The sequence below is a fragment of the Streptomyces sp. NPDC058231 genome (assembly GCF_042882275.1).
Lineage (GTDB): Bacteria > Actinomycetota > Actinomycetes > Streptomycetales > Streptomycetaceae > Streptomyces.
In genome coordinates this window covers 1-114,494 of the sequence record NZ_JBHVWN010000011.1, presented here as the reverse complement: position 1 = coordinate 114,494, position 114,494 = coordinate 1, and the positions used below count along the sequence as shown (strand labels likewise).

At 70.4% G+C, this 114,494-nt stretch carries 97 protein-coding genes and 1 riboswitch (1 of these 98 running past the window's edge); of the genes, 59 read left to right on the top strand and 38 right to left on the bottom strand.

The window, feature by feature from the left end; translation table 11 throughout:
- Positions 1 to 296, bottom strand: partial view of a polarized growth protein Scy gene (gene scy / locus ACFVXE_RS11050; RefSeq protein WP_389670745.1) — the 5' portion only. The gene continues 3,535 nt to the left of window position 1, outside the view; 296 of the gene's 3,831 nt are visible here — the first part of the coding sequence; its start codon is at positions 294 to 296; its stop codon lies beyond the left edge, outside the window.
- Positions 297 to 461: 165 nt separating this feature from the next.
- A complete protein-coding gene (gene mce / locus ACFVXE_RS11045) occupies positions 462 to 890 on the bottom strand; it encodes a methylmalonyl-CoA epimerase (protein ID WP_389670744.1) in 429 nt (142 codons plus the stop codon).
- A gap of 136 nt (positions 891 to 1,026) precedes the next feature.
- Here mce and ACFVXE_RS11040 point away from each other — a divergent pair, with 136 nt between their 5' ends.
- Together ACFVXE_RS11040 and meaB are read left to right on the top strand one after the other, a co-directional pair.
- The gene (locus ACFVXE_RS11040; RefSeq protein ID WP_389670743.1) at positions 1,027 to 2,229 is read left to right on the top strand and encodes an acetyl-CoA C-acetyltransferase; all 1,203 of its coding nucleotides are present in this window, start codon (positions 1,027 to 1,029) and stop codon (positions 2,227 to 2,229) included.
- Between the two features lie 40 nt (positions 2,230 to 2,269).
- A complete protein-coding gene (gene meaB / locus ACFVXE_RS11035) occupies positions 2,270 to 3,229 on the top strand; it encodes a methylmalonyl Co-A mutase-associated GTPase MeaB (protein ID WP_389670742.1) in 960 nt (319 codons plus the stop codon).
- A gap of 135 nt (positions 3,230 to 3,364) precedes the next feature.
- Here the strand turns inward: meaB and ACFVXE_RS11030 are convergent, their stop codons facing one another.
- Positions 3,365 to 4,048, bottom strand: coding sequence for a PepSY domain-containing protein (locus tag ACFVXE_RS11030; protein WP_389670741.1), 684 nt, complete (start codon positions 4,046 to 4,048; stop codon positions 3,365 to 3,367).
- A 120-nt stretch (positions 4,049 to 4,168) separates the two neighbouring features.
- On the opposite strand from ACFVXE_RS11030, the gene ACFVXE_RS11025 reads away from it, so the two are divergent.
- Together ACFVXE_RS11025 and ACFVXE_RS11020 are read left to right on the top strand one after the other, a co-directional pair.
- A complete protein-coding gene (locus ACFVXE_RS11025) occupies positions 4,169 to 4,828 on the top strand; it encodes a response regulator transcription factor (protein WP_389670740.1) in 660 nt (219 codons plus the stop codon).
- Positions 4,825 to 6,312 carry an ATP-binding protein gene (locus ACFVXE_RS11020; protein WP_389670739.1) on the top strand — a complete coding sequence of 496 codons (1,488 nt, stop codon included), beginning with the start codon at positions 4,825 to 4,827 and terminating at the stop codon, positions 6,310 to 6,312. Before ACFVXE_RS11025 ends, ACFVXE_RS11020 begins: the two co-directional genes overlap by 4 nt.
- A 59-nt stretch (positions 6,313 to 6,371) precedes the next feature.
- On the opposite strand, the gene ACFVXE_RS11015 is transcribed toward ACFVXE_RS11020, so the two are convergent.
- The 4 genes from ACFVXE_RS11015 to ACFVXE_RS11000 form a co-directional block, all read right to left on the bottom strand.
- Positions 6,372 to 6,848, bottom strand: a complete 477-nt coding sequence (locus ACFVXE_RS11015; RefSeq protein ID WP_389670738.1) for a MarR family winged helix-turn-helix transcriptional regulator — start codon at positions 6,846 to 6,848, stop codon at positions 6,372 to 6,374.
- 126 nt (positions 6,849 to 6,974) lie between these two features.
- Complete coding sequence (locus ACFVXE_RS11010; protein WP_389670737.1) at positions 6,975 to 7,742, bottom strand: AIM24 family protein; 768 nt, start codon at positions 7,740 to 7,742, stop codon at positions 6,975 to 6,977.
- Positions 7,739 to 8,389 (bottom strand): AIM24 family protein, encoded by a 651-nt coding sequence (locus ACFVXE_RS11005; protein WP_389670736.1) that lies wholly within the window; start codon positions 8,387 to 8,389, stop codon positions 7,739 to 7,741. Before ACFVXE_RS11005 ends, ACFVXE_RS11010 begins: the two co-directional genes overlap by 4 nt.
- Positions 8,389 to 9,021 carry an AIM24 family protein gene (locus tag ACFVXE_RS11000; RefSeq protein ID WP_389670784.1) on the bottom strand — a complete coding sequence of 211 codons (633 nt, stop codon included), beginning with the start codon at positions 9,019 to 9,021 and terminating at the stop codon, positions 8,389 to 8,391. The genes ACFVXE_RS11005 and ACFVXE_RS11000 overlap by 1 nt, the downstream gene beginning before the upstream one ends.
- Before the next feature lie 210 nt (positions 9,022 to 9,231).
- On the opposite strand from ACFVXE_RS11000, the gene ACFVXE_RS10995 reads away from it, so the two are divergent.
- The 5 genes from ACFVXE_RS10995 to ACFVXE_RS10975 all read left to right on the top strand — a co-directional run bounded on the left by ACFVXE_RS10995 (position 9,232) and on the right by ACFVXE_RS10975 (position 12,844).
- Positions 9,232 to 9,582, top strand: coding sequence for a DUF3817 domain-containing protein (locus ACFVXE_RS10995; RefSeq protein ID WP_389670735.1), 351 nt, complete (start codon positions 9,232 to 9,234; stop codon positions 9,580 to 9,582).
- Positions 9,579 to 9,872: an MTH1187 family thiamine-binding protein gene (locus tag ACFVXE_RS10990; protein ID WP_389670734.1), complete on the top strand. Its 294-nt coding sequence runs from the start codon at positions 9,579 to 9,581 to the stop codon at positions 9,870 to 9,872. The genes ACFVXE_RS10995 and ACFVXE_RS10990 overlap by 4 nt, the downstream gene beginning before the upstream one ends.
- Before the next feature lie 153 nt (positions 9,873 to 10,025).
- Complete coding sequence (locus ACFVXE_RS10985) at positions 10,026 to 10,535, top strand: MarR family winged helix-turn-helix transcriptional regulator (RefSeq protein WP_389670733.1); 510 nt, start codon at positions 10,026 to 10,028, stop codon at positions 10,533 to 10,535.
- 191 nt (positions 10,536 to 10,726) lie between these two features.
- A complete protein-coding gene (locus ACFVXE_RS10980; protein WP_389670732.1) occupies positions 10,727 to 11,059 on the top strand; it encodes a DUF3817 domain-containing protein in 333 nt (110 codons plus the stop codon).
- 84 nt (positions 11,060 to 11,143) lie between these two features.
- Positions 11,144 to 12,844, top strand: coding sequence for a methylmalonyl-CoA mutase (locus ACFVXE_RS10975; protein ID WP_389670731.1), 1,701 nt, complete (start codon positions 11,144 to 11,146; stop codon positions 12,842 to 12,844).
- Positions 12,845 to 12,858: 14 nt separating this feature from the next.
- On the opposite strand, the gene ACFVXE_RS10970 is transcribed toward ACFVXE_RS10975, so the two are convergent.
- Complete coding sequence (locus ACFVXE_RS10970; RefSeq protein WP_389670730.1) at positions 12,859 to 13,485, bottom strand: TetR/AcrR family transcriptional regulator; 627 nt, start codon at positions 13,483 to 13,485, stop codon at positions 12,859 to 12,861.
- Positions 13,486 to 13,801: 316 nt separating this feature from the next.
- On the opposite strand from ACFVXE_RS10970, the gene ACFVXE_RS10965 reads away from it, so the two are divergent.
- The 4 genes from ACFVXE_RS10965 (at position 13,802) to ACFVXE_RS10950 (ending at position 17,944) form a co-directional block, all read left to right on the top strand.
- Positions 13,802 to 14,782, top strand: coding sequence for a tetratricopeptide repeat protein (locus ACFVXE_RS10965; protein ID WP_389670729.1), 981 nt, complete (start codon positions 13,802 to 13,804; stop codon positions 14,780 to 14,782).
- Positions 14,783 to 15,380: 598 nt separating this feature from the next.
- On the top strand, positions 15,381 to 16,034 hold the full coding sequence (locus ACFVXE_RS10960; RefSeq protein ID WP_389670728.1) for a DUF6230 family protein: 654 nt from the start codon (positions 15,381 to 15,383) through the stop codon (positions 16,032 to 16,034).
- Between the two features lie 94 nt (positions 16,035 to 16,128).
- Positions 16,129 to 16,695, top strand: coding sequence for a DUF6114 domain-containing protein (locus ACFVXE_RS10955; protein ID WP_389670727.1), 567 nt, complete (start codon positions 16,129 to 16,131; stop codon positions 16,693 to 16,695).
- Complete coding sequence (locus ACFVXE_RS10950; RefSeq protein ID WP_389670726.1) at positions 16,685 to 17,944, top strand: hypothetical protein; 1,260 nt, start codon at positions 16,685 to 16,687, stop codon at positions 17,942 to 17,944. Before ACFVXE_RS10955 ends, ACFVXE_RS10950 begins: the two co-directional genes overlap by 11 nt.
- Positions 17,945 to 18,243: 299 nt before the next feature.
- Here ACFVXE_RS10950 and pyk read toward each other — a convergent pair whose 3' ends face one another.
- From pyk to pta, 3 genes are all read right to left on the bottom strand, one after another.
- The gene (pyk, locus tag ACFVXE_RS10945; RefSeq protein WP_389670725.1) at positions 18,244 to 19,674 is read right to left on the bottom strand and encodes a pyruvate kinase; all 1,431 of its coding nucleotides are present in this window, start codon (positions 19,672 to 19,674) and stop codon (positions 18,244 to 18,246) included.
- Positions 19,675 to 19,748: 74 nt separating this feature from the next.
- Positions 19,749 to 21,047 (bottom strand): acetate kinase, encoded by a 1,299-nt coding sequence (locus tag ACFVXE_RS10940; protein WP_389670724.1) that lies wholly within the window; start codon positions 21,045 to 21,047, stop codon positions 19,749 to 19,751.
- 5 nt (positions 21,048 to 21,052) lie between these two features.
- Positions 21,053 to 23,125: a phosphate acetyltransferase gene (gene pta / locus ACFVXE_RS10935; protein WP_389670723.1), complete on the bottom strand. Its 2,073-nt coding sequence runs from the start codon at positions 23,123 to 23,125 to the stop codon at positions 21,053 to 21,055.
- A 272-nt stretch (positions 23,126 to 23,397) separates the two neighbouring features.
- Here pta and ACFVXE_RS10930 point away from each other — a divergent pair, with 272 nt between their 5' ends.
- Positions 23,398 to 24,423, top strand: coding sequence for an ATP-dependent 6-phosphofructokinase (locus ACFVXE_RS10930; RefSeq protein WP_389670722.1), 1,026 nt, complete (start codon positions 23,398 to 23,400; stop codon positions 24,421 to 24,423).
- Between the two features lie 89 nt (positions 24,424 to 24,512).
- Here the strand turns inward: ACFVXE_RS10930 and ACFVXE_RS10925 are convergent, their stop codons facing one another.
- The 5 genes from ACFVXE_RS10925 to ACFVXE_RS10905 form a co-directional block, all read right to left on the bottom strand.
- Complete coding sequence (locus ACFVXE_RS10925) at positions 24,513 to 25,340, bottom strand: carbohydrate ABC transporter permease (RefSeq protein ID WP_389670721.1); 828 nt, start codon at positions 25,338 to 25,340, stop codon at positions 24,513 to 24,515.
- Complete coding sequence (locus ACFVXE_RS10920) at positions 25,340 to 26,230, bottom strand: carbohydrate ABC transporter permease (RefSeq protein WP_389670720.1); 891 nt, start codon at positions 26,228 to 26,230, stop codon at positions 25,340 to 25,342. The genes ACFVXE_RS10925 and ACFVXE_RS10920 overlap by 1 nt, the downstream gene beginning before the upstream one ends.
- Positions 26,227 to 27,588 (bottom strand): extracellular solute-binding protein, encoded by a 1,362-nt coding sequence (locus ACFVXE_RS10915; protein WP_389670719.1) that lies wholly within the window; start codon positions 27,586 to 27,588, stop codon positions 26,227 to 26,229. Before ACFVXE_RS10915 ends, ACFVXE_RS10920 begins: the two co-directional genes overlap by 4 nt.
- 120 nt (positions 27,589 to 27,708) lie before the next feature.
- Positions 27,709 to 28,383, bottom strand: a complete 675-nt coding sequence (locus tag ACFVXE_RS10910; RefSeq protein ID WP_389670718.1) for a response regulator — start codon at positions 28,381 to 28,383, stop codon at positions 27,709 to 27,711.
- Positions 28,380 to 30,062 carry an ATP-binding protein gene (locus ACFVXE_RS10905; protein WP_389670717.1) on the bottom strand — a complete coding sequence of 561 codons (1,683 nt, stop codon included), beginning with the start codon at positions 30,060 to 30,062 and terminating at the stop codon, positions 28,380 to 28,382. The genes ACFVXE_RS10910 and ACFVXE_RS10905 overlap by 4 nt, the downstream gene beginning before the upstream one ends.
- 131 nt (positions 30,063 to 30,193) lie before the next feature.
- On the opposite strand from ACFVXE_RS10905, the gene ACFVXE_RS10900 reads away from it, so the two are divergent.
- On the top strand, positions 30,194 to 31,558 hold the full coding sequence (locus ACFVXE_RS10900; RefSeq protein WP_389670716.1) for a cation:dicarboxylate symporter family transporter: 1,365 nt from the start codon (positions 30,194 to 30,196) through the stop codon (positions 31,556 to 31,558).
- Between the two features lie 65 nt (positions 31,559 to 31,623).
- Here the strand turns inward: ACFVXE_RS10900 and ACFVXE_RS10895 are convergent, their stop codons facing one another.
- Entirely contained in the window at positions 31,624 to 33,021 is a 1,398-nt protein-coding gene (locus ACFVXE_RS10895) for a glycoside hydrolase family 16 protein (protein ID WP_389670783.1), read from the bottom strand.
- 304 nt (positions 33,022 to 33,325) lie between these two features.
- On the opposite strand from ACFVXE_RS10895, the gene ACFVXE_RS10890 reads away from it, so the two are divergent.
- Together ACFVXE_RS10890 and trxA are read left to right on the top strand one after the other, a co-directional pair.
- A complete protein-coding gene (locus ACFVXE_RS10890) occupies positions 33,326 to 33,730 on the top strand; it encodes a MerR family transcriptional regulator (protein ID WP_389670715.1) in 405 nt (134 codons plus the stop codon).
- Positions 33,731 to 33,733: 3 nt separating this feature from the next.
- On the top strand, positions 33,734 to 34,075 hold the full coding sequence (gene trxA / locus ACFVXE_RS10885) for a thioredoxin (RefSeq protein WP_389670714.1): 342 nt from the start codon (positions 33,734 to 33,736) through the stop codon (positions 34,073 to 34,075).
- Between the two features lie 10 nt (positions 34,076 to 34,085).
- Here the strand turns inward: trxA and ACFVXE_RS10880 are convergent, their stop codons facing one another.
- The 5 genes from ACFVXE_RS10880 to ACFVXE_RS10860 all read right to left on the bottom strand — a co-directional run bounded on the left by ACFVXE_RS10880 (position 34,086) and on the right by ACFVXE_RS10860 (position 43,448).
- Positions 34,086 to 35,063: a TIGR04222 domain-containing membrane protein gene (locus ACFVXE_RS10880; protein ID WP_389670713.1), complete on the bottom strand. Its 978-nt coding sequence runs from the start codon at positions 35,061 to 35,063 to the stop codon at positions 34,086 to 34,088.
- A 172-nt stretch (positions 35,064 to 35,235) separates the two neighbouring features.
- Positions 35,236 to 37,845 (bottom strand): 1,4-alpha-glucan branching enzyme, encoded by a 2,610-nt coding sequence (gene glgB, locus ACFVXE_RS10875; protein WP_389670712.1) that lies wholly within the window; start codon positions 37,843 to 37,845, stop codon positions 35,236 to 35,238.
- Between the two features lie 100 nt (positions 37,846 to 37,945).
- Complete coding sequence (locus tag ACFVXE_RS10870; RefSeq protein WP_389670711.1) at positions 37,946 to 39,352, bottom strand: phosphotransferase; 1,407 nt, start codon at positions 39,350 to 39,352, stop codon at positions 37,946 to 37,948.
- 332 nt (positions 39,353 to 39,684) lie between these two features.
- A complete protein-coding gene (gene treS, locus ACFVXE_RS10865; protein ID WP_389670710.1) occupies positions 39,685 to 41,391 on the bottom strand; it encodes a maltose alpha-D-glucosyltransferase in 1,707 nt (568 codons plus the stop codon).
- Positions 41,388 to 43,448, bottom strand: coding sequence for an alpha-1,4-glucan--maltose-1-phosphate maltosyltransferase (locus ACFVXE_RS10860; protein WP_389670709.1), 2,061 nt, complete (start codon positions 43,446 to 43,448; stop codon positions 41,388 to 41,390). Before ACFVXE_RS10860 ends, treS begins: the two co-directional genes overlap by 4 nt.
- A gap of 911 nt (positions 43,449 to 44,359) precedes the next feature.
- On the opposite strand from ACFVXE_RS10860, the gene glgP reads away from it, so the two are divergent.
- Together glgP and ACFVXE_RS10850 are read left to right on the top strand one after the other, a co-directional pair.
- Positions 44,360 to 46,963 (top strand): alpha-glucan family phosphorylase, encoded by a 2,604-nt coding sequence (gene glgP / locus ACFVXE_RS10855; protein WP_389670708.1) that lies wholly within the window; start codon positions 44,360 to 44,362, stop codon positions 46,961 to 46,963.
- A gap of 203 nt (positions 46,964 to 47,166) precedes the next feature.
- Positions 47,167 to 48,390, top strand: coding sequence for an alginate lyase family protein (locus ACFVXE_RS10850; RefSeq protein WP_389670707.1), 1,224 nt, complete (start codon positions 47,167 to 47,169; stop codon positions 48,388 to 48,390).
- Between the two features lie 157 nt (positions 48,391 to 48,547).
- On the opposite strand, the gene ACFVXE_RS10845 is transcribed toward ACFVXE_RS10850, so the two are convergent.
- The 3 genes from ACFVXE_RS10845 to ACFVXE_RS10835 all read right to left on the bottom strand — a co-directional run bounded on the left by ACFVXE_RS10845 (position 48,548) and on the right by ACFVXE_RS10835 (position 55,185).
- The gene (locus tag ACFVXE_RS10845; RefSeq protein WP_389670706.1) at positions 48,548 to 50,584 is read right to left on the bottom strand and encodes a M4 family metallopeptidase; all 2,037 of its coding nucleotides are present in this window, start codon (positions 50,582 to 50,584) and stop codon (positions 48,548 to 48,550) included.
- Positions 50,585 to 51,280: 696 nt separating this feature from the next.
- Complete coding sequence (locus ACFVXE_RS10840) at positions 51,281 to 53,146, bottom strand: ABC transporter ATP-binding protein (protein ID WP_389670782.1); 1,866 nt, start codon at positions 53,144 to 53,146, stop codon at positions 51,281 to 51,283.
- 149 nt (positions 53,147 to 53,295) lie between these two features.
- Positions 53,296 to 55,185: an ABC transporter ATP-binding protein gene (locus ACFVXE_RS10835; RefSeq protein WP_389670705.1), complete on the bottom strand. Its 1,890-nt coding sequence runs from the start codon at positions 55,183 to 55,185 to the stop codon at positions 53,296 to 53,298.
- A gap of 219 nt (positions 55,186 to 55,404) precedes the next feature.
- Here ACFVXE_RS10835 and ACFVXE_RS10830 point away from each other — a divergent pair, with 219 nt between their 5' ends.
- From ACFVXE_RS10830 to ACFVXE_RS10815, 4 genes are read left to right on the top strand one after another with little or no spacing between them, the layout of a single operon-like run.
- The gene (locus tag ACFVXE_RS10830) at positions 55,405 to 56,340 is read left to right on the top strand and encodes an ABC transporter ATP-binding protein (protein WP_389670704.1); all 936 of its coding nucleotides are present in this window, start codon (positions 55,405 to 55,407) and stop codon (positions 56,338 to 56,340) included.
- A 1-nt stretch (position 56,341) separates the two neighbouring features.
- Positions 56,342 to 57,136, top strand: a complete 795-nt coding sequence (locus ACFVXE_RS10825) for an ABC transporter permease (protein ID WP_389670703.1) — start codon at positions 56,342 to 56,344, stop codon at positions 57,134 to 57,136.
- Positions 57,137 to 57,168: 32 nt separating this feature from the next.
- The gene (locus ACFVXE_RS10820; RefSeq protein ID WP_389670702.1) at positions 57,169 to 58,446 is read left to right on the top strand and encodes a sensor histidine kinase; all 1,278 of its coding nucleotides are present in this window, start codon (positions 57,169 to 57,171) and stop codon (positions 58,444 to 58,446) included.
- A gap of 53 nt (positions 58,447 to 58,499) precedes the next feature.
- On the top strand, positions 58,500 to 59,150 hold the full coding sequence (locus ACFVXE_RS10815) for a response regulator (RefSeq protein WP_389670701.1): 651 nt from the start codon (positions 58,500 to 58,502) through the stop codon (positions 59,148 to 59,150).
- Positions 59,151 to 59,175: 25 nt separating this feature from the next.
- On the opposite strand, the gene glgX is transcribed toward ACFVXE_RS10815, so the two are convergent.
- Positions 59,176 to 61,392, bottom strand: a complete 2,217-nt coding sequence (gene glgX / locus ACFVXE_RS10810) for a glycogen debranching protein GlgX (protein ID WP_389670700.1) — start codon at positions 61,390 to 61,392, stop codon at positions 59,176 to 59,178.
- A gap of 205 nt (positions 61,393 to 61,597) precedes the next feature.
- Between glgX and ACFVXE_RS10805 the strand changes: the two genes are divergently transcribed.
- From ACFVXE_RS10805 to ACFVXE_RS10780, 6 genes are all read left to right on the top strand, one after another.
- Complete coding sequence (locus ACFVXE_RS10805; protein WP_389670699.1) at positions 61,598 to 62,818, top strand: Ig-like domain-containing protein; 1,221 nt, start codon at positions 61,598 to 61,600, stop codon at positions 62,816 to 62,818.
- Positions 62,819 to 63,087: 269 nt separating this feature from the next.
- Positions 63,088 to 64,344, top strand: coding sequence for an Ig-like domain-containing protein (locus tag ACFVXE_RS10800; RefSeq protein WP_389670698.1), 1,257 nt, complete (start codon positions 63,088 to 63,090; stop codon positions 64,342 to 64,344).
- A 106-nt stretch (positions 64,345 to 64,450) separates the two neighbouring features.
- Positions 64,451 to 65,218, top strand: a complete 768-nt coding sequence (locus ACFVXE_RS10795; protein WP_389670697.1) for an enoyl-CoA hydratase/isomerase family protein — start codon at positions 64,451 to 64,453, stop codon at positions 65,216 to 65,218.
- 251 nt (positions 65,219 to 65,469) lie between these two features.
- On the top strand, positions 65,470 to 65,985 hold the full coding sequence (locus ACFVXE_RS10790; RefSeq protein WP_389670781.1) for an ATP-binding protein: 516 nt from the start codon (positions 65,470 to 65,472) through the stop codon (positions 65,983 to 65,985).
- A 408-nt stretch (positions 65,986 to 66,393) separates the two neighbouring features.
- A complete protein-coding gene (locus tag ACFVXE_RS10785; protein WP_389670696.1) occupies positions 66,394 to 67,206 on the top strand; it encodes a polysaccharide deacetylase family protein in 813 nt (270 codons plus the stop codon).
- Positions 67,206 to 68,417 (top strand): hypothetical protein, encoded by a 1,212-nt coding sequence (locus tag ACFVXE_RS10780; protein WP_389670695.1) that lies wholly within the window; start codon positions 67,206 to 67,208, stop codon positions 68,415 to 68,417. Before ACFVXE_RS10785 ends, ACFVXE_RS10780 begins: the two co-directional genes overlap by 1 nt.
- An 18-nt stretch (positions 68,418 to 68,435) precedes the next feature.
- On the opposite strand, the gene ACFVXE_RS10775 is transcribed toward ACFVXE_RS10780, so the two are convergent.
- Positions 68,436 to 69,074, bottom strand: coding sequence for a GNAT family N-acetyltransferase (locus ACFVXE_RS10775; RefSeq protein WP_389670694.1), 639 nt, complete (start codon positions 69,072 to 69,074; stop codon positions 68,436 to 68,438).
- Between the two features lie 141 nt (positions 69,075 to 69,215).
- Here ACFVXE_RS10775 and ACFVXE_RS10770 point away from each other — a divergent pair, with 141 nt between their 5' ends.
- Positions 69,216 to 69,431 (top strand): EF-hand domain-containing protein, encoded by a 216-nt coding sequence (locus tag ACFVXE_RS10770; protein ID WP_389670693.1) that lies wholly within the window; start codon positions 69,216 to 69,218, stop codon positions 69,429 to 69,431.
- 139 nt (positions 69,432 to 69,570) lie between these two features.
- Here ACFVXE_RS10770 and ACFVXE_RS10765 read toward each other — a convergent pair whose 3' ends face one another.
- Both ACFVXE_RS10765 and ACFVXE_RS10760 read right to left on the bottom strand, forming a co-directional pair.
- Complete coding sequence (locus ACFVXE_RS10765; protein WP_389670692.1) at positions 69,571 to 71,055, bottom strand: carboxylesterase/lipase family protein; 1,485 nt, start codon at positions 71,053 to 71,055, stop codon at positions 69,571 to 69,573.
- A 326-nt stretch (positions 71,056 to 71,381) separates the two neighbouring features.
- On the bottom strand, positions 71,382 to 72,362 hold the full coding sequence (locus ACFVXE_RS10760) for a terpene synthase family protein (RefSeq protein ID WP_389670691.1): 981 nt from the start codon (positions 72,360 to 72,362) through the stop codon (positions 71,382 to 71,384).
- A gap of 453 nt (positions 72,363 to 72,815) precedes the next feature.
- Between ACFVXE_RS10760 and ACFVXE_RS10755 the strand changes: the two genes are divergently transcribed.
- The gene (locus tag ACFVXE_RS10755) at positions 72,816 to 73,952 is read left to right on the top strand and encodes a PP2C family protein-serine/threonine phosphatase (protein ID WP_389670690.1); all 1,137 of its coding nucleotides are present in this window, start codon (positions 72,816 to 72,818) and stop codon (positions 73,950 to 73,952) included.
- Positions 73,953 to 74,119: 167 nt separating this feature from the next.
- On the opposite strand, the gene ACFVXE_RS10750 is transcribed toward ACFVXE_RS10755, so the two are convergent.
- A complete protein-coding gene (locus ACFVXE_RS10750) occupies positions 74,120 to 75,292 on the bottom strand; it encodes a M20/M25/M40 family metallo-hydrolase (RefSeq protein ID WP_389670689.1) in 1,173 nt (390 codons plus the stop codon).
- A 109-nt stretch (positions 75,293 to 75,401) separates the two neighbouring features.
- Between ACFVXE_RS10750 and ACFVXE_RS10745 the strand changes: the two genes are divergently transcribed.
- From ACFVXE_RS10745 to ACFVXE_RS10725, 5 genes are all read left to right on the top strand, one after another.
- On the top strand, positions 75,402 to 77,081 hold the full coding sequence (locus tag ACFVXE_RS10745) for a PucR family transcriptional regulator (RefSeq protein WP_389670688.1): 1,680 nt from the start codon (positions 75,402 to 75,404) through the stop codon (positions 77,079 to 77,081).
- Positions 77,082 to 77,213: 132 nt separating this feature from the next.
- Positions 77,214 to 78,512 carry an MFS transporter gene (locus tag ACFVXE_RS10740; protein ID WP_389670687.1) on the top strand — a complete coding sequence of 433 codons (1,299 nt, stop codon included), beginning with the start codon at positions 77,214 to 77,216 and terminating at the stop codon, positions 78,510 to 78,512.
- Positions 78,509 to 79,873: an amidohydrolase gene (locus ACFVXE_RS10735; protein WP_389670686.1), complete on the top strand. Its 1,365-nt coding sequence runs from the start codon at positions 78,509 to 78,511 to the stop codon at positions 79,871 to 79,873. Before ACFVXE_RS10740 ends, ACFVXE_RS10735 begins: the two co-directional genes overlap by 4 nt.
- Positions 79,870 to 80,649: an SDR family NAD(P)-dependent oxidoreductase gene (locus ACFVXE_RS10730; RefSeq protein ID WP_389670685.1), complete on the top strand. Its 780-nt coding sequence runs from the start codon at positions 79,870 to 79,872 to the stop codon at positions 80,647 to 80,649. Before ACFVXE_RS10735 ends, ACFVXE_RS10730 begins: the two co-directional genes overlap by 4 nt.
- Before the next feature lie 17 nt (positions 80,650 to 80,666).
- Positions 80,667 to 81,515 carry a polysaccharide deacetylase gene (locus ACFVXE_RS10725; protein WP_389670684.1) on the top strand — a complete coding sequence of 283 codons (849 nt, stop codon included), beginning with the start codon at positions 80,667 to 80,669 and terminating at the stop codon, positions 81,513 to 81,515.
- Positions 81,516 to 81,713: 198 nt separating this feature from the next.
- On the opposite strand, the gene ACFVXE_RS10720 is transcribed toward ACFVXE_RS10725, so the two are convergent.
- From ACFVXE_RS10720 to gcvT, 4 genes are all read right to left on the bottom strand, one after another.
- Complete coding sequence (locus tag ACFVXE_RS10720; RefSeq protein WP_389670683.1) at positions 81,714 to 83,096, bottom strand: L-serine ammonia-lyase; 1,383 nt, start codon at positions 83,094 to 83,096, stop codon at positions 81,714 to 81,716.
- Positions 83,097 to 83,253: 157 nt separating this feature from the next.
- Positions 83,254 to 84,513 (bottom strand): serine hydroxymethyltransferase, encoded by a 1,260-nt coding sequence (gene glyA, locus ACFVXE_RS10715; protein WP_389670682.1) that lies wholly within the window; start codon positions 84,511 to 84,513, stop codon positions 83,254 to 83,256.
- A gap of 20 nt (positions 84,514 to 84,533) precedes the next feature.
- Entirely contained in the window at positions 84,534 to 84,911 is a 378-nt protein-coding gene (gcvH, locus tag ACFVXE_RS10710) for a glycine cleavage system protein GcvH (RefSeq protein ID WP_389670681.1), read from the bottom strand.
- Positions 84,912 to 84,980: 69 nt separating this feature from the next.
- A complete protein-coding gene (gene gcvT, locus ACFVXE_RS10705) occupies positions 84,981 to 86,096 on the bottom strand; it encodes a glycine cleavage system aminomethyltransferase GcvT (RefSeq protein WP_389670680.1) in 1,116 nt (371 codons plus the stop codon).
- A 141-nt stretch (positions 86,097 to 86,237) separates the two neighbouring features.
- A riboswitch (glycine riboswitch) is annotated at positions 86,238 to 86,335 on the bottom strand.
- 158 nt (positions 86,336 to 86,493) lie between these two features.
- On the opposite strand from gcvT, the gene ACFVXE_RS10700 reads away from it, so the two are divergent.
- The 10 genes from ACFVXE_RS10700 (at position 86,494) to ACFVXE_RS10655 (ending at position 97,341) form a co-directional block, all read left to right on the top strand.
- Positions 86,494 to 87,168: an AAA family ATPase gene (locus ACFVXE_RS10700; protein ID WP_389670679.1), complete on the top strand. Its 675-nt coding sequence runs from the start codon at positions 86,494 to 86,496 to the stop codon at positions 87,166 to 87,168.
- Positions 87,169 to 87,252: 84 nt separating this feature from the next.
- Positions 87,253 to 88,023: an enhanced serine sensitivity protein SseB gene (locus ACFVXE_RS10695; RefSeq protein WP_389670678.1), complete on the top strand. Its 771-nt coding sequence runs from the start codon at positions 87,253 to 87,255 to the stop codon at positions 88,021 to 88,023.
- 188 nt (positions 88,024 to 88,211) lie between these two features.
- Complete coding sequence (locus tag ACFVXE_RS10690) at positions 88,212 to 89,006, top strand: enhanced serine sensitivity protein SseB C-terminal domain-containing protein (RefSeq protein WP_389670677.1); 795 nt, start codon at positions 88,212 to 88,214, stop codon at positions 89,004 to 89,006.
- A gap of 421 nt (positions 89,007 to 89,427) precedes the next feature.
- A complete protein-coding gene (locus ACFVXE_RS10685) occupies positions 89,428 to 90,426 on the top strand; it encodes an ABC transporter permease (RefSeq protein ID WP_389670676.1) in 999 nt (332 codons plus the stop codon).
- 58 nt (positions 90,427 to 90,484) lie between these two features.
- A complete protein-coding gene (locus tag ACFVXE_RS10680; protein WP_389670675.1) occupies positions 90,485 to 92,272 on the top strand; it encodes an ABC transporter substrate-binding protein in 1,788 nt (595 codons plus the stop codon).
- 116 nt (positions 92,273 to 92,388) lie between these two features.
- Positions 92,389 to 93,387, top strand: coding sequence for an ABC transporter permease (locus ACFVXE_RS10675; RefSeq protein ID WP_389670674.1), 999 nt, complete (start codon positions 92,389 to 92,391; stop codon positions 93,385 to 93,387).
- Positions 93,384 to 94,484, top strand: coding sequence for an ABC transporter ATP-binding protein (locus ACFVXE_RS10670; RefSeq protein WP_389670673.1), 1,101 nt, complete (start codon positions 93,384 to 93,386; stop codon positions 94,482 to 94,484). The genes ACFVXE_RS10675 and ACFVXE_RS10670 overlap by 4 nt, the downstream gene beginning before the upstream one ends.
- Positions 94,485 to 94,498: 14 nt before the next feature.
- Positions 94,499 to 95,734 carry an ABC transporter ATP-binding protein gene (locus ACFVXE_RS10665; protein ID WP_389670672.1) on the top strand — a complete coding sequence of 412 codons (1,236 nt, stop codon included), beginning with the start codon at positions 94,499 to 94,501 and terminating at the stop codon, positions 95,732 to 95,734.
- Positions 95,735 to 95,752: 18 nt separating this feature from the next.
- Positions 95,753 to 96,424: a trimeric intracellular cation channel family protein gene (locus tag ACFVXE_RS10660; protein ID WP_389670671.1), complete on the top strand. Its 672-nt coding sequence runs from the start codon at positions 95,753 to 95,755 to the stop codon at positions 96,422 to 96,424.
- A gap of 71 nt (positions 96,425 to 96,495) precedes the next feature.
- Positions 96,496 to 97,341, top strand: coding sequence for a thioesterase family protein (locus tag ACFVXE_RS10655; RefSeq protein WP_389670670.1), 846 nt, complete (start codon positions 96,496 to 96,498; stop codon positions 97,339 to 97,341).
- A 178-nt stretch (positions 97,342 to 97,519) separates the two neighbouring features.
- Here ACFVXE_RS10655 and ACFVXE_RS10650 read toward each other — a convergent pair whose 3' ends face one another.
- Entirely contained in the window at positions 97,520 to 98,188 is a 669-nt protein-coding gene (locus ACFVXE_RS10650; protein WP_389670669.1) for a TetR family transcriptional regulator, read from the bottom strand.
- A gap of 129 nt (positions 98,189 to 98,317) precedes the next feature.
- Here ACFVXE_RS10650 and ACFVXE_RS10645 point away from each other — a divergent pair, with 129 nt between their 5' ends.
- From ACFVXE_RS10645 to ACFVXE_RS10635, 3 genes are all read left to right on the top strand, one after another.
- Positions 98,318 to 98,479 carry a hypothetical protein gene (locus ACFVXE_RS10645; RefSeq protein WP_389670668.1) on the top strand — a complete coding sequence of 54 codons (162 nt, stop codon included), beginning with the start codon at positions 98,318 to 98,320 and terminating at the stop codon, positions 98,477 to 98,479.
- 88 nt (positions 98,480 to 98,567) lie between these two features.
- Positions 98,568 to 98,891, top strand: a complete 324-nt coding sequence (locus ACFVXE_RS10640; RefSeq protein ID WP_389670667.1) for a DUF4190 domain-containing protein — start codon at positions 98,568 to 98,570, stop codon at positions 98,889 to 98,891.
- Between the two features lie 145 nt (positions 98,892 to 99,036).
- Entirely contained in the window at positions 99,037 to 100,206 is a 1,170-nt protein-coding gene (locus tag ACFVXE_RS10635) for a cysteine desulfurase family protein (RefSeq protein ID WP_389670666.1), read from the top strand.
- A gap of 5 nt (positions 100,207 to 100,211) precedes the next feature.
- On the opposite strand, the gene ACFVXE_RS10630 is transcribed toward ACFVXE_RS10635, so the two are convergent.
- Positions 100,212 to 100,922, bottom strand: a complete 711-nt coding sequence (locus ACFVXE_RS10630) for an N-acetylmuramoyl-L-alanine amidase (protein ID WP_389670665.1) — start codon at positions 100,920 to 100,922, stop codon at positions 100,212 to 100,214.
- Positions 100,923 to 100,983: 61 nt separating this feature from the next.
- Here ACFVXE_RS10630 and mnmA point away from each other — a divergent pair, with 61 nt between their 5' ends.
- Entirely contained in the window at positions 100,984 to 102,120 is a 1,137-nt protein-coding gene (mnmA, locus tag ACFVXE_RS10625; protein ID WP_389670664.1) for a tRNA 2-thiouridine(34) synthase MnmA, read from the top strand.
- Positions 102,121 to 102,144: 24 nt separating this feature from the next.
- On the opposite strand, the gene ACFVXE_RS10620 is transcribed toward mnmA, so the two are convergent.
- Both ACFVXE_RS10620 and ACFVXE_RS10615 read right to left on the bottom strand, forming a co-directional pair.
- Positions 102,145 to 102,945: an alpha/beta fold hydrolase gene (locus tag ACFVXE_RS10620; RefSeq protein WP_389670663.1), complete on the bottom strand. Its 801-nt coding sequence runs from the start codon at positions 102,943 to 102,945 to the stop codon at positions 102,145 to 102,147.
- 95 nt (positions 102,946 to 103,040) lie between these two features.
- Positions 103,041 to 103,376, bottom strand: coding sequence for a DUF427 domain-containing protein (locus ACFVXE_RS10615; RefSeq protein WP_389670662.1), 336 nt, complete (start codon positions 103,374 to 103,376; stop codon positions 103,041 to 103,043).
- 77 nt (positions 103,377 to 103,453) lie between these two features.
- Between ACFVXE_RS10615 and ACFVXE_RS10610 the strand changes: the two genes are divergently transcribed.
- The 9 genes from ACFVXE_RS10610 to gatB all read left to right on the top strand — a co-directional run bounded on the left by ACFVXE_RS10610 (position 103,454) and on the right by gatB (position 114,374).
- Positions 103,454 to 103,993, top strand: a complete 540-nt coding sequence (locus tag ACFVXE_RS10610; protein ID WP_389670661.1) for a TIGR00730 family Rossman fold protein — start codon at positions 103,454 to 103,456, stop codon at positions 103,991 to 103,993.
- A gap of 28 nt (positions 103,994 to 104,021) precedes the next feature.
- On the top strand, positions 104,022 to 104,711 hold the full coding sequence (locus ACFVXE_RS10605) for an SDR family oxidoreductase (protein ID WP_389670660.1): 690 nt from the start codon (positions 104,022 to 104,024) through the stop codon (positions 104,709 to 104,711).
- A gap of 125 nt (positions 104,712 to 104,836) precedes the next feature.
- Positions 104,837 to 105,862: a methionine synthase gene (locus ACFVXE_RS10600; protein ID WP_389670659.1), complete on the top strand. Its 1,026-nt coding sequence runs from the start codon at positions 104,837 to 104,839 to the stop codon at positions 105,860 to 105,862.
- A 29-nt stretch (positions 105,863 to 105,891) separates the two neighbouring features.
- On the top strand, positions 105,892 to 108,087 hold the full coding sequence (gene ligA / locus ACFVXE_RS10595; RefSeq protein ID WP_389670658.1) for an NAD-dependent DNA ligase LigA: 2,196 nt from the start codon (positions 105,892 to 105,894) through the stop codon (positions 108,085 to 108,087).
- A gap of 371 nt (positions 108,088 to 108,458) precedes the next feature.
- A complete protein-coding gene (locus ACFVXE_RS10590) occupies positions 108,459 to 110,528 on the top strand; it encodes a putative bifunctional diguanylate cyclase/phosphodiesterase (RefSeq protein ID WP_389670780.1) in 2,070 nt (689 codons plus the stop codon).
- 280 nt (positions 110,529 to 110,808) lie between these two features.
- Positions 110,809 to 111,105 carry an Asp-tRNA(Asn)/Glu-tRNA(Gln) amidotransferase subunit GatC gene (gene gatC, locus ACFVXE_RS10585; RefSeq protein ID WP_015036350.1) on the top strand — a complete coding sequence of 99 codons (297 nt, stop codon included), beginning with the start codon at positions 110,809 to 110,811 and terminating at the stop codon, positions 111,103 to 111,105.
- 5 nt (positions 111,106 to 111,110) lie between these two features.
- Positions 111,111 to 112,613 carry an Asp-tRNA(Asn)/Glu-tRNA(Gln) amidotransferase subunit GatA gene (gene gatA, locus ACFVXE_RS10580; protein ID WP_389670657.1) on the top strand — a complete coding sequence of 501 codons (1,503 nt, stop codon included), beginning with the start codon at positions 111,111 to 111,113 and terminating at the stop codon, positions 112,611 to 112,613.
- A gap of 5 nt (positions 112,614 to 112,618) precedes the next feature.
- Positions 112,619 to 112,849: a hypothetical protein gene (locus ACFVXE_RS10575; protein WP_389670779.1), complete on the top strand. Its 231-nt coding sequence runs from the start codon at positions 112,619 to 112,621 to the stop codon at positions 112,847 to 112,849.
- Positions 112,850 to 112,865: 16 nt separating this feature from the next.
- Complete coding sequence (gene gatB / locus ACFVXE_RS10570) at positions 112,866 to 114,374, top strand: Asp-tRNA(Asn)/Glu-tRNA(Gln) amidotransferase subunit GatB (RefSeq protein ID WP_389670656.1); 1,509 nt, start codon at positions 112,866 to 112,868, stop codon at positions 114,372 to 114,374.
- Positions 114,375 to 114,494: the final 120 nt, after the last annotated feature.

Below are 114,494 nucleotides of genomic sequence, written 5' to 3'. Positions count from 1 at the left end.
GCGTCACGGAGCTCGCGCTCGGCGTCGGTGCGCAGCTGCTCCGCCTGGATCTGGGCATTCCGGAGGAGCTGTTCGGCCTGGTAGCCGATGTCCGCGCTGTCGTACGCGGGACGGGTCGCGAGATTGCGCCGAGCCTCGTGCAGCTTGGCGCGCAAGACCTCGACCTGGTAACCGAGGTCCTCGGCGTGCTGGACGGCCTTCTCCCGGTCGGTCTTCAGCCGGTCCATCTCGGCTTCGAACCGCGAGAGATGGTCGTCTTCAGCTCGGTGGCTCTCCTGGCGTTCGTAGCCCCGCACTGCGCGGTCCCATCCGTCCCCTGGTCGCAACTCTCGAAACGAGTACCGCTCGCCGGCGAACGGTCCCCCGGGGAATGGTGACAGATCAACGGTTGAGGACGCGGCGCGGCCCCGACCCGGCCCCGGCCCGGAACAGCCCACTCTACCGGGCCGGGTATCCGGAGGTCAGTGCTCCGCTGCGGACGTGACGAGTTCGGTGAGAACGCCGTGGCAGTCCTTGGGGTGCAGGAAGGTGATCCGTGACCCCATGGAACCGGTCCTGGGCTCGTCGTAGAGCACCCTGACGCCCTTGGAACGGATGTCCGCGGCATCCCCGTCGACGTCCGCGGTGCCGAAGGCGATGTGGTGGACCCCCTCCCCGTTCTTGGCCAGCCATTTACCGACGGCCGAGTCCTCGCGGGTGGGTTCCAGGAGCTGGAGGTACGAGGCACCGCCGTCCGAGGTCTCATTGATCTTGAGCATGGCCTCACGCACGCCCTGCTCCTCGTTGACCTCGCAGTGGAAGACTTCGAAGCCGTAGGTGGAACGGTAGAACTCGACGGTGCTGTCGAGGTCGAAACAGGCGATCCCGATGTGGTCGATTCGCGTCAGCATGGACAACAGTGGAGCGTCCCGCCGATGGTTACGCAACGTGCGCGCCGTCACACCCACTGCCGGATGACGGGCGGCGTACCGCTCAGTACATTCGAGTAAACCCTCGTTCACATCTAATCCCAAGGGGCCGTGCCTCATGCCTGGAACGACCGGTACCACCTCAGTGATCGTCGCGGGCGCCCGTACGCCCATGGGCCGCCTCCTCGGCTCCCTGAAGAGCTTCTCCGGAGCCGACCTCGGCGGCTTCGCCATCAAGGCCGCGCTGGACCGGGCCGGCATCGGCGGCGACCAGGTCGAGTACGTGATCATGGGCCAGGTGCTGCAGGCCGGGGCGGGGCAGATCCCGGCGCGCCAGGCGGCGGTCAAGGCCGGCATCCCGATGAACGTCCCCGCGCTCACCGTCAACAAGGTGTGCCTCTCCGGACTCGACGCGATCGCGCTGGCCGACCAGCTGATCCGCGCCGGCGAGTTCGACGTCGTGGTCGCGGGCGGCCAGGAGTCCATGACCAACGCCCCGCACCTGCTCCCCAAGTCCCGCGAGGGCTACAAGTACGGCGCGATCGAGATGCTCGACGCGATGGCGTACGACGGTCTGACCGACGCGTTCGAGAACATCGCGATGGGTGAGTCCACCGAGAAGCACAACACCCGGCTGGGCCTGGCCCGCGCGGACCAGGACGCGATCGCCGCGCTCTCCCATCAGCGTGCCGCCGCCGCCCAGAAGAACGGGCTCTTCGAGGCCGAGATCACCCCGGTCGAGATCCCGCAGCGCAAGGGCGACCCGGTCCTCTTCGCCAAGGACGAGGGCATCCGCGCCGAGACGACCGCCGAATCGCTCGGCAGGCTGCGCCCCGCCTTCACCAAGGACGGCACCATCACGGCGGGCAGCTCGTCACAGATCTCCGACGGCGCCGCCGCGGTCGTCGTGATGAGCAAGGCCAAGGCCGAGGCGCTGGGCCTGGACTGGATCGCCGAGATCGGCGCCCACGGCAATGTGGCGGGCCCGGACAACTCGCTCCAGTCGCAGCCGTCCAACGCGATCAGGCACGCGCTGAAGAAGGAGGGCATCGGCGTCGAGGACCTGGACCTCATCGAGATCAACGAGGCGTTCGCGGCCGTCGCCGTCCAGTCGATGAAGGACCTCGGAGTCACCCCGGAAAAGGTGAACGTCAACGGCGGCGCCATCGCACTGGGTCACCCGATCGGGATGTCCGGCGCCCGTGTCGTGCTGCACCTCGCGCTGGAACTGAAGCGGCGCGGCGGCGGCACGGGTGCGGCGGCGCTGTGCGGCGGCGGCGGTCAGGGCGACGCGCTGATCATCCGCGTTCCGGGCAAGTAGTCCTCGTACCCACGCACAGAGCGAACCGAACGGAGCGGTAATGGTGGACGTCCCCACCCTGGTCGAGCAGGCCCGTGAGGGCCGGCCGCGGGCCGTGGCCCGGCTCATCTCGCTGGTGGAGGGGGCGTCGCCGCAGCTCCGCGAGGTGATGGCGGCCCTGGCGCCGCTGGCCGGGAACGCGTACGTCGTCGGGCTCACCGGTTCACCGGGGGTCGGCAAGTCGACCTCGACCTCCGCGCTCGTCTCGGCGTACCGGCGGACCGGCAAACGGGTCGGTGTCCTGGCCGTCGATCCGTCGTCGCCGTTCTCCGGCGGCGCGCTCCTCGGCGACCGGGTCCGAATGTCGGAGCACGCCTCCGACCCCGGCGTCTACATCCGGTCCATGGCCACCCGCGGACATCTCGGCGGGCTCGCCTGGTCGGCGCCGCAGGCCATCCGGGTGCTGGACGCGGCCGGCTGCGACGTGATCCTGGTGGAGACGGTCGGTGTGGGCCAGTCGGAGGTGGAGATCGCCGCCCAGGCCGACACCTGCGTCGTCCTGCTCGCCCCCGGCATGGGTGACGGCATCCAGGCGGCGAAGGCCGGAATCCTGGAGATCGGTGACGTGTATGTCGTCAACAAGGCCGACCGGGACGGCGCCGACGCCACTGCACGCGAGCTCAACCACATGCTGGGCCTGGGCGAGGCCCGCGGCCCCGGCGACTGGCGCCCGCCGATCGTGAAGACGGTCGCCGCCCGCGGCGAGGGCATCGACGAGGTCGTCGAGGCGCTGGAGAAGCACCGGGCCTGGATGGAGGAGCACGGCGTCCTGGCCGAGCGCCGCACGGCGCGCGCGGCGGGCGAGGTCGAGACGATCGCGGTCACCCGTCTGCGCGAACGCATCGGTGACCTCCACGGCGACCGACGCCTCGACGCCCTGGCCGAACGCATCGTGGCCGGCCGCCTCGACCCGTACGCGGCAGCCGACGAACTCGTCGCGGGAATCACGAACGGGGCCTGACGGGAAGTTCCCGACGGACACGGGGTGTGCGGCCGGTGTGCGGCCGCCGCACACCCCGCCCCGGCTCCGTGCGCGGCCTGCGGCACCCTTCGCCGTCACGGCCTGTGGCCGGTGCTCTCCGGATACGCCCCCTGATCAGTCGTCGTGCCCGTGCCCGTGCCCGCGGTCGTCGTTGTTGTCGTCGCCGTGGTGCCGGTCTTCGCCCGGACGGTCGGCGGCGACCCGGGCGCTCCTCGCGTCCACGTCCAGCTCGTGCCGCCTGCCGTCCCGGCCCGTGACGCCGACCTCCCAGTGCACGGCGCCGTACCCGCTGTCCGCGCCGTCCAGTTCGATCGAGGTGACCGTGCCCGGCGCCGAGCGCAGGGCGGCGTCCACCGCTGCGGCGAGCGAAACCGACGCCGGCCGAGGGGCGCTCCGGCCGTCGTCGGACCGATGACTGCCGAGCACCTTCCCGCTGCCGGCGTCGACGGTCACGTCGTGCCGGTTCCGGTCGGAGCCGTACACGTCGACCTTCCAGACCGTCGTGCCGCCGGCGTCGTCCAGTTCGGCCTCGGTGACCTTGCCGGGGACCGCCTTGACGGCCGCCGCCACGGCGTCGCCGACGCGGACCCGCGCGGACCCGGTGGCGGTGGTGGCGGCACCGGGGTCCTCCCGGCGGTCGTCGCTGCGGTCGTTGCTCCGGTGGTTGCTCGGGTCGTCGCTCCGGCTGTTCCGGTGGTCGTCCTGGCCGTGGTCGTCGGTGAGGGCGACGGCCGTGGCGGTCCCGCCGCCGATGAGTACGGCCGCGGTGACGGCCGCGATGGCGATCCTGCGCTGCATGAGGGTTCCTCCTCCGTCGAGTGGCCGGTGTGCCACGACGTCCACACTGCGGCGGCGATGCTGAACGCAGCCTGAAGCGACCTGAAGACGCCTTCAGGTTCGGTTTGCCACTCTGTGCGTATGCGCCTGTTGATCGTGGAGGACGAGAAGAGGCTGGCGAGGTCCCTGGCCGGGGGGCTCACCGCCGAGGGTTTCGCCGTGGATGTCGTGCACGACGGCCTGGAGGGGCTGCACCGGGCGGGCGAGGGCGTGTACGACCTCGTGGTCCTCGACATCATGCTGCCGGGGATGAACGGTTACCGGGTCTGCGCCGCCCTGCGCGCCGCCGGTCACGACGTGCCGATCCTGATGCTGACCGCGAAGGACGGGGAGTACGACGAGGCGGAGGGGCTCGACACCGGCGCCGACGACTATCTGACCAAGCCCTTCTCCTACGTGGTGCTGGTCGCCCGGATCCGCGCGCTGCTGCGGCGACGCGGCGGTTCGGCCTCGCCCGTGATCGCCGTCGGCGGGCTGCGGATGGACACCGCGGCCCGCCGGCTCCATGTCGGCGAGGACGAAGTCCCGCTCACCGCGAAGGAGTTCGCCGTGCTGGAACAACTGGCGCTGCGGGCGGGCCAGGTGGTGAGCAAGGCGGACATCCTGGAGCACGTCTGGGACTTCGCTTACGACGGCGACCCGAACATCGTCGAGGTCTACGTGAGCACGCTGCGGCGCAAGCTCGGTGCGGCGTCCATCCGTACGGTGCGGGGAGCCGGCTACCGGCTGGAGGCGCTGTGAGATCGGTACGGGCCAGGGCCGCGCTCGGCGCCACGGTGGTGGTCGCGGTCGCGCTGATCGGCGCCGGACTCGCCGTACTCCTGGTGCTGCGCGCCAATCTGACCGACCAGGCGGGCCTGCAGGCGGAGGTGGCGGCTCGGGAGGTCGCCGGGCAGCTGGCCCTCGACGTCCCGTACACCGGACTCGACCTGCCCGACGCGAGGGAGCACCCGGTCCAGGTGACCGACGAGGACGGGCGGCTGGTCGCCGCGTCCGAGGACCTGGAGGCGGTCACCGGGACCGGCACGGACCGGGTCGTGCCCGTTCCGTCGGCCGCCCCCGGGAGCTCCGACGACCACGGTTCCGACGACGACGACGGCGGCGGCGACCGGCACGGCGGTGACCGCAACCGCGGCGACGACGACGCGGACACCCCCGGGCGCGGTGAAGTCGCCACCGACGAACCGGATTTCACCAACGGCACCGCCACGGTCACGGGCGGCGCCGCCGACTACCGCTTCGCCGCCGTCTCCGCGACCACCGGCGCCGGTGTCACCCTGACCGTCCACGCGGGCGCCCCGCTCGCCACCGAGCAGGAGGCGGTGGGCAGTGTGCGCGCCGCGATGCTGATCGGGCTCCCGGTGATGCTGCTGGTCGTCGCCGCCGTGACCTGGCTGGTGACCCGGCGCGCGCTGCGGCCCGTCGAGGGCATCCGGGCGGAGATGGCCGCGATCACGGCGTCGGCGGATCTGTCCCGGCGGGTGCCGGAGCCCGGTTCGCGCGACGAGATCGCCCGGCTGGCCCGTACCACCAACGAGACCCTGACCGCGCTGGAGGCCTCGGTCGAGCGGCAGCGCCGCTTCGTCGCGGACGCCTCGCACGAGCTGCGCAGCCCGATCGCCTCCCTGCGTACCCAGCTGGAGGTCGGCGCCGCCCATCCGGGGCTGCTGGACGTGCCGGGCGCGGTCGCCGACACCGTACGGCTCCAGGTGCTGGCCGCCGATCTGCTTCTGCTGGCGCGCCTGGACGCGGGGGAGCGGCCGGGGAGCTCACGGCTCGACCTGGGCGCACTGGTCCGTGAGGAGGTCTCGCAGCGCACCGGCGACCGGATCCCGGTGACGGTGGCCGTGCCGGACCCGGGGCCGCTGGAGGTCGCCGGTTCGCGCGGGCAGCTGGCGCGGGTGATCGGCAATCTGCTGGACAACGCCCAACGTCACGCGGAGCGTTCGGTCGTGGTCTCGGCCGCCGTGGAGCGCGGCGCCGTGGTCGTGGCGGTCGCCGACGACGGGGCGGGCGTCCCGGAGCCCGAACGCGAGCGCATCTTCGGACGCTTCGTCCGCCTGGACGACGCCCGCAGCCGGGACGAGGGCGGCGCGGGTCTGGGCCTCGCCATCGCGAGGGACGTGGCCCACCGGCACCGGGGCACCCTCACGGTGACCCGGGCGGCAGCGGGCGGGGCCCGCTTCGAACTGCGCCTGCCGCACCCGAGCCCGCCCGGCGGCTGAGGACGGATGTCCGCACCCGGTGCGGCGCAGGGCCGTTCGCGGACGCGTGCCCGCCGGCGTTACGGCTTGCCGCGCCGTCCCCGCAGGTGCTCCGCGACCGGTGTCAGCGCCGCGTGCAGGTCCGCCAGGGCCTCCGGCGTGAGCAGGTCCATGAAGTGCTTGCGCACCGAAGCGACATGGTGCGGAGCGACCTTCCGCATCGTCTCCGCGCCGGCCTCGGTGAGTACCGCGTACAGTCCGCGGCGGTCGGACTCGCAGTTCTCCCGGCGGACCAGCCCCGCCGCCTCCATGCGGGTGATCTGGTGCGAGAGCCTGCTCTTGGACTGCAGGGTGGCCGCGGCCAGGTCGCTCATGCGCATGCGCTGGTCGTCCGACTCCGAGAGGTTCACCAGGATCTCGTAGTCGTTGTTGGTCAGGCCGAACGGCTGGAGGTCCTTCTCCAGCTGGTGCATGAGCAGCCTGCTGACGTCCAGGTGGGTGCGCCAGGCGCACTGCTCCGCGTCGTTCAGCCAGCGGGTGGCCGTCTCGGTCTCCATGTATGAATTCTACCTAAGAAGTTGAAAGCCGGACGAAGTTGAGGGGTGTGACATCCGGCACCGGCCGGGGGTGCCGGCTCCGGGGCCGGGCGCGGACGCTCGGTGTCACACTCCGCAGACTATCGTTCACAAACCGAAGCGCCGCTGGAGGTCCCCCAGCTGACCGGGGAGACGGGGAGCGGCGCCGGGTTGACCCGCGCCGCCGCCGGGCACCCCCGCCGCGTGCGGCACCGCCCCCGTCGGCTGCTCCGCCATCAGGACCTCGGTCGACTGGAGCAGCACCGTGCCGGCGCCGACGAACTCGAACTGGTGCTCCTCGCCCGAGGTCCCGCCGATCCCGGTCAGCGACCGGAGCCCGCCCATCACACCCGTCATGTAGCCGTGGTCGTAGTGGTGGCACGGCGAGGGGCAGTCCGCCCAGCCCACCAGCGCCTGCGGATCGACGCGCAGCGGCGGCTCCATGAAGACCACGGGCCCGTTGGACGCGGCCACGAACTTCCCCGTCCCGATCAGCGTCAGGAAGCCCGGCACGATCGACTGCTTCAGCGCCAGCGTCGGCTGGTACGCGAGCAGGTTGCCGGACCGGATGGTCAGGTTCCCCTCGTCCAGGTCGTACGAGTTGACGTCGAAGGCCCGGTCGGCGAGCAGCATCTTGCCGCTGCCCTCGGCCACCACCCAGTCGGCGGCGTGCAGCGGTGAGTGGAAGCTCGTACGGATCAGCCGCTCGAAGCGGCCGTGACCGATGCCGTTGAACTCGATCCGCCCGTAGTAGGCGATCATCTTGCCCTTCTGCAGGAACCACCGGCTCCCCTTGAGCTCGACGCAGAAGGTGTACGGGTTGACGTTGTCGTCCGACGGCAGGGTCGTCGGATCGAAGATCACGGGCGTGCTCACAGCTTCTCCTCCGAGGCCTGGACGTACACGGCGCCGCTGCCGCTGAGCTCCAGCTGGAACGCCTCGCCGGAGCCGCGCCCCACCATGTCGCGCCAGCCGAGCGCGGTGGAGAGCTTGTTGCGTACGTCGCCGTGGTGCGCGACATAGGCCTGCGGGTCCACATGCACCTCGCGCCCCGGGACGATCGGCAGCTCGATCACGCCGCCGTGCGCCATCACCGCGACCGCGCCGTGACCCCTGAGCGTGGTGGTGAACAGGCCCTGCCCGGTCACCTGGCCGCGCACCATGCCCATGACCCCGCCCTGCGAGCCCATGAACATCGTGCCCTGCTGCAGCGTTCCGTCGAAGGCGAGCAGCCGGTCGGCCTCGACGTAGAGCGTGTCGCCGGTCAGGTTGATCACCTGGATGTGGTGGCCGCCGTGGCCGAACATCACCGTGCCACTGCCCTCCACCGTCATCAGCGGGGTCGCCTCGCCCGCCATCCGCCGGCCGATCATCGACATCACGCCGCCCTGGCCGCCCTGGATGTTCGGGGTGAACGACACCTCGCCGCGGTACGCGAGCATGGCCCCGCGCTGGCTGAACATCTTCTGGCCGGGGACCACCGTCGCCTCGACCATCTTCGAGTTGATCTCACGGAACGGCATCAGACATCGCCCCCGATGGTGTTCCGTTCGCTCGGCTGTACGTAGACGAGCCCTTCGCCCTCGAACCGGATCTGGAACGACTCGCCCGACCCCTCGCCCATCAGCGTCCGGAAGTTGACCCCGGACTGGAAGTGCTGCTGCAGATCGCCCTGATGGGCGACGTACGCGCCCGGGTCGACGAACAGCGGGTACCGGGCCGTCACCCGCAGCACCACGGCCGAACCGTCGGACATGATCGCCGCCTGACCGGTGCCCTCGACGGTGGTGGTGAACAGGCCGTTGCCGGTCGCCCCGCCGCGCAGCCCGGTGAAGGTGGTGCCGGTGCGCAGCCCGGCGTCGGTGCAGAGCAGATTGCTCGCCTCCACGTAGAGCTTCTCGCCCCGCAACGAGACGAGGTTGATCTGGCTGGCGCGGTCGGCGAAGTAACAGGTGCCCTGTCCTGTCACTTCCATCACGGTCATCTGCTCGCCGGTGAGGCGGCGGGTCACCATCCCGCGGATGCCCTCACCGCCGCCGGACATCTTCTTGAACGCCATCCGGCCGTCGTACGCGACCATCGAGCCGTTCTTCGCCTTGACGGCGTCGCCGGTCAGATCGACGGCGAGCGTCCTGCTGCCTTGGAGTCGGAACATTGCCACCCCGCGACGGTAGCGGCACGGGACCCGGTCGGGACAGGGCCCATCGACCTGTCCGCACCCTGAATCGACCCTGATATGCGCCGATACGTTCCGCCGGCCGTCATCGTGCCCCCGCCCCCGGGCCCGCCCGGTGCCGATGCCACAATGGGGATGCTTGTGCCCGCATTCACAAGCTGTCACGACCCTCCCACCGAAGGTGCCCCTGTGGACATCAAGACCGCTACCGCCCTGCACCGGCTGCGCCTCATCTCGATTCCCGAGGCGCTCTCCTTCCCGGCGCTGATCATCTTTGGCTCGATCCTCAGCCGGGTCTCCGACATCGACTTCCTGATGATGCCGCTCGGCGCCCTGCACGGCGTGCTGTTCGTGATCTACGCCGTCCTGCTGCTGGACGTCTGGGCCAAGACCAAGTGGCCCCTGAAGCGCGTGGCGTTCTTCTTCCTGCTCTCGCTGCTGCCGTTCGGCGGGCTGTACGGCGACAAGGTGCTGAAGCGGTACGAGGCCGACGGCGTCATCGCGGCCCGGGCCCGCCGCGAGGGCGTGGTCGGCGCATGATCGTCGCCTTCTCCGTCAGTCCGCTGGGGGTCGGCGAGGACGTCGGCGAGTACGTCGCCGACGCCGTCCGGGTCGTCCGCGAGTCCGGGCTGCCCAACCGTACGGACGCCATGTTCACCTCCGTCGAAGGCGAGTGGGACGAGGTCATGGACGTCGTCAAGCGCGCCGTCGCGGCCGTCGAGGCCCGTGCCGGACGCGTCTCGCTCGTACTGAAGGCCGACATCCGCCCCGGGGTCACCGACGGTCTGACGTCGAAGGTCGAGACGATCGAGCGCCACCTCGCGGACTGACCCGCCCGAACCGCATCCCCGACGGGCCCCCGCGCCGCACGCGCGGGGGCCCGTCGGCGTCCGGGCGCGGGCGCCGGCCCCCCGCACGCGATCCTCGGACCGAAGTTCGAGACGGAGCTGACCGGCATATGACCAGTGGGTAAGGTCGATGCCGTGCCGAAGCCGCTCAGTCTCCCGTTCGACCCCATCGCCCGCGCCGACGAACTCTGGCAGCAGCGCTGGGGTCCGGTCCCCTCGATGGGGGCGATCACCTCGATCATGCGAGCGCAGCAGATCCTGCTCGCCGAGGTCGACGCGGTCGTCAAACCGTACGGCCTGACCTTCGCGCGGTACGAGGCGCTGGTGCTGCTCACCTTCTCCAAGGCCGGTGAGCTGCCGATGTCCAAGATCGGTGAGCGGCTCATGGTCCACCCCACCTCCGTCACGAACACCGTGGACCGGCTGGTGCGGTCCGGCCTGGTCGACAAGCGCCCCAACCCGAACGACGGGCGTGGCACGCTCGCCTCCATCACCGACAAGGGCCGCGAGGTCGTCGAGGCGGCGACCCGGGACCTGGTGGGGATGGAGTTCGGACTCGGGGCGTACGACGCCGAGGAGTGCGCGGAGATCTTCGCGATGCTGCGCCCGCTCAGGATCGCGGCCCGGGACTTCGAGGAGAGCTGAGGGGCGCTGGGCGTGCCGGCCTCGCGTGCCCTGTCACCGTTCCCGGGCTCGCGTCGAGGTCGTCGGCGTCCGTCGGGGCCGCTCCTTCGGGTGGCGCCGGACGGCGGCGGGGCCGCCGCGGGCGCACCGGCCGCCCGCGGCGCCCGAGCCCGCTGCAAGATCGCCCCGGGCGTCCGGTTACGCTCGATGCCATGAAACGCAGTGTGCTGACCCGGTACCGGGTGATGGCCTATGTCACCGCCGTCATGTTGCTGGTGCTCTGCACCTGCATGGTCTTCAAGTACGGCTTCGAGACCGGTGAGGGGCTGACGCTCGTCGTCTCCCAGATCCACGGTGTGCTGTACATCATCTACCTGATCTTCGCCTTCGACCTGGGGTCCAAGGCGAAGTGGCCGCTCGGCAAGCTCCTCTGGGTGCTGATCGCCGGCACGATCCCGACCGCGGCGTTCTTCGTCGAGCGCAAGGTCGTCCGTGAGGTCGAGCCGCTGATCGCGGACGGCTCCCCGGTACCTGTCAAAGCCTGATCCGGCTCCCTCGAACCGCCCCGCGCGAAGCGCCGGGCGGTTTGTTATCGACATTTACTAGGACGTCCTAGTAAATTGGGTTCCATGGACGCTGACGCGATCGAGGAAGGCCGCCGACGCTGGCAGGCCCGTTACGACAAGGCCCGCAAGCGCGACGCGGACTTCACCACACTCTCCGGGGACCCGGTGGAGCCCGCGTACGGCCCCCGCCCCGGGGACACGTACGAGGGCTTCGAGCGGATCGGCTGGCCCGGCGAGTATCCCTTCACCCGGGGTCTCTACCCGACCGGCTACCGCGGCCGCACCTGGACCATCCGCCAGTTCGCCGGTTTCGGCAACGCGGAGCAGACCAACGAGCGGTACAAGATGATCCTGGCCGCGGGCGGCGGCGGGCTCAGTGTCGCCTTCGACATGCCCACGCTGATGGGCCGCGACTCCGACGAGCCGCGCTCGCTCGGTGAGGTCGGGCACTGCGGGGTCGCCATCGACTCCGCCGCCGACATGGAGATCCTCTTCAAGGACATCCCGCTCGGCGACGTCACGACGTCCATGACCATCAGCGGACCCGCCGTACCCGTCTTCTGCATGTACCTGGTCGCCGCCGAGCGGCAGGGCGTCGACCCGGCGGTGCTCAACGGCACGCTCCAGACCGACATCTTCAAGGAGTACATCGCGCAGAAGGAGTGGCTCTTCCAGCCCGAGCCGCACCTGCGCCTCATCGGCGACCTGATGGAGCACTGTGCGCGCGACATCCCCGCGTACAAGCCGCTCTCGGTCTCCGGATACCACATCCGCGAAGCCGGGGCGACGGCCGCGCAGGAGCTCGCGTACACCCTCGCCGACGGCTTCGGGTACGTGGAGCTCGGCCTCTCCCGCGGGCTCGACGTCGACACCTTCGCCCCCGGCCTCTCCTTCTTCTTCGACGCACACCTCGACTTCTTCGAGGAGATCGCCAAGTTCCGCGCCGCCCGCCGGATCTGGGCCCGCTGGATGAAGGAGGTGTACGGGGCGAAGACCGACAAGGCGCAGTGGCTCCGCTTCCACACCCAGACGGCCGGGGTCTCGCTCACCGCGCAGCAGCCCTACAACAACGTCGTCCGCACCGCGGTGGAGGCGCTCTCCGCCGTCCTCGGCGGCACCAACTCGCTGCACACCAACGCCCTCGACGAGACCCTCGCGCTCCCCTCCGAGCAGGCCGCCGAGATCGCGCTGCGCACGCAGCAGGTGCTGATGGAGGAGACCGGCGTCGCCAACGTGGCCGACCCGCTGGGCGGTTCCTGGTACGTGGAGCAGCTCACCGACCGGATCGAGGCCGACGCCGAGAAGATCTTCGACCGGATCAAGGAGCGCGGTACCAGGGCGCACCCGGACGGCCTGCATCCCATCGGCCCCATGACCTCCGGCATCCTGCGCGGCATCGAGGACGGCTGGTTCACCGGCGAGATCGCCGAGTCCGCGTTCCGGTACCAGCAGTCGCTGGAGAAGGGCGACAAGCGGGTCGTCGGCGTCAACGTCCACCACGGCTCGGTCACCGGTGACCTGGAGATCCTGCGGGTCAGCCACGAGGTCGAGCGTGAGCAGGTCCGCGAGCTCGCCGGCCGGAAGGCGGCCCGGGACGACGCCCGGGTCCGCGCCTCGCTGGACGCGATGCTGGCCGCAGCCCGGGACGGCTCGAACATGATCGCGCCGATGCTCGACGCCGTACGGGCCGAGGCGACGCTCGGCGAGATCTGCGGAGTCCTGCGGGACGAGTGGGGCACGTACACCGAGCCGCCGGGCTTCTGACGGGGCGGCAGGCCCTACGCGGCCGCCGCCGCGCCCAGTCCTGCCAGCAGCAGAACGGTGAAGCGCCGGGCCCAGTCCTCGTCGACGGGTTCGGCGCTCACCAGTGTCCGGTGCACCACCGCACCGGCGATCACATCGAAGATCAGATCTGCCGTCGACGCGGCCGCCTCGTCCGTCTCGACAGGCAGCTCGCCGCGTCGCTGCGCCCGCTCCCGCCCCAGCAGCACCAGCCGCTTCTGCCGCTCCACGATCGAATCGCGGATCCGGGCCCGCAGCGCCTCGTCACGGGTGGACTCCGCGACCACCGCCATCAGAGCGGTCCTGGTCTCCGGGCGCTCCAGCAGCGCCGCGAACTGCAGCACCACACCCTGCACATCGGCCGACAGGCTGCCCAGGTCGGGCAGCTCCAGCTCGTCGAAGAGGACCGCGACGGCGTCCACGACCAGCTCGTTCTTGCCCGCCCAGCGCCGGTACAGCGTCGTCTTCGCCACCCCGGCCCGCGTCGCCACGTCCCCCATCGTCAGCTTCGACCAGCCGAGGTCGACCAGGGACGCCCGGCAGGCCTCCAGGATCGCTTCATCGGCCGCGGCGCTGCGAGGTCGTCCCGTTCGGGCGGGATTGGGATGACTGTGGCTCGGCATGCCGTGACCATACCCGCCAGTAGGTAAATCCGGCCGGTCCCGTTCGCCGTGAGACAGATCACCGAAGAGTCCTGTGCGTGAAGGGGGGTGGGCAGTTACGCTACGGCTCGTAGCGTAAGGACGACGGCCCGGCCGGCGTCACGCCACGAGCGAACGACAGCCACAGGCGCCGGGTGGGGACCCGGCGCAGGAACGGGCCCTTCGGGGGCCTTCGGGCCGTGGAAGTCCGTGCGCCCCGCACTCCGGCGGGGTCCCGGACGGAAGCGGTTCCAGGATCGCTTTCCGTAACAGCGTGCCGAGGGGGGAGGATGTACGTATGCAGCCTAGGAACATGTCCATGAGCGGCGTCGTCGACCTCGCCGCGGTGAAGGCGGCCGGCGAGGCCAAGGTGAAGGCGGAGCAGGCTCGTGCCGAGGCCGCCCGACAGGGCGGCGGCGGTGCGGTGTCCCCCTCCTCCCTGGTGATCGACGTCGATGAGGCGGGCTTCGAGGACGATGTCCTCCAGCGCTCGGCCGAGGTCCCCGTCGTCATCGACTTCTGGGCCGAGTGGTGCGAGCCGTGCAAGCAGCTGGGCCCGCTCCTGGAGCGCCTGGCACGTGAGTACAACGGCCGCTTCGTACTGGCCAAGGTCGATGTCGACGCCAATCAGATGCTGATGCAGCAGTTCGGCATCCAGGGCATCCCGGCGGTCTTCGCCGTCGTCGCCGGACAGGCGCTCCCGCTCTTCCAGGGGGCGGCCCCCGAGGCCCAGATCCGGCAGACGCTGGACCAGCTGATCCAGGTCGGCGAGGAGCGGTTCGGACTCACCGGGATCACGGTCGACCCGGATGCCGACGGACCGGACGCCGCCGCGCAGGAACCGGCCGAGGTGCCCGCGGGACCGCACGACGCACTGCTCGAGGCGGCCGTACGGGCGCTGGACGCGGGGGACTTCGGCGGCGCCGTGCAGGCGTACCGGAACGTGCTCGCCGACGACCCGGCCAACAGCGAGGCCAAGCTGGGCCTGGCCCAGGCCGAACTGCTGGGCAGGGTCAAGGAGATGGACCCGCAGCAGGTCCGCCAGGACGCCGCCGAGAAGCCGGCCGACGTGGCGGCGCAGATCGCCGCCGCCGATCTGGATCTGGTCGGCGGTCATGTCGAGGACGCCTTCGGTCGGCTGGTCGAGACGGTGCGCCGGAATTTCGGCGACGACCGGGACCGCGCGCGGCTGCGGCTGCTGGAGCTGTTCGACGTGATCGGTCCCGACGACCCGCGCGTCGGCGCCGCGCGTACGGCACTGGCCCGCGTCTTGTTCTGATGTGACAACGCGGCCGCGGCGCCCCGGTGGTGCTGCGGCCGTTTTCGCCGCCCGGCGACAAGAGTAGGCCTTGCTTTACCAAATCTTGATAAAAGCACGGCCTGTTACTCGCAGTAAATCGCGCACTGGGATCTGTCCGCTTAAGGACCCCAATTCTCCGTTTCCTCCGCGTGTTCCCTGCCACCCTGTGTGGCCGGGTGACGCCGCCCTGTCGCGCCTTGGTTATCGGGCCGTTACTAGCCAGTAACGAACCCCCTTGTGTCATGGCCGCGAATGGACCACGATCGGCCACGCTCGGTCCAATGACGCCAGCCCGACGGCCAGTCGGCGTGGCGGCCGAATTGGTTCCCCACCGAGTGGGCCGGCGGCAGTGGCGCCGGCCGCGGACAGGGGGGTTCCTGCCGACCGGCAGGGCCTGTCCGGCCAGGTTGCGCGAACGCGTGGCCAGTGGTTGTCGCTCGGGGGTGATCGTCGGTGGTTCGGACGCGGTTCACGTCTCCGGTCGCGGCGCTCTCCTATCCGAGGACGTAGCACTTCTCCCATCCCAGGACGGGCCCTCGCCCGGACCGGAGATGTACGTCCGAGAAGGAGGAAAATAATGAGTTCCCAGGTTCGCGGTGGCACCAGATGGAAGCGTTTCGCTCTGGTCATGGTGCCGAGCGTCGTCGCGACCGCCGCGGTGGGTGTCGGTCTCGCGCAGGGCGCCCTCGCGGCGTCGTTCAGCGTGTCCGGCCAGAGCTTCAAGGTGCGTGCGGACAGTCTCGTCGGCCACAACTTCGTGCAGTACGGCAGCGTGGCCACCGGCACGGACCCCCAGGGCACGAACGGGGCGCACGCCGTGGCCGTGTCCGGCTTCAGCGATGCCACGATCACCAACATGTGCCAGTCGGTGGTCACGCCGAACCTTCCGTTCGGCCTCGGCACCGTCACGCTGGTGCTGAACGCGGGTACGGATCCGAAGAAGCCCGTCCAGGCGACCAATCTGTACCTGGACGTCGCCGAGCTCGACGCGGACGCCGAGTTCAAGAACATCGACATCGGTGTTGCTGCGGGTTCCCTCCAGAACCCGAACAACCCTGATTCGATCGGCATCCAGCCTCGTACCCAGGCGAACCCGAACGGCTTCGCACAGCGCGCCGACGAAGCCAAGCTGACCAACGTGAAGCAGACGGCGTGGGCGACCACTGCCGGCACCTTCAAGCTCAGCAACCTGAGCCTGCGGTTGAAGTCGGGCACCCAGGAGTGCTACTAGCACTCGCCCGGGCGGCCGGAGTGTCCCTAGGGGTCTCCGGCCGCCCCACCTTGTCTTTTCTCACAGCAGTACCGGTTCCAGGGAGCTGTTTTCCATGAGCCCCGAGTCCACAGGGCAGAACGAGCACTACCTCCGCGTCTTCCGGCGGGGATTCCGCACCTGGCGGGGTAACCGGCCGTTCTGGGCGGGCCTGTTCACCATGGTGGGTGGTCTACCCATCGCGTACTTTCCGTACGCCAACATGCACCTCGGCAACGTCACGCTGGCGATGTCCACGACCGCCGGTGCGGGATCGCTGATCATCGGGATCCTGCTGGTCACGCTGGGCCTCACGATGTGGTTCCACCACATCGTGAGAGTGTTCGCCGGAGTTGCCGCGATCCTGTTGGCGCTGATCTCCATACCGGTGGCCAACATCGGCGGATTCCTGATCGGTTTCCTGTTCTCCCTGCTCGGTGGAGCGCTCTCCATCTCCTGGGCCCCGGGCGAGCCGAAGCCCGACACCGTGGATGCCGGTGCGGAAGGCCAGACGTCCGAGGGCCCCGGTTTCGGGACGAAGGAGCCCGAACCCGAGTTCCACGGCATGGCAGCGGGGCCCCAGCAGCCGGAGAAGTACGACACGACAGTTGAGGTCGACGGCGGGAGGCATCGTGCGGGGTGACGAGACGCAGCTGAACTCGACCGGGGAGGACCTCCGGGCGAGAAGCGGACCGCGCCACGCGGCCCCCAGGAAGTCGTTGCTGACGAAGCTGCACATACCCGCCGGCAAGGCATTTGCCCTCGCTGCGATGCCGACGGCCGTCTTCGTGGGTATGGGGCTCACCCCCAGGCTCGCGCTGGCCGACGACAGCACGGACATTCCCTTCGCACCCGGCCCCTGCGTGACCCGCTCCGACGAGCCGAGCGAATCGCCGTCCCCGTCCGCATCGGAGACGAAGTCGCCGTCCCCGTCCGCCACCGATTCCGGTGGCAAGGGCGACACGGCGACGCCGAAGCCCTCGGCGACCCCGTCGGCGAGCGACGCGGCGAAGCCGGAGACGAAAGCCGCCGACACCCCCGCCGCAGCGCCGAGCGCCTCGCCCACGAAGTCGACGAACCCGCTCGACCCGCTGGGCGTGGGCGACGCACTCAAGGACCTCTTGGACGGACCGGACAAGGAGACGGCGAGCCCGTCCCCGAGCGCCACCACCGCGTCCTCGGAGCCGTCGGACAGCGCGAAGGACGAGTCCACGGCGAACCCCGCCGACAAGCCCGTCTCCAAGGTGACGGACGCCGTGAAGGGCACGGTCGACAAGACCGCCGACGCCATACGCGACGCGGCCGGCAAGGCCGGCAAGTCGGTCGAGGAGCTCGACGAGAGCGCCAAGGGACTCGACCCCAAGAAGGACGAGGACATCCCGGACGGCGCCAAGCAGCCGTTCCCGTGCCCCACCGCCGACCCCGAGGCGCTGGCCGCGGCCGACCTGGAGCAGGGCATCCCCAAGCTCCCGAACCGGCCGTGGATCCTGGAGAGTTCGCTCCTCACCCTGAGCGGGCTCGACTACAAGGGCATCGTCGAGGTGGAGAAGGGCGACGGCACCACGAAGAAGGTGCTGAAGTTCACCGCCTCGTCGGTCGACATCAAGGACCTGCACCAGCTGACCGAGGGGCCCGCCGGCAGCACCGGCCACGTCCAGGCGCGGAAGGGCTCCACGTCCACCATCCGCAACGGCACGGTGACGATGTACACGGAGGAACTGAAGGGGAACCTCTTCGGCCTCATCCCGATCACGTTCAGCCCCCAGACCCCGCCGCCGGTGAACGTACCGTTCGCCTTCTTCACCAACGTGAAGGTCACCCAGGCCGGCCAGTTCGGCGGCACGCTCACGGTACCCGGCCTGCACAACTACTTCACCGGCGCCAACAGTTAGTGCCCCTCCCGGCAGTCTCTGCCCCGTCGCGCCGTCCAGCACGCACGCTCGCCGCGTCGGCCGAGAGCCCTGGTAGCTCCTTCCCCGAGCTCTCGGCTTCGTTCGAGCGGGGGAGACCCCATCCAGGGACTTCCGGCCGCCTTGTGATCGCACGCACCGGACGACGCTCCTTCCGGGCAGACGTTGCCGGTCACGGCACTGGCCGACACCGACCCGTTCGGGAGCCGCACAACGGCCGTGGCCCGCCCCCCCGTCGAAGGGGGTGCGGGCCACGGTCGTACGACGGTGCGGGTGAGGCGTCAGCCGCGGTCGGTGCCGCCCACGTGGTGCACCCGGACCATGTTGGTGGTGCCGGGGACGCCGGGGGGCGAACCGGCCGTGATGACCATCGTGTCGCCGGCGTTGTAGCGGCTCAGCTTCAGCAGCTCCGCGTCGACGAGGTCCACCATGGCGTCGGTGTTGTCCACGTGCGGCACGACGTGGGCCTCGACGCCCCAGCTCAGCGCGAGCTGGTTACGGGTGGACTCGTCCGTGGTGAAGGCCAGGATCGGCTGCGCCGCCCGGTAGCGGGACAGCCGGCGGGCCGTGTCACCGGACTTGGTGAAGGCGACCAGCGCCTTGCCGTCCAGGAAGTCCGCGATCTCGCAGGCTGCCCGGGCCACCGAACCGCCCTGGGTGCGGGGCTTCTTGCCGGGGACCAGCGGCTGCAGGCCCTTGGAGAGCAGCTCCTCCTCGGCGGCGACGACGATCTTCGACATCGTCTTGACCGTCTCGATCGGGTACGCGCCCACGCTGGACTCGGCGGACAGCATGACCGCGTCCGCACCGTCCAGGATCGCGTTGGCGACGTCGGACGCCTCGGCGCGGGTCGGTCGCGAGTTGGTGATCATCGACTCCATCATCTGGGTCGCCACGATCACCGGCTTGGCGTTCCGCCGGCAGAGCTCCACCAGGCGCTTCTGCACCATCGGGACCTTCTCCAGGGGGTACTCGACAGCCAGGTCGCCACGGGCGACCATCACACCGTCGAACGCCATGACGACGCCCTCCATGTGCTGGACCGCCTGCGGCTTCTCCACCTTGGCGATGACGGGGACCCGGCGGCCCTCCTCATCCATGATCTTGTGGACGTCCTTGACGTCGTCGGCGTCGCGCACGAAGGAGAGCGCGACCAGGTCGCAGCCCATCCGGAGGGCGAAGCGCAGGTCCTCGACGTCCTTCTCGGACAGGGCCGGGACGTTGACCGCCGCGCCCGGGAGGTTGATCCCCTTGTGGTCGGAGATGACACCGCCCTCGATGACGATCGTCCTGACCCGGGGGCCGTCGACCGAGACGACCTTGAGCTCGACGTTGCCGTCGTTGATCAGGATCGGGTCGCCCTTGGCGACGTCGCCCGGCAGGCCCTTGTAGGTGGTGCCGCAGATCGACTTGTCACCGGGGACGTCCTCGGCGGTGATGGTGAACTCGTCCCCGCGGACCAGTTCGACGGGACCCTCGGCGAACTTCGCCAGGCGGATCTTCGGGCCCTGGAGGTCGGCGAGAACGCCCACCGCCCGGCCGGTCTCGGCGGCGGCCAGGCGGACACGGTCGTAACGACCCTGGTGTTCCTCGTGGGAGCCGTGGCTGAAGTTGAATCGGGCCACGCTCATGCCGGCCTCGATCAGAGCGACCAGCTGCTCATGGGAGTCGACGGCGGGACCGAGGGTGCAGACGATTTTGGAACGGCGCATGAGGCGGATCCTATCGGTTTGTTTCACTGCGGAATATTCCGGCTGGTGGAAGATACAAAGGGGCGCGGGGGTGCTCAGTTGTCGACCTGTCCGAGCGATTCGGCCTGCCCGGAGTGCGCGGTCCGTCCGGCCTGTTCGACCAGCGCAAAGGTCTGGCCGGCGATCTCCAGCTCCTCGTCCGTCGGCACCACGGCGACCGCGACCCGCGCGTATTGCGGCGAGATCAGCCTCGGTTCGCCGGACCGTACGGCGTTGAGGCCGGCGTCCACCGCCAGGCCGAACTCTTCGAGGCCGGCGATCGCAGCCTCCCGTACCGGTGCCGAGTTCTCGCCGACCCCCGCCGTGAACACCACGGCATCCACCCGCCCGAGGACCGCCGAATAGGCGCCGATGTACTTCTTGAGGCGGTGCACATAGATGTCGAACGCCAGCGCCGCCCGTTCGTCGCCCTCGTCGATCCGCCGCCGGATCTCCCGCATGTCGTTGTCGCCGCAGAGCCCGACCAGGCCGCTCTTCTTGTTGAGGAGGGCGTCGATCTCGTCGACCGACATCCCGGCCACCCGCTTGAGATGGAAGGTGACCGCCGGGTCGACGTCCCCGGACCTGGTCCCCATCACCAGCCCCTCCAGCGGGGTCAGCCCCATCGACGTCTCCACGCAGCGGCCGCCCGCCACCGCCGAGGCCGAGGCGCCGTTGCCCAGGTGCAGCACGATGACATTGACCTCCTCCGGGGCGCGTCCGAGCAGCTCGGCGGCCTTGCGGGAGACATAGGCGTGCGAGGTGCCGTGGAAGCCGTAGCGACGGATCCGGTGGGCGTCGGCGGTCTCCACGTCGATCGCGTACCGCGCGGCGTGCTCCGGCATCGTCGTGTGGAACGCCGTGTCGAAGACGGCGACCTGCGGCAGGTCGGGGCGGAGCGCCTGCGCCGTACGGATGCCGGTGATGTTCGCCGGATTGTGCAGCGGCGCCACCGGGACGAGCCGCTCGATCTCCGCCAGCACCTCGTCGGTGATCACGGTGGGCTCGGTGAAGCGCAGCCCGCCGTGGACCACCCGGTGGCCGATCGCCGCCAGCTCGGGGGAGTCCAGCCCGAGCCCGTCCGCGGCCAGCTCCTCGGCCGCCGCCTTCAGCGCCGCCGCGTGGTCGGCGATCCTGCCCTTGTGCTCGCGGGTCTCGGCGCCGCCGCCGGTCAGCGGGGTGTGCACCAGGCGGGAGGTCTCCTCACCGATCCGCTCCACCAGGCCGACCGCCAGCCGGGAGCGGTCGCGCATGTCGAGGAGCTGGTACTTCACCGACGAGGAGCCGGAGTTGATGACGAGTACGCGATGGGCCTGCACGGCGGCGGAACCTTCCTTGGTGGGGGTGGTGGTCATACGGCTCACTCCTGGGCCTGGGCCTGGATCGCCGTAATGGCCACGGTGGTGACGATGTCCTGGACCATGGCGCCGCGCGACAGGTCGTTGACGGGCTTGCGCAGCCCCTGCAGCACCGGGCCGACGGCCACCGCGCCCGCCGAGCGCTGCACGGCCTTGTACGTGTTGTTGCCGGTGTTCAGGTCCGGGAAGATCAGCACGGTCGCCTGCCCCGCCACTTCCGAACCGGGCAGCTTCGTCGCCGCCACACTCGGTTCGACCGCCGCGTCGTACTGGATCGGACCCTCGATCCTGAGGTCCGGCCGGCTCTCGCGAACCCGGTCCGTCGCCTGCCGCACCTTGTCGACGTCGACGCCCGTGCCCGAGGTGCCCGTCGAGTACGAGAGCATCGCGATCCGCGGCTCCACGCCGAAGCGGGCGGCGGTGGCGGCGGACTGGACGGCGATGTCCGCGAGCTGTTCGGCGTCCGGATCCGGGTTGACCGCGCAGTCGCCGTACACCAGGACCTTGTCGGCGAGGCACATGAAGAAGACCGACGAGACGATCGAGGCGTCCGGCTTCGTCTTGATGATCTCGAACGCGGGACGGATCGTCGCCGCCGTGGAGTGCACGGCGCCGGAGACCATGCCGTCGGCCAGGCCCTCCTGGACCATCAGGGTGCCGAAGTAGTTGACGTCCGAGACCACGTCGTACGCCAGCTCCACCGTCACCCCGCGGTGCGCGCGCAGCTGCGCGTACCGCTCCGCGAAGGCCTGCCTCAGCTCGGAGGTCTGCGGGTCGATGAGCTGGGTGCCGGCGAGGTCGATACCGAGGTCGGCGGCCTTCTTGCGGATGACGTCGAGGTCGCCGAGCAGGGTGAGGTCGCAGACGTCACGGCGCAGCAGCACATCGGCGGCGCGCAGCACCCGCTCCTCGATGCCCTCCGGCAGCACCACGCGGCGCCGGTCCGAGCGGGCCTGCTCAAGCAGGTCGTGCTCGAACATCATCGGCGTGACACGGCCGCTGCGGGCGAGTGAGATCCGGTCCAGCAGGGCGCCGGTGTCGACGTGGCGCTCGAAGAGACCGAGCGCGGTCTCCGCCTTGCGGGGCGTCGCCGCGTTCAACTTTCCCTCCAGCGCGAAGAGTTCGCCCGCGGTGGGGAAGGATCCGCCGGCCACCGACACGACCGGGGTACCCGGTGCGAGCCGTGCGGCCAGCTTGAGTATCTCCTCGCCGGGGCGCTCGTCCAGGGTCAGCAGCAGGCCGGCGATGGGCGGGGTGCCGGCGCTGTGCGCGGCGAGCGAACCGACCACCAGATCCGCCCGGTCCCCGGGCGTGACCACGAGACATCCGGGGGTCAGCGCCTTCAGCAGGTTCGGCAGCATCGCGCCGCCGAAGACGAAGTCCAGCGCGTCCCTGGCCAGCCCCGCGGCGTCGCCGAGCAGAATCGTTCCGCCGAGTGCCGCGGTGATCTGGGCGACCGTCGGAGCCGAGAGCGCGGCATCGTCCGGCAGGACCGAGCAGGGGACGGGCAGCTGTGCCGCGAGCCGCTCGGCGATCGTGTCGCGGTCCTCGGCCGCCACCCGGTTCACCACCATGGCGAGGACGTCGCAGCCCAGACCGGCGTACGCACGGTAGGCATTGCGCGTCTCGGCCCGTACGGACTCCGCGTCCTGCCCCTTCCCGCCGACCACCGTGATCACCGAGGCGTCGAACTCATTGGCCAGCCGGGCGTTGAGCGCCAGCTCGTCAGGGAGCTGGGTGGCCGCGAAGTCCGTGCCGAGGACCAGCACCACCTCGTACGCACGGGCCACCCGATGGAAGCGTTCGACGAGCCGCGAGACCAGTTCGTCGGTACCCTGCTCCGCCTGCAGTGCCGATGCCTCGGCGTAGTCCATCCCGTAGACCGTCGACGGGTCCTGGGAGAGCCGGTAGCGCCCCCGCAGCAGTTCGAACAACCGGTCGGGCCGGTCGTGGACCAGCGGGCGGAACACGCCGACCCGGTCCACCTGGCGCGTCAGGAGCTCCATGACTCCCAGATCGACGACCTGGCGGCCGTCTCCCCGGTCGATCCCTGTCACGTACACGCTCCGCGTCACGCGTGCTCTCCCGTCGTTCTTGTCCGGTTGGCGTCGTATCGCCCTGTTGACGATACCTGCGCGGGCGGACACGCCGCCCGCCGGGCGAATGGCCCTGTCGGGGTGCCGGAAAACCGCTGTCGCGCCCGGTGCACGTCCGGCGCGCCGCCCGGGCGGCAGCCGAGAGCACGAGGTCCAGACCTGACGTGGGACAATCGCTGTGGCTCACGGTACGGGGGATTCTTCAGGCACCCTCGGAATGCACGGCACTAGCGAGCAGGAGATACAGCACGATGCGCATCGGAGTTCTCACCGCAGGCGGCGACTGCCCAGGCCTGAACGCAGTGATCCGGTCGGTCGTGCACCGCGCCGTGGTCGGTCACGGCGATGAAGTGATCGGCTTCGAGGACGGCTTCAAGGGACTGCTCGACGGCCACTTCCGGCCCCTCGACCTCAACGAGGTCAGCGGCATCCTCTCCCGCGGCGGCACCATCCTCGGCTCGGCCCGACTGGAGCGCGACCGGCTGCGCGAAGCCGCCGAGAACTGCGAGGAGCTGAGCCGTCGTTACGGCATCGACGCGCTGATCCCGATCGGGGGCGAGGGCACGCTGACCGCGGCCCGGATGCTGTCGGACGCCGGGATGCCCGTCGTCGGCGTCCCGAAGACCATCGACAACGACATCTCCGCCACCGACCGCACCTTCGGGTTCGACACGGCCGTCGGCGTCGCCACCGAGGCCATAGACCGTCTCAAGACCACGGCCGAATCGCACCAGCGGGTCATGGTCGTCGAGGTGATGGGCCGGCACGCGGGCTGGATCGCGCTGGAGTCCGGCATGGCGGGCGGTGCGCACGGCATCTGCCTTCCCGAACGTCCGTTCGAAGTCGCCGACCTGGTCAAGATGGTCGAGGAACGCTTCGCGCGCGGCAAGAAGTTCGCGGTCATCTGCGTCGCCGAGGGCGCGCACCCGGCCGAGGGCTCGATGCCGTACGCCAAGGGTGCGATCGACCAGTACGGCCACGAGCGCTTCCAGGGCATCGGCAACCGCCTCGCCGTCGAGCTGGAGACCCGGCTCGGCAAGGAGGCCAAGCCGGTCATTCTCGGCCATGTCCAGCGCGGCGGCACGCCCACCGCGTACGACCGGGTGCTCGCCACGCGCTTCGGCTGGCACGCGGTCGAGGCGGTGCACCGCGGCGACTTCGGCCGGATGACGGCGCTGCGCGGCAACGACATCACGATGGTTCCGCTGGCGGACGCGACCACACAGCTGAAGACGGTGCCGAAGGACCGGATGTACGAGGCCGAGTCGGTGTTCTGACCGGCGCCGGGCGCCGGGCGGGCCGACCCGCCCGCCCGGCGGACCCGCGGCGACCGGGCCGCCCGGCCGCGCGACGGCCGGTTTCCCGCTCAGCCCTTGACCGCGCCGCCCAGGGTGAATCCTCCGCCCAGACGGCGCGAGATCAGGATGTAGAGCAGCAGCACCGGCGTCGAGTACAGGATCGAGAACGCCGCCAGCTGCCCGTAGACCACCGATCCGTAATTGCCGAAGAACGTGAAGATCGAGACGGATGCGGGGAGCTGCTCGGGGGAGAGCAGCAGCATGAAGGGGACGAAGAAGTTCCCCCACAGCATGATGAAGGTGTAGATCGTCACCACACCCAGCCCCGGCCCCATCAGGGGCAGCACCACGCGGACCAGGGTCTGCAGCATCGACGCCCCATCGGTCCAGGCCGCCTCCTCCAGCACCTTCGGCACCCCGTCCATGAAGTTCTTCATCAGCCAGATGGCGAACGGGAGTTGCGCGGTGGCGAGGAAGAGCGCCGTGCCGTACATCGTGTCGATCAGATCGACCTGGACGAAGAGCCCGTACACCGGCACCATGATCGCGGTGATCGGCAGGCACGTGGTGAACAGGATCGTCAGCAGATAGGGACGGTTGAGGCGCGAGCGGTAACGGGACAGCGGATACGCCGCCAGCGCCGCGCACACCACGGTCAGCAGCGTCGCGCCACCGCACAGCAGCAGGCTGTTCAGCATCGGCGTGAAGGTGATCTCGTCGGTGAGGACCGCACCGAAATTGTCCAGGGTCGGCGACGACGGCAGCCGGACCCGCAGATCGGCGCTGCCGTCCACCGAGGCGAACAGCAGCCACAGCAGCGGCAGTGCGAACGCAGCCGCGACCAGCAGCAGCGCTCCGTCGGACGCCAGTCGCGCGCGGGTGCGGCGGGACGCCATCACACCTCCACCTTCATCAGCCGCAGATAGACGACCGAGAACAGCGACCCGACGAGCAGGAGCAGCAGCGCCACCGCCGTCCCGTATCCGATCAGGCTGTTCACGAAGGCCTGGTCGTACATGAACACCGGCAGCGTCTGGCTGCGGTTGCCCGGACCGCCGCGGGTCATCGCCCAGATCAGCCCGAACACGGAGAGCGTGGACAGGGTGTTGAGCATCAGATTGGTGCCGATGGAGCGGCGGATCATCGGCAGGGTGATATGCCACAGCCGGCGCGGCCCGCTCGCCCCGTCGACCTCGGCGGCCTCCGTGATGTCCTGCGGTATCTCGGCCAGCGCGGCCGAGTAGATCAGCATCGAGAACGCCGTCCCGCGCCACACGTTGGCGAACGACACCGCCAGGATCGGCAGCGTGAACAGCCAGTTCTGTCCGGGCAGATGGAGCCCGTGCAGGATCGCGTTGAGCGTGCCCTCGCGGCGGAAGAACGCGTACAGCAGGAACGCCGCGACGATCTCCGGCAACACCCAGGCCGTGACGACGAGGGCACCCGTGACGGTCCGCACCGGACGCGACGCGGCCCGCATCAGGCCGGCGAGCGCCAGCCCCAGCGTGTTCTGCCCGACGATCGAGGACAGGAAGGTGAAGACGAGCGTCAGCCAGACGGCGTTGCGGAAGTCGTCGTCGGCGAACGCCCGCCGGAAGTTGGCGAGACCGACGAAGTCGGAGGAGGACGAGCCGGTCAGCTGGGTGTTGGTGAAGGCGATCCAGACGCAGTAGACGATGGGGCCCGCGAGGAAGAGCAGCAGCAGGGCGGTGGCCGGGGCGATCGGCAGCCACCGCCCCGCCCGGTGCCACCGCCGTGCCCCGGTTCCCGCCGTGGAGGCGCTCACTTCGTGACGACCGCGCCGTCGACGATCGTCCGCAACTGCTCGTCGTACTCCTTGGCCGCCGACTCGGGTGACCCGTCCCCGGTCGTGACCTTCTCCATCGCCTCGCCGACGGCCGTCGACACCTGCGGATAGACCGGCAGCGCCGGACGGTAGTGGGTGTACTGCACCAGACCGGTGAAGAACTTGATGCCCGGCATGGAGTTCAGATACCCCGGGTCCTTCGCCACGTCCTTGCGCACCGCGATCTGCGCGTCCACCACGTCCCACTTCGCCGCGTTCTTCGCGGTCTGCATCGTCTTGACGAACTCCCAGGCCAGATCGGCGTTCCTGGCCTTCTGCGGGATCGCCCACGTCCAGCCGCCCGACATGGACACCTTCCCGGGCGCCTGACCGTTCTGGGTGGGCATCGGGGTCTGGGCGAGCTCGGTCTCCCACGCGGGCCACGCCCTGGGCCCGTCGTTCACCCAGTTCTGGCCCATCCAGGAGCCGTCCAGCGAGATCGCCAGCTTGCCCTCGGGGAACCACTCGGTGGCGACGTGTGTACCGATGTTGGGGTCGAGGGCGTCCGACGGATCCGGTCCGAGTTTCTCCCCGTACACCGTCCGGACGAACCCGAGCGCGTCCCGGAACCCCTGTCCGCCCGCCACCCACTTCTTGGCGGCGGGGTCGTAGAGGGGGTCCGCACCGGTTCCGTACAGCAGCATCTCGAAGCCCTGCATCACGGCCGCCTCGCCCGGCCCCTTGCCCGTGTACACGTTCAACGGGATGACGCCGGGAACCTTCTTCTTGATCGCGCGTGCCGCCGTGAGGATGTCCGCCCAGCTCTTCGGCTGCCAGTCGGCGGGCAGCCCCGCCTTGGCGAAGATCTTCTTGTTGAACCAGAGTCCGCGGGTGTCGGTGCCGTCCGGGACGCCGTACGTCTTGCCGTCCTCCGCCTTCGCGGCGGCCTTCGCCGTGTCGACGAACTGGCCCCAGGTGTCCCACTTGGCCAGATACGTGTCCAGCGGGTGCAGATAGCCCGCCTTGATGTCGGAGTTGATCCGGAAGGTGTCCTCGTAGACCAGGTCCGGCGCCGTCTTCGGCGACCGCATCATCTGCTGCGCCTTGGTGGCGTAGTCGTTGTCCGGTGCCTGGATCGGAATCAGTTTGATCTTCTTGCCGGGGTGATCCTTCTCGAACTGCTTCTTCATCGATTCGAGAAAGGCGTCCTTGAACCGGATCTTGTTGTCCGTGGAGCGGTTGTACGCGACCTTCACGGTGTCCGGATCACTGCCGGAACCGGACGAGCACGCCGTCAGCGAGCCGGCAGCCAGCAGGGTGGCTGCGGCGGCGAGGATCAGCGGGGCAGTGGGGCGCACGGGCACGACCTCCTCTTAGCCACGGGGGCTGAGACCGTGACGGTAGGACCGGCCGGTCGGCAAGGTCAATGCCCGTGCAGGAAGCGCTTGTTGTGCCGGCGACGGCGGCCGGATGCGCACTCAGCGCAATTCGGTCACCCACCGATAGTGCAGCTCCGGCCGCCCGATCTGCCCGTACTGCGGGCTGCGTACGGCGCGCCCCGTCGACACCAGATGCTCCAGGTAGCGGCGCGCGGTGATCCGTGAGATGCCCAGCTCCACGCCGGCGGCGGCTGCCGTCACCCCGTCCGGGGAAGCCCGCAGCGTGCGCGTCACCGCCTCCAGCGTCGGTCCGCTCAGCCCCTTGGGCAGCCGTACCGGCTCCGGGGCCCGCAGCGCTCCGAGCGCCCGGTCCACCTCGTCCTGACCGCTCGCCTCACCGGCCGCCGCACGGAACTCGGCGTAACGCACCAGCCGGTCGCGCAGGGTGGCGAAGGTGAACGGCTTCAGCACGTACTGGACGACACCGAGCGACACCCCCTCCCGGACCACCGCCAGATCACGCGCCGACGTCACGGCGATCACGTCCGCCGAGTGCCCGGCGGCCCGCAGCGAACGCAGCAGCTGCAGGCCGTGCCCGTCGGGCAGGTACAGATCCAGGAGAAGCAGGTCGACGGGGGTCCGGTCCAGCGCCCGCACCGCCTCGGCGCGGGAATGCGCCACCGCGGCCACGGCGAAACCGGGCACCCGGCCCACGTACAGCTGATGGGCGTCGGCGGCCACGGGATCGTCCTCGACGACCAGTACCTGGATCACGAGGTGGACTCCTCGGGCACGAGTGCGGCGGGCGTCCGCGAGGGGGGCATCTGCGCGGGGGACAGCGGCAGCCGTACGGTGAACTCCGCGCCGCCGTCCGGGCTCCCGCCCACGGCGACCGTCCCGCCGCCGCGGTGTACGGCCTGCTGCACGAGCGCGAGGCCGAGCCCACGGCCGGCACCGTGCGTCGACCAGCCGCGGTGGAACACCGTGGCCGCGTCCCCGGGATCGACCCCGGCCCCGGTGTCGGCGACCCGCAGCAGCAGCTCACCGTCATTGGCGAGTGCGGTCACGGTGACCCGGGCGCGGCCGGCCGGGGCGCCGCGCCGATCGGGAACCGACGCGCCGCCTGCCGGCTCCGAAGCCGCGTCCACCGCGTTGTCGATCAGATTGCCGAGGATCGTCACCAGATCGCGCGACGGCAGCGTCGCGGGCAGTGCGCCGTCGTCGATCAGACTGTCGTCCGCGAGCACCAGTTCCACACCCCGTTCGTTCGCCTGCGCCGCCTTGCCCAGCAGCAGCGCCGCCAGCACTGGTTCCGCGACCGCCCCGACCACCCGGTCGGTCAGCACCTGGGCGAGCCGCAGCTCCGCGGTCGCGAAGCCGACCGCTTCCTCCGCCCGGCCGAGCTCGATCAGCGAGACGACCGTGTGCAGCCGGTTCGCCGCCTCGTGCGCCTGCGAGCGCAGCGCCTGGGTGAACCCCCGCTCCGAGTCCAACTCGCCCGAGAGCGCCTGGAGTTCCGTGTGGTCTCGAAGGGTGACGACCGTGCCGCGCCGCTCACCGCCCACCACCGGGCGGGTGTTGACCACGATCACCCGGTCCACCGTCAGATGCACCTCGTCCACCCGCTTCTCGGAGGCGAGCAGCGCCCCGGTCAGCGGCGCGGGCAGTTCCAGGTCGGCCACCCGGCGCCCGACCGCGCCCGGCGGCAGCCCGAGCAGCTCCCGGCCCGCGTCGTTGATCAGCGCGATCCTGCGCTGTCCGTCGAGCATCAGCAGCCCCTCGCGCACCGCGTGCAGGGCGGCCTGGTGGTAGTCGTGCATCCGGCTCAGCTCCGCGGCGTTCATGCCGTGCGTGTGGCGCCGCAGCCTCGCGTTGATCACATACGTACCGATGCCGCCGAGGGCGAGCGCCCCGCCCGCCGCGAGCCCGAGCGCGCCGAGCTGCGCCCGTACCTGCGAGGAGACGCGCTCGACCGTGATGCCCGCGCTGACCAGGCCGGTGATCCTGCCGCCGTCCCGGATCGGCGTGACGACCCGGATCGACGGCCCGAGCGTGCCGGTGTACGTCTCCGTGAAAGTCTCCCCGCGCAGCGCCCGCGCGGTGTGCCCGAGGAACGTCTCCCCGATCCGGGCGGTGTCGGGGTGGGTCCAGCGGACCCGGTCCGGGCCCATGATCGTGACGAAGGCGATCCCGGTGTCCTTGCGGACCTTCTCCGCGTACGGCTGCAGTACGGCGGACGGGTCCGGGGTGCGGATCGCTTCCCGTACGGACGGCGAGTCGGCCACCGCCGTCGCCGCCGCCGTGACCTGACGGGTCGCGGTCTCCTCCGCCTGTGCGCTGCCGGAGACGTACGTGAAGACGGCGCACCCCGCCACCACGGCCGCCACCAGCACCACCTGCATCGCGAAGAGCTGGCCGGCCAGGCTGCGCGGAAGGGCGCGGGGGAGAGACATGGCCACAGTGTGCCTGGCCGAAAACATATGAACGAAATGCACGTAAGGGTGACCACGGTCACAGCAGGCGGGATATTCGCCGGGGCCCCCGGGGACGGGGGACGGACAGGGACGAGCCGAGGAGAACCCCCGTGGGAGTGCCAGCCGCCAGGCGGGACCGTACGCAGTATCTGTATCTCGCCGTGATCGCCGCGGTGGGGCTCGGCATCCTGGTGGGCTTCGTGGCCCCCGGGGTGGCCGTGGAGCTCAAGCCGATCGGTACCGGCTTCGTGAACCTCATCAAGATGATGATCTCGCCGATCATCTTCTGCACGATCGTGCTGGGCGTCGGTTCGGTCCGCAAGGCCGCCAAGGTCGGTGCCGTCGGCGGGCTCGCGCTGGGCTACTTCCTGGTCATGTCGACCGTGGCCCTCGCCATCGGCCTGCTGGTCGGCAACATCCTGGAACCGGGCCAGGGCCTCCACCTGACCGAAGCGGTGCGCGCCGCCGGCGAGAAGCAGGCGGCGGGCGCGAGCGAGTCCACCGTGGACTTCCTGCTGGGGATCATCCCGACGACGATGGTCTCCGCCTTCACCGAGGGCGAGGTGCTCCAGACCCTGCTCATCGCCCTGCTGACCGGCTTCGCGCTGCAGGCCATGGGGGCGGCGGGCGAACCGGTCCTGCGTGGCATCGGCCACATCCAGCGGCTCGTCTTCCGTGTCCTCGCCATGATCATGTGGGCGGCCCCGGTCGGCGCGTTCGGTGCGATGGCGGCCGTGGTCGGCGAGACCGGCGTCGACGCGCTGAAGTCCCTCGCCATCATCATGGTGGGCTTCTACCTGACCTGTGCGCTCTTCGTCTTCGTGGTGCTCGGCACGATCCTGCGACTGGTCGCGGGCGTGAACCTGCTGCTCCTGCTGAAGTACCTGGGCCGAGAGTTCCTGCTGATCCTCTCCACCTCGTCGTCCGAGTCCGCGCTGCCGCGGCTCATCGCCAAGATGGAGCACCTGGGCGTCAGCAGGTCCGTCGCCGGGATCACCGTGCCCACCGGCTACTCCTTCAACCTGGACGGCACCGCCATCTACCTGACGATGTCCTCGCTCTTCATCGCCAACGCCATGGGTGACCCGATGAGCGCCGGTGAGCAGATCTCCCTCCTGCTCTTCATGATCGTCGCCTCGAAGGGGGCGGCGGGCGTCACCGGTGCGGGCCTGGCGACGCTGGCGGGCGGTCTGCAGTCCCACCGTCCCGGACTGGTCGACGGTGTCGGTCTGATCGTCGGCATCGACCGGTTCATGAGCGAGGCCCGCGCCCTGACGAACTTCGCGGGCAACGCGGTCGCCACGGTGCTGGTCGGTACCTGGACCAAGGAGATCGACAAGGAGCGGGTCGACCAGGTGCTGTCCGGCTCCCTCCCCTTCGACGAGAAGATGATCACGGACGAAGGCCGGGCGGAGCCGCATGTGCCGGAGTCCAGGGACGGCGACGACGAGAGGCCCGCGCTGGCGAAGGCGTGACGAGCGGTAGGTGCGGCCGGTACGGGAGTCCCGTACCGGCCGCACACGTCTTCCGGTCGCGCGGGTCAGCCGAACGGGATGTGGACGACCGACTGGTTACCGATTCCGACCGTGCTGGAGCCGTTGCCGATGGCGTTCCAGATCTCCACCCTGACCTTGCCGTTCACCAGATTGCCCTGGGTTCCGGTCGACGCCATGAGCCCCTTGCTCTGCGTGTAGTGCTCGTAGCCGGCCACGGGGTCGGTGGGGAAGTAGTTGTACGTCTCCGTCCGGTCCCAGGTCCCGTCGCCCGTGCGGTCGTAACTCACCCTCACCTGCTGCCCGTCGGCGACACTCGTGCCGGCGTCGACGAACAGGTCGAACTGCGTGGATCCGCCGTTGTACGTCCGGGTGACGCCGGAGGCGGTGAAGGTCTGCGGGCTGTGCGGGGTGCCGTCGTAGTTGGCGCCGCCCGCCGAGGCGAGGGTCGCGGTGGAACCCGACGTCTCGGCCGTTCCGAGACCGCCGCCGGATCGGAGCGTGAGGTCGGAGGAGCCGGACGGCGGGTCGGTCGGATCGGTGCCGCCACCGCCGCCCTTGGTCCACACGCCGACGTAGTCGACGAGCATGGGGCGGCCCGGGACGGTCTCCGCGGTCGGGGTGCTGCCGGCCAGCGCGTTGGGGAACGCGCCGCCGATCGCGAGGTTGAGCAGCACGAAGTATCCGGCGTGCTCGGTCATGTTGGCCCACGTCCCGGCGTCCAGCTGGCTCTGGGTGACGGAGTGGAACTGCTGGCCGTCCACGTACCAGCGCAGCGCGTTGGGCGTGACGGAGCGGTCCCATTCGAAGGTGTACGTGTGGAACGCGGACTGGCAGCTCGATCCGGGGCAGGCACGGTTGCTCGCGATCCCGCTCGTCTCGTTGCAGGGACCGCCCGGATTGACGCCGCAGTGCAGCACGCCCCAGACGGAATTGATCCCGTTGACGTTCTCCATGATGTCGAACTCACCGATGCCCGGCCAGTTCCAGTAGTTGCCGCGGTACGGGGAGCCGAGCGCCCAGAACGCGGGCCAGTAGCCGAGCGCCGCGTTCCCGGTGACGTTCGGCATCTGGATCCGGCTCTCGATGCGCAGGGTGCCGCCCGCCGGGGCCTTGAAGTCGGAGCGGGTGGTCTCGATCCGGCCGGAGGTCCAGTTGCCCGCGCCGTCCCGGAGCGGGGTGATCCGGAGGTTGCCGTTGCCGTCGAGGCTGAGGTTGTCGGGGCTGGCGGTGTAGTTCTGGATCTCACCCGTGCCCCAGTCGGCCGGGCCGCCCGGATAGGCGTGGCCGGTGTCGATCTGCCAGTTCGCGGCCGAGGGGAGGGAGCGGTCGGCGCCGTTGAAGTCGTCGCTCCACTTCAGGTCCCAGCCGGATGCCGGGGGGACGGCGCCGCGTGCGGACCCGGAGCCGAGGACGGTGGCCAGTCCGGCCAGGACCAGCGCCATCACGGTCAGTGCGGCGAGGGCGGTGGTGCGTCTGTGCGGTGTGGAGGCGGGGGAGCGGACGGACAGGGGAATGCGGCTCGCGTTCAAGGAACACCTCTCCGGTGGGGACGGGGGGGAACAGGAACGAAGTGCCGGTCTTGAGAGCGCTCTCAGCCTTTTGTAGGTGCACGCGAGGGGGCCGTCAATGGCGCTGCGCTCTTAACTTCCTGAATGCATAGGGCAGTTGGGATGCCGACGTGGGCGCTTCCGGGTTGCGGGGTCCCGCGTTTGCCTTGACGTCGGCGTCAAGGATTACCGTCGCATCATGCGAATCGGGGAGCTGGCCGAGCGGGCCGGGACGACGACGCGGACGCTGCGTTACTACGAGTCACGCGGTCTGCTGCCTGCCCGGCGGGCCGTGAACGGGTACCGCACGTACGACGAGGGTGATCTGCGGCTGCTGCAGCAGATCAGGACCCTCCAGGACTTCGGTTTCGACCTGGAGGAGACCCGGCCGTTCGTGGAGTGCCTGCGGGCCGGTCATCCGGCCGGCGACGCCTGTCCCGCCTCGCTCGCCGTCTACCGGCGCAAGCTCGGCGAGCTCGACTCGCTCATCGAGCAGCTCCAGTCGGTCCGCGCCCAGGTGGGCACGGAGCTGGCACGAGCTGAACTGGAGGCCGAGGCCGAGCTCCCTGGCGGCCCGGAGCCACGTTGTGAACTGGGAGGATGACAGATGATTCATGCAGAGGGCGTGGCCGAGGTCACGGACGCCACCTTCGACGGGGAGGTGCTGGGGGCCGAGCTCCCGGTGCTGGTCGAATTCACCGCCGACTGGTGCGGCCCGTGCCGCCAACTGGCCCCGGTGCTGAGCGCCGTCGCCGCCGAGGAGGCCGGGCGCATCAAGGTCGTCCAGCTCGACGTCGACGCCAATCCCGGGATCACCAGCCGGTACGCGGTGCTGTCGATGCCGACCCTGATGGTGTTCCGGTCCGGCGAACCGGTGAAGTCGATGGTGGGCGCCCGGCCCAAGCGCAGGCTCCTCCAGGAGCTCGAGGACGTGTTCCAGAAGGCGTGAGTCGCAACGCTCAGTAGTTGCCACCTCCGCAGCCACCGCCGCCGCAGCTGCTGCCCCCGCAGCTGTGGTGGTGGCCACCTCCGTCGTGCGAGGAGCCGTACGAGCCGTAGGAGCCGTGCGAGCCGTAGGAGCCGTGCGAGTCGTGAGAACTGCCGGACCCGTGGGAGCCGTGATGACCGCCGGCGTCGGGGTCCCTGTCGTAGGGATCCCCGTCCAGCGCCTTGCCGTACTTGACCAGCATCCGCCCCACCGACGGCAGCCGGCTCACGCCGCTGTCCCGCTGTCGCGGGAGCCGGCGCTCGCCGGGCAGTCCGCCCCGCCCGTCGAACACCACGGCGCCCACGGAAGCCGCCGCCCAGGGCTCGCCCTTGCGCAGGGCCGCGAGCCGCCGGCGCCCCGCCGGGGTCAGCAGGCCCCGAGCGGGGCAGAGCACCCGTACGGTCAGCGCGCAGACCGCCACCGCCAGGAGCGGGAGGGTGTGTCGCAGGCCCTGAGGGCCGGCGAAGGCGGCCAGGACCGCGCTGCCGAACGCCACGAAGTCGAGGGCGCGCGCGGCGAACAGGCGGGCCCGTGCGCGTGGCGGGGTGAGCAGCAGACCGTACGAGACCAGCTGCTCGCCGACCTCGCGCACGGCCGCCGTCCGCACCGCCCGTACCCGCAGCAGAGCGGGTCTCGCGGCGTTCGCGGTCCGCCACTCCTCGACCAGGGCATGCTCCACCGGGTGCTCGGCCACCGTCCCGGGCTCCAGCAATCGCAGCCGTACCCCCGATCCGATCATGACGCTGCTGTCACGGCCCCAGAGCGTATGGAGCGCCGCCTCCACCACCCGCGTCGGTCCGCCCGCGAGGAACGCCGCATCGTACGGCCCCAGCTCGGGCGTGCGCCCCCGCCGCCACCGCGGCAGTACGCGCCGGCCGGACAGGGCCAGGCAGGAAGCGGCGGCGACCAGCGCGGCCGAGATGTCCGAGCGTATGAGTGTGCCCCACATGACAGCCCCCGATCCGGACGTGCTCCGGATGAATGTGCGTATGTGAGGGATATCTCCGCCTGTGCTCCCGTCAACCCGAACAGGGCTGATTCCAGAGCTTGTTCTGAGGTTCCGCCGCGCGCCGGCGAGAGGGGCCCCGGCGTCCGCGGACGCCCGGACCCCCTCGGTCGTGTCAGGCCGGCTTCAGCCAGACCGTCGCAAGCGGCGGAAGCGTCAGCACGATGCTGCTCGGCCTGCCGTGCGCACCCATGGAATCGGGCTTCAGCGGACCGGCGCAGCGCACGTCGCTGCCGCCGTACCGGGCCGCGTCCGTGTTGAGGACCTCCGCCCAGGCGACCGGATCGCCGAGCACGTCCGGCACACCGAGCCGGTACTCGTTCCGGACCACCGGGGAGAAGTTGCAGACGGCGAGCAGCGGCGCACCGTGCGCGTCGTGACGCAGGAAGGCGAACACGTTGTCCTCGGCCGCGTCGCCGACCACCCAGGAGAATCCCTCCGGCGCCGTGTCGCGCTGCCAGAGCGCGGGAGTGCTGCCGTAGACCGCGTTCAGATCCTTCACCAGGTTGCGCACGCCCCGGTGGTCGCCCTCCGCCGCGTACGACGGGTCGAGCAGCCACCAGTCCGGGCCGTGCCCTTCGGACCACTCGGCGCCCTGCGCGAACTCCTGGCCCATGAACAGGAGTTGCTTGCCCGGATGGGCCCACATGAAGCCGAGGTAGGCCCGGTGGGTGGCGCGCTGCTGCCACCAGTCACCGGGCATCTTGCTGACCAGTGCCTGCTTGCCGTGCACCACCTCGTCGTGCGAGATCGGCAGTACGTAGTTCTCGCTGTACGCGTACACCATCGAGAACGTCATCTCGTCGTGGTGGTACTTGCGGTGCACCGGCTCCTTCGACACGTACTCCAGGGAGTCGTGCATCCAGCCCATGTTCCACTTCAGCCCGAAGCCGAGCCCACCGAAACCTCCGGGGCCGACATGGTGGGTCGCGCGCGTGACCCCGTCCCAGGCGGTGGACTCCTCGGCGATGGTGACCACGCCCGGATTGCGCCGGTAGACGGTGGCGTTCATCTCCTGGAGGAAGGCGACCGCGTCCAGATTCTCCCGGCCGCCGTACTCGTTGGGCGTCCACTCCCCGTTCTCGCGCGAGTAGTCCAGGTAGAGCATCGAGGCGACGGCATCGACCCGCAGCCCGTCGATGTGGAACTCCTCGCACCAGTAGGTGGCGTTGGCCACCAGGAAGTTCCGTACCTCCGTGCGACCGTAGTCGAATTCGAGCGTGCCCCAGTCCGGGTGAGCGGCACGGGACGGGTCCGAGTGCTCGTACAGCGGGCGGCCGTCGAACTCCGCGAGCGCCCATTCGTCGCGCGGGAAGTGCGCGGGCACCCAGTCGACGATGACGCCGATGCCGGCCCGGTGCAGCGCGTCCACGAGATGACGGAAGTCGTCCGGTGAACCCATGCGCGAGGTCGGGGCGTAGAAGCCGGTGACCTGATAGCCCCAGGAGCCGCCGAAGGGATGCTCGGAGACCGGCATCAGCTCCACATGTGTGAACCCCAGATCGCGTACGTAGGAGGGGAGTTGATCGGCGAGCTGCCGATAGGTGAGACCCGGACGCCAGGACGGCAGATGCACCTCGTACACCGAGAACGGTGCCTCGTGCACGGGGACGTCCCCGCGGTGCGCCATCCACTCCTGGTCCCGCCACTCGTGGTGCGAGGCGGTCACGATCGAGGCAGTGGCGGGCGGCACCTCGGTGCGGCGGGCCATCGGGTCGGCGCGCACCGTGTGCGAACCGTCCGGGCGGCAGATGTCGAACTTGTAGAGCGTGCCCTCACCGATCGCGGGGAGGAACAGCTCCCACACGCCGGTCGACCCGAGCGAACGCATCGGGAAGCCGGTGCCGTCCCAGTAGTTGAAGTCGCCGACGACCCGCACACCGCGGGCATCGGGCGCCCAGACGGTGAACCGGGTACCGGCGACGCCCTGGTGCTCCATGGGCTGCGCGCCGAGGGCGGTCCACAGCTCCTCGTGCCGTCCCTCACCGATCAGATGCAGATCGAGATCGCCCAGCGCGGGCAGGAAGCGGTACGGGTCCTGGACCTCGGTCTCGTTGTCGTCGTAACCCACCAGGAGCTGGTACTCGGGAACGGCGGGCATCGGCAGCAGCCCGGAGAACAGGCCGTCCCCGTCGTCGTGCAACTCCGCCCGCAGCCCCTTGGCGAGCACGGTCACGGAGCGCGCGTACGGACGCAGTGCGCGGAACGCCACGCCGCCGCGGACCAGGTGCGCGCCGAGTACATCGTGCGGGGCGTGGTGCTCACCGGCGAGCAGCCGTGCCCGGTCGCCGCCGTCGAGCACCCGTGCCGGACGTACCCCGCGGCCACCGGGCACACCGGGCCCGCGCCGGGGTCGTGGCGATGCCGCGCCGGCGGCGGGCTTCTCCGCCGGCTTCTTCCGTTCGACCGAGGGCGCCGCCGGCGATCCCTTCGACGGCGCGGGGGCCGGCTCCGCCGCGGCCGCCGGGCGGGCCGGGGGCGCGGGCCGTTGCGCCGGGGCTGCCGGAGCCGATGGGATCGACGCGGCCGTCGGGGACGATGGGTTCGCCGGGGCCGCGGATGGCGTGTCGGCCGCCTGAGCTGCGGGGGCCGGGAGGGGCCTGCCGGCCGCTGGGGCCGGGGTGGCCGTAGAGGTCGCGGCGGTAGCCGGGGGCATGAGGTCGGCGGCCGGCGGCGGGGCCACGCCGGGTTCGGGCGCGTTGCGGGACGGCTTGCGGGCGGTCACAGGGACAGCCTCCTCGGAGGGTGTTGACGATAGGGGCGGGCAGGGGCGGGCGCGTGCGGGGAGCAGGCCACCCGGCCCGGAACGGCGGTGCGCGGGGGCGTCAGTCGTCGGCGGCGGCCAGCCGGTGGATCGCGGCCATCGGGACCGGCAGCCAGTCGGGCCGGTGCCGGGCCTCGTACAGCACCTCGTACACCGCCTTGTCCGTCTCGTGGGCCCGCAGCAACTCCGGTTCGCTGCGCGGATCGACGCCGGCAGCCTCCCCGTATCCGTCGCAGTACGCCGCCCGGCAGCGGGCCGCCCACTCGGGGTTCCACGGACGGTGCGAACGGGCCGCGTAGTCGAACGAACGGAGCATGCCCGCGATGTCGCGCACCGGCGGTTGCGGCCGGCGGCGTTCCAGGAGCGGGCGGGTGGGCTCCCCCTCGAAGTCGATCAGCGACCAGAAACCGTCGGCCGCGCGCAGGGTCTGACCGAGGTGGAGGTCGCCGTGAATGCGCTGGGCGGCCCAGCTGCGTCCCTCGTGCCCCAGTGCGGCGACGGCCTCGAAGGCGGTGCGCAGCCCTGGCACGTACGGCACCAGCGCGGGCACCGCCTGGGCGGCGGCCTCCAGTCGCCGCATCATGCCCGCGGCGAGATATTCGGTCTGGGCGCGGCGCAGCAGGGGCGTCGGCAGCGCGGTGGCGAGCGCCGTGTGCACCTCGGCGGTGGCACGGCCGAGGGCGCGGGCCTCACGGGTGAAGTCGTGGCCCGCGGCCAGGGCCCGCAGCGCAAGCTGCCAGCCGTCCTCCACGCCACGCAGGAACGGCTGCAGAACACCGAGGGTGAGCGGCTCCGGGCCCGTCGCCTCGAACCAGGCGACGGGTTCCGGAACTCGCCCGCAGCCCTCCCGGGAGAGGGCGAGCGGCAGTTCCAGATCCGGATTGGTTCCCGGGAAGACCCGGCGGAAGATTTTCAGGATGTAGGCGTTGCCGTAGACGAGCGAGGAGTTGGACTGCTCCGCGTCGAGCACCCGCGGGGTGAGCCCGGCGGGGATGGGGGCGGCGCCCCGTGCGAAGCGGAGCGGGCCGAGGGTGCCGGGGGAACGGAAGCGTTCCAGCAGAAGTTCGGCGAGACGCGGGTCGTGCAGCCCCTCGTAGACCGACAGGCCGGCGAGCGGCCCCTCCTTCGGATGGCCGATGAGTGCGGGGGCGAGCCGCGGCGGCAGCGTCGCCCTCACCCCGAGCAGCATTTGGTAGCAGTCCTCGGGCGACTGGGCGGGCATGGACGGCTGGTGGACCCGGACCAGCAGATGGAGCAGTCCGGGTGCGCCACCGGTGCGGGCGCCGGTTGAATCGGTGTCCACCGGCAGTATTTCGGTCGCCGAGACAAGGGAGAAAGCCGTGACCGGCTTCCCCTTGCCTGCGAACCACCGCTGCCTGGGCAGCCATTCGTGCAGCAGTGGTGCGAGTGACGGGAGCAAGGCTGTGCTGTTGGCGAGGGCGACCCGAGTGGATGCAGCCTCCGACATGGCATCGCGTCCTTTCCCCGGGCACACCACAGGATGCGAAGAGTGTCCCGGATTGCGGCAATAGCTGTCCGGCTGTGCGGGACGTGTCGGGTCAGGATGGTCCGTACGGACTCGACATGAGGGGCTCAAGAAGCCGCGCGGATCCCGGAAGTCCCCCGAGAGGGACCCGCCGGGCTCCGAAAACTCCGAAGAACTCCGAAGAACTCCGAAGAACTCCGAAGAACTCGGAAAGGGAGCCCTGTAGAGCCCTGAAGAGCTCGATATGGGGGAGCGTGCCCCGTGCGGGGCGGCGGAAACCGCCCCGCGAGGGGAGAGGTGGAGGTGACGCCGCATCAGCTCGGTGGTGCGTCCTTCCGCAGTCGGAACCAGTAGAAGCCGTGTCCGGCGAGAGTCAGCAGGTAGGGCCACTGGCCGATGGCGGGGAACCGCACCCCGCCGATCAGCTCCACCGGGTGGCGCCCGTTGAACGAACGCAGATCGAGCTCCGTCGGCTGGGCGAACCGCGAGAAGTTGTGCACACAGAGGACGAGATCGTCCTTGTACTCGCGGGTGAACGCCAGCACGGCCGGGTTGGACGACGGCAGTTCGCTGTACGAGCCCAGGCCGAACGCGTGGTTCTGCTTCCGGATCTCGATCATCCGCCGGGTCCAGTGCAGCAGTGAGGACGGCGAGGCCATCGCCGCCTCGACGTTGGTCACCTGGTAGCCGTAGACCGGGTCCATGATCGTGGGGAGGTAGAGCCGTCCCGGATCGCTGGAGGAGAAGCCGGCATTGCGGTCGGGTGTCCACTGCATCGGGGTCCGTACGGCGTCCCGGTCGCCCAGCCAGATGTTGTCCCCCATGCCGATCTCGTCCCCGTAGTAGAGGATCGGGGAGCCGGGCAGGGAGAGAAGCAGAGCCGTGAACAGCTCGATCTGGTTGCGGTCGTTGTCCAGCAGGGGCGCGAGCCGCCGCCGGATACCGATGTTGGCCCGCATCCGCGGATCCTTGGCGTACTCCGCGTACATGTAGTCGCGCTCTTCGTCCGTGACCATTTCGAGCGTGAGCTCGTCGTGGTTGCGCAGGAAGATGCCCCACTGGCAACCGGACGGGATCGCAGGGGTCTTCGCCAGGATTTCCGAGACCGGGTAGCGGCTCTCGCGCCGTACGGCCATGAAGATCCGGGGCATCACCGGGAAGTGGAACGCCATGTGGCACTCGTCGCCACCGGCCGGGAAGTCGCCGAAGTAGTCGACGACGTCCTCCGGCCACTGATTGGCCTCGGCGAGCAGCACGGTGTCCGGGTAGTGCGCGTCGATCTCCTTGCGCACCCGCTTGAGGAACTGATGGGTCTCGGGCAGGTTCTCGCAGTTGGTGCCCTCCCGCTGGTAGAGGTACGGCACGGCGTCGACGCGGAAGCCGTCGATGCCGAGGTCCAGCCAGAAGCGGAGTGCGGAGATGATCTCCTCCTGCACCGCCGGGTTCTCGTAGTTGAGATCGGGCTGGTGGGAGAAGAACCGGTGCCAGTAGTACTGCTTGCGGACCGGGTCGAAGGTCCAGTTGGACGTCTCGGTGTCGACGAAGATGATCCGCGCGTCCTGGAACTGCTTGTCGTCGTCGGCCCAGACGTAGTAGTCGCCGTACGGCCCGTCGGGATCGGTGCGGGACTGCTGGAACCACTCGTGCTGATCGCTCGTGTGGTTCATGACGAAGTCGATGATCACGCGCATGCCGCGCTGGTGCGCTGCATCGACGAATTCCACGAAGTCGGCGAGATCGCCGAACTCGGGCAGCACGGCCGTGTAGTCGGACACGTCGTAGCCGCCGTCCCGCAGCGGTGACTTGAAGAACGGCGGCAGCCAGAGGCAGTCGACGCCCAGCCATTGCAGATAGTCCAACTTGGCCGTGAGGCCCTTGAGATCGCCGATTCCGTCGCCGTTGGAGTCCTGGAAGGACCGGACGAGGACCTCGTAGAAGACGGCGCGCTTGAACCAGTCGGGATCGCGGTCCTTGGCGGGGGTGTCCTCGAACGTGTCGTGGACGGGCTCATTGACAATCATGGTGTGGGTGACCCTCCGGTCGGCGGGGACGGTCGCAGGACGACGATGTGCGCGGGCGTGACGCCCGGCTCTAGGCGCACATAGAAGGTTCTGCCCCAGTGGTAGGTGTGGCCGGTGAGCTCATCGCGCACCGGCACGGTCTCGTGCCAGTCGAGGCCGAGTTGCGGCATGTCCAACGAGACCGTGGCCTCCTGGGTGTGGTGAGGGTCGAGGTTGACGACCACCAGAACGATGTTCGAACCCGATCGCTTGCTGTACGTGATCAGCGCGTCGTTGTCGGCGGAGTGGAAGTGCACGTCGCGGAGCTGCTGCAGGGCCGGGTGGCGGCGCCTGATCCGGTTGAGCGAAGTGATGAGCGGGGCGAGGGAGCGGCCCTCGCGTTCCGCCGATTCCCAGTCCCTCGGACGGATTTCGTACTTCTCCGAGTCCAGGTACTCCTCGCTGCCGGCCCGCACCGGGGTGTTCTCGCACAGCTCGAACCCGGCGTACACGCCCCAGGTCGGCGAGAGGGTGGCGGCGAGCACGGCGCGGGCCTCGAAGGCGGGACGTCCGCCGTCCTGGAGATAGCCCGGCAGGATGTCCGGGGTGTTCACGAAGAAGTTGGGCCGCATGGAGGAGGCCGAGTCGCCGGCCAGCTCGGTGACGTACTCGGTGAGCTCCTGCCTGGTGTTGCGCCAGGTGAAGTACGTGTACGACTGCTGGAAGCCGATCGCGGCGAGGGTGCGCATCATCGCGGGACGGGTGAACGCCTCCGCCAGGAAGATCACGTCGGGGTCGGTGCGATTGATGTCGGCGATCACCTTCTCCCAGAAGATCACCGGCTTGGTGTGCGGATTGTCGACACGGAAGATCCGTACGCCGTGGCCCATCCAGAACCGCAGGATGCGGACGGTCTCCTCGACCAGACCCCGCAGGTCCGTGTCGAAGGCGATCGGATAGATGTCCTGGTACTTCTTGGGCGGGTTCTCGGCGTAGGCGATCGTGCCGTCCGAGCGGTGGTGGAACCACTCGGGGTGCTTCTCCACCCACGGGTGGTCGGGGGAGCACTGGAGCGCGAAGTCGAGTGCGATCTCCATGCGCAGGTTGCGGGCGGTCTCGACGAAGTGGTCGAAGTCGTCGAGTGTGCCGAGCTCCGGATGGACGGCGTCGTGCCCGCCCTCGGCCGAACCGATCGCCCACGGAACACCCACGTCGTGGGCGTCCGGGGACAACGAGTTGTTGGGGCCCTTGCGGTGGGTGGTCCCGATGGGGTGGACGGGTGGCAGGTAGACGACGTCGAACCCCATGGCGGCGACCGCGGGGAGCCGTTCGGCCGCAGTGCGGAAGGTGCCGCTGATCATCCTTCCCCGCTGCTCCTGCGCCTCCGGGGCCTTTCCTGCCCGCCCCTTCTTCGTGCCCCTTCCCGCCTTCACCGGCTCGGCCGGTTCGAACCTGGCGCCCTCGGACCGGGGGAACAGCTCGTACCAGGAACCGAACAGGGCGCGCCGGCGCTCGACGACGAGCGGAAGCGGGCGGGCCGCCGTGACCAGCTCGCGCAGCGGGTGGCGGGCGAGCGCGGCCGTGGCCTCGGGTGCCAGCGCCGCGGCGAGCCGGACGGCGGCCGGGCGGGACTCGTCACGCAACCCGTCGGCGGCGGCCAGCACCGCCTCGCGCCCGTCCCGTTTCGGTACGCCGCCGGCCGCCCGTTCGTAGAGTTCGGCGCCCTCCGCCAGGACGAGAGCCGTGTCGATCCCGGCCGGCACCTTGATCTGGGCGTGCCGGCGCCACGTGGTCACCGGATCGCTCCACGCCTCGACCGTGTACGTCCAGCGGCCTTCGGAGTCCGGAGTGACGTCGGCGCCCCAGCGGTCTGTGCCGGGGGCGAGCTCACGCATCGGCGCCCAAGGGCCGGGGCGGCCGCTCGGATCCCGCAGCACGACGTTGGCGGCGACCGCGTCATGACCCTCACGGAAGACGGTGGCCGTGACCTGGAAGGTCTCGCCGGCAACGGCCTTGGCGGGCCTTCTGCCGCAATCGACGAGGGGACGGACGTCGAGGACGGGAATGCGACCGATCATGGAATCACCTGGGGACTGGAGCTCGGGCTGCACGGGGCGCGGGACGGGCGCGGTCGGACGAGCGCGCACGCCGCGGCTGTGGGGGTCTGTCCTTTCTAGCTGCTCCGTTGACGGCTGATGGGGTGTGAGCATGGCCGCTCCTGTCCGCGTTCACTCGAATGGCACTCGAATGGCTGGGGCGCGGGTGTGGTGCACGGGTGAGTACCGGTGCACCTCGGACGCGTACGGACTGCGTACGAGCCGCTGCGGGATCGCGGATGATCCGCATTCGGGCTGGATTCGGACTGTGTACCGCAGAAGCCTTCCCACGGTTCTCGGTGGGCCAATCCGGTGGTTTGTTAACTACTCGGGCGTAGCCGTGAAGGTCTGAATGCGCCGGGCTCCGCCTGTTACGCGGAGCCTCGCGGAGACCGGCCGCATCAGGCGGCGGGCGGCGTGACAGCCCCAGGGCCGGCCGTATCCGCGCCGGCCGTATCCGCGCCGGTCGTGTCGGTCCGACGGGTCGAAACCTCCTCCTCGACGTGGTGCGCGCCGCGCGGAGACGCACCGATGGCCTACCGCTCCCTTGTGCCCCGGTACGCGCCACTGAGCAGCCTTCCCTGTGGGGTGAAGTGCCACAAGGCCGCACGAGGGGGTGGAATCGGCCATAACCCCTGTGACGCGTGAGTACCGATGCGCGCCGAGAGAAGGGTGGTGCGGAAGAGGCACAGGTGGGCGCTGGGCCGACGGCAGAGCCGGGAGCGACGTCGGGGGCGGTTCCGGGGGCGGACGGCTCGCCGGGTTCCCCGCTGTGAGCCGGTCGCGCGCCGTGGTTGCGGAGCAGGGCCCACCGCTACCGTCGAGGGTGACGGAGCGGCGCACACCGTGGTGCGTCCCCTCGGATTCGTACGTCCCCTGTAAAGGTGGAATACGTGAAGGCCATTCGTCGATTCACCGTGCGTCCCGTCCTCCCCGATCCCCTTCAACCGCTCAGCGACCTCGCCCGCAACCTGCGGTGGTCCTGGCACACCGAAACCCGTGAGCTCTTCCATGCCGTCGACCCGGAGGGCAGGCGGGCGGCGGACTCCGACCCCGTACGCCTGCTCGGAGCCGCCTCCGCCGGCCGCCTTGCCGAGCTGGCCCGGGACCAGCAGTTCCTGCACCGGCTGACCGAGGCGTCCAGAGCACTCCGGGAGTACCTGGACGGTCCGCGGTGGTACCAGGAGCAACGTGCACAGGGCATGGAACTGCCCGCCGCCGTGGCGTACTTCTCGCCCGAATTCGGTGTGACCGCAGCCCTTCCGCAGTACTCGGGTGGACTCGGCATCCTTGCCGGGGACCATCTGAAGGCAGCCAGCGACCTGGGCGTACCCCTCGTCGGCGTCGGTCTGCTCTACCGGCACGGCTACTTCCGGCAGAGTCTGTCGCGCGAAGGCTGGCAGCAGGAGCACTATCCCGTCCTCGACCCGAACGAACTCCCGCTCACCCTGTTGCGCGAGGCCGACGGGACACCGAGCCAGGTGGTGCTGGCTCTCCCCGGCGGCCGCTCGCTCCACGCCCACATCTGGCAGGCCCAGGTCGGGCGCGTTCCGCTGCTCCTGCTCGACTCCGGCGTGGAGGAGAACGCACCGGGCGAGCGCGATGTCACCGACCGGCTCTACGGCGGCGGCAGCGAGCACCGGCTGCTGCAGGAGATGCTGCTCGGCATCGGTGGCGTGCGGGCCGTGCGGACCTACTGCCGGCTCACCGGGCACCCGGCTCCGGAGGTGTTCCACACCAACGAGGGGCACGCCGGCTTCCTCGGTCTCGAAAGAATTCGTGAACTCTCCGGCACCGGACTGGATTTCGACTCCTCGGTGGAGGCGGTGAGGGCCGGTACGGTCTTCACCACCCACACGCCTGTGCCCGCCGGAATCGACCGCTTCGACCGGGAGCTCATCGCCCGTCACTTCGGTGACGACGGCGAACTGCCGGGCGTCGGAGTCGAGCGGATCCTGCAGCTCGGCATGGAGACGTACTCCGGAGGCGAGCCCAGCCTCTTCAACATGGCGGTCATGGGCCTGCGGCTCGCCCAGCGGGCCAACGGCGTCTCCACGCTGCACGGGGCGGTCAGCCGGAAGATGTTCGCCGGGCTGTGGCCGGGCTTCGACGCGGAAGAGGTGCCCATCACCTCGGTCACCAACGGCGTTCACGCGCCCACCTGGGTCGCCCCCGAGATCTTCCAGCTGCGCGCACGGTACGGCGGAACGCCGGGACGCTGGGACGCGGCGGCCGAGATCCCGGACCGGGAGATCTGGGACCTGCGGCGGACACTGCGCGAACAGCTGGTGACGGAGGTCCGGACACGGCTCGCCGCCTCCTGGCGCACCCGTGGTGCCGAGCCGGCCGAACTCGGCTGGATCGACAACGTGCTGGATCCCGATGTGCTGACGATCGGCTTCGCCCGCCGCGTGCCCTCCTACAAGCGGCTGACTCTCATGCTGCGCGACCGCGACCGGCTGACGGAGCTGCTGCTCCACCCGACCCGGCCGATCCAGATCGTCGTCGCCGGCAAGGCGCACCCGGCCGACGACAGCGGAAAGCGGCTGGTGCAGGAACTGGTGCGGTTCTCCGACGACCCGAGGGTGCGCCACCGCATCGTCTTCCTGCCCGACTACGGGATGGCCATGGCGCAGAAGCTCTACCCGGGCTGCGACGTCTGGCTCAACAATCCACTGCGGCCGCTGGAGGCGTGCGGCACGAGCGGCATGAAGGCCGCGCTCAACGGCTGCCTCAACCTGTCCGTGCTCGACGGCTGGTGGGACGAGTGGTTCGACCCCGACTTCGGCTGGGCGATCCCGACGGCCGACGGGTCCGCCATGGACGAGGACCGGCGCGACGAGCTGGAGGCGAACGCCCTTTACGAGTTGATCGAGGAGAGAGTGGCGCCGCGGTTCTACGACCGTGGTGGCGAAGGGCTTCCCGAACGCTGGGTCGAGATGGTCCGCCGCACGGTGAGCACGCTGGGTCCCAAGGTCCTCGCGGGGCGCATGGTGCGTGAGTACGTGGAGCGGTTGTACGCCCCCGCCGCGCACGCCCATCGCTCCCTGGACCCTGCCACGGCCAGGGAGCTCGCGGACTGGAAGGCCCGGGTCCGTGCCGCCTGGCCGAGGGTCGCCGTCGACCATGTGGAAGCCGTGGCGCCCAGCACCCTGGGCGGCTCGGCCGAGCTGGGTGCGACGCTGGCGCTACGCGTCAGGATCGCCCTCGGGGCGTTGGAGCCGGACGACGTGGAGGTGCAGGCGGTGGCAGGGCGGGTCGACTCATCCGATGCGATCTCGGACGCCCAGCTCTTCCCGCTGAAGCCTGCCGGAGGCCTGGACCTGGAGGGCCGCTGGCTCTACGAGGGGCCGCTCGCCCTCGACCGCACGGGGCCTTACGGCTACACCGTGCGGGTGCTTCCCGCCCATCCGCTGCTGGCCACCAGCGCGGAACTCGGCCTGGTCGCACTGCCGACGGAGTCGATGGGCGACGGCGCCGGCATGCTCATGCGCTGACAACCCGTCCGTCCCGGGGCCCGGCATCCGTGAGGTGCCGGGCCCCTTCGTGTTCTGAACGCAGGAGCTTGACGTGTCCATGAGATGCCTTTAGGTTCCTCACTCACCACAGGGTTCACAACTCGACTCAACATTCATGTACGTGAACTCGCTTGAGTGTGAACCGAGTTGCTGGACCACCTCCGCACCGGAAGGCACCCCACATGCGTACCGGATCCATCGGTCGAGGCCTCGGTCTCGCCACCGCCCTGGCCGCCCTGCTCGTCGCGGTTCTCGCCGCCCCGGCGTCGGCCGGCAGACCCACCGCGTCCGTCGGCGCAACCACGGTGGAGGCGGCCGCGCCCGCCTCCTTCACCCATCCCGGCGTCCTCGTCAGCCGGCCCCAACTCGACTTCGTCCGCTCGAAGGTCCAGGCCGGCGCACAGCCCTGGAAGAGTGCGTACGACCAGATGCTGGCCAGCAAGTACGCCTCGCTCACCCGTACCGCCACACCGCGCGCCGTCGTGGAGTGCGGCTCGTACTCCAACCCCAACTACGGCTGCACCGACGAGCGTGAGGACGCGATAGCCGCCTACACCCTCGCGCTCGCCTGGTACATCACCCAGGACAGCCGGTACGCCCAGAAGTCCATCGAGATCATGGACGCCTGGTCGGCGGTGATCCAGGACCACACCAACAGCAATGCCCCCCTTCAGACGGGCTGGGCCGGCTCCTCCTGGCCGCGGGCCGCGGAGATCATCAAGTACACGTACAGCAGCTGGCCGAACTCCGGCCGATTCGCCACCATGCTGCGCAACGTCTATCTCCCGAAGGTCATCAACGGCTCCAACAGCAACGGGAACTGGGAACTCAGCATGACCGAGGCCGCGATCGGGATCGCGGTCTTCCTCGAGGACCGCAGCGCCTACGACAAGGCCGTCACCAAGTTCCGCGGACGGGTTCCCGCGTACATCTATCTCGCGTCGGACGGCGCTCTGCCGAAGACCGCACCGGGCAGCGGACTCGACACCCGCGACGAGATCATCAACTACTGGCAGGGACAGTCGACCTTCATGGACGGACTCTCCCAGGAGACCTGCCGCGACCTCACGCACACCGGTTACGGACTGTCCGCCATCTCCCACATCGCCGAAACGAGCCGGATCCAGGGGCAGGACCTCTATCCCGAGATCGCCGACCGCCTCCGCCACGCCCTGGGCCTGCACGCCAAGTACCAGTTGGGCACGGCGGTCCCCTCGTCACTGTGCGGAGGAACGCTCAAGGACAACCTCGGCCCGGTCACCGAAGTCGGCTTCAACGCCCTGCACAACCGGATGGGCATCGCCATGACCAATACCCAGACCCTGACCGAGCAGCAGCGGCCCGCCGGTTCCAACAATCTCTTCGTGGCGTGGGAGACGCTCACCCACGCGAACAACCCCAACTGACCCCCGTCCGCCCTGCCGGACGACGCGTGGGCGGCCTTCGTCGGCGGCGGGCGGCACCCTGATCACGCGGCTCAGGACACGGCGAACCGCCCGGGAGGAACGAGAGTTCCTCCCGGGCGGGATCACCGGATCGACCGACCGGTGTGTGGCGCCGGGTTCAGAAGGTCAGGCTGAAGCTGTTGATGGTGCCGGTGTCCAGCGAGGCGACATCCTGGACCTTCAGCTTCCAGGTGCCGTTCGCCACCTCGGACGACGCGTTGACCGTGTACGTCGTCTGGACGTTGTCCGCCGAGTCGGTGGACGAGGAGTTCTTCAGCCGGTAGGCGGTGCCGTCCGGTGCGACGAGGTCGATGACGAGGTCGCCGCGGTAGGTGTGGGTGATGTCGACACCGACCTTCAGGGTGCTGGGCGCGTTGCCCGTGCGACCGGTGACGGCGACGGAGCTGGTGACGGCCGAGCCGGCGTCCGGGATCGCGACGTGAGTCGTGTTCGAGAAGACCGTGCCGCCGGGGTCGGTTCCGCCACCCGGGCGGGAGCCGACGTTGATGCCGGCCCAGGCGTCGGCGACCGACTTGTACTCGGCGCTCGACGTGCCGTACAGCTCACCGGCCGCGGCGAGGGTGCCGGTGCGGGCAGCCGCGTAGTTCGTCGTGGAGGTGAACTTGGTGGTGAGCGCCTTGTACCAGATCAGCGCGGCCTTGTCGCGGCCGATGCCGGTCACCGGCAGGCCGTCGGAGGTCGGGGAGTTGTACGAGACGCCGTTGATGGTCTTGGCGCCGCTGCCCTCGGAGAGCAGGTAGAAGAAGTGGTTCGCGGGACCCGAGGAGTAGTGGACGTCGAGTCCGCCGAGGCTGGAGGACCAGGAGTCCTTGGACGCGCCGTCCTTGCTCGGCTTGTCCTGGTAACGCAGCGGGGTGCCGTCGCCGTTGATGTCGATCTTCTCGCCGATGAGGTAGTCGCCCTGGTCGGTGGCGTTGTTGGCGTAGAACTCGACCGCGGTGGCGAAGATGTCGCTGGTCGCCTCGTTGAGGCCACCGGACTCGCCGCTGTAGTTCAGGCCGGCGGTGGCGGCGGTGACACCGTGCGACATCTCGTGCGCTGCCACGTCGAGGGAGGTCAGCGGTGAGGTGTTGCCGCTGCCGTCCCCGTACGTCATGCAGAAGCAGCTGTCGTCCCAGAACGCGTTGACGTAGCTGTTTCCGTAGTGGACGCGGGAGTACGCGCCGATGCCGTCGCCCCGGATGCCGGTGCGGCCCTGGACGTTCTTGTAGTAGTCCCAGGTCTCCGCCGCGCCGTAGTGCGCATCCGCGGCAGCGGTCTCGGTGTTCTGCGGGGTGCCGTCGCCCCAGACGTCGTCGGAGCCGGAGTAGAGCGTCCCGGTGCCGGAGGACGTGCTGTGGTTCAGGTTGTACGTCTTGTGGTTGCCGCGGCCCGTGTCGGTGAGCGTGTACGACGGCGCGGTGCCGAGCGTGACCTGACCGCTGTACTCGGTGTTGCCGGTACCGGTCTCGATGGCCTGCCACTCGTAGAGCTTCGCGCCGCTGGCCGCGTCGGTGACGACATGCAGCTCGTTCGGGGTGCCGTCCTCCTGCAGTCCGCCGACGACGGTCTCGTAGGCGAGCTGCGGCTTGCCCTGCGCCATCCAGACGACCTTGCGCGGTGCCTTGTCGGCTGCGGTCTTCTCGGCGCCGGCGGCCTTGGCCGCACCGAGAGCCTGCTTCTCGGCCGCGGCCGGGGCGACATCGGCCGCCGTGCTGACGGCCTTCAGCTGCGCGGAGGTCACCTTGGACGCCTTGGAGACGTTCTCGGTCGCACCGGACTTGGACGCCTCGACGACCAGGTCACCGCCGAGAACGGGGAGTCCGCCGAAGGTGCGCTCGTAACGCGTGTGAGTGGTGCCGTCGTTGTCCTGGATGACGTCCCGGACAACGAGCTTCTCCTGAGAGCCGAGGCCGAGCTCCTTGGCCGTGGCCACCTTGCTCGCGTTGGCCTCGCGGATCAGTTCGGCGCGTGCGGAAGGGGAGAGCTGCTTGGCCATCGCACCATGATTGGCCTCGGTGGTGATCCGTGCAGGAGCGGCGGAACCGCCGGACGTGGCAGTCGCCGTGCCCGTCTGGACTCCTACGGCGAGGAGGGCGGCTGCGGCTATCAGAGCGCCGGTCGCGGTGGCGCGACGGCTGGGCGTGGATCTCACGCGGACTCCTTCTGCGAGGGGGGTACCGGCGGGCTGGGTGAGCCGGCCGGGCAGAGCAAGCGGTGCGCAGAACGGGGGAAGAGTGTCAGCAGATGGACGTCTCTGTCAGGACCGCGTCAACAAGTTGGCCGGAATTCGTCCGTTGTCGGAAAGGTCATGTTCGTTAAGCGGACGTTTCGCCGATCATCACCACGGCGTCGCCCGGCGGCCGCCACGAGCCGAAACGGGTGAGCGAGGACACGCCGACCTCGAACACAACGTGTTCGAACGCCGGGCCGGATGCGGGTCGGCCGCCATCGGCCGAAAGTGCCGCGAATTGTGGCTCGTTTCGTATCATTTACTCTTCGTCGATCAGCGGATGCTCCGTGCGGACCCATGACGTCGCGCCGGTGCCGGACGCGGATGCACGTGCCGTACGAGGAGTGCACCGGTACGCCTGATGGCCCGCTCACCTACGCCGAGCAGAGCACCGCTCCCGGAGAGCAGGGGGCACCCGTCGACCGGCACCGGGCGCATGCCTCCGCGGCACGTCGACTGCGACGACGGGTCCCACCGCCTGCACCCCGCCGCCCGACTGCACGGCGACGCACGGACCGGTGCCGAACGCGGCCTGTGTCGGTGGAACCGCGGATCGATCCGTCGTCGGCCGTCAAGCGCCCCGCCGGCGAAGTCGCGGTTCCCGCACCGGTGGACGGGTCAGGCGAGGCTCTCCCGCCAGGCTCGGTGCAACCCCGCGAAGCGGCCGGTGCCGGCGATGAGCTCGGAGGGGGCGCCGTCCTCCACGATCCGGCCGTGTTCCATCACCAGCACCCGGTCCGCGATCTCCACGGTCGACAGCCGGTGGGCGATCACGACCGCGGTCCTGCCGTGCAGCACCGTGTCCATGGCCCGCTGCACGGCGCGTTCGCCGGGGATGTCGAGGGAGCTGGTCGCCTCGTCGAGGATCAGAACCGCGGGGTCCGCGAGCAGGGCGCGCGCGAACGCGACCAACTGGCGCTGACCTGCCGAGATCCGGCCGCCTCGCTTCCGGACGTCCGTGTCGTACCCGTCGGGCAACCCGCTGATGAATTCGTGTGCGCCGATCGCCTTCGCGGCCCGCTCGATCTCCTCGCGTGTCGCATCCGGGCTTCCGATGGCGATGTTCTCGGCGACCGTCCCCGAGAACAGGAACGCCTCCTGGGTCACCATGACGACACCGCGCCGCAGCTCGGGCGTGGCCAGATCACGGAGGTCGGTCCCGTCCAGCAGCACCCGGCCGTCGGTCGGGTCGTAGAACCGGGCCAGCAGTTTGGCGAGCGTCGACTTCCCTGCGCCCGTCGAGCCGACCACGGCGACGGTCTGACCGGCCGGGATCGTGAGCTCGAAGCGGGGGAGCACCTCGCCGCCGGTCCGGTAGGCGAAGCGCACCGAGTCGAAGAGGACCTCCCGGCCCGGGTGCTCACCCGTGCGGGCGGGCAGCTCCCGCGGGTTCGCCGCCTCCGGGACGGTGGGGGTCTGGGCGAGCAGGCCCGCGATCTTGTTCAACGAAGCTGCGGCCGACTGGTAGGAGTTGAGGAACATGCCGAGCCGGTCGATCGGGTCGTACAGCCTCCGCAGATAGAGCACGGACGCGGCCAGTACACCGAGGGCGAGTGTGCCGGAGGCGACTCGGTACGCCCCCCACAGCACGATCCCCGCGACCGCCGTGTTGGCGATCAGCCGGGAACCGGTGACGTAACGCGCCATCTCCAGCAGCGCGTCGCCGTTCGTCCGGCAGTGCTGCTGATTGAGGTGCTCGAAGTCCGTGTCGTTGCTGCGTTCGCGGCGGAACGCCTGAACGGGACGGATCCCGTTCATCGTCTCCGCGAACTTCACGATGACCGAGGCCATCGCCGTCGACCGCGCGGCGTAGATCATCCCGGCGCGTCGCTGGTAGCGCCTCACCAGCAGATACAGCGGTCCGAACGAGAGGACGGCGACCGCACCGAGATCGAGGTCCAGCCACAGGAGCATCAGCGAGATGGAGGCGAAGGAGAGCACCACGCCGATCAGTTCCTGGAGCCCCTCGCTGAGGAGTTCCCGCAGCGACTCCACATCGGTGGTGGAGCGCGAGATCAGCCGTCCCGAGGTGTAGCGCTCATGGAAGTCCACGCTCAGCGCCTGCGCATGGCGGAAGATCCGCCCGCGAAGATCGAGCAGTACACCCTGGTTGATCCGGGCGGAGACCTGGATGAACGCGTACTGCATGATTCCCGAGCCCACCGAGCACAGTGCGTACCCGAGGGCCACGGCGATCAGCGGACCGTAGTCCTTGTCACGGAACGCGGGTACGCCGCTGTCGATGGCGTACGCGACGAGCAGCGGGCCGGCCTGGACTGCGGCCTGCTGGATCAGCAGGAGCAGCACGGCCACCGCCACCCGGCCCCTGAACGGGTCGAGCAGCGACACCAGCAGGGCGCGGGTCGCGCCGCGCGGGGTGGGCAGGTCGTCCCGGTCGAAGGGGTCCCCGGCGCCGGGTCGCGGGTCGGTGCCGGGTCTCTTCTCCGCCGTGCCGGGTGGCGCCGCCTGCCGGACGCGGGTCATGGTGCCCGTGCCCGCGCGCGTGCTCAGGTCCGTGCCCGCGGCCGTCGCCGTGCCCGCACGTGCCACGCCTGCTGCCTCCGGCGTGTCCATCCGGGCGTCGTTCTCGTCGCTTGCGGCGTCACCGGCCGGACGCCCTGCCGTCGTGTCGGTCATCGAGTGCTGCCCTCCTCGGCAGAGACGTTCATGGCGAGCGCGCCGTCGGCGGGCATGAATGCGGGCGCGTCCCCGGCGCCGGACATCAGCCAGGCGTACTCGGCGCTGCTGCGCAGCAGTTCCTGATGGGTGCCGACTGCACTGATCCGGCCCTCCGAGAGCAGAGCCACCCGGTCCGCCAGCATCACGGTGGACGGCCGATGGGCGACCACGATGGCTGTGGTCGACTCCAGCACCCGGCGCAGCGCGGCCTCCACCAACGCCTCCGTATGCACGTCCAGCGCCGAGAGCGGATCGTCCAGTACCAGGAAGCGCGGCTTCCCGACGACGGCCCGGGCCAGCGCCAGGCGCTGCCGCTGGCCGCCGGAGAGGCTGAGTCCCTGCTCGCCGACCTGGGTGTCGATGCCGTGCGGCAGCTCGTGCACGAAGTCGGCCTGTGCGACGGACAGCGCCCGCCGCAGTCCGTCCTCGCCTGCGTCCTCGGCGCCCATGAGGACGTTCTCGCCGACGCTCGCCGAGAAGAGCGTCGGCTCCTCGAACGCCACGGACACCAGCTCGCGCAGGTGTTCGCGCGGCATGGTGGTGATGTCGACACCGTCGAGCGTGATCCGTCCCGCGGTGGCGTCGTGCAGCCGTGGTACGAGCGCGGTCAGCGTCGTCTTGCCGGATCCGGTGGCCCCGACCAGAGCCATCGTCTCGCCGGGGCGGATCCGCAGATCGATCCGGGCCAGTACGGGCACGGACCCCGGCTCCGCGTCGGGGTAGCGGAACTCGACACCCTCGAAGGCCATTCCGCCGTCCGGCGAGGGGGAGGCCGGGGAGGAAACGAGGGAGGAAGCCTTCGCGGAACGCGCCGCCGGAGTCTCCGGGGAGGACGTCCCGGCCGTATCGCGCTCCTCCTCGACGTCCATCACCTCGAAGAACCGCTCGGTCGCCGTCGCCGACTCCTGGCTCATCGCCAGCAGGAACCCGATCGACTCGACCGGCCACCGCAGCGCCAGCGCGGTCGACAGGAAGGCCACCAGGGTGCCCGCCGAGAGCTCTCCGTCCGCGACCTGGATGGTGCCGAGCACCAGCGCCGCACCGATCGCCAGCTCCGGAATCGTGGTGATGAAGCCCCAGATGCCCGCCAGCAGCCGTGCCTTGTCGAGTTCGGTGCCGCGCAGCCGCTGCGCGAGACCGCGGAAGGCGAGTGCCTGGCTCCGGTGCCGCCCGAAGCCCTTGATGATGCGGATCCCGAGCACGCTCTCCTCGACGACCGTCGTCAGATCGCCGACCTGGTCCTGGGCCTGGCGCGCCACCACCGCGTACTTCGTCTCGAAGACCGAGCAGAGAATGACCAGCGGCACGACAGGAGCCATCAGTACCAGGCCGAGCGTCCACTGCTGCACCAGCAGGATGACGAAACCGACCAGGATCGTGGTCGCGTTGACCAGCAGGAACGTCAGCGGGAACGCCAGGAACATGCGGATCAGCATCAGATCCGTGGTGCCGCGCGACAGCAGCTGCCCCGACGGCCAGCGGTCGTGGAAGGCCACCGGGAGCCGTTGCAGATGCCGGTAGAGATCGGCCCGCATCGACGCCTCGACGCCCGCCAGCGGCCGCGCCACCAGCCACCGTCGCACCCCGAAGAGCACCGCCTCGAGGATGCCCAGCAGCAGCAGGCACAGCGCGCCGAGCCAGACGCCGCCCGGGTCGCGGTGCGCGACCGGGCCGTCGACGATCCACTTCAGTACGAGCGGTATCACCAGGCCGAGACAGGAAGCGACGATCGCCACCGCCGCCGCGCCGAACAGGCGAATCCGTACAGGCTTCACATAAGGCCACAGCCGCAGCAGGGACTGCGCGGTGGACCGGTTCTTGGGCTCTACATGTGTTTCGGGCATCAGGGGCGAGCCTACGGTTCACCACTGACATCGCTCATCTGGTTTTCGTCGCTCTGTCGACATACGGCCCCTGAATGGCCTGAGTGGGGGGCTCGGGGCAAGGACCCGAGCCGTCGTCCCGGGACCCGGGTCGTATCGCGGCATCAGCCGATCGGTTGATGCCGGTTCGAGCGCGATGGCCGATGCCGTGCGAGCCTGCCCGACGGGACCCTCGTAGCCATGGCACTCATCGAAGTGAACGCGTTGCGCAAGGCCTACGGCGGGCGCCCCGCGGTGGACGGTGTCACCTTCGCCGTCGACGAGGGGGAGATCTTCGGGATTCTCGGCCCCAACGGCGCCGGCAAGACCACCACTGTCGAATGCGTCGAGGGGCTGCGGATCCCCGACGCCGGTACGGTCCGGGTCGCCGGCCTTGATCCGGTCGCCGACCACGGCCGAGTGACACAGCTCCTCGGCGCCCAGCTCCAGGAGAGCGAGCTGCAGGCCAAGCTCACGGTGCGCGAGGCGCTGGAGCTGTACAGCGCCTTTTATCCGGAACCCGCCGACTGGCGGACCCTGGCCGAGCGGCTCGGTCTGCACACCGGGCTCACCACCCGGTTCGCCGAGCTGTCGGGCGGCCAGAAGCAGCGGCTGTCCATCGCCCTCGCCCTGGTCGGCGACCCGCGGGTCGTGGTGCTCGACGAGCTGACCACCGGACTCGATCCGCGTGCCCGACGCGACACCTGGCAGCTGATCGAAGAGGTACGGGAGAGCGGCGTGACCGTCCTCCTGGTCACCCACTTCATGGAGGAGGCACAACGCCTCTGCGACCGGATCGCCGTGATCGACAAGGGGAAGGTCGTCGCCCTCGACACCCCGTCCGGCCTGATCCGCAAGGCCGGCAGCTCCACCGTCATCTCCTTCACCCCTTCGCAACCGCTCGCCGCCGACGATCTGGCGGCGCTCCCCGCCGCGGCATCGGTCGAGCGGAAGGGGGACCGGGTCGTCATCAACGGCACCGACGAGACCGTCAACGCGGTGATCTCGCTACTGGCCCGGCATCACGTCACCGCACATCAACTGCGCGTGTCCGAAGCGACCTTGGACGACGCCTTCCTCGACCTCACTGGGACACCGGCAGAAGCAGCAGAAGCAGACACGGAACAGGCGGCCTGAGATGACCACACCGCTCGCATCGAACCCTCCGGCCCCCTCCGCCCCCTCTTCTGCATCGGCTCGCTCCCTCGCCGTTCTCACCTGCGAGACCCGGCTCTTCCTCCGTGAGCCCGGCAGCCTCTTCTGGATCCTCGTCTTCCCGACCGTCCTGATGACGATCCTCGGACTGGTCCCGTCCTACCGGGAAGTCGACGACGGCCTCGGCGGCCGCCGCGTGATCGACCTGTATGTGCCGGTGGCCGTACTGCTCGCCATGATCATGTCCGGGCTCCAGGCCATGCCGCCCGTCCTCACCGGCTATCGCGAACGGGGCATCCTGCGCCGCATGTCGACCACGCCGGCACGTCCGTCCGCCCTGCTCACCGCACAGATCACGGTGCACGGCGCCGCCGCCCTGGGCTCGGCCGTGCTGGTCATGGCCGTCGGCCGGATCGCCTTCGACGTGCGGTTGCCCGGTCAGCCCGTCGGCTACCTGCTCGCCCTGCTCCTGGCGACCGCGAGCGTCCTCGCCCTCGGTGCCATGGTCAGCGCGCTGTCCCGGACCACCAAGGTCTCCGCCGCCGTCAGCTCGGTCGTCTACCTCGTGATGATGTTCACCGCGGGCGTCTGGCTGCCGGTCCAGGCGATGCCCGGCACCCTCCGCCGGATCGTCGGGTGCACGCCCTTCGGCGCGGCCTCCCAGGCACTGGACCGGGCGGCCTCCGGCGGCTGGCCGGGCTGGGCGGACCTGGGGGTGATGGCCCTGTGGACGGTCCTGCCGGCTGCCGCGGCCGCCCGCTGGTTCAAGTGGGAGTGACGCGGCAGGCCGATCCGGGGCAGACTGCCCCCATGGGAGCGGGGCGCACCGGCCGGAACGCGGCAGCGGCGGCCGAGCAGGGGTGGGAACAGTTCTTCCGGTACGGGCCGTACGGTCTGCTCGGGCTGGCCACCGTCGTCTCGGCGATGTCCGCCGACCTCATCATGAGCCGTACCGGGATGTACGTGGCCGGGGTACTGGTCCCGGTGGCGCTGATGCTCCAGCTCTGGTGGAGCTGGATCCGGCGCCGGCCTGCCGGGCGGTCGTGGTCCCCGTGGGTCTACTTCGTGTCACGCACGGTCCTCGCCTTCGTGCTGAGCTGGAGCAGCCCGTTCTTCTCCATGTTCGCGCTCCTCGGCTACTTCGACGCGGCGCGCCTCCTCCCCAAGCGGGCCGCACGCGTCGGGATGCTGGCCACCGCCGTCACCATGGCGGGCTCCCAGTGCGGCAGCGGTTTCCCGCCGGACACACTGACGAACTGGACGGCCTTCGGCATCCTCCTCGCCCTGCACAGCACTCTCGTCCTCGTCTTTGCGCAGATCGGCACCCGGGAGGCCGAGCACGCCCGTACCCAGCTCGACACCATCGCCGAACTGGAGTCCGCCAACGCCCGTCTCGAACAGGCCCTGACGGAGAACGCCGGCCTGCACGCCCAACTCCTCGTCCAGGCCCGTGAGGCGGGGGTGGCCGACGAGCGGAGCCGGCTCGCCGCGGAGATCCACGACACCATCGCCCAGGGGCTGACCGGCATCATCACCCAGCTCCAGGTGGTCGCCTCCACCGCCGACTCCGATCCGGCGCTGGCCCGCGTGCACCTCGACCGCGCCGCAGCGCTCGCCCGGCACAGCCTCGGCGAGGCACGCCGGTCCGTGAGCAATCTGGTCCCCGTCGCACTGGCCCACGACGCCCTTCCCGAGGCGCTCGGGAAGACCGTCGCGAGCTGGGCGGAACGGACGGGTGTACGCGCCGAGTTCACCGTCACCGGTACCGTCGAGCCGCTGCATGACGAGGTCGGCGTCACGCTGCTCCGCATCGCCGAGGAGGCGCTCGCCAACGTCGGCCGTCACTCCGGGGCCGCCCGGGTCGGCGTCACGCTCTCCTTCATGGGTGACGAGGTCACCCTCGACGTGCGGGACGACGGTTGCGGCTTCGACCCCGTGGCCCTGCCGCCGTACCGGGGCTCGGACGGTTTCGGTCTCGGCGGTATGAACGCCCGCGCCGAACGCATGGCGGGCGCCGTCGTGGTGGAGTCGGAACCGGGCAACGGGGCGGCGGTCTCCGCCCGCGTCCCGCTGGTGCCTCATCATTGAGCCACGCGCATCCCGGCGACGCGGGTCCGGGCAACACGTACGGTGGAGGCGCCATGGCCGACGGAACCGCTCGCACCATCACTCTCATCGTCGTCGACGACCACCCCGTCGTACGGGACGGTCTGCGCGGCATGTTCGAGTCGGCTCCGGGCTTCGAGGTGCTCGGCGAGGCGGCCGACGGTGTCGAGGGCGTCGATCTCGTCGCCCGGCTCGACCCGGACGTCGTCCTGATGGACCTGCGGATGCCGGGCGGCGGCGGAGTCGCCGCGATCGCCGAACTCGTCCGGCGCGGCGCCCGTTCCAGGGTGCTCGTTCTCACCACCTACGACACCGACTCCGACACCCTGCCCGCGATCGAGGCGGGTGCGACCGGCTATCTGCTCAAGGACGCGCCCCGGGACGAGCTGTTCACCGCCGTCCGCGCCGCCGCCGACGGCCGCACCGTGCTGTCGCCCGCCGTCGCCACCCGGTTGATCACCCGGGTGCGCACGCCCGGTGCTCCGGGCAACGAAGCGCTCTCCGCACGCGAGCGCGAGGTGCTCGAACTCGTCGCCAAGGGCACCTCCAACCGTGGCATCGCCGCCGAACTCTTCATCAGCGAGGCGACGGTGAAGACCCATCTCACCCACATGTTCGCCAAACTGGGCGTCAAGGACCGCGCCGCGGCCGTCGCGGTCGCCTACGACCGCGGCATCCTCGGCTGACCCGGTCCCTCCCGCGCCCGCCCCTTCACTCCCTGACGCGCAACAGCACCACCGCCCGCGCCGGCACGGTCAGCAGCTCGTCGCCCCGGTGCACCGTGCCCGGCGCGGTGGTCTGGTCCTCCCGCGAGGTGTCCAGCACCAGTTCGTACGTCTGCGCCCACGGCGGACCGGGCAGCCGGAAACCGGTCGGGCGGTCGGCGGCGTGCAGGATCGCCAGGAAACTGTCGTCCGTCACCTGCTCGCCACGCGCGTCCCGGCCCGGGATGTCACGCCCGGAGAGATAGAGACCGATCGTCGCGGCCGGTGCGTACCAGTCCCCCTCCGTCATCTCCGCACCGTCCCGGGTGAACCACGCCAGGTCGCGCAGCCCGTCCGGGGCCTGCGGCCGGCCGGCGAAGAACGCGCGGCGGCGCAGCACCGGATGGGTGTGGCGCAGCGTGAGCAGTCGCGCCGTGAGCTCGGTCAGCTCCCGCCACTGCGGCTGGTCGAGCAGCGACCAGTCCAGCCAGCTGACTTCGTTGTCCTGGCAGTACGCGTTGTTGTTGCCGCCCTGCGTACGGCCCATCTCGTCGCCCGCCACCAGCATCGGCACCCCGGTCGACAGCAGCAGCGTGGTGAGCAGATTGCGCAGCTGGCGGCGGCGGAGCGCGTTGACATCGGTGAGGTCGGTCTCGCCCTCGGCGCCGCAGTTCCAGGCCCGGTTGTCCGACGTCCCGTCCCGGTTCCCCTCGCCGTTGGCCTCGTTGTGCTTCTGCTCGTAACTGACCAGGTCGCGCAGGGTGAAGCCGTCGTGCGCGGTGATGAAGTTGACCGAGGCGTACGGGCGCCGGCCGCCCCACGCGTACAGATCGCTGGACCCGGTCAGCCGGTAACCGAGATCCCGGACGTCCGGCAGGGCGCCGCGCCAGAAGTCCCGCACGGCGTCGCGGTAGCGGTCGTTCCACTCGGTCCACAGCGGCGGGAAGGCACCCACCTGGTAGCCGCCGTTGCCGACGTCCCACGGTTCGGCGATCAGCTTCACCCGGCGCAGCACCGGGTCCTGGGCGATCACCGCGAGGAACGGCGACAGCATGTCGACGTCGTGCATCGAGCGGGCCAGCGCCGCCGCCAGATCGAAGCGGAAGCCGTCGACGCCCATCTCCGTGACCCAGTACCGGAGCGAGTCCGTGATCAGCCGCAGCACATGCGGCTGCACCACGTGCAGGGTGTTGCCGCACCCGGTGTAGTCGGCGTAGCGGCGGGCGTCGGACTGGAGCCGGTAGTAGCCGCGGTTGTCGATGCCGCGCAGCGAGAGCATCGGACCGAGCTCGCCGGCCTCCGCCGTGTGGTTGTAGACCACATCGAGGATCACCTCGATGCCGGCGTCGTGCAGCGCCCGCACCATCCGCTTGAACTCGCCCACCTGCTGGCCGTTCGTACCGCTGGCCGAGTAACCCGCGTGCGGGGCGAAGTAGCCGATCGAGTTGTAGCCCCAGTAGTTGTGCAGTCCGCGCCGGAGCAGATGGTCCTCGTGGGCGAACTGATGCACCGGCAGCAGCTCCACCGCCGTCACCCCGAGCCGCCGCAGATGACCGATCGCCGCCGGGTGGGCGAGTCCGGCGTAGGTGCCCCGCAGCTCCTCGGGGATCCCGGGGTGCAGTCGGGTGAAGCCGCGCACGTGCAGCTCGTAGATGACGGAGTCGGCCCAGGGGGTCTTGGGGCGCCGGTCCTCCGCCCAGTCGTCGTCGTCGTGGACGACCACACCCTTCGGTACGTACGGTGCGGAGTCCCGTTCGTCGCGGACGGTGTCGGCGACCTGCTGTTGCGGCCAGTCCCGCACATGGCCGTACACCTCGGCCGGCAGGGTGAACGAGCCGTCCACCGCTCGTGCGTAAGGATCGAGGAGCAGCTTCGCGGCGTTCCACCGGGCCCCCGTCCAGGGGTCCCAGCGGCCGTGCACCCGGTAGCCGTACCGCCGGCCCGGCTGCACGCCCGGCACGAAGCCGTGCCAGATCTCATGGGTGAGCTCGGTCAGCGGGAGGCGGGTCTCGTCTCCGTCCTCGTCGAAGAGGCAGAGTTCCACCGCCTCGGCGCCGCCCGCCCAGAGCGCGAAGTTGGTACCCGCCACGCCGTCCGGACCCACCCGGAAGCGGGCCCCCAGCGGCGTGGGCGCCCCGGGCCACACGGTCGGTGGCCGCCGCTCGCCGGAGACCACCCTCCCCTCTGCCGGGCCGGCTCCCGCCTCCTCCGATGCCCGTTCCATCGCTTCTCTGACCGGTCCTGGCACTGCCTCCTGCTCGGCTGCGCTCGACACCTCTCAGCCTCCCGCGGCTCATCTGGACCCGGCACCGAGGAGGAGCGCACGGCGTCCCGGCCGCGGCTCCCCGAGTGTGGTCCTCCCCTCTGTTCTGCCCACGGCGGGGCCCCCACTCACGTTTCCCCCGACTGACCCCGGTCGTTGGGGGGACGTGAACCATGTAGCGAAGAAGACAGGGGCGAGCGCGGCCACCGTGCTGACAGCGGGACTACTTGTCGTGCTGGCCGTCCTGACCGGCTGTACCGAGGACGAACCCGTCGTCGGCGAGAAGCCGAGAGCGCCTCAGTACGCGATCAGGATCACCCCGCAGGACGGGGTCAGGAACGTCGGGCCCGACGACCGGATCGAGGTGAGGGTTCCCTCCGGGCGGCTGGAGCGGGTCGAGGTGATGCGGATCGAGGACGCGCAGCAGCGGGAGGTACCGGGCCGGATCGCGCGGGACGGCCGCTCGTGGGCCCCGCACGGCGCATCGGGCCGGCTGGCCATGGCGGCCAAGTACAGCGTCGACGTGGTGGCCCGGGACGGGGCCGGGCACCGGTCGGCCCGTCACGCCACCTTCACCACCGCGGTTCCCGGACACCAGCTGATCGGCTACTTCAAACCGGAGAACCGGGCGACCGTCGGTACCGGGATGATCGTCTCCTTCGACTTCAACCGGGAGGTCGGCGACCGGGCCGCGGTGCAGCGGGCCATCCGGATCACCGCGAGGCCGGCGGTGCCGGTGGTGGGCCACTGGTTCGGCGGACGGCGGCTGGACTTCCGCCCCGCCAGGTACTGGAAGCCGGGCACCGAGGTCACCGTCGCGGTGGCGCTGCGCGATGTGGAGGCCGCCCCCGGGGTGTTCGGCAGCCAGCAGAAGACGGTCACCTTCCGGGTGGGCCGTTCCCAGGTCTCCAGGGTGGACGCCGCCCGACACACCATGGTCGTACGCCGCAACGGCCGGGTCGTGTCCAAGCTGCCGATCACGGCGGGCGCCCCGGGCACGGACACCTACAACGGGAAGATGGTGGCCACCGAGATGCACGACGTGACCCGGATGGACGGCCGGACGGTCGGCTTCGGCGGCGAGTACGACATCAAGGACGTACCGCACGCCATCCGGCTCACCGACTCCGGAACCTTCCTGCACGGCAACTACTGGGCGTCCGGTGACGTCTTCGGCTCGGCCAACGTCAGCCACGGCTGTGTCGGGCTGGCCGATGTGAAGGGCGGCAACGGGTCCACCCCGGCCCGCTGGTTCTTCGACCGGACGCTCATCGGGGACGTCGTCGAGGTCGTCAACTCCAAGGACGAGCAGGTTGCGCCGGACAACGGCCTGGGCGGCTGGAACCTGAGCTGGACCCGGTGGAAGGAGGGCTCCGCGCTCCGCTGACGTGACCGGCCGCCCGATGCCTCGCCCCGGGTCCGCGGGGCCCCGGGACGGCGACCGGGCCGGACCGGTACGGCTGCGCCCCCGCACCACCCGTCACCTGGGGAAGTCCCGTGGCAACTTGGGACTGAACAGTGACATCCGAGGGGCGTTCTCCTGACGGTCAGTGTGATTATCTGTCGCTGAGTGCGCATGTTCGGCGCGCGGGGGCAGGGGCCTTGAGGCCCCCGGGGCCATGGCGGGGCCAGGCCGTGTGAGGGGAGACGACCACATTGAACGGGCAGCCGATATCGGGGACATCGGTCCGGGCGGCCGGCGGGCGGCGCGGCCGGGGGGCCACCGGACTGCTGGCTCTGGTACTGGGCGCGATGCTGTTGCTGGTGACGGCGTGCGGCGGGGGAGACAGCGAAGCCGGGAACAAGGGCGGCGGCAGCAGCGGCAAGGGCAGGAGCGCGGACACGACCGCCTCGCAGGCGGTGGTGACCATCGCGCCCAAGGACGGCGCGGACTCCGTGGCCACCAGTGGAGCGCTGAAGGTCTCCGCGGAGCAGGGCAAGCTGACCGCGGTCAAGGTCGCCGGCCCCAAGGGCGTGGCGGTCGACGGCAAGATCTCGGCGGACGGCACCAGCTGGGAGCCCGATCAGCACCTGGCCGCGGCCACGAAGTACAAGGTCCACGCGATCGCCGAGGACTCCAAGGGGCGTGAGTCCGCGAAGGACACCACGTTCACGACCCTGGTCCCGCAGAACACCTTCATCGGGCAGTACACGCCGGAGGACGGTTCCACGGTCGGTGTCGGCATGCCGGTCTCGATCCACTTCACCCGCGGCATCACCGACCCCGAGGCGGTCGAGAAGGCCATCACGGTGACGGCGGATCCGGCTGTACAGGTCGAGGGCCACTGGTTCGGCAACGACCGCCTCGACTTCCGTCCGGAGGACTACTGGGCGGCGGGCACCAAGGTGACCGTGAAGCTCAACCTCGACGGGGTCGAGGGACGCCCGGGGGTCTACGGCAAGCAGGCCAAGACGATCTCGTTCACCATCGGCCGCCGCCAGGTCAGCAACGTCGACGCGAGCACGCACCGGATGAAGGTCGTTCGCGACGGCAAGCAGATCAGGGACATCCCGATCTCCGCGGGCGCCCCGGCGACCACCACGTACAACGGACAGATGGTCATCAGCGAGAAGCTCAAGGTGACCCGGATGAACGGTGACACCGTCGGCTTCGGCGGCGAGTACGACATCAAGGACGTGCCGCACGCGATGCGCCTGTCCACGTCCGGCACCTTCATCCACGGCAACTACTGGGGAGGTTCCGGCGTCTTCGGCTCGACCAACACCAGCCATGGCTGCGTCGGTCTGCAGGACGTGCGCGGCGCCTGGAGCAGCAAGACGCCGGCGGCGTGGTTCTTCGACCACTCGCTCATCGGTGACGTCGTGGTCGTGAGGAACTCCAGGGACAAGACGATCCAGCCGGACAACGGTCTCAACGGCTGGAACATGAGCTGGGCGGAGTGGACCAAGTAGTTTCCGCCCGCACGGAAACGGTTTTCCCGCACGGTGTGCGACAGGCCCGGTGCTGTGACCAACGGCACCGGGCCTGTCCGCGTTAGCGACGGTTAACCTGCCTTCCATGACCGTAACCCTCGAAGCAAGCGACGGCGTCGGCACGATCCGGCTGGACCGTCCGCCCATGAACGCGCTGGACGTCGCCACCCAGGACCGGCTCCGTGAACTCGCCGAAGAGGCGACCCGGCGCGACGATGTGCGCGCCGTCGTTCTCTACGGCGGCGAGAAGGTGTTCGCGGCGGGCGCGGACATCAAGGAGATGCAGGTGATGGACCACGCGGCGATGGTCGTGCGGTCCAGGGCGTTGCAGGATTCCTTCACCGCCGTGGCCCGCATCCCCAAGCCCGTGGTCGCCGCCGTCACCGGCTACGCGCTCGGCGGCGGCTGCGAGCTGGCGCTCTGCGCCGATTTCCGGATCGCCGCCGACGACGCCAGGCTGGGCCAGCCCGAGATCCTGCTCGGCCTGATCCCCGGCGCGGGCGGCACCCAGCGGCTGGCCCGGCTGGTCGGCCCGTCCAGGGCCAAGGACCTCATCTTCACGGGCCGCCACGTCAAGGCCGAGGAGGCGCTGACGATCGGCCTGGTGGACCGCGTGGTTCCCGCGGCCGAGGTGTACGAGCAGGCGCACGCCTGGGCGGCCCGGCTGGCCAAGGGGCCGGCCCTGGCGCTGCGTGCGGCGAAGGAGTCCGTCGACGCGGGGCTGGAGACGGATCTCGACACCGGTCTGACGATCGAACGGAACTGGTTCGCCGGTCTGTTCGCCACCGAGGACCGCGAGCGCGGTGTGCGCAGCTTCGTCGAAGAGGGACCGGGCAAGGCCAAGTTCCTCTGATCGAACGCCAGTTGGGCACAGTCGACCGCGGGTTTATCCATGCGAGCGGATTAGCTGAGCCTTAAGGGAACCTTAAGGCTCAGCCCTCCGACCCTGTTGGCAAAGTCGCTCGGACGAGGTGTTCGCGCAGGTCGGTGAGGGTGTCGAGGGGTGCATTCTGCCTCTGGCATATGCCTGTCGACCGCTGCGGAATGTCTGATTCCGGGGTAGGGATTCCCGCGGAACGGCCCCGGAACGCCCGGCGTGCGGCCATGATGGTGGGCATGGCGGGCCTGGAGGGTGTGGAACAGCCGCGGCAGCGCAGCGGCGCGACTGCGGCGCGCTGGATGCCGGCCGTCGAGGACGAACAGGCGTTCAAAGCGCTGGAGTTGTTCGGGAATCCGACGGAGGGCGAAGTCCGGCTGCCCTCCCGTCCGGAGTCGGCGGCCACCGCGCGGCGGATCACTTCGTGCGTGGTGCTGCGCCTGTGGGCGCTCTCCCCGCAGACCGCCGAACATGCCGTGCTGCTCGTCTCGGAGCTGGTCGGCAACGCGGTGAGGCACACCGGCGCCCGGATCTTCGGGCTGCGGATGCTGCGTCGCCGCGGCTGGATCAGGATCGAGGTGCGCGACCCCTCGCGCGGACTGCCCTGCCTCATGCCCGTCCAGGAGATGGATGTCAGCGGCCGTGGGCTCTTCCTCGTGGACAAGCTCTCCGACCGCTGGGGCGTCGATCTGCTGCCGCGCGGCAAGACCACCTGGTTCGAGATGCGGATCTCCGACCGCTGAGCCGGTCCCGCTGCCGCCGCCCCTCCCTGTGACGCACAGAAGCCCCCGGTCTGCCGTGGTGCGGCACTGCGGGGGCTGCTGTGTGGGGACCGTGAAATGGGGGGTGTGTTCACGGCCGCATAAGACGACCTGGCCCGGGTCAATGGGGGTCGTGGAACCGACTATGGCAGATGGGCGACCGTGGAGCCAAAAGAGCTAATCGGATAAATTTGGTCATACCGTGACACTTTACTGATGAATCGTAGGTGTGATGGGTCACTGGCCTGGCATTGAGTGCATGCCTATGTGTTTCGGCGGGTGAATCGTCGATGAATCAACCTGCCGGTGACGCGCCCGTCGACAGCTCGAAGTGAGGCGGAATGGGTCAATCGTTATTTGCCCGACATTGCGCCCCCTACTGTTCTGCTCATGGACGCCTCCGAGACCCCTGTGCACCGCCGCAGCACACTGCGTGCCGGCGCGGGGGCCGCCCTGGCCGGAGTCCTCGCGGCCGGGTGCGCGGACGGTGGTTCCGCCGCGAACTCCTCGGGGAGGGCCCCTGCAAAGGCATCCGCGAAGACCCCCGGGGGGACGCGCCCGCCGGTCCCGCGCCCCGCGCCCGCCCCGCGCCACTTCCCCGGGCAGCCGGCCGAGATCGGCCACGGCCCCCGCGACCGCGCCCGCGTCGCTCTCACCTTCCACGGCCAGGGCGAACCCGCCGTCGCCCGGGCCGTGCTCGCCGAGGCGGAGCGGGCCCACGCCCGGATCACCGTCCTCGCCGTCGGGAGCTGGCTCGACGAGCACCCCGAGATGGCGCGACGGATCCTCGACGGCGGTCACGACCTCGGCAATCACACCCAGCACCACGTCGGCATCTCGGGGATGGGCGAGGCGGAGGCGTACGCGGAGATCACCGGCTGCGCCCGGCGACTGCAGCGGCTCACCGGCTCCATCGGCACCTGGTTCCGGCCCTCCCGCACCCAGCACGCCACCCCGCTCGTCCAGCGGCTCGCCCGCAGGGCGGGATACCCGCACGTCCTCTCGTACGACGTGGACTCCCTCGACTTCACCTCGCCCGGGGCCACGGCCGTCACCCGCAAGGTCGCCGGAGAGATCCGTAACGGATCGGTGGTGAGCCTCCATTTCGGCTACGCGGACACGGTCGCCGCACTGCCTGTCCTCCTCACCGAAATCGACCGGCGCGGATTGCGTGCGGTGACGACCACGGAGCTGCTGACCTGATGCCTCCCTCCACCGAACGCACCGCGGCCCTGCTCGGGGGCGTCCTCATCGCCGTGCTCGCGGGCTGCGGCGCCCCCGCCGGGAAGGGGACGGCCGAGACGACCGCCGGCACCGAGGCCGCCGCGCCTCCCGACGCTCCGGCGAACGCCGCCCGGAAGCAGGTCGCCCCGGCCGTACCGCCCGGACTGCCCGGCATGCCGCCGGTGCTCGACCCCCGGGACGTGTACTCGGCCGACCGGGCCGGAAAGCTGTCGCCGGTCGTCAAGGACTTCCCGGCACGGGTCTACGTACCCAACACCAACTCCGACACGGTCTCGGTGATCGACCCCAGGACGTACAAGGTCATCAAGACGATCCCGGTCGGCCGCCAGCCGCAGCATGTCGTCCCGTCCTGGGACCTCAAGACGCTCTGGGTCAATAACGATCTCGGCGACAGCCTCACGCCCATCGACCCGGCCACCGGAAAGGCGGGCCGGAAGGTCGCCGTCTCCGACCCGTACAACCTGTACTTCACACCGGACGGCAAGTACGCGGTCGTGATGGCCTCGATGGAACGGAAGCTGGTCTTCCGCGACGCCCACACCATGAAGACCGCCAAGACCGTGCCGGTGGACTGCGGGGGCGTCAACCACGCCGACTTCTCCACGGACGGCCGGTACTTCATCGTCTCGTGCGAGTTCTCCGGCGAGCTGCTCAAGGTCGACACGGCGAAGATGAAGGTGATCGGCCGACAGAAGCTGCCGTTGCACGGCGCCATGCCGCAGGACGTGAAGCTGTCGCCCGACGGCAGGACCTACTACATCGCGGACATGGTCGCGAACGGCATGTGGGTGCTGGACGGAAAGAAGTTCACCACCCCGAAACTGCTCCGCACCGGCAAGGGCGCCCATGGCCTGTACATCAGCCGTGACTCCAGGAAGATGTACATCTCCAACCGTGGCGAGGGCTCCGTCTCCGTCTTCGACTTCGCCCGGAACAAGCTGACGGAGAAGTGGCACCTGCCGGACGGCGGCAGCCCGGACATGGGCGGGGTCTCGGCGGACGGCAAGGTCCTGTGGCTGTCGGGGCGTTACAACTCCGAGGTGTACGCGATCGACACGGCCAGCGGAAAGCAGCTTGCCCGGATCCGGGTGGGCAGCGGGCCGCACGGGCTCGCCGTCTACCCGCAGCCGGGCCGTTACTCGCTCGGCCACACCGGCGTCTTCCGCTGACCGGTCGCCGCCCGTGGCTCAGCCGGCGATCAGCAGGGCCTCCGAACCCACCGGCCGGTAGCCCGCCGCCTGGAACGTCCGCACACTGCGGGCGTTCCCCGGCGACTGCTGCGCCCACACCACATCGGCGGGCACCAGGTGCCGGGCCGCGCGCGCCAGCCGCTCGCCCAGGCGGCGGCCGCGCGCCTCCTCCGCCACCTCGACCGCCGTCTCCCAGCGTCCGGCGACCCCACGGCCGAGGATCAGCACTCCGCCGTCGGCGGCCCAGACCCGTACCTCGTCGCGGAACTTCATCGCCCTGGCCACCCGTGGGTGTTCCGGGTCCTGGATCTCGCGGAGGGCGATCTCCGGGCCGCCCGGCAGGGCACTCGCGGCCGTCAGCAGGTCGATGGTGTTCATGTGCCTGCCGGTACGGGCCAGCAGCGCGCTCAGGAAGTGCGGATTCATCGTCGCGGCGAGCGGATCGCCGGGGGTCGCGGCCAGCGCGGCCCGTACCCATGCCGGATCCTCGTCGGTGAACACGACCGAGTGCGCGGTGAACGCCAGCACCCCCGCGTCCCGCGCGTTCGGCTGCGCCACCACCGTCGTCGACCCGTCCGGCGACGGGAACCGTCCGTGCGCGGCAGCCGTCAGGATCTGCGCCAGCGTCCCGTTCATGAAAGGTTCCCCTCCCGGGTCCCGGGCCCGCCGGTCGTCCGCGGGCACCCCACCCATGATCGACGACCGGCCGCCGCAAGGGGTAGCCCGTGCGCCCGATAATCTGGCCCCGTCAGATAGGCATTACGAAGGGGCGGAACAGTGGCGGACATCGAGTCGGCGCGCAAGGCGTTCGAGCGGTACGACCTGAACGGCGACGGGCTGATCTCGGCCGCCGAGTACAAGAGCGTGATGGCTCAGCTGGGTGACCCCTACGTCACCGAGCCGGTGGCCCAGGCCGTCATCAACTCCCACGACACGAACGGTGACGGTCTCCTCACCTTCGACGAGTTCTGGGCCTCCCAGAACAGGGCCTGACCGCCGGAAGGACCCCCGGCCCTGCGCGGCCGGGGTCCGCCGGACACCGGGCCGCCGCGGCCCGGCCGGAACCGCCCGTCGGGCACCGGTGCATGCCGACCGGCCCGCTGCCGGTGAGCCGGGGCGGACCGCCCGAATCTCAGGACGTCCTCCGGTACGGTGCCCAGCCACGCAGTTCGTCGTCGCGCGGGGCGCAGACCACCTCGGGCGCGCCGGGCCCGAACACCATCACCGGGCGGGACGCGTTCCAGGCCGGCCAGCCGGGGTCGCCGGTGGCGGCGAACCGTACCCACGCCGCATGCATCGCGTCCGCCAGCTCCTGCGGGGCGTCGGCGCCGGTCAGCGCCACGGTGTCGGGCCGGTCCAGGGTGTCGAAGACGAAGCCGATCTCCAGCGCATGGCAGGCGCCGAGCCGGCGCACCGGGCTGGGCCAGCCGAACTCGTACAGATAGGTGCGGCCGGAACCGTCACCCCGGGCGTCGGCCACACGGTTCAGCGGGACGCGCAGCAACAGGTCGGTGGCGAGCGCGCCGAGCAGCTCGCCCGGCGTGGCCGCGGGCCGGTTCGCGCGGTAGGTACGCGCCGTGGCGCGCGGCACCCTGAACTTCAGGAGGGCGAGCCGCAGTTGGAGGCGGCTCAGCCGCTCCGTGAGACCGCTGGGGACGAACCAGAGCCGGTACTCCTCGCTGTTCGAGCCCATCAGCAGATCGACCCCGGCTGCCGCGCCTGCGCGCAGCGCCTCGGCCGGATCGCGGGGCAGCAGCTCTCCGTCCACCACGATCTGGAAGGAGTTCCCGCCGGTCAGCGGGGTGCCGCCGCTCGTCACCGCGGACTGCGCGGCCAGCAGTTCGGCCGGCTCGACGGTGGCCAGCGCCGCGGCCGTCGCCGCCACACCCAGCCGTTCGGCGATCAGCTCGGTGGTACGGCGGCCGGCCTCCGGGGAGAGCGCGGCGGGCGCACCGCTCTGCAGCACCGCACGCCGGAACAGCCCTTCCGCGCGCGGGGCGGCCAGCAGCGCCGCGATGCAGACGGCCCCGGCCGATTCGCCGCAGAGCGTGACCTGCCGCGGATCGCCGCCGAACGCCGCGATGTTCCGCCGCACCCACTCCAGGGCGGCCAGCTGGTCGAGCAGGCCACGGTTGGCGGGGGCATCGGGGAGGACCCCGAACCCCTCGACCCCGAGGCGGTAGTTGACCGACACCAGGATCACCCCGTCGCGGGCGAACGGCGCCCCGTCGTACAGCTCCACCGCCGATGAGCCGTGCAGCAGCGCACCGCCGTGGATCCACACGAGGACGGGCAGCCCGGTCCGTGCGGGCGACGGCGTCCACACATTGAGGTTCAGGCAGCCCTCACCCGCCACCTCGGGGTCGGGCAGCAGCTCGTCCAGCGGAGGGGAGTAGGGCCGCTTGGGGGCGGTCGGGCCGAACGCGACCGCTTCCCGCACGCCCTCCCAGGGCTCTGCCGGCTCCGGCGCCCGGAACCGGCGGGGGCCGGTCGGCGCGGCCGCGTACGGGATGCCGCGGAAGACCGCCACACCCTGTTCCAGGGTGCCGCGCACCACGCCGTCGACCGTGCTGACGAGTGGAACCGGACCGGTTATCCGATGAGGTACGACAGTCATGAGGTGGCATCGGCCCTTCTGCGGTGTGGCGGTGGTACGCCGGCGCCGGCGCCGGCGTCGAAGCGGCCGGAGCGCGGCGGACGGGGGCCGGCTCCCGTCGGGGCGCCGCACCTCCACGGGGACCGGTGAGTCCATACGTACCCGTTCCGGTGCCTCATCCATCCGGATCCGGGCCGTACGGGGGAGACACCCTGCCCCGTACGGCCCGGGCCGTACGGGCCCTGGCGGGCGCCGGTCGCCGAGGGACGGCGGCGGACCGGTGTCCCTCGGCGGCTGTTTCGGCCTGCTGGACGAGTTCGGCCGGTTCTGGCACCCCGGCCACGGGGTCAGGCGGCGAAGTTCGGGGACAGGGAGTGCTGTTCGTCGATCTCCGTCAGGTCGGGGCGGGTGTACCGCTCCGCCCGTGCGTGGTAGTCGAAGTCCCCGCGGACGAGCCCCCGGTAATCCTGGATGCACCGCTCGAGGGCGACGCGGGTGAGGCCGTCGATGTGCGCGGCAGCTATCTCCTCGGCGAGCTCCGTCTCCGCCTGCTGAACCCGTTCGGCGATCCAGGCCAGCCATCTGCCGGCCTCGTCGACGGCCTCCTGGACCGTGCCGCCACGGTCCCGCTGTATGAGCCGGACCATATTGTGCTCGTAACCGAGTACGGACTCTTTCTCGAAGGAGCAGATGTCGTTGCAGAGTCCCGAATGATCGGACACGGCATTGCGCAGGGCGATATATGCGGGAAGGGAGCGGGCGGATTCCGGGAGATCTATTCCAGCGGTGATCTCGTGCAGATCGAGGAACGGCTGCATGGCCACCGAGTCGCGGCGGTGCTTCACGAAGTCGGCGGTGCTCGGCACATGGCCCGCGACCCGGTCGACGGCCTCCGCGTAGTACGTCCACAGCCAGGCGACCGTGTCCCGGCGGAACTGCCGCACCCAGCGCGGCGAGCGGCCCTCGCAGGTCCGGGCCATCAGACCGTCGAGTGCGTGCTCCATGGAGCCGTTCGGCGCGCGCGTGCCGTCGAGCACGTCCACCAGTCGGGAGATCGCCTCCTCGCACATGCGCGGGTCGCGTCCGGCCGGTCCGTCGTCGAACTCGTCGTCGACCAGGAACGCCCAGAACAGCCACTGGCAGAAGAGGTCGAGGTGTTCTTGCGAGGCGGCCGGGAATATGAGTGATATCCAGAGCTCGGGGCGCGTCCGGATCATCTTTTTCTGAGCCACGGGGGACAGTACGAGATCGTTGGATTCCGCCCACTCCCAGGCGGCCAGTCTGGTCTTCTGGATGCCCGGATTGCAGCCGGTGCTCTCGAATGGCATGCGAAACTCTGGAAGCGTAATTTTGCTCATGGTGCCCCTCGTCTGAACGCTACGGACAGGGAATGGGGATGAGTCGAATTCGCGAATCACTGCGGGGGTGGTGAATGGCCGGTTCTCGGAGGAGCTCATCGCTGTCCTCTTTCCTCCGCCGTGGCCGGACATCGGAGCCGGGCCGGGGCCTCGGCCGCGGACCGTGCCTCGACACCGATTGCGTCACCACTCGTCACGTCCAGTGAACCCCTAGAGGGGTGGTGGAGGGAAGCTTTTTGTGACCGAAAGTGCATGATCGACGTGAACGGATGCTCGCTTGTGAGCAGTTGGTGGGCTGTTGGGTCGAATGGAGGGGACAGCCGGCGGCGCGAAGTGTCCGGTTCGCGTGTGAGCGACACGGCGACACGGCTGCAGCCCGGCGCCGGAAGGGCAGGCGCAGCCGGTGTGCGGTATGCCGGAGTCATGAACTCGCAGCGGCTTCTGCACTCGCTCCACGAGTCCCGGCGGCACCCGCGGGCATTCCTCATGCTGCCGTTCGCCCTGATCGCCACCGTGACCGTGGTGGACATCATCGCGCCGCCGGACGTCCACCTCGGGCCGTTCCTCCTGGCGGCGCCCGCTGCGGCGGCGTCGTTCGCCGGCCCCCGGATGACTGCCTTCGTGGGAGTGGTCGCGGTGCTTGCGCAGTCCCTGGTGGCCGCTGTGCGCACCAGCCTCAACGACCTCAACCACACCTACCAGATCATCGCGCTCTTCCTCGTCTCCGCGCTCTTCACCGTCTTCGCCCATCTGAGGGAGCAGCACGAGCGTGAGGTGAACCAGCTCCGGGCGGTGGCAGAAGCGGCACAGCGCGTGCTGATGCAGCCGCTGCCCACGCAGATCGGCTCGCTGCGCATCGCCTCGGTCTATCTCGCCGCGGAGGCGGAGGCCCAGCTGGGTGGTGATCTCTACGCGATCGCCCGTACGGCCGACGGCACCCGGGTGATCGTCGGCGACGCCCGGGGCAAGGGACTGGACGCGATCGGCGAGGCCGCCGGCGTCCTGGGCGCGTTCCGGGCCCTGGCCCACCGGGAGGCACGGCTGTCCGATCTGGTGGGCCATCTGGAGGACGGGGTCACGGTGAACCGGGGCGGAACCGTGCAGCGCGAGGGGGAGGACGAATCCACCGCGGAAGCCTTCGTCACCGCGGCCGTGCTCGACATCCCCGACGCCGCGTCCGAGCTGCAGCTGGTCAGCTGCGGCCATCCACCGCCGCTCCTGCTGCGGGCGGGCCGGGTGTCCGCGCTGGAGGTGGCGGAGCCCGATCCGCCTCTCGGGCTCGCGCCACTGCTCGTCACCGAGTTCACCACGGAGACCTTCACCTTCGACATCGGTGACGTGCTGCTCCTGTACACCGATGGCGTCGTCGAGTCCCGTGACTCGGAGGGCCTCTTCTATCCGCTGTCCGAGCGCATCGCGTCACAGCACGGGCAGGGACCTGAGTCCCTGCTGACGTATGTGCGCGCCGATCTCCTCCGCCACGCGGGTGGGCGACTGGGCGACGACGCCGCCATGGTCGCCATCGAACGTCTTCCGCACGCGGCGGCGCCGGCCGACTGAGAGAGGCTGCCGCTGCCGGACGAGGACCCCGTGAGCGTGGTCGGCGTCCGGCACCCACCCGGACGTGGACCCCGTCGGCGGTGTCCTTGTCGACCGCCGACGCGGGCCACGGCGGCGCGCCGGCCGGCCACGGGGCCCGATCGGGCCGCAGGGGAGGGCGCCCCGGTTCAGCCCGCGGGCAGCGCGGCGACGAGCGCGGCCACGAGAGCCGCGCGCTCGGGCATCCGGGCGAGGTCGACCCACTCGTGCTCGGCGTGCGCGCCGCCCCCGACCGCGCCGAGGCCGTCCAGCGTCGGGGCGCCCGCGGCCGCGCACAGGTTGCCGTCGGAGATGCCACCCACCGCCGCCGACCCCGGCCACGCAAGGCCCAGCAGGTCCGCGCAGTCGCGGGCCACGGCCAGCGGCCCGCGGGCACTGGCCTCCTCCAGGGGCGGCCGGTTGATGCCCCCGGTTATCTCGAACGGCAGTTGCGCGGTCTCGGCCACGAGACGGCGCAACGAGCTGTCGACCTCCTGCTGGGCCTCCGTGTCGGGGGCCCGGACGTCGACGACGACATGTGCGTGGTCCGGGACGGTGTTCTGCGTCGTCCCCGCGCCGGCCATCGTCGGGGTGACCGTGACCTGCCCGTCCGCCGTGGTGAGGGACTCCAGCCGGACGACGATCCGGGCGAGGTCGATCAGCGCGTTGCGGCCCTTGCCGGGTTCCAGTCCCGCGTGCGCGGCCTGACCCGTGACGTGGATGTCGTAGAACGACCAGCCCTTGCGCGCATGCTTGAGGGCGCCGTCGTCCGCCGCGCCCTCCAGTACGAGCGCCGCCCGTGCCCCGCGCGCCCACTCGGTGGCGAGCGCACCGCCGCAGGGGGAGCCGATCTCCTCGTCGGCGGTGACGAGGAAGGCGGCGGCGGGCTCCTCCGCGCAGACCTCCCGCAGGCGCGCCAGCGCGTACAGGCCCTGGATCAGGCCGGCCTTCATGTCGAAGACGCCGGGGCCCGTGGCGCGTGAGCCGCTCACCAGGAACGGGCGGCGTTCGAGCGTGCCCAGCGGCCACACGGTGTCGAAATGCCCCACGAGCAGCACCGGTGGCCGGTCGGACGGGCCCGTCCGCCACAGCAGGCCGCCGGGCCGCCCGGTGGCGTCGTCGTCCGGCAGCCGCACGGGCTTGCCGCCGAGCAGACGGGTACCGATGTCGGCCAGCACCTCGCGGCACGCACGCAACGCGTCGAAGTCCGCGGACGGAGACTCGGCGGAGACCAGCCGCTCCAGGTCCGCGATCATGGACGGCCCTTCGGCGGTGAGCCGTCGGAGCAGGTCACGCGGATCGGGTACGTAGGATGCTGACACAGCGGGACTCCTTTGCATCGGTATCGCCGAAGAGGGACGCCTCAGCAGGATCTCCCCTCCTGCCGCGTGGCGGTTTGTGCCCCTCCCCAAGCTTTGGAGCTGATTTCCGGTGGTCGAGCACAACGACGGGCCGTCGCTGCCGTCCGGCCCCGCCGCGCCCGCGGGCCCCGACACCCTGGTGACCCTCGCAACGGTCGTGGACTGCCTCGGACCAGGCACCGTCGCCGTACGGGCCGCCCCGCGCGGGATGGGGATCCCGGTCCGCTCGCTCGCCGTCCACGAGGGACCGGTGGGAGAGGGGCGGCAGGAGGACGTGCCGCCCGACGGACTGCTGCTGGGCATCGGAGCGGGAGGAGACCTGCCGGGCCTGGTCCGCAGGGCGGCCGAAGGCGGCGCGGGCGGTGTCGTCGTCAAGGACGGCGGGGACGAGACCGCGTACCGCGGGGCCGCGGCCCTCGCCGAAGCACACGGTGTGGCGGTGCTGGCGCTGGCGGCGGAGCAGCAGTGGACGGAGCTGATCGGGCGGCTGCGCGCGCTGCTCGCCGTGCCCGTCGGGCCGCGCCCGGGGCACGCCGCGGTGCTGGGCCGCAGACACGACCTGGTGAGCCTGGCCAACACCCTCGCCGAGCTGGTGCACGGCTCGGTGATGATCTTCACGCCGGGCCAGGAACTGCTCGCCGCCTCCCGGCTGGGCCCCGGTGACGACGAGATGCGGCGGACCGCGGTGCTGGACCAGCAGGGGCCCGCGGGGTACCGCAACCGGCTGGCTCAGCTGGGCGTGTACCGACAACTGTGGTCCGGCGCCGGGGTCGTCGACGTGGTGGCCGTACCCGAGCTCGGCGCCGGGCGCCGGCTCGCGGTGGCGGTACGTGCGGGGACCGAGAACCTGGGCTCGATCTGGGTGGCCGAGGGCGCCGAGCCGCTGGCCGGCAACGCTGTCACGCTGCTGGCGGACGCCGCGTCCGTGGCCGTCGGCGTGCTTCTCGGCCTCGGCCAGGAAGAGGTGGCCCGGCGCCGTCTGAACGAGGAACTGCTCGGCCGCGCCCTGCTCGGCGACGTCGATCCGGGCCTGGCAGGGGCCCACCTCGCCATCGCGCCCGGCACACCCGCCCTGGTGATGGCCGGCGACCTCTCCGGTCAGGACGCCGACCTCGGCCCCGCCGACCTGCACCGGGCCCGCGAGGAGGCCCTGCGCCACCTGGCCGGCTACCGATGGCGCGCGCTGGCCACCACCGGGCCGTCCCGGGTCGTCATCGTCCTGTTGGGCCCGGTGGACGGGGACGGTGTGCTGCGCGCCGCCGAGGGCGTGGCCGCGGCCGTGGGCGAGGCGGTCGGGGTGCGGCCCCGGCTCGGGATCGGTCCGTGCGTGGCCCATCTCGGCGAGCTGCCCGCCAGCCGCATGGAGGCGGAGCTCGTGGTGCGCGCCCTGGCCCGGCGCGGCGAGATCCGCAGCGCCCGGCTGGAGGACGTACGGGGCACCGCGAACCTGCTCCTGCTGAGCGAGGCCCTCTCGGCGGACCGACGGCTGCGGACGGGCCCGGTGGACCGGCTGCGCGAGCACGACCGGCGGCGCGGTACCGACTACACGGCGACCCTGGCCGCCTATCTGGACGCCTTCGGGGACACCGCCCGGGCCGCCCGGACGCTGAACGTGCACACCAACACCCTGCGATACCGGCTGGGCCGGGTGCGCGAGCTCACCGGACTCGACCTGAGCGATCCGCACGAGCGGCTGAACGCCGCAATCCGGCTCTTCGCACTCGGACCGGACACCGGTCCCGGTACATGAGCACAAGATGTCGGCGAAAAGTTCGTGCAGGACCACAAACCGTGAACGTGCCCCCGCTTTGCACACTGCTGAGCACGATCCGGTGTTCGGCACCGGCCCCTGACCGTTCGGTGCATTGCATGGAGGTGACAGATGGACGCGGACAAGAGCTACCGGCGCCCCTCGGCCCGAAGAGTGGCGACGACGACCGTCGCCGTGCTGTTCATTACCTGGCTGATCGACTACATCGACCGGCTGGTGATCACTCTGGCTCTGCCCGACATCGGTGAGGAGTTCCACCTCGGCACCACCTTGCAGGGCCTGATCCTCACCGCCTTCTTCATCACCTACGCGCTGATGCAGATACCGGGCGGCATCCTGGCCGACACCAAGGGCGCCCGCCGCACCATGGTGATGGCGGCCGGCGGCTGGACGATCTTCACCGCGGCGAGCGGACTCGCACGGGGACTGGCCTCGATGATGGTCGTCCGCGCCGTCTTCGGCGTCTTCCAGGGCATGTATCCCGCCGCCTCCATCAAGGCGCTCAGCGAGCGGACGACCCCCGAGCAGCGGCTGACGGCCAACGGCGTGATGTCCGCCTCCAACCCGCTGGGCTCGGCGATCGCCCCGGTGGTCGCCGCCCCGCTGATCGTCGCCTTCGGGTGGCGCGGGGCGTTCTGGGCGGTGGCCGTCCTCGGCCTGCTCATGGTGATCGTCCTGTGGAAGGGGCTGCCGCGTCCGCTGGCCGCCTCCGAGCAGCAGGAGCAGGCCCAGGCCGTCCCCACGCAGGTGCCGCTGCGCCAGGCACTCCAACTGCTGAAGTCGTCCATGATGTGGCGCTTCACCCTGATGTTCTGCGGCTTCAACATCATCGGATGGGGCCTGGTGTCCTGGGTGCCGTCCTACCTGCGCGAGAGCAAGCACGTCTCGCTCACCGGGGCCGGGCTGCTGGCCGGCGTCCCCTGGGTCGCGGCCGCGATCAGCATGATGGCGGGCGGGTACGTCTTCGACCGCTTCCTGCGCGGAAACCACCGACGGGTGGTGGTCCCGGTCATGGTGGCCACGGCCGGACTGCTGGCGCTGATGGTGCGGGCCGAGACGGCGACCGAGTTCATCGTCTGGGAGACCTGCGGCACGCTCGTCATGTACCTGGCCTACATGCAGATCTTCGGCCTGCCGCTGCGCATGCTGCCCGTCGAGTACGCCGGCGTCGGGGGAGGCATGGTCAACTTCGGCGGCCAGCTGGCCGGTGCCGTCTCCCCGTTCGTGATGGGCTTCCTGGCCGAACGGTTCTCGTACGGAGTGGCCTTCTCCTTCCTGGGGGTCGGCGCGGTCCTCGCGATCGTGGGCGCGCTGGTCACCCCGCAGACGCCGGAGGCGTTCCGCGCGGGTCTCGGCCGCCATCTGAAGACCCAGGACGTCGCCCCGGCCGTCCTGGTGGAGACCGCATGAGCGCCGACAGCCGGGCCGGACGGCTCAAACAGCTCGCCCGGGAGGCGATCGAGGGCTGCCGCGAGAGGCTGCTCGCGGTCAGCGACGACCTTCAGCGTCATCCGGAGACCGGGTTCCGCGAGCATCACGCCGCCGCGACGGTGGCGGGATGGTTCACGGAACTGGGCCTGCCGTTCGAGAGCGGACTGTCCGTCACCGGTGTCAAGGCGCGGATGACGGGGCGCTCGGCAGGCCCTGCCGTCGCGGTGCTGGGCGAGCTGGACGCACTGGTGCTGCCGGGGCATCCGCTCGCCGACCCGGTCACCGGGGCGGCCCACGCCTGCGGCCACCACGCGCAGGTGGCCTCGATGCTGGGCGCCGCGGTCGGCCTGGCCGCCGTACGGGAACACCTGGACGGGGACGCGGTCTTCTTCGCGGTGCCGGCCGAGGAGAGCGTGCAGCTGGAGTGGCGGCGCGAGCTGGTGCGCTCGGGCGAACTGCGGCACCTGGTCGGCAAGGCCGACCTCATCGCCCGCGGCGCATTCGACGACGTGGACATGGCGATGCTCTGCCACACGGCCGGGCAGGGCGCCCCGCCGCTGAGCGTCGGGGACAGCCACAACGGCTCGGTGGTCAAGAAGGTGCGTTTCACGGGGCGGGCCAGCCATGCCGGTTCGAGCCCCTGGCACGGGGTGAACGCGCTGAAGGCGGCGACGTTGGCGATCAGCGCCATCGACGCACAGCGTGACACCTTCCGTGACGAGGACGCGGTGCGGGTGAACGCCGTCGTGGTGCACGGCGGCGACGCACCGACGGCAGTTCCCGACCGGGCCGAACTCGAGATCGTGGTGCGAGCCCGCAGCCTGGAGGCGCTCCGCGGCGCGTGCGCCGCGGTCGACCGGGCGGTGCGGGCCGGAGCGCTGGCGCTGGGGGCCGTCGTCACGACCGAGAGCACCCTCAACTATCTGCCGCACCACCAGGACCCCGCACTCGTGGAACTGGCGCGGGCCAACGGCGCCGCACTGCTCGGCCCGTCCGCGGTGGCCGCCGGCCGGCACCGCGGCGCCTCGACCGACATGGGTGACCTGGGCGAGGTGATGCCGGTGCTGCACCCGTTCGCCTCCGGCGCCACCGGTGACGCGCACAGCGTCGACTACCAGGTCACCGACCACGCCTCGGCCGCGCTGGATCCGGCGGTGCTGATGGCGTGGTGTGTGATCGATCTGCTGAACGACGGCGCGGGCACCGCCCGTTCCGTCCTCGCGGCACGGGGAGCACGCCGCACGACGGCGCAGTACGCGGCCCTGCGGGCCGAGTTCGACGCCCTGACCTGTTACGACGGAGCCCGCGGCGAAGAGCGCGGGCCGGAAGGAGAGCTGTGAGTACTGCTGGGACCGGCAAACCGAGGCGTGTGCTCGTCACGGGAGCGGGCGGAGGCATCGGCGCGGCGATCGCGAGGCGGCTGCACGCCGACGGTGCGCAGGTGATCCTGGCCGACCTGCGCGCGGACCGGATCGGCCCCGTAGCGGCGGGAATGGCACGGCCCGAGGACGCCGTGCCGCTCGAGGTGGACCTGACCGACCGCGGCGCCCTGCCCGCGTTCGTCGACACGGCATGGGACGTGTGGGACGGTCTCGACATCCTGGTCAACGCCGCCGGCCTCTACCCCAGCGCTCCCTTGCTGGAGATGACCGACGACCAGTGGGACGGCGTCATCGACGTCAATCTCTCCGCGGTCTTCTCGCTGTCCCGGGCCTTCGCCCGGCGACTGGTCGCCGCCGGGGCGGGCGGGCACATCGTCAACATCAGCTCCGGGGCGTCGACCCGGGCCCGGCGTGGCGCGGCCCACTACTGCACCTCCAAGGCCGGGCTCGACATGCTCACCAAGGCCTTTGCCCTGGAGCTCGCCGAGCACAGCATCCACGTCAACGCCGTTTCGCCGGGCTTCATCGAAGTCGACAGCGAGGTCAACCCGCTCGGGGCCGACTACGTGCGGTCGATCCGCGGCGGCCAGCCCTGGCCCCGCGCCGGTGTGCCCGAGGACATCGCCGGAGCAGTGGCCTATCTGTGCGGTGACGACGCCGGCTGGATCACCGGCGCGTCACTGACCGTCGACGGCGGCGCGGGCACCGGCAACGCCGCCCTGCCGCTGAGCTGACCGGAAGGAACCCCCCCATGACCAGCGGCTACGTCTGCGTCACCTTCGACTTCGACGCACTCTCCTCCTGGATGGCCCGAGGCCAGCTCACGGCCACCCCCCGCTCGCGCGGGGAGTTCGCGGCGGTCGCGGTGCCCCGCCTGCTGCACACCCTGGCCGTCCGGGGAATCACCGCGACGTGGTTCGTACCCGGGCACACGGCCCTGACGTATCCGGAGCTCACCCGCGAGATCATCGCGCAGGGCCACGAGGTGGCGGTACACGGCCACGCCCACGAAAACGTCGCCGCGCTGCCGCCGGCCGAGGAGCGCGCGGTGCTCCGGCGCTCGCTGGAGGCGCTCACCGACGTCACCGGACTGACCCCACGGGGTTTCCGGGCTCCGGCCTGGGACCTGTCCGACGCCTCGGTCGGTCTGCTCGCCGAGCACGGACTGCTCTACGACAGCAGCCTCATGGGCCACGACCACGCGCCCTACCTGTGCCGCACGCCCGACGCCGTGGACGAGGACGGGGTGCGCTGGGGCGACCCCACCGAACTGGTGGAGATCCCGGTGGCCTGGAGCCTGGACGACTTCCCCCACCTGGAGTTCCTGAGGACCCCGTCGGGACTCATGCCGGGCCTGCGCGATCCCGCGGAGATGTTCACCCACTGGACGCGCGATCTCGACTACATGCTGCGTGACATCGACCGCGGCGTCCTGACGGCCACCATGCATCCCGAGGTGATCGGCCGTGGCCACCGTCTCCTCGCACTGGAGGAGTGGCTCGACGGACTCGCGGACCGGGACGTCACGTTCGCCACCTGCGAGGACATCGCAGCCCTGACGCGCTCCGGCGCCCGGCTGGGAGAGTACCGGCCCGCCTGACGCCCCGCCGGCCGTCGCAGTCCCCACCGTCCGGCGGGACGCGTTCCGGCGACGGCCGCCCTCCGGCGAAGCCGGCCGGCGGCAGACCCGGAAGCCACTGGAACAGCCCTCCGGCGTGACCGTCACAGGCTACGCCGGAGGTGCTCCGGACCGTCCGCCCCGAGTACGGGACCACGCCTGCCCGGTGTCAGTTGTTGCCTAACACTCGATGATGTTCACCGCGAGCCCGCCCCGCGCGGTCTCCTTGTACTTCACGCTCATGTCCGCGCCGGTCTCCTTCATGGTCTTGATGACCTTGTCGAGGGAGACCTTGTGGCTGCCGTCGCCGCGCAGGGCCATCCTTGCCGCGGTGACCGCCTTGACCGCCGCCATGCCGTTGCGCTCGATGCACGGGATCTGGACGAGACCGCCGACCGGGTCGCAGGTCAGACCGAGGTTGTGCTCCATGCCGATCTCGGCGGCGTTCTCGACCTGTTCGGCGGAGCCGCCCAGGACCTCGGCCAGCGCGCCCGCGGCCATCGAGCAGGCGGAGCCGACCTCACCCTGGCAGCCGACCTCGGCACCGGAGATCGAGGCGTTCTCCTTGAACAGCATGCCGATGGCGCCCGCCGCGAGGAGGAAACGGACGACGCCGTCCTCCTTCTCGGCCTCGGTGGCGCCGCCCGCGGCGAAGTTCATGTAGTAGTGCAGCACGGCCGGGATGATGCCGGCGGCGCCGTTGGTGGGGGCGGTGACGACGCGGCCGCCCGCGGCGTTCTCCTCGTTGACCGCCATCGCGTAGAGGGTGATCCACTCCATCGCGTGGGCCTGCGGATCGCCCTCGGCCCGCAGCTGGCGCGCGGTGTTCGCGGCGCGACGGCGGACCTTCAGACCGCCGGGCAGGATGCCCTCGCGGGACATGCCGCGCGATACGCAGGCCTGCATGACCCGCCAGATGTCCAGCAGACCGGAGCGGATCTCCTCCTCCGTCCGCCACGCCCGCTCGTTCTCCAGCATGAGCGAGGAGATCGACAGCCCGGTTTCGCGGGAGAGCCGGAGCAGTTCGTCGCCGGTACGGAAGGGGTGCTTCAGGACGGTGTCGTCGAGGACGATCCGGTCCTCTCCCACCGCGTCGTCGTCGACGACGAAGCCGCCGCCGACGGAGTAGTAGGTCTTCTGCAGCAGGGTGGCACCGTCGCGGTCGAACGCGGAGATCGTCATGCCGTTGGCGTGGTAGGGGAGTGCCTTGCGCCGGTGCAGCACCAGCTGCTCGTCGGCGTCGAAGGGGATCTCGTGCATGCCGAGCAGGTTGATCCGGCCCGAGGCACGGATCTCGGCCACCCGGTCGTCGGCGGACTCCACGTCGACCGTGCGGGGGGATTCGCCCTCCAGGCCGAGCAGGACGGCCTTGGGCGTGCCGTGGCCGTGCCCGGTGGCGCCGAGGGAGCCGAACAGCTCGGCGCGTATGGAGTCGGTGTGGGCGAGCAGGCCCTCGTTCTTCAGGCGGCGCGCGAACATACGGGCCGCGCGCATCGGGCCGACCGTATGGGAGCTGGACGGGCCGATACCGATCGAGAACAGGTCGAAGACCGAGATGGCCACGGGGAGACTCCTCAGGGGTTGGTAGACGCCGTTGTCTGCCGGGTGGTGCGGTTCGGACCGGTCGGTCCGAAGAACAGCGGGACAAGGGATGGGGCACCGCGCTCACTGAACAGTGTGCGCGGTGCCCCGCCCCCATGTGCAAATCTGCTGGTCCGGACTACTTCAGGCCGGGGTACAGCGGGAACTTCTCGGCCAGCGCGACGACGCGTGCCTTGAGGCTGTCCGCGTCGTAGGACGGCTTCAGCGCGGACGCGATGATCTCCGCGACCTCGGTGAAGTCCTCGGCCTGGAAGCCGCGGGTGGCCAGGGCCGGCGTACCGATCCGCAGACCCGAGGTGACCATCGGCGGCCGCGGGTCGTTCGGGATGGCGTTCCGGTTGACCGTGATGCCCAGCTCGTGGAGGCGGTCCTCGGCCTGCTGGCCGTCGAGCTCCGAGTTGCGCAGGTCGACGAGGACCAGGTGGACGTCCGTACCGCCGGAGAGGACGGAGACGCCGACCTCGGTGACGTCGGGCTGCACCAGACGCTCGGCGAGGATGCGGGCACCGTCCAGGGTGCGCTGCTGGCGCTCCTTGAACTCCTCGGTCGCCGCCACCTTGAACGAGACCGCCTTGGCCGCGATCACGTGCTCCAGCGGACCACCCTGCTGGCCGGGGAAGACGGCAGAGTTGATCTTCTTGGCGAGCTCCTGCGTCGACAGGATGACGCCGCCGCGCGGACCGCCGAGGGTCTTGTGCGTGGTGGTCGTGACGACGTGGGCGTGCGGCACCGGGTTGGGGTGCAGACCCGCGGCCACCAGGCCCGCGAAGTGCGCCATGTCGACCATCAGGTACGCGCCGACCTCGTCCGCGATGCGGCGGAAGGCGGCGAAGTCCAGCTGACGGGGGTACGCGGACCAGCCGGCGACGATCAGCTGCGGCTTGGACTCCTTGGCGAGGCGCTCGACCTCGGCCATGTCCACGACGCCGGTCTCGTCGACGTGGTACGGGACCACGTTGTAGAGCTTGCCGGAGAAGTTGATCTTCATGCCGTGGGTCAGGTGACCGCCGTGGGCCAGGCTCAGACCCATGATCGTGTCGCCCGGCTTCAGCAGCGCGAACATCGCGGCGGCGTTGGCCTGCGCGCCCGAGTGGGGCTGCACGTTCGCGGCCTCGGCGCCGAAGAGCGCCTTGATCCGGTCGATGGCGATCTGCTCGACCACGTCGACGTGCTCGCAGCCGCCGTAGTAGCGGCGGCCCGGGTAGCCCTCGGCGTACTTGTTGGTGAGGACGGAGCCCTGGGCCTCCATGACCGCGACCGGAGCGAAGTTCTCCGAGGCGATCATTTCGAGGGTGGACTGCTGACGGTGGAGCTCGGCGTCGACAGCGGCGGCGACGTCCGGGTCCAGCTCGTGGAGGGAGGAGTTGAGAAGCGACATCAGGTGGTCCCTTGGGGTCTTTAGTTGCCGGAGAACTCGGAGTACTCGTCCGCGGAGAGCAGGTCCTTCGGCTCCTCCGCGACGCGCACCTTGAACAGCCAGCCGCCCTCGAAGGGAGCGGAGTTCACCAGCGACGGGTCGTCCACGACGTCCTGGTTGGCGGCGGTGACCTCACCGGTCACCGGCGAGTACAGGTCGCTGACGGACTTGGTCGACTCCAGCTCGCCGCAGGTCTCGCCCGCGGTCACCGTGTCACCGACCTCCGGGAGCTGGGCGTAGACGACGTCACCGAGCGCGTTGGCCGCGAATTCGGTGATGCCGACCGTGGCCACACCGTCCTCGAGGGCCGACAGCCACTCGTGCTCCTTGCTGTAACGCAGCTGCTGGGGGTTGCTCATGACCTGAATTCTCCTGTACGCGGGGGAGTGCTGATGAACGGTGGTCTTACGGTGTGAGACGCGACTGCGTCACTTCTGGCGCTTGTAGAACGGCAGGGCCACGACCTCGTACGGCTCGTGAGTGCCCCGGATGTCCACGCCTACGCCTGCGGTGCCGGGCGCGGCGTGCGCGGCGTCCACGTACGCCATGGCGATCGGCCGGCCGAGTGTCGGGGACGGCGCGCCGGAGGTGACCTCGCCGATGACCTGGCCGTCGGCCACCACGGAGAACCCGGCGCGCGGCACCCGGCGGCCCTCGGCGATCAGGCCGACCAGCTTCCGCGGCGGGGCGGTCTCGGCGCGCTCGGCGGCGGCCTCCAGCGCCTTGCGGCCGACGAAGTCGCCCTCCTTCTCGAACTTCACGACCCGCCCCAGACCAGCGTCGAACGGGGTCAGCGCGGTGGTGAGCTCGTGCCCGTACAGCGGCATGCCCGCCTCCAGGCGCAGCGTGTCGCGGCAGGAGAGACCGCACGGGATCAGGCCACGGGAGGCGCCGGCCTCGGTGAGCGCCTGCCAGAGCTGCTCGGCGTGCCCGGGGGCGACGAACAGCTCGAAGCCGTCCTCGCCGGTGTAGCCGGTCCGCGCGATCAGTGCGGGAACACCCGCGACGGTGCCGGGCAGGCCCGCGTAGTACTTGAGGCCGTCCAGGTCGGCGTCGGTGACCGAGGCCAGGATGGCGGGGGACTCGGGACCCTGGACGGCGAGCAGTGCGTAGGCGTCGCGGTCGTCGCGCACCTCGGCGTCGAACCCGTCGGCGCGGGCGGTCAGCGCGTCCAGCACGATCTGGGCGTTCCCGGCGTTGGCGACGACCATGTACTCGGTGTCGGCGAGCCGGTAGACGATCAGGTCGTCGAGGATCCCGCCGTCCTCGGCGCAGATCATGGTGTAGCGGGCGCGTCCGGTGGCGACGGTCCCGATGTTGCCGACCAGCGCGAAGTTCAGGAGCTCCGCCGCCTGCGGACCGGTGACGGTGATCTCGCCCATGTGCGACAGGTCGAAGAGACCGGCCTTCGTGCGGACCGCGTTGTGCTCGTCGCGCTCACTGGCGTACCGCAGCGGCATGTCCCAGCCGGCGAAGTCGGTCATGGTCGCGCCCAGCGAGCGATGCAGGGCATCGAGGGCGGTGAGACGGGGGGCATTGCTCATCGGTGTGGCTCCCAGGGCATGACGACGCGGAAAGTCCCTCCCCATCTGTCATCGGAACCTGAGAGGTTCGCCGAGAGACCCCTGAAGGGTTCGGCTTGCACCTTGGGTGGAGTCGCCGGGCGACTCGCTTTTCAGATCTGCCTCGTCCGCGCGGTACGGGGCCTGAGAGATTCAAGGGAGGATCTTGCTCCTTCGGCGCCCGGCACTCTAGGTGACCGGAACTCTCCCGCGCGGATTCAAGCGGCCTTTATGCAGTTGGCGGGGTCATCATCGCACGCGTTGCGGAAGAGTGGGGCGTCGGTACCCCACGGGTGAACGGACCGCCGGAACGGTTGTCTCGCATTACCTTTTCTTTACACTTCTTGGGCAGATGTGGGTGACCGACAGGGGGAGGGCGATGAGGTTGCAGCGGTACGCGACGACCGCGGGGCTCGCGCACGGCGCGATGCCCGCGCAGGCGGGCGCACCCGCCCGGGAATTGCTGGGTACGCACGCACCCGTCGTACGGGATCTGCGCGAACGGGCCGGGCGCAGCCCGCGCGCGCTGCATTTCGCGACGGGGGACGTGGTCGTGGTCTCCGGTCTGCCCGGCAGCGGCAAGTCGACGCTGATCCGGCGGGTGGTGACGGTACGGTCCATCGATTCCCAGGACGCCCGGGACCGCTGGGCGCGGCGGATGCCCCGCTTACTCCCGTACGCCGTCTACCGTCCACTGGTCCGGGCCGCCCACTACTGGGGCCTGTGGAGGGCACTGCGGTCCGGCGAGTCCGTGGTCGTCCACGACTGCGGCACCCAGTCATGGGTACGGGGCTGGCTGGCCCGGGACGCCCGCCGGCACGGCCGCGTCCTTCATCTGGTGCTTCTCGACGTCTCACCCGAGGTGGCGAAGGAGGGCCAGCGCGAGCGCGGACGCGGAGTCTCCGGGTACGCCTTCGCCCGGCACCGCGGAGCCGTCGGGCGGCTGCTGCGCGACACCGAGGCCGGCGCCCTGCCGCTCGGCTGCTCCTCGGCGGTGCTGCTGGACCGGGAGGCGGCCGCGATGCTGACCCGGATCACGTTCGCCGAGACATAGCGTCCCGGCCGGCGTCAGCGCGGAGGGGCCCGCCGGAGTTACTGTTCTGCGGCAAGCCGTGGGGTGAGAAGGGGAAGCAGCGCAGTGGACATTCCGGCACCGGTCCATACCCATCCGCAGGGCGGATGGCCGGCCAACGAGCTCGAAGAAGTGCTGGCCGCCTCGCTCGGCAGCCCGGAGGCGGGCGGCCGGCTCGTCGAGGTGCTCGGCCGTAGCCACCTGTGGGTACCGCTGCCCAGCGGCGGCGGTCCCGATGCGCCGTCGCTCGATCTGCCGACGGTGGAGATCGAGGGCGCCGCGTACGTCCCCGTCTACAGTTCCGAGCAGCAGTTCCTGCAGTGCGTCGGCACCCATATGTCCTTCGCGGTGGCGCCCTCCGTCGAATTCGCCCGAGGGCTGCCGCCGCAGCTCGGCATCGCGGTCAACCCCGGCGGCGCCGTAGGGATGCCACTGCCGCCGCCCGCCGTCGCCGAGCTCTGCCGCGCCGGACGTACCTCGCTCGACGGTCCTGCCTCCGGCGGCCGGGTCCGGCTGTACGAGCCGGACTGGCAGGAGGAGCCCGTCGACTTCCTCGCGGCCGCGGCCGGTGAATTCGAGGAGAGCGGCGTCGTGCGCACCGCCCGGCGGTCGCTGGCCAGCATCGAGGGCGAGGAGCCCGTCCTCTTCATAGGTATCGAGTTCTCCACCTGGGACGGTGCCGGACGCAACGCCCCGATGGACGCCCTGGGCCGTGCGCTGGGCCGTGTCGCGGTGCCCTGGCCGGTCAATCTGGTCCTGCTCGACGTGGCACAGGACCCGGTCGCCGACTGGATGCGGGCCAGGATCCGGCCGTTCTACCAGCGCGCGGGGGAGTAGCGGAGTGTCCGGGCACGCGCCCGGTTGCGGGCGTCCGGGGAGCGACACCGCCGGTCCGTGGCGTCAAGTCGGTGTCAGGGGCGCCGCATAAGCTGGTTTGATGGCCAGTGGCTCGGCCGTCCGGCCGCACCCGTGTGCCCCGGGAGCGGCAGGCCGACACAGTGGATCGAAGAGGGGCGGGACCCAGGGTGAGTGCGTCAGGCACCGCGGCGGCCGGGCAGATCGAGCACATGCTGCGACAAGTCACGCCCGGGCGCTACGACGCGTACGAAGCACTCCTGCAGGCGCTCGCGGGCGGCCGGATCTGGATGCTGCTCTGGCACGGCCGGGCGGGCTCGCCCGACGCCCAGTACGGGAACATGGAGATCGACGGGCTCGGCTACGCCCCCTGTGTGACCTCCGCCCAGGAACTCTCCGCCAGCGGCTGGAACCGGTCCCATGAAGAGGTCACCGGAGTCGACATCGCCCGCGCCCTCTTCCCGGACCGCTGGGGCATCTGGCTCAACCCGCACGCCCCGGGCGGCGGCGTCGGCATCCCGTGGCTGGATCTGCGCCGGATCGCCACCGGCCTCGACCGGATGCCCGCAGGGCCGCTCCGGCTCACCGAGCCGGCCATCGAGATCCCGCAGTTCTACGCCCTGCTCTCGCAGAACGCCCACCACACCCCGGCGATCCGCTCGCTGCGCCGCGCCTGGGTGCAGCCCGCGCTCGGGGTCCCGTACCTCGCCATCGGTCTCGATCTCTACGACACGAGCCAGACCTCCGTCGACGCGGTGCGCGCGATGATGCAGCAGTCGATCGGCGCGGTCCCGGACGGGCTGCCCGTCTCCACCGTCGCGATGTCCGACGAGTACGACCCGGTCGCGATGTGGCTCCGGGCCAACGCCCGGCCGTTCTACGACCGTGAGGCACACGCGGCTCCGGCGGGCCCCTCGCAGGCCGCGCCCGGTTACGGCTACCCGCAGGCCCCTCGCGCGTACTGAGGAACGCCCGGCGGGAGAGCGGCCGGCTGCCCCGATGCCGACGGTGGACCCGGCGCCGTCCGTCCCGGTGTGCTCACGACCGGCTGTGGTCCGCGCGGCTTGTGCGGCACATGGGACCTGGTGGTGCACATGTCCCCTCCTGGTGGCCGACGGACATAAAGCGGCTTTGAGGGCTTACATGCCCTATTCGAACTCAACTTCCTTGTGTCCGACGGTTGTTCACCTGCGTCCGGATAACGGATCAGTCCGTCATCATCACGGTTAGGCATCCATTCACCGTCAAGTCTGGCTACAGATCAAGGCGCCGATGAAGACTCCCGCAACAGGGATGCTCCGGTCCCTGAACGGATATGGACTGATCATGCCGCTACAGCGGTAAGTGCGTACCGGCCACCGCCGGTTGAGAGGGGTCCCTGCCACGATGACGGCACCATTGCACGAGCCGACCGCGGAGGCGGCCCCGACCGCGGGATTCGAGGCCGGTGTCCCGGGGAAGGCGGTGCAGGGCCGCTCCCTGGGCCGTATCGCCTGGGAGCGCCTGAAGCGTGACAAGCTGGCCCTCGCCGGGGGCGTCGTGGTGCTTGCTCTGGTGCTCGTCGCCCTGCTCGCCCCGCTGATCACCCATCTGGTCGGACAGTCGCCCGACGTGCACCACGAAGAGCTGATCGACCCTCTCTTCTCCACGCCCACCGGCTCGTTCGGCGGCATGGGCTCCGAGCACCTCTTCGGTGTCGAACCGGTCAGCGGCCGCGACATCTTCGCCCGCATCGTCTACGGGGCCCGGGTCTCGCTCCTGGTCGGCTTCCTCTCCGCCGCCGTCGCCATCGTCCTGGGTACCGTGCTCGGTGTGCTGGCCGGCTACTTCGGCGGCTGGCTGGACGCCCTCATCAGCCGTCTGATGGACATGCTGCTCTCCTTCCCGCAGCTGCTCTTCATCATCGCGCTGGTCTCCGTGATGCCGAACGAGATGGTCGGCCTGACCGGCAGCGGGGTCCGCCTCTTCGTGATGATCCTGGTCATCGGCTTCTTCGGGTGGCCCTATGTCGGCCGCGTGGTGCGCGGGCAGACGTTCTCCCTGCGCGAGCGGGAGTACGTCGACGCCGCTCGCAGCCTCGGGGCCGGGCGGCTGTACATCCTGTTCAAGGAGCTGCTGCCCAACCTGATCGCGCCCATCATCGTGTACGCGACGATGATGATCCCCACGAACATCCTCACCGAGGCGGCCCTGAGCTTCCTGGGCGTCGGCGTCAAGCCGCCCTCCGCTTCCTGGGGTCAGATGCTCTCGTCCGCCCTGAGCTACTACGAGTCCGACCCGATGTACATGATCATCCCGGGTCTGGCGATCTTCATCACCGTGCTCTCCTTCAACCTCTTCGGCGACGGCGTACGCGATGCGCTCGACCCGAAGGGCTCCCGCTAAAGCCGTACCCGGAGCCTGTGCACCGCACAGGCCGTTCTACACACGGAGGATCCGAATCGTGACTACCCAACGGACCACTCGGCGGGGCAAGCAGGCCGTGGCCGCTGCTGCCGTGGTCGCGGCGCTGCTCTCCACGGCGGCGTGCGGCGGCGGAGACGACGAAGGCAAGGGGAACGGCAAGGTCGCGGCGGCCGGCTTCGACGCCGCCAACAACAAGATCGCCAACGCCTCCGCGAAGAAGGGCGGCACGCTCAAGTTCGCGGGTGTGCAGGACGCCGACTCGTGGGACACCACACGTGGTTACTACGGCTTCGTGTGGAACTTCATGCGCTACTACAGCCGTCAGCTGGTCACCAGCAAGACGGAGCCGGGCAAGACCGGTTCGGAGCTCACTCCCGACCTCGCCACCGCGCGCGCCAAGATCACGGACGACGGCAAGACCTACACGTACACCCTGCGCGACGGGGTCTCGTGGGAGGACGGCAAGCCGATCACGTCCCAGGACGTCAAGTACGGCATCGAGCGCCAGTGGGCGCAGGACGTGCTGTCCGGTGGTCCGGTCTACCTGCGTGACATCCTCGACCCCAAGGGCGAGTACAAGGGTCCGTACAAGGACACCTCGAAGGACAAGCTCGGCCTGAAGGCCATCGACACGCCGGACGCGAAGACGATCGTCTTCCATCTGCCCGCCGCGAACAGCGACTTCGAGGAGATCCTCGCGCTGACCTCGTCCTCGCCGGTCCGGCAGGACAAGGACACCAAGTCCAAGTACGGCCTCAAGCCGTTCTCCTCGGGCCCGTACAAGTTCGAGTCGTACTCCCCGAACAAGTCGGTCGTCCTGGTCCGGAACGAGAACTGGAAGCAGTCCTCCGACCCGGTCCGCAAGCCGCTGCCGGACAAGATCACGCTGAACCTGTTCTCCAACGCGGACGACATGGACAACCGCCTGATCGCCGGCGACTTCGACCTGGACATCAACCAGACGGGTCTCTCCCCGCAGGGCCGTATCAAGGCCCTCAAGGAGCACAAGGCCAACCTGGACAACCCGGTCTCCGGCTACGTCCGTTACGCGTCCTTCCCGCAGATCGTGAAGCCGTTCGACAACATCCACTGCCGCAAGGCCGTGATCTACGGGGCCGACCACAAGTCGCTCCAGACCGCGCGTGGCGGCCCGGTCGCCGGCGGCGACATCGGCACCAACATGCTGCCCCCGTCGGTGCCGGGCTCCGAGGGCCAGAAGTACGACCCGTACGGCACCGCGGCCAACGACGGTGCGGCCAACACCGCGAAGGCCAAGGAGGAGCTGAAGGCGTGCGGCAAGCCGAACGGCTTCAAGACCACCATCGCCGTGCGTAACAACAAGCCGGTCGAGGTCGCCACCGCCGAGTCGCTCCAGGCCTCCCTGGACAAGATCGGCATCAAGGTCGACATCGACCAGTACGACGGTTCGCAGGGCTCGGGCATCATCGGCAACCCGACCGTGGTCAAGAAGAAGAACTACGGAATCATCATCATGGGCTGGGGCCCGGACTTCCCGTCGGTCCAGGGTTACGGCGCGCCGCTGTGGGACAGCAAGTACATCCTCGAAAGCGGCAACAACAACTTCGCGATGATCAAGGACAAGGCGATCGACGCGAACTTCGACAAGTTCACGACCGAGCTGGACGACGCCAAGAAGGCCCAGATCGCCACGGAGATCAACCACCAGGTGATGGAGGGCGGTTACTACCTGCCCTTCGTCTTCGAGAAGTTCATCAACTGGCGCTCGTCGCGGCTGACCAACGTCTACACCACGGACGCGTACAGCGGTACGTACGACTTCATCAGCCTGGGCGTCACGAAGTAACCACCCCACCGGCACACCCGCCGTACGGTACGAAAGGCAGGTGAAGGCCGGAGCGGTGTGATCGCGGGCCATCGGACGACCTCCGGTGGCCCGCGGCCGCCGCCGGGCCGAGAGCAGTGCTCACATACCTCATAAGGCGGCTCCTCGCCGTCGCAGTAATGCTGGTGGTCATCGTCGTGGTGGTCTTCTGCATCTTCTTCCTCATCCCCAAGTGGGCGGGGGTCGACCCGGCCACGATGTACGTGGGCAAGACGTCGGATGCCGCCGCCGTCGAAGGCGTACGGCAGAAGCTCCAGCTGGGCGAGCCGATCTACGTCCAGGTCATGGAGTTCTTCAAGGGCATCTTCGTCGGGCGCACCTACTCCGCGGGCGGCGACGTCACGCAGTGTCCGGCGCCCTGCTTCGGCTACTCCTTCCGCAGCGAGCAGGCCATCTGGCCGGTGCTCACCGACCGCCTGCCGGTGACGCTCACCCTGGCCATCGGCGCGGCCGTGCTGTGGCTGCTCTTCGGTGTCGCGGCCGGCGTGCTCTCCGCGCTCAAGCGGGGCACGCTGTGGGACCGTTCGGCGATGGTGGTCGCCCTCTCGGGCGTCTCCCTGCCGATCTTCTTCACCGCCATGCTCTCGCTCGCGGTCTTCGACTACGGCCTCGGCTGGATCAACTCCGGCTTCGTCCCGTTCGGGGACAGCGTCGGCGGCTGGTTCCAGGGCATGGTGCTGCCCTGGGTGACGCTCGCCTTCCTGTACGCGGCCATGTACGCCCGTATCACCCGCGCCACCATGCTGGAGATCATGGGCGAGGACTACATCCGTACCGCCCGGGCCAAGGGGCTCAGCGAACCGGTCGTGATCGGCAAGCACGCCATGCGCTCGACGATGACACCGATCCTGACCATGCTCGGCATGGACCTCGGCGCACTCATCGGCGGCGCGATCCTCACCGAGACCGCCTTCAGCCTCCCCGGCCTCGGCCAGGCGGTGCTCAAGGCGATCAGCGAACGCGATCTCCCGGTGATTCTCGGCGTCACCCTGATCACCTCGCTCGCGGTGATCATCGCGAACCTCGTCGTGGACGTCCTGTACGCCGTGATCGACCCCCGAGTGAGGCTCTCATGACCGAGCTGAGCAAGAGCGGAGCGGCCGTGGGCGAGCCCGCCGTCTCCGCGTCGCCCTCCCCCCGTGCCTTTCTCGACGTACGCGACCTGAAGGTGCACTTCCCGACCGACGACGGTCTGGTCAAGTCCGTCGACGGACTCAGCTTCACCCTGGAGAAGGGCAAGACCCTCGGCATCGTGGGCGAGTCCGGCTCCGGAAAGTCCGTCACCTCGCTGGGCATCATGGGGCTGCACACCGCCGGCCAGTACGGCAAGCGCAAGGCCCAGCTCTCCGGCGAGATCTGGCTGGACGGCACGGAACTGCTCTCCAGCGACCCCGACGAGGTACGCAAGCTGCGCGGCCGCGACATGGCGATGATCTTCCAGGACCCGCTGTCCGCGCTGCATCCGTACTACACGATCGGCAAGCAGATCGTGGAGGCGTACCGGGTCCACCACGACGTCGACCGGAAGGCGGCCCGCAGGCGCGCGATCGAGATGCTCGACCGCGTCGGCATCCCGCAGCCCGACAAGCGCGTCGACAGCTACCCGCACGAGTTCTCGGGCGGTATGCGCCAGCGCGCGATGATCGCGATGTCGCTGGTCAACAACCCCGAACTGCTGATCGCGGACGAGCCGACGACCGCCCTGGACGTCACCGTCCAGGCGCAGATCCTCGACCTGATCCGGGACCTGCAGACGGAGTTCGGCTCCGCGGTCATCATCATCACCCACGACCTCGGCGTCGTGGCCGAGCTCGCCGACGACATCCTGGTGATGTACGGCGGGCGCTGCGTGGAGCGCGGACCGGCCGAGAAGGTGTTCTACGAGCCGCGGCACCCCTACACCTGGGGTCTGCTCGGTTCGATGCCGCGTCTTGACCGTGAGCAGACCGAGCGGCTCATCCCGGTCAAGGGCTCCCCGCCCTCGCTGATCAACATCCCCTCGGGCTGCGCCTTCAACCCGCGTTGCTCGTACGCGGATGTACCCAAGGACGACGTCACCCGCACCGTACGGCCCGAGCTGCAGGAGGTCGGCAGCCGGCACTGGGCGGCCTGCCACATGTCGCAGGAGCAGCGGGAGCGTATCTGGACCGAAGAGATTGCGCCCAAGCTGTGAGCGAGGACAAAGCCGTGACGAGCGAGGACAAGGGCGTGGACGTCCCTGCGCAGAGGTCCGCGGGCGGTGGCGGCGCGGGCCAGGACGCCGCCTCCCGCGAGGTGCTGCTCAAGGTGACCGGGCTGCGCAAGCACTTCCCCATCAGGAAGGGGCTGCTGCAGCGCAAGGCCGGCGCGGTGAAGGCCGTCGACGGGATCGACTTCGAGGTGTACTCGGGGGAGACCCTGGGCGTCGTCGGTGAGTCCGGCTGCGGCAAGTCGACGATGGGCCGGCTGATCACGCGGCTCCTGGAACCCACCGACGGGAAGGTCGAGTTCTCGGGCAAGGACATCACGCATCTCGGCGTCGGCGGCATGCGCCCGATGCGCCGCGACATGCAGATGATCTTCCAGGACCCGTACTCCTCGCTGAACCCCCGGCACACGATCGGCACGATCGTCAGCGCCCCCTTCAAGCTCCAGGGCGTCACGCCCGAGGGCGGGATCAAGAAGGAGGCGCAGCGGCTCCTGGAGGTGGTCGGTCTCAACCCCGAGCACTACAACCGCTATCCGCACGAGTTCTCCGGCGGCCAGCGCCAGCGCATCGGGATCGCCCGCGCGCTCGCGCTCAATCCGAAGCTGGTGGTGGCGGACGAGCCGGTCTCGGCGCTCGACGTGTCGATCCAGGCGCAGGTCGTCAATCTGCTCGACGACCTCCAGAGCGAGTTGGGTCTCACGTACGTGATCATCGCCCACGACCTCTCGGTCGTCCGGCACGTCTCGGACCGGATCGCGGTCATGTACCTCGGCAAGATCGTCGAGCTGGCCGACCGCGAGTCGCTGTACAAGGCGCCGATGCACCCCTACACCAAGGCGCTGCTGTCGGCGGTGCCGGTCCCGGACCCGAGGCGCCGGTCGGTCAAGAGCGAGCGCATCCTGCTCAAGGGCGACGTTCCGTCACCGATCTCGCCGCCGAGCGGCTGCCGCTTCCACACCCGCTGCTGGAAGGCGACGGAGGCCTGCACGACGCTGGAGCCGCCGCTGGTCGCGCTGAAGACCGGGCACCAGGTGGCCTGCCACCACCCGGAGAACGCGGCGGACCAGCTGCCGGGTGACACCGTGCTGGCGACGGCGCGCGAGGCGGTGGAGATCGTGGCCCTGAAGAAGGAGCCGGACGCGGCCCCGGCCGGGACCCCCGAGGGCGCCGGAGCCACGGCGGAACCGGAGGACTCGTCGGACTCCGGGGATGCGGGGGACAGCGCGAAGGGGTAGTACCGGCACAATTGCCCGGTGCTCAACGAACTGTTCACGCCCTCCGTCCAGCATGCGCTCGACATCGTCGGAATCTTCGTCTTCGCGATCTCCGGCGCACTGCTCGCCGTACGCAAGAACTTCGATGTCTTCGGCATCGCGGTCCTCGCCGAGGTGACAGCGCTGGGCGGGGGGCTGTTCCGAGACGTGATCATCGGGGCGGTCCCGCCCGCCGCCTTCACCGATCTCGGCTACTTCCTCACCCCGCTGCTCGCCGCGGGTCTGGTCTTCTTCCTGCATCCGCATGTCGAGCGGATCCAGGTCGCCGTCAACGTCTTCGACGCGGCGGGCCTCGGGCTCTTCTGCGTAGCCGGAACCGTCAAGGCGTACGACTACGGTCTCGGCCTCACCGCGTCGGCGGCCCTGGGCCTCGCCACCGCGGTCGGCGGCGGTGTGCTGCGTGACGTACTCGCCAATGAGACGCCCTCGCTGCTGCGCTGGGACCGCGATCTGTACGCCGTGCCCGCGATGGTCGGCGCCGTCATGACCGTGCTGTGCATCCGGTTCGGCACACTCACCGCCGTCACCAGCGGCACCGCCGTGGTCACCGCTTTCGTCCTGCGGCTGCTGGCGATGCGGTTCCACTGGCGGGCCCCTCGCGCCTACAACCGCTCCTCGGCCACCGCGGAAGAGGGCTCCGCGGCCACCTGACCGGGGCGGTGACATCGCACCGCACCGAAAAAGCTACCGCTCAGTAATACATTCGGTGTACGGTGCATGCCATGGCACAGGCAGCTCAGGCAATCATCGGAGACAGCGAGTTCGACCGCGACACCGCTGTCACTCTCCGCGCGGAGGGCGTCTACGACGCCGAACTCTCCGCGGGCTGGACGATCTTCAACGCCGTGAACGGCGGCTACCTGCTGGCCATCCTCGGCCGCGCCCTCGGCGAGGCGCTGCCGCACCCGGACCCCTTCTCGGTCTCCGCGCACTACCTCACCGCGTCCGTCCCGGGCCCCGCCGTGATCCGCACCCAGGTGGTCCGGGCCGGCCGGACCCTCTCCACCGGCGAGGCGTCGCTCTTCCAGTACGCCGAGGACGGCACCGAGATCGAGCGCATCCGGGTCCTTGCCACCTACGGCGACCTGAACGCCCTCACCGACGAGGTCCGCACGTCGGCCCGGCCGCCGGCCATCGCCCCGATCGAGCAGTGCTTCGGCGCCGAGGACGGTCCCGCACCGCTGCCCGGCGGTTCCGCGATCACCGAGCGGCTCAGCATCAAGCTCGACCCGGCGACCGTCGGCTGGGCCGTCGGCGCGCCGTCCGGCAAGGGCGAGATGCGTGGCTGGCTCGGGCTCGCCGACGGCCGCGACGCCGACCCGCTCTCGATGCTGCTCGCCGTCGACGCCATGCCGCCCACCGCGTTCGAGCTGGGGCTCAAGGGCTGGACGCCGACCATCGAGCTCACCACCCACATCCGCCGCCGGCCCGCCCCGGGGCCGCTGCGCGTCTCCATCACCACCCGCAACCTGGCGGGCGGCTTCCTGGAGGAGGACGCGGACGTCTGGGACAGCGCCGACCGGCTCGTCGCCCAGTCCCGTCAGCTGGCCCGCGCCCCACGCGTCTGAGCCGGGGTCGGGCGGTGCGGTATCCGCCCCGCCGACCCCGGGAACGCGCCCGCCTGATGCGGGCGCCGGGGCCTCGATGCGGACGTCGCCCGACCCGCCCCGAGGAACCTCACCCGTTCGCGATCAGCCGGCCGGCATCCGGCCCGCCCCCGTCCGCGGCCTCCTCGGGGCGGAACCCCTACGCCGGACCGACCGGGTCCCGACCGGTCCGGCAGTCCTGACCGTCCGTGCCGTCGAGCCAGTGGCGGCGGCCGAGGGCGACCAGCCGCAGCCGCCTCCGGGCGATCCCCGCCACGCGGCTCTCGTCCGCCGGGCCCGCGTCCAGCATCGCCGAGGCCGTGATCACCATGTGGTCGACGTAGAGACCGCCCAGCATCAGCAGATCCTCGTCGCTCCAGCCCCGCGACTCCGGTTCCGTGCCGAGCGCCGCGGCGACCTCCTCGGCGAACAGCTGGAGCTGGGCCGCTATGGCCTCGCGGACCGGGCCGACCCCGCCGTGCTGTTCGCGGGCGATGAACCGGAAGTGGGCGGGCTGTTCACGGACGTGACGGATGATCAGTTCCACGCTGCGGTCCAGCCGGATCTCGCTGTCGCCCGTCTCGGCGAGGATCGCGCCGATCATGCCGTGCAGGCTGTCCAGGGTCTCCTCGACGAGCGCCACGCCGAGCGCGGCGGTGTCCTCGAAGTGCCGGTAGAAGGCGGTCGGCGAGACGCCCACCGCCCGGGTCACCTCACGCAGTCCCAGGCTGCTCAGGCTCTGGTTCTGGAGCAGCTGGAGCGCGGCGTCCAGCAGTGCCTGGCGGGTCTTCAGCTTCTGGGTCCGGCGGATGCCGACGGTGTGACTCATGCCATTCAGTAAACAACTGTTCTCTGGAGTGGGGAAGCGCCGTGCGGGTCTAGACTGACAAGTCAGTGAACACTCGTACTCTCAAATGCTCGTCAAGAGCGACGGAGAGCGCTCGCAGAAAGGCCGGACATGATCGTCCTCGTTGCCGCACTGCTCCTGCTGGGGGTCGTCCTCGGAGCGGTGGTCCAGATCCCGCTCCCGCTGACCCTCGCCCTCGCCGCCGTCATCGGCTGCTGGCTGCTGATCTTCGCGGTACGTGAGCGGCTGGGCGCGCAGCGCCGGTCCCACTGAAGCCCCGCGTGCCGCACCCCCGCGTTCGCGTTCCCCGCGTTCGAGCCCGCCACTTCGAGCCCACGACAGAGACGAAGGAGCCCGCACCATGACGCTCACCGCATTCGCCCGCCGCACCCACGCCGACACCGGGACCCGGGAGGACGACACATCCCCCGCGAGCCGCGGGAGGAGCACCCGCGACGCCGACGGCCTGGCCGTCGCCTCCTTCGTGCTCGGACTCGTCGGCCTCCTTGTGATGAACATCCTGCTCGGCCCGGTCGCCATCGTGATGGCGGTCATCGCCCTCGCACGCTCCACCGCCCGCCGCGGCCGCGCCCTCCTCGGACTCGCCCTCGGTGTCGCCGACCTCGTCGTACTGGCCTTCCTGGTCGCCGGTAACGGCACCGTCTCCTGGGGCTTCGGCGGCTGACCCACGGCGTTGCGCGACGCCGCTCCCGGCCGGATCGGGCTCCGGGCCGGGGCAGCCGGTACGGCCGCCGTCATCCGTGCGCGGGTACCTGACCGCGATGCGCCCGGCATACGCCCCGCCGCAGGCTCGTAGAATCGAGCCCACCATGGCTTACCTCGACCACGCCGCGACCACCCCGATGCTCCCGGAGGCGATCGCGGCGATGACCGCGCAGCTCGCCGTCACCGGCAACGCGTCCTCACTGCACGCCGCCGGGCGCCGGGCCCGCCGTACCGTCGAGGAGTCGAGAGAGACCCTCGCCGACGCCCTCGGCGCGCGCCCCAGCGAGGTGGTCTTCACCTCCGGCGGCACCGAGGCCGACAACCTCGCCGTGAAGGGCCTCTACTGGGCCCGTCGCGACGCCGATCCCGCCCGTACCCGCGTACTCGCCGGCCCCGTCGAGCACCATGCGGTGCTGGACGCCGTCGACTGGCTCGCCGAGCACGAGGGCGCGACCGTCGAATACCTTCCCGTCGACGCCTACGGGCGCGTCCACCCGGACGCGCTGCGCGAGGCGATCCTGCGCAACCCCGACGATGTCGCGCTGGTCACCGTGATGTGGGCCAACAACGAGATCGGGACCGTCATGCCGGTGCGTGAACTGGCCGCGGTGGCGAACGAGTTCGACATCCCGATGCATGCCGACGCGGTGCAGGCGTTCGGTCAGCTGGAAGTCGACTTCAGCCGCTCGGGACTGGCCGCGATGACCGTCAGCGCACACAAGATCGGCGGCCCGTTCGGCATCGGCGCGCTGCTGCTCGGACGTGCGTACAGCCCCGTACCCGTGCTGCACGGCGGCGGCCAGGAGCGGCACGTGCGCTCCGGGACCCTCGACGTGCCCGCTGTCGCCGCCTTCGCGGTGGCGGGGCGGCTCGCCGCCGACAGGCGCGAGCAATTCGCCCGGGAGGTCGGCGCACTCCGCGACGAGCTGGTCGCCGCGGTGCTGGCCGCCGTCCCCGACGCCATCCTCGGTGGTGACCCGGCCCCCGGCGGCCGGCTCCCGGCCAACGCCCACTTCACCTTCCCCGGCTGCGAGGGCGACTCCCTCCTGCTGCTGCTGGACGCCCAGGGCATCGAGTGCTCCACCGGCTCCGCCTGCACGGCGGGCATCGCCCAGCCCAGCCATGTGCTGCTGGCCACCGGCACCGATCCGGACCTCGCCCGCGGCACACTGCGGTTCTCGCTCGGCCACACGTCGACGAAGCAGGACGTCGACGACGTGGCACGGGCGATCGGCCCGGCGGTGGAACGGGCGCGGACGGCAGGGCTCAGCTGAGGAGCTCAGGCCCGACCGGTGCGCGGTGAGGGGGACGGGCCGGAAGCCGCCGCCCGTACCAGCTTCATGTACCGGTCCCAGTCCCAGTGCGGGCCGGGATCGGTATGGTCCGTGCCCGGCACCTCCACATGCCCGATGATGTGCTCACGGTCCACCGCGATGCCGTACCGCGCGCATATCGTCGCCGTCAGCCGCGCCGACGAGGCGTACATCGCGGCCGTGAAGTCCTGCGGACGGTCCACGAACCCCTCGTGCTCGATGCCGACGCTGCGTTCGTTGTACGACCTGTTCCCGGCGTGGAACGCCACATCCAGCTCACGGATCATCTGCGCCACATGGCCGTCCTTGCGCACCACGTAGTGCGCCGCCGCCGCGTGACCAGGGTCCTGGAAGACCCTGACCGCGCCCCGGTAACTGCCCTGGGTGACATGGACGACGATCCGGTCGATGTCGTAGTCGGCGGGGCGGTCCGCCCGCCGCCAGTTCGCCGGGGACGCCGCTATCCACTCCGCCCCCGCGTAATCCAGCTCACCCGGTTTCCGGGCCTTGTCCACCCCGGGCAGCCGCCACCAGGCGTGCTCCAGCTTCTGCCGCGCCAGCGCCGCCGTGCCGACAGCCGTGACGGCGGCCCCGATCAGCAGCCCGCGCCGGCTGATGCCGTGCCCGGAACCGTCCCCCGCGGAGCGTCCGGCGCCCGCCGTCCCCTTGGTCCCCATGTGGTCGACAACGCATATCCGTGAGCGTTCGGTTCCCGTCGCCCCGTACCCTGGTGGAGCTATGACTCAGACTTCCCAGCGCCCCCTCCGCGTGCTCGCCGCCATGTCCGGCGGTGTCGACTCCGCCGTCGCCGCGGCCCGCGCCGCCGAGGCGGGCCACGACGTGACCGGTGTGCACCTCGCCCTCTCCGCGAACCCGCAGTCGTTCCGCACCGGAGCGCGCGGCTGTTGCACCATCGAGGACTCCCGCGACGCCCGCCGCGCCGCGGACGTCATCGGCATCCCGTTCTACGTCTGGGACCTGGCGGAACGCTTCCGCGAGGACGTCGTCGAGGACTTCGTCGCCGAGTACGAGGCGGGCCGCACCCCCAACCCGTGCCTGCGCTGCAACGAGAAGATCAAGTTCGCGGCGCTGCTCGACAAGGCGCTGGCGCTCGGCTTCGACGCCGTCTGCACCGGTCACTACGCCACCGTCGTGCTCAACGAGGACGGCAGCCGTGAGCTGCACCGCGCCTCGGACATGGCCAAGGACCAGTCGTACGTGCTCGGCGTCCTGGACGAGAAACAGCTCGCCCACGCGATGTTCCCGCTCGGCGACACCCTCACCACCAAGGACGAGATCCGCGCCGAGGCGGAGGCCCGCGGGCTGGCCGTCGCGAAGAAGCCCGACAGCCACGACATCTGCTTCATCGCGGACGGCGACACCCAGGGCTTCCTGGCGAGCCGGCTCGGCGGCAAGGCGGAGGGCGACATCCTCGACGAGTCCGGCACGAAGCTCGGCAGCCACGACGGCGCCTTCGGCTTCACCATCGGCCAGCGCAAGGGCCTGCGCATCGGCCACCCCGCGGCCGACGGCAAGCCGCGCTACGTCCTCGACATCTCGCCGGTGAACAACACGGTGACGGTCGGCCCGGCCGAGGCCCTCGACGTCACCGCGCTGACGGCGATCAGGCCCCGCTGGTGCGGCACGGCCCCGGCCGGCCCCGGTACCTACACCGCCCAGCTCCGCGCCCACGGCGGCGAGACCGAGGTGACCGCCGAGCTCGTCGACGACACACTGAACGTGACCTTCACCGAGGCGGTACGGGGCGTGGCCCCCGGCCAGGCGGTCGTGCTGTACGACGGCACGCGGGTGGTCGGCTCGGCGACGATCGCGACGACGGTGCGGCGTAGCGCGGCCGGGGCCGCGGCCGGCTGACCCCGCAGCCCGGGGCCCGACGGCTCACGGCGCCGGGCTGATGTACACGTCCTTCGCGAAGAACTCCGCCAGGACCGGGGCGATCACCTGGGGTGCCGGCTCGCGGATCTGCCCCGTCAGGGTGCGGTGGCGGGCGCGCGGAACCGCGTCCGTGAGGGCACGGGTCGCGAGCCGTGCCGGCGCGGTGCTGAAACCGCCGCAGACCACCATCGTGCGCGCCGTCACGGAGGCGAGCCGCGCCGCGGGCACCGAACCGTCGCCGAGCAGCGCGTCGTCGTACGCCAGCGTGTGTGCCACCGCCTCCAGGGCCGGCCACAGCGGGGCACGCCGCATCCGGGCCACCGTGTCCGGGGCGACGCCCGTCAGGGACAGGAACAGCTCGACGGCGTCGCCGAGGTTCCCGGCGGAGAGCAGCCGGTGCAGCCGGGCCGTGCAGACAGCCTTGAACATCAGCCCCGCGGGCCCGGGGGTGTACGGCGGCTCGTAGACCGCGAGCAGGTCGATGGGGAGCCCCGACGCCGCGGCCTCCAGCGCGAGGGCGCCACCGGACGACATCCCGAAGACCGAGGCCCGGCCCCCGATCCGTGCGATCAGCGCGGCCAGGTCCTCGACCTCGCGCTCGACCGTGTACGGCGCGCTGTCGCCACTGGATCCACGGCCGCGGCGGTCGTACGTCACGACATCGAACCGCGCCGACAGGAGCGACGCCAGCGGGGCGTCGGTCGCCGCCGTGCTCAGCGCTCCGCCGACCAGGATCACGGGCGGCCCGTCACCCTGGCGCCGGTAGGCGATCAGAGTGCCGTCAGCGGAGAGAGTCTTGTCCATGCCAGGGTGGACCGCGGTGCGCGGCCGAACTCATCGCTCCACCCGAGAAATTTTTGAACTTTTTCAATTCCGCAGGTCGGAACCGCTCCTGACGATCAGGCGGATACCGTCTCGGTGTCGTAGAAGCAGAAGTGGTCCTTGATCGCGGCAACTTCGGGCTTCGGATCCGGATAGGCCCAGACGAGATCGGCCGCGCCCGGCAGCGACCAGTAGGAGGCATCTCCCTTGAACGGGCAGTGCGTGTGGCTGTCCGACGCGGTCAGCAGCTCCGTACGGACGTCCTCCGGCGGCAGGTAGTAGCGGACCGGACAGCCCGTCTCGCGCAGTACGAGCGGGCGGCGGCTCTCGGCGAGCAGCTGTCCGTCGCGCACCACGCGCACATGCTCGGTGCCCGGCTCGACGGTGATGAGGTGTCCTGTGGTCGAGGTCATATCTGGTTCAGCCGTCCCGTACGCCGATTTCTTCCCCCGCTGCGGGGAATACCGGTGCCGGTGCTTACGGTGGACGCATGAACATCTGCGTCTTTCTCTCCGCCGCCGACCTAGACGACCGCTACACCCGCCCCGCCCGTGAGTTCGCCGAACTGCTCGGCCGCAGCGGGCACACCCTGGTCTGGGGCGGATCGGAGAGCGGGCTGATGAAGGTCGTGGCCGACGGCGTGCAGGAGTCGGGCGGGCGGCTCGTCGGGGTGTCCGTGGAATTCATGGCCGACCAGGCCCGGACCGACGCCGACGAAATGGTCATCGCGCGGGACCTCGCCGAGCGCAAGGCCCTGCTCCTGGAGAAGGCCGACGCCGTCGTGATCATGGTGGGCGGCATGGGGACGCTCGACGAGGCCACCGAGATCCTGGAGCTGAGGAAGCACGGCAAGCACACCAAGCCGGTCGTCCTGCTCAACACCGCGGGTTTCTACGACGGGCTGCACCAGCAGTTCCTGCGCATGGAGGAAGAGGGCTTCCTGCCGCTCCCCCTCACCGAGCTGGTCTTCTTCGCGGAGGACGGCGTGGGCGCGCTCGCCTACCTGGAGGAGTGGTCCGGCCTGCAGTAGCCGGGCGGACGGATGCGACGATGGGCCCATGTCCACTCACCTCATCACCGGTGCCGGTTCCGGCATCGGCGCAGCCGTCGCACGCCGTCTCCTGGAGCGGGGCGACGAGCTCGTGCTGCTGGCCCGTGACGCGGGCCGCGCCAAGGAGCTCGCCGCGCTGCACCCCGGCGCCCGCACGCTGGTCGGCGACCTCGGCAACCCGGACCGGCTCTCCTGGGCCTTTGCCCAGCAGCCGCTGCCGGAACGGATCGACTCGTTGCTGCACATCGCGGGCGTCGTGGAGCTCGGCCCGGTCGGCGAGCTCACGCCCAAGGCGTGGCACTTCCAGCTCAACGCCAATCTGGTCGCCCCCGCCGAGCTGACCCGGCTCTTCCTGCCGCAGCTGCGCGTCGCCAAGGGCCATGTCCTGTTCGTGAACTCCGGCGCCGGACTCAGTGCGAACGCGGAGTGGAGCGCGTACGCCGCCAGCAAGCACGGCCTGAAGGCGCTCGCCGACTCGCTGCGTCAGGAGGAGCACGCGAACGGGGTACGGGTGACCTCCGTCTACCCCGGACGCACCGCCAGCCCCATGCAGGCCAAGGTCCACCAGCAGGAGGGCAAGGAGTACGACCCCTCGCGGTTCATCGACCCGGAGTCGGTGGCCACCACGATCCTGATGGCGATCGATCTGCCGCGCGACGCCGAGGTCAACGACCTGACGGTCCGCCCCGGGCTCTGACGGCGAGAACGCTTCCGGGCACCGGTCCGGACCACCCGCGCGCCCGGGACGGTGCGGTGCCGGCGCACGGCCCGCGCCGGCACCGCCCCGTCCCGGGCCTGCGGCCCGGCCCGTAGGCTTTCCGCGTGAGCGAGAAGAGCAAGTTCAGCGGGTGCCGTGCCACCGGGATCGGATCGATGCCCGGAGGAGACGCGCGGGAGGCGGCCAAGACCGTCACCGGGTCGTTCGGGGACGGAGAGGGGCTGCCGTACCTGGCGGAACTGCCCGCACGCGGCCCCGGCGCGGACATGATCGGGCGGACCATCGGACTGCTCGTCGACATGTACGGCCATGTCGAGCCCAGCGGCTGGCGGATCAGCGACCGCCCGGGCCGCGACACCCGCAGGGCCCGCTCCTGGCTCGGTGAGGACCTCGACGCCCTGGAGGAGTTCACCCAGGGCTACACGGGACCGCTGAAGGTGCAGGCGGTCGGCCCCTGGACGCTGGCCGCTGCGCTGGAGCGACGTGGCGGCGAGGCCGCGCTCGGCGACCCGGGTGCCTGCCGCGATCTGGCGGGCTCCCTCACGGAGGGGCTGCGCGACCATCTCGCCGACGTACGGCGCAGGATGCCCGGCGCGCAGGTGATCCTGCAGCTCGACGAGCCCTCCCTGACCGGCGTGCTCCACGGGCAGATCCGCACGGCGAGCGGCTACCGCACCTACCGGGCCGTGGACCGGCAGGTGGTGGAGGCGACCCTCCGCGATGTCCTGGCGGCGAACGGGGACGGTGCCACCGTCGTCCACACCTGCGCCCCCGCCGTGCCGTTCGCGCTGCTGCGCCGGGCCGGCGCCGACGGTATCTCCTTCGACTTCTCTCTGCTCACCGAGCGTGAGGAGGAGGCGATCGGGGAGGCGGTCGAGGGCGGGACGCAGCTCTTCCTCGGGGTGGTCCCCGGCACCGACCCGGCTTCGGACGCATTGTCGGACCCGGGCGGTAGCGTCATGGGTGTCAGGACGCTGTGGCGCAGGCTGGGGCTGAATCCGGGGACTCTCGCCGAGTCGCTGGTGATCACTCCGTCGTGCGGGCTCGCGGGTGCGTCTCCCGCGTACGCACGTGCCGCGCTCGCCCACTGCGCCCGGGCCGCGAGATCGCTCGCAGACAACCCTGAGTGACGGGGATCGGGTAACGGGAGGACGGGACGATGGCCGGCGGACAGCAGAGAGAAGTGCCCGCGGAGGCACTGCAGCGGCATGCACTCCTCGCCGAGCAGATCGAGGAGCACCGTTTCCGGTACTACGTGAACGACCAGCCGATCGTCAGCGACGCCGAGTTCGACGCACTGATGCGCGCGCTGGAGGCCCTGGAGGACGAGTACCCGCAGCTGCGTACGCCCGAATCGCCGACCCAGAAGGTCGCGGGCCCGTACCAGACGGAATTCACCTCGGTCGAGCACCGCGAGCCGATGCTCTCCCTGGACAACGCGTTCGACGACGAGAAGCTGGCGCTCTGGGCCGACCGCGTCGCCAAGGACGTCGGCGGACCCGGCTACCACTTCCTGTGCGAACTCAAGGTGGACGGCCTCGCGGTCAACCTCACGTACGAGAACGGGCTGCTGACCCGAGCCGCGACCCGCGGTGACGGCGGCACCGGCGAGGACGTCACGCCCAACGTGCGCACGATCGCCGAGATCCCGCACCGGCTGAAGGGCGAGCGGATTCCGGAGCTGGTCGAGATCCGCGGCGAGGTGTTCTTTCCGATGGAGGCCTTCGAGGGGCTCAACGCCCGGCTGGTGGAGGCCGACGACAAACCGTTCGCCAACCCGCGCAACGCGGCGGCGGGTTCGCTGCGCCAGAAGGACCCGAAGGTCACCGCAGCCCGCCCGCTGCACATGGTGGTGCACGGCATCGGTGCCCGTGAGGGCTTCGACATCGACTGCCTCTCGCACGCCTACGAGCTGCTGCACGAGTGGGGTCTGCCCACCGCCAGGTACAACAAGGTCGTCGACTCCCTCGACGGAGTGAGGGAGTTCATCGCGCACTTCGGTGAGAACCGGCACACCGTCGAGCACGAGATCGACGGCGTGGTCGTCAAGCTCGACGAGATCGCGCTGCAGGGGCGGCTGGGCTCCACCTCGCGCGCCCCGCGCTGGGCGATCGCCTGGAAGTACCCGCCGGAGGAGGTCAACACCAAGCTGGTGAACATCCGGGTCGGCGTCGGGCGCACCGGCCGGGTCACCCCGTACGCGCAGGTCGAACCGGTCGAGGTGGCGGGCTCCGAGGTCGAGTTCGCCACCCTGCACAACCAGAACGTGGTGAAGGGCAAGGGTGTCCTCATCGGGGACACGGTGGTGATCCGCAAGGCAGGCGACGTGATCCCCGAGATCCTCGGCCCGGTCGTCGATCATCGGGACGGCACCGAGCGGGCGTTCGTGATGCCGACCCACTGCCCCGAGTGCGGGACGGAGCTGCGGCCCACGAAGGAGGCCGACATCGACGTCCGCTGCCCCAACGCCCGCTTCTGCCCGGCACAGTTGCGTGAACGCATCGCCTATCTCGCGGGCCGCAAGTGCCTGGACATCGACCACTTCGGCTATGTCGCGGCGGCAGCCCTGACCAGACCGCTGGAGCCCACCGAGCCGCCACTGCGGGACGAGAGCGACCTCTTCGGGCTGACGATCGAGCAGCTGCTGCCGATCCGCGCCCATGTCCTCGACATGGACAGCGGACTGCCCAAGCGCGATCCGAAGACCGGCGAGGAGAAGACCGCCCTGGTCTTCGCCAACCAGGACGGCGAACCGAGGAAGAACGCCGTGGCGATGCTGGAGTCCGTGGCCGCGGCCAAGGAGGCCCCGCTGGCCCGGATCCTCACGGGGCTGTCGATCCGTCACGTGGGGCCGGTCGCGGCCGGGGAACTGGCCCGCCAGTTCCGTTCGATGGACCGCATCGAGGCGGCCACCGAGGAGGAACTGGCCGCGGCCGACGGCGTCGGCCCCGTCATCGCCGCCTCGGTCACCCGGTGGTTCGCCGAGGACTGGCACCGGGAGATCCTGCGCAAGTGGCGGGAGGCGGGAGTCCGGATGGAGGACGCGGGCACGGGCGAGGACGAGGCGCTGCGCCCGCTCGAAGGGCTCACCGTCGTCGTCACCGGCACGCTGGCCGACCACACCAGAGATGGCGCGAAAGAGGCCCTGCAGAGCCGGGGGGCCAAGGTGACCGGTTCCGTTTCGAAGAAGACCTCCTTCGTGGTGGTCGGCGACAATCCCGGCTCGAAGTACGACAAGGCCGTCCAGCTGAAGGTTCCGGTTCTGGACGGTGCGGGCTTTTCCGTCCTGCTCGAACAGGGGCCTGACGCCGCACGCGAGGCGGCTGTGCCGGTCGCCGGACCGGCCGAGGAGTAGCGCACGGCGGTGGCACCGGACGGGGTCGGCACCGGGACGCGGTGGACCGGAGGCCGCGACCGGGCCGTCCGGTTCACCCGTTCGGCGCTTACCAGATCCAGCAGATGCTGACGGGTGGTCGGATCGCATTCGGGCAAGAGCTGTAGAGCGCTGCCCGTAGGGGCGTTTCGCGGCCTACTGTTGAGACGTGCGCCTGCGGTGCCCCGGCTGTGTGACGGTCCGTGGGCCCCGGTGGCGTGGGAGCGGGACGAACAGGTGACATCGGCACCGCCGGCTGTGAGAGGGACGGAATGAAACCGACCGAGAGCGCCGCACCGGTGTCGCGGCTGCAAGGTTTCCTCGGCCTCACTCCCAGAGTGGGCGCCGTCGTCATGGTGATTGCAACCGTTCAGCTCGCGACCGGTTTCTACGGGACCTTGAGCGACGGACAGGCGCTCTTCCCGGCCGGTGCGGCCGGCTGGTCGCTCGCCGTCCTCACCGGGATCATCGTCGGCCATCTGGTCGCCCTCGGGCGCGACCGCTGGTGGGGCGGGACCGGCTCCGGCGCCGCCCTCACCCTGGCCGTCCTGCTGCTCTACGGGTGGGTGGCCGCCGGCCTGGTCAGCCTGGTCGTCGTCGTGCTCGTCGGCGTGGCACGAAGACATCGCTGGTGGCAGGGGCTGCTGCACGGGGCGGTGGACATCCTGGGGGTGGGTGCGGCGGCGCTGGTGCTCGCCCTGTTCGGCGAGGTGCAGAGCGTCGAGTCGCCCTGGCGGCCACTCGACTGGGGTATCGGCTCCGTCCCGGAAGTCCTCCTCGCCGCCGCCACCTACCTCCTCGTCACCCGGGTGCTCCTCTGGTACGCGCGGGCCTCCCAGGGTGGCGGGCTGCCGACCATCGCGCGCACCGCCCTGCTGCGGCAGGGGCTGGTCGCGGTCGCCCTGCTCGGGATCGCCCCGCTGATATGCGTCGTCGCCATGGCCGCCCCCGTACTCCTGCCGCTCTTCGCGGTTCCGCTGATCGCCCTGGACTCCACCCTCTGGATCGCCCGCGCCCGGGCCGAGGAGCAGCTGCGGGACCCGCTCACCGGACTGCCCAACCGGCAATGGCTGCTGGAACGGATCTGGACGGCCCTGGAGGACGCCGAGAACATCGGCGCCAGGTCCGCGCTCGTACTGATCGACCTCGACCGGTTCCGGGCCGTCAACGACACCCTGGGCCACCTGGCGGGGGACCGGCTGCTGCTGCAGATAGCGGACCGCCTGCGACTGGCCCTGCCGCGCGGAGCGGAGGCCGCCCGGCTCGGCGGCGACGAGTTCGCCGTACTGCTCCCGACCGCTGACTCCACCACCAGCGCGCAGCGCGTCGCCCGCCACCTGGTCGCCGAACTCTCCTCACCACTGGACCTCGACGGCCTGACGCTGGTGCTGGAGGCGAGCGCCGGAGTCGCCGTCTTCCCCGACCACGCGCCCGACGCCGAGGGGCTGCTCAGACGCGCGGACGTGGCGATGTACCAGGCCAAGCGGGACCGTACCGGTGTCGAGGTGTACGAGTCGAAGCGGGACAGCAACACCCCCGACCGGCTGGGGCTCCTCGGAGACCTGCGGCGTGCGCTGGACGCCGGCGAGGTGGAGCTCCACTACCAGCCGAAGGTCCGCTTCGACGGTCAGGTGGCCGGACTCGAAGCGCTGGTGCGCTGGGTGCATCCGGAACGGGGCCGGGTCCCTCCGGACGAGTTCATCGCCATCGCCGAGTCGTCGGGTCTGATGCCTCACCTGACCGAGTACGTGCTGGAGACGGCGCTGGCACAGGTCGCCCGGTGGCGGGCGCAGGGACTGTTCGTCCCGGTGGCGGTCAACGTCTCGCCGCGCGACGTCCACACCCCCGGTTTCGCGGGCGGCGTCGCGGCCCGGCTCGCCCGGCACGGTGTCCCGCCCGGCTCCCTGCAGCTGGAAATCACGGAACACGTGCTGCTGGAGGATCCGCAGCGCGCCGCCGACACCCTCGCGGGACTGACGGCGCACGGCGTGAAGATGTCGCTCGACGACTTCGGTACCGGCTACTCCTCCCTGGTCCATCTGCGCCGGCTGCCGGTGAGTGAACTCAAGATCGACCGCTCGTTCGTGGCCCGCCTCGCCGTCGACAACGAGGACGCGGAGATCGTCCGCTGCACGATCGACCTGGCCCACTCGCTCGGACTGCTCGTCGTCGCCGAGGGCGTCGAGGACGACGAGACGTGGGAGCGGCTGCGGGACCTGCGCTGCGACGCGGTGCAGGGATGGCTGGTGGCCGCCGCGATGCCGCCGCAGGAGACGACGGCCTGGCTGCGGGCGCGCGGGGAGCACGGATGGCGGCGGCCCGCGGAGCTGGAAGCGGCGGCGGCCGCGGCCGCCGCGGGGGGCACGGAGCTGGAGCAGCTGCCGCCCGGGCGGGCGGTCCGCTCCCGCCCGGCGGCCACCTGAACGGCCGGACGGCCGACGGCAGGCCCGCCCCGGACATCCGGTTGCCCGCCCGTCGCCCGGATCCCCCGCGGATTCCCTGCGAACTTCCCCTGCGGATCCTGCCTGCGGCAGCGAGGGCACCGCACCTCGACGGATTCCCTGCCTACGGGCCCGACCGGCCCCGGAACGCGCAGGGCGGAGCCCGGCCGGAGCCGGGTGTTCCATGGGTGGCGGCTCCGGCCGCGGCGGACCCCATAGGATTGGTGCCAAAACCCACACACTCACCCCTGAGGATCGCTGCATGCCTGGCATCACGCGCGAGGAGGTCGCCCACCTCGCACGGCTGGCGCGTCTGGAGCTGAAGGGCGAAGAGCTCGATCACTTCGCCGGTCAGCTCGACGACATCATCGGCGCGGTCGCCCGCGTCTCCGAGGTCGCCGACCAAGACGTACCGCCGACCTCCCACCCGCTGCCGCTGACCAATGTCATGCGCGCGGACGAGGTCCGTCCGTCGCTCACCCCCGAGCAGGCGCTCTCCGGCGCCCCGGCCCAGGAGCAGCAGCGTTTCAAGGTGCCGCAGATCCTGGGGGAGGACTAAAAGTCATGACGGACATCAGCACCATCATCAAGCTCACCGCCGCCGAGATCGCCGCGAAGATCGCTTCCGGTGAGCTCACGGCCGTCGAGGTCACCGAGGCACACCTGGCCCGGATCGACGCGATCGACGAGAAGGTCCACGCCTTCCTGCATGTCGACCGTGAGGGCGCGCTCGCGCAGGCCCGTGCCGTCGACGCGAAGAAGGCGGCCGGCGAGAAGCTCGGCCCGCTGGCCGGCGTCCCGCTCGCGCTCAAGGACATCTTCACCACGAAGGACATGCCGACCACCGTCGGCTCGAAGATCCTCGAGGGCTGGGTCCCGCCGTACGACGCGACCCTGACCAAGAAGCTGAAGGCCGCCGACGTCGTCATCCTCGGCAAGACCAACATGGACGAGTTCGCCATGGGGTCCTCCACCGAGAACAGCGCCTACGGTCCGACCGGCAACCCGTGGGACCTCACCCGGATCCCGGGCGGCTCCGGCGGTGGCTCATCGGCCGCCCTCGCCTCGTACGAGGCCCCGCTCGCCATCGGCACGGACACCGGCGGTTCCATCCGCCAGCCCGCCGCCGTCACCGGCACCGTCGGCGTCAAGCCCACCTACGGCGGCGTCTCCCGCTACGGCATGGTCGCCTTCTCGTCCTCCCTCGACCAGGGCGGCCCCTGTGCCCGTACGGTGCTGGACGCGGCCCTGCTGCACGAGGCGATCGCCGGACACGACCCGCTGGACTCGACGTCGATCGACGCCCCCGTCCCGCCGGTCGTCGAGGCGGCCCGCAACGGTAGCGTCGACGGCATGCGCGTCGGTGTCGTCAAGCAGTTCTCCGGCGAGGGCTACCAGGCCGGCGTCGTCCAGCGCTTCAACGAGTCGGTCGAGCTGCTCAAGTCGCTCGGCGCCACGGTCGTGGAGCTGGACTGCCCGTCGTTCGACCTGGGCCTGTCCGCGTACTACCTGATCGCGCCGTCCGAGTGCTCCTCGAACCTGGCCCGCTTCGACGCCATGCGGTACGGCCTGCGGGTCGGCGACGACGGCACGAAGTCCGCCGAGGAGGTCACCGCGCTCACCCGCGAGGCCGGCTTCGGCGACGAGGTCAAGCGCCGCGTGATCCTCGGTACGTACGCACTCAGCTCCGGCTACTACGACGCGTACTACGGCTCGGCGCAGAAGGTCCGCACCCTCATCACCCGGGACTTCGAGAAGGCTTTCGAGCAGGTCGACGTGATCGTCTCCCCGACGACCCCGACCACCGCCTTCCCGATCGGCGAGCGCGCCGACGACCCGATGGCGATGTACCTGGCCGACCTGTGCACGATCCCGACCAACCTGGCCGGCAACGCCGCCATGTCGCTCCCCTGCGGTCTGGCACCGGAGGACGGCCTGCCGGTCGGTCTGCAGATCATCGCCCCCGCCATGAAGGACGACCGGCTGTACAAGGTCGGCGCCGCCGTCGAGGCCGCCTTCGTGGAAAAGTGGGGGCACCCGCTGCTGGAGGAGGCTCCGTCGCTGTGAGCGCAATGACCAAGGCCAAGGGCTTCAAGAAGTCCAAGACCGGTACGTACCTGTCCATCGGCACCACCGCCTTCGGTGCGGTCAGCGTCCTCAAGCAGGTCAAGAGGGCCCGCTCCGAGCACGACACGCTCCGACTGGTCGACGCCGTCGTCTCCGCCGCCGCCATCGCCACCGGCATCGCTCTGCTCTACCGAGAGCTGAAGCGCCTGGGCGACGACGACGTACTGCTGGGCTGAGAGGGAAAGTTTCACCGTGACTGTCACTGACCTGGTGCCGTACGAGGACGCCCTCGCGACGTACGACCCCGTCATGGGCCTCGAGGTCCACGTCGAGCTCGGCACCAAGACCAAGATGTTCTGCGGCTGCTCCACCGAGCTGGGCGCCGAACCGAACTCGCAGACGTGCCCGACGTGCCTGGGCATGCCCGGCTCGCTCCCGGTCGTCAACGCGATCGGCGTCGAGTCCGCCGTCAAGATCGGTCTCGCGCTGAACTGCGAGATCGCCGAGTGGTGCCGCTTCGCCCGGAAGAACTACTTCTATCCGGACATGCCGAAGAACTTCCAGACCTCGCAGTACGACGAGCCGATCGCCTTCGACGGCTATCTGGACGTCCAGCTGGAGGACGGGGAGATCTTCCGGGTGCAGATCGAGCGCGCCCACATGGAGGAGGACACCGGTAAGTCGCTGCACGTCGGCGGCGCCACCGGCCGTATCCACGGCGCGTCCCACTCGCTGCTCGACTACAACCGTGCGGGCATCCCGCTCATCGAGATCGTCACCAAGCCGATCGAGGGAGCCGGCGCGCGCGCCCCCGAGGTCGCGAAGGCGTACGTCGCCGAGCTGCGTGAGCTCATCAAGGCGCTCGGCGTCTCCGAGGCCCGCATGGAGCAGGGCCAGATGCGCTGCGACGTGAACCTGTCGCTGCGCCCCAACGGCACCGAGACGTTCGGTACGCGTTCCGAGACGAAGAACGTGAACTCGCTGCGTTCCGTCGAGCGTGCCGCCCGTTACGAGATCCAGCGCCACGCCGCGGTGCTGAACTCCGGCGGCAAGATCGTGCAGGAGACCCGGCACTTCCACGAGGAGGACGGCTCCACCACGGCCGGCCGCATCAAGGACAACGCCGAGGACTACCGCTACTTCCCGGAGCCCGACCTGGTGCCGGTCGCCCCGGCCCGTGACTGGGTCGAGGGGCTCCGCAAGGGGCTTCCGGAGCTGCCGCGGGTACGCCGCAACCGGCTCCGTGAGGAGTGGGGTGTCTCCGAGTTCGACATGCAGTCGATCCTCAACGCGGGCGCGGTCGACCTGATCGTCGCCACGACCGAGGCGGGCGCTCCTTCGGACCAGGCCCGCAAGTGGTGGATGGGCGAGCTGGCCCGTCACTCCAACGAGAGCGGCACCCCCCTGGACGAGCTGGCGATCACGCCGGCGCAGGTCGCCCGGGTGACCGAGCTCGTCGCCGCCGGTGACCTCAACGACAAGCTGGCACGCCAGGTCATCGAGGGTGTCCTCGCGGGCGAGGGCGACCCGGACACCGTCGTCGAGAAGCGCGGCCTGAAGGTCGTCTCGGACGAGGGTGCGCTCGGCGCTGCCGTCGACGAGGCCATCGCCTCGAACGCGGCCGTCGCGGACAAGATCCGCGGTGGCAAGGTCGCGGCGGCGGGCGCGCTGGTGGGCGCGGTCATGAAGGCCACCCGCGGCCAGGCGGATGCGGCCCGCGTCCGAGAGCTGATCCTGGAGAGGCTCGGCGTCGAAGGCTGAGCCCTTCCCGCCGCTGTACGCAGTGAGGGGGGGGGGGGACCGGAGGACCGGGGGGCCGCCCCCGGATTGGTTTTAGGGCGGCCGGGGGAGGGATGCGCAGAAAAACCAAAACGGCCGCAA

Bases quoted from the DNA above. Each gene is read 5' to 3' on its own strand.
- mce (WP_389670744.1), bottom strand. From the start codon at position 890: ATGCTGACGCGAATCGACCACATCGGGATCGCCTGTTTCGACCTCGAC.
- ACFVXE_RS11040 (WP_389670743.1), top strand. From the start codon at position 1,027: ATGCCTGGAACGACCGGTACCACCTCAGTGATCGTCGCGGGCGCCCGT.
- meaB (WP_389670742.1), top strand. From the start codon at position 2,270: ATGGTGGACGTCCCCACCCTGGTCGAGCAGGCCCGTGAGGGCCGGCCG.
- ACFVXE_RS11030 (WP_389670741.1), bottom strand. From the start codon at position 4,048: ATGCAGCGCAGGATCGCCATCGCGGCCGTCACCGCGGCCGTACTCATC.
- ACFVXE_RS11025 (WP_389670740.1), top strand. From the start codon at position 4,169: ATGCGCCTGTTGATCGTGGAGGACGAGAAGAGGCTGGCGAGGTCCCTG.
- ACFVXE_RS11015 (WP_389670738.1), bottom strand. From the start codon at position 6,848: ATGGAGACCGAGACGGCCACCCGCTGGCTGAACGACGCGGAGCAGTGC.
- ACFVXE_RS11005 (WP_389670736.1), bottom strand. From the start codon at position 8,389: ATGCCGTTCCGTGAGATCAACTCGAAGATGGTCGAGGCGACGGTGGTC.
- ACFVXE_RS11000 (WP_389670784.1), bottom strand. From the start codon at position 9,021: ATGTTCCGACTCCAAGGCAGCAGGACGCTCGCCGTCGATCTGACCGGC.
- ACFVXE_RS10990 (WP_389670734.1), top strand. From the start codon at position 9,579: ATGATCGTCGCCTTCTCCGTCAGTCCGCTGGGGGTCGGCGAGGACGTC.
- ACFVXE_RS10980 (WP_389670732.1), top strand. From the start codon at position 10,727: ATGAAACGCAGTGTGCTGACCCGGTACCGGGTGATGGCCTATGTCACC.
- ACFVXE_RS10975 (WP_389670731.1), top strand. From the start codon at position 11,144: ATGGACGCTGACGCGATCGAGGAAGGCCGCCGACGCTGGCAGGCCCGT.
- ACFVXE_RS10970 (WP_389670730.1), bottom strand. From the start codon at position 13,485: ATGCCGAGCCACAGTCATCCCAATCCCGCCCGAACGGGACGACCTCGC.
- ACFVXE_RS10965 (WP_389670729.1), top strand. From the start codon at position 13,802: ATGCAGCCTAGGAACATGTCCATGAGCGGCGTCGTCGACCTCGCCGCG.
- ACFVXE_RS10960 (WP_389670728.1), top strand. From the start codon at position 15,381: ATGAGTTCCCAGGTTCGCGGTGGCACCAGATGGAAGCGTTTCGCTCTG.
- ACFVXE_RS10955 (WP_389670727.1), top strand. From the start codon at position 16,129: ATGAGCCCCGAGTCCACAGGGCAGAACGAGCACTACCTCCGCGTCTTC.
- pyk (WP_389670725.1), bottom strand. From the start codon at position 19,674: ATGCGCCGTTCCAAAATCGTCTGCACCCTCGGTCCCGCCGTCGACTCC.
- ACFVXE_RS10940 (WP_389670724.1), bottom strand. From the start codon at position 21,047: ATGACCACCACCCCCACCAAGGAAGGTTCCGCCGCCGTGCAGGCCCAT.
- ACFVXE_RS10930 (WP_389670722.1), top strand. From the start codon at position 23,398: ATGCGCATCGGAGTTCTCACCGCAGGCGGCGACTGCCCAGGCCTGAAC.
- ACFVXE_RS10925 (WP_389670721.1), bottom strand. From the start codon at position 25,340: ATGGCGTCCCGCCGCACCCGCGCGCGACTGGCGTCCGACGGAGCGCTG.
- ACFVXE_RS10905 (WP_389670717.1), bottom strand. From the start codon at position 30,062: ATGTCTCTCCCCCGCGCCCTTCCGCGCAGCCTGGCCGGCCAGCTCTTC.
- ACFVXE_RS10895 (WP_389670783.1), bottom strand. From the start codon at position 33,021: ATGGCGCTGGTCCTGGCCGGACTGGCCACCGTCCTCGGCTCCGGGTCC.
- ACFVXE_RS10890 (WP_389670715.1), top strand. From the start codon at position 33,326: ATGCGAATCGGGGAGCTGGCCGAGCGGGCCGGGACGACGACGCGGACG.
- trxA (WP_389670714.1), top strand. From the start codon at position 33,734: ATGATTCATGCAGAGGGCGTGGCCGAGGTCACGGACGCCACCTTCGAC.
- ACFVXE_RS10880 (WP_389670713.1), bottom strand. From the start codon at position 35,063: ATGTGGGGCACACTCATACGCTCGGACATCTCGGCCGCGCTGGTCGCC.
- ACFVXE_RS10870 (WP_389670711.1), bottom strand. From the start codon at position 39,352: ATGTCGGAGGCTGCATCCACTCGGGTCGCCCTCGCCAACAGCACAGCC.
- treS (WP_389670710.1), bottom strand. From the start codon at position 41,391: ATGATTGTCAATGAGCCCGTCCACGACACGTTCGAGGACACCCCCGCC.
- ACFVXE_RS10860 (WP_389670709.1), bottom strand. From the start codon at position 43,448: ATGATCGGTCGCATTCCCGTCCTCGACGTCCGTCCCCTCGTCGATTGC.
- ACFVXE_RS10850 (WP_389670707.1), top strand. From the start codon at position 47,167: ATGCGTACCGGATCCATCGGTCGAGGCCTCGGTCTCGCCACCGCCCTG.
- ACFVXE_RS10840 (WP_389670782.1), bottom strand. From the start codon at position 53,146: ATGACCCGCGTCCGGCAGGCGGCGCCACCCGGCACGGCGGAGAAGAGA.
- ACFVXE_RS10835 (WP_389670705.1), bottom strand. From the start codon at position 55,185: ATGCCCGAAACACATGTAGAGCCCAAGAACCGGTCCACCGCGCAGTCC.
- ACFVXE_RS10830 (WP_389670704.1), top strand. From the start codon at position 55,405: ATGGCACTCATCGAAGTGAACGCGTTGCGCAAGGCCTACGGCGGGCGC.
- ACFVXE_RS10825 (WP_389670703.1), top strand. From the start codon at position 56,342: ATGACCACACCGCTCGCATCGAACCCTCCGGCCCCCTCCGCCCCCTCT.
- ACFVXE_RS10820 (WP_389670702.1), top strand. From the start codon at position 57,169: ATGGGAGCGGGGCGCACCGGCCGGAACGCGGCAGCGGCGGCCGAGCAG.
- ACFVXE_RS10815 (WP_389670701.1), top strand. From the start codon at position 58,500: ATGGCCGACGGAACCGCTCGCACCATCACTCTCATCGTCGTCGACGAC.
- glgX (WP_389670700.1), bottom strand. From the start codon at position 61,392: ATGGAACGGGCATCGGAGGAGGCGGGAGCCGGCCCGGCAGAGGGGAGG.
- ACFVXE_RS10795 (WP_389670697.1), top strand. From the start codon at position 64,451: ATGACCGTAACCCTCGAAGCAAGCGACGGCGTCGGCACGATCCGGCTG.
- ACFVXE_RS10790 (WP_389670781.1), top strand. From the start codon at position 65,470: ATGATGGTGGGCATGGCGGGCCTGGAGGGTGTGGAACAGCCGCGGCAG.
- ACFVXE_RS10785 (WP_389670696.1), top strand. From the start codon at position 66,394: ATGGACGCCTCCGAGACCCCTGTGCACCGCCGCAGCACACTGCGTGCC.
- ACFVXE_RS10780 (WP_389670695.1), top strand. From the start codon at position 67,206: ATGCCTCCCTCCACCGAACGCACCGCGGCCCTGCTCGGGGGCGTCCTC.
- ACFVXE_RS10775 (WP_389670694.1), bottom strand. From the start codon at position 69,074: ATGAACGGGACGCTGGCGCAGATCCTGACGGCTGCCGCGCACGGACGG.
- ACFVXE_RS10765 (WP_389670692.1), bottom strand. From the start codon at position 71,055: ATGACTGTCGTACCTCATCGGATAACCGGTCCGGTTCCACTCGTCAGC.
- ACFVXE_RS10760 (WP_389670691.1), bottom strand. From the start codon at position 72,362: ATGCCATTCGAGAGCACCGGCTGCAATCCGGGCATCCAGAAGACCAGA.
- ACFVXE_RS10755 (WP_389670690.1), top strand. From the start codon at position 72,816: ATGAACTCGCAGCGGCTTCTGCACTCGCTCCACGAGTCCCGGCGGCAC.
- ACFVXE_RS10740 (WP_389670687.1), top strand. From the start codon at position 77,214: ATGGACGCGGACAAGAGCTACCGGCGCCCCTCGGCCCGAAGAGTGGCG.
- ACFVXE_RS10735 (WP_389670686.1), top strand. From the start codon at position 78,509: ATGAGCGCCGACAGCCGGGCCGGACGGCTCAAACAGCTCGCCCGGGAG.
- ACFVXE_RS10725 (WP_389670684.1), top strand. From the start codon at position 80,667: ATGACCAGCGGCTACGTCTGCGTCACCTTCGACTTCGACGCACTCTCC.
- glyA (WP_389670682.1), bottom strand. From the start codon at position 84,513: ATGTCGCTTCTCAACTCCTCCCTCCACGAGCTGGACCCGGACGTCGCC.
- gcvH (WP_389670681.1), bottom strand. From the start codon at position 84,911: ATGAGCAACCCCCAGCAGCTGCGTTACAGCAAGGAGCACGAGTGGCTG.
- gcvT (WP_389670680.1), bottom strand. From the start codon at position 86,096: ATGAGCAATGCCCCCCGTCTCACCGCCCTCGATGCCCTGCATCGCTCG.
- ACFVXE_RS10700 (WP_389670679.1), top strand. From the start codon at position 86,494: ATGAGGTTGCAGCGGTACGCGACGACCGCGGGGCTCGCGCACGGCGCG.
- ACFVXE_RS10685 (WP_389670676.1), top strand. From the start codon at position 89,428: ATGACGGCACCATTGCACGAGCCGACCGCGGAGGCGGCCCCGACCGCG.
- ACFVXE_RS10670 (WP_389670673.1), top strand. From the start codon at position 93,384: ATGACCGAGCTGAGCAAGAGCGGAGCGGCCGTGGGCGAGCCCGCCGTC.
- ACFVXE_RS10655 (WP_389670670.1), top strand. From the start codon at position 96,496: ATGGCACAGGCAGCTCAGGCAATCATCGGAGACAGCGAGTTCGACCGC.
- ACFVXE_RS10650 (WP_389670669.1), bottom strand. From the start codon at position 98,188: ATGAGTCACACCGTCGGCATCCGCCGGACCCAGAAGCTGAAGACCCGC.
- ACFVXE_RS10645 (WP_389670668.1), top strand. From the start codon at position 98,318: ATGATCGTCCTCGTTGCCGCACTGCTCCTGCTGGGGGTCGTCCTCGGA.
- ACFVXE_RS10640 (WP_389670667.1), top strand. From the start codon at position 98,568: ATGACGCTCACCGCATTCGCCCGCCGCACCCACGCCGACACCGGGACC.
- ACFVXE_RS10635 (WP_389670666.1), top strand. From the start codon at position 99,037: ATGGCTTACCTCGACCACGCCGCGACCACCCCGATGCTCCCGGAGGCG.
- ACFVXE_RS10630 (WP_389670665.1), bottom strand. From the start codon at position 100,922: ATGGGGACCAAGGGGACGGCGGGCGCCGGACGCTCCGCGGGGGACGGT.
- mnmA (WP_389670664.1), top strand. From the start codon at position 100,984: ATGACTCAGACTTCCCAGCGCCCCCTCCGCGTGCTCGCCGCCATGTCC.
- ACFVXE_RS10620 (WP_389670663.1), bottom strand. From the start codon at position 102,945: ATGGACAAGACTCTCTCCGCTGACGGCACTCTGATCGCCTACCGGCGC.
- ACFVXE_RS10615 (WP_389670662.1), bottom strand. From the start codon at position 103,376: ATGACCTCGACCACAGGACACCTCATCACCGTCGAGCCGGGCACCGAG.
- ACFVXE_RS10610 (WP_389670661.1), top strand. From the start codon at position 103,454: ATGAACATCTGCGTCTTTCTCTCCGCCGCCGACCTAGACGACCGCTAC.
- ACFVXE_RS10605 (WP_389670660.1), top strand. From the start codon at position 104,022: ATGTCCACTCACCTCATCACCGGTGCCGGTTCCGGCATCGGCGCAGCC.
- ligA (WP_389670658.1), top strand. From the start codon at position 105,892: ATGGCCGGCGGACAGCAGAGAGAAGTGCCCGCGGAGGCACTGCAGCGG.
- ACFVXE_RS10590 (WP_389670780.1), top strand. From the start codon at position 108,459: ATGGTGATTGCAACCGTTCAGCTCGCGACCGGTTTCTACGGGACCTTG.
- gatC (WP_015036350.1), top strand. From the start codon at position 110,809: ATGCCTGGCATCACGCGCGAGGAGGTCGCCCACCTCGCACGGCTGGCG.
- gatA (WP_389670657.1), top strand. From the start codon at position 111,111: ATGACGGACATCAGCACCATCATCAAGCTCACCGCCGCCGAGATCGCC.
- ACFVXE_RS10575 (WP_389670779.1), top strand. From the start codon at position 112,619: ATGACCAAGGCCAAGGGCTTCAAGAAGTCCAAGACCGGTACGTACCTG.